Consider the following 115343-nt stretch of genomic DNA (forward strand, 5'->3'; position numbering starts at 1 on the left):
CCGCAGACCAGTCCACATGCGGACTCGGCTCATCCACATGCAACGTCCTCGGCAACACCCCCCGCTCCATCGCCACCACCATCTTGATCACACCGCCCACGCCGGCGGCGGCCATGGTGTGGCCGATGTTGGATTTCAGCGACCCCAGCCACAACGGCCGATCGGCCGGCCGGTCCTGCCCATAGGTGGCGAGGATCGCCTGCGCCTCGATCGGATCGCCCAACGTGGTCCCGGTCCCGTGCGCCTCCACCGCGTCCACCTCCGCGGCGGCCAACCCCGCCTCCGCCAGAGCAGCACGAATGACACGCTGCTGCGAAGGACCGCTAGGAGCCGTCAGTCCGTTGGAAGCCCCGTCCTGGTTCACCGCCGTCCCCCGAATCACCGCCAGCACCGGGTGACCCAGACGACGGGCATCGGACAACCTCTCCAGCAGCAGCATCCCGGCGCCCTCGCCCCAGCCGGTCCCATCGGCCGCCGCGGCGAACGACTTACACCGCCCATCGGGCGCCAGCCCCCGCTGTCGCGCGAACTCCACGTACATCCCCGGGGTCGCCATGACCGTGACACCGCCGGCCAGCGCCAGCTCGCACTCACCCCGGCGCAACGCCTGAACGGCCAGATGGATCGCCACCAGCGAGGAGGAACACGCGGTGTCCACCGTGATCGCCGGCCCCTCCAAGCCCAGTGTGTACGCGATGCGGCCGGACGCCACGCTGAGGGTGCTCCCGGTCAGCAGGTAGCCGTCGTAGCCCGCGGTCGGCTCGTGCAGGCGGGGGCCGTACTCGGAGGTCAGAGCTCCGACGAACACCCCTGTCGCGGTGCCGCGCAAGCCGGCCGGGTCGATGCCCGCGTGTTCGAGCGTCTCCCAGGCGACCTCCAGCAGCAACCGCTGCTGCGGATCCATCCCCAGCGCCTCACGGGGCGAGATGCCGAAGAACTCCGCGTCGAACCCATCCGCGTCGTGCAGGAACCCTCCCTCTCGCGCGTACGTGGTTCCGGCGTGATCAGGATCCGGATGGAACAAGGCGTCAAGGTCCCACTCTCGGTTGACGGGAAACGCCCCGAGTGCGTCCACCCCGTCCGCGACCAACCGCCCCAGATCCCGCGCCGAGCGCACCCCGCCCGGATAACGGCAACCGATGCCCACGATGGCGATCGGTTCGCGTGCCCGGTCGGCCGAACGCTGATTGGCCTGCTTCAGCCGCTGGATCTCTTTCAGAGAGCGGCGCAGCGCCTCGACGAGCTCTTCGTCGGATGCCTTCATCTCAACTCTCCGATTCACCCGGCCACGAGGAATAGTCGTGGGCCAGTTCTAGAAGGTCACGGGGGTCCATGGCGTCGATGTCGTCGGTACTCGGAATTCGCACGGTGTCGTGTGCCGGTGAACCGTTGGCGAGGGCCAGCAACTGCTCCATCAGTCCGGTTTCACGTAGCTTCCACAGCGGAATGGCGGCGAGCGTGGCGCGTACGGCGCTCTCCTCCGGGTCGGCCTCAGCGGTGGGCCCGGCGACCGTGGCGTGCAGGTGGAGCGCGACCGCCTCCGGAGTCGGGTGGTCGAAGATGAGGCTGGAGGGGAGGCGCAGGCCGGTGGCCGTGTTGAGGCGGTTGCGAAGTTCGACCGCGGACAGGGAGTCGAAGCCGACCTCCTTGAACGCGCGGCGGACGTCGACGCCGGCGGAGTCGGCGTGCCCGAGGGTGGCGGCCACGTGACCGCGGACCATGTCGAGCAACAGGCCGTGCTGGGCGACTTCGGTCAGCCCGGCGAGCTGTTCGGCGAGCGAGACGGTGCCTGATGGAGCGGCGGCACCGGCGGTGCGCCGGGCCGGTGTGCGGACCAGCCCCCGCAGCAGCGGCGGCACGGTCCCCTCACGGGCCGCGGCGACCAGCGCCGCCCCGTCGAACTCCGTGAGCAGCAGGAACGGATCGCCGGTCGACAACGCCCTGTCGAACAGGGCGAGCCCGGACTCGGCGGTGAGGGGTTTGAGGCCCGAGCGGGTCATCCGCCGCAGGTCGGTGCTGGTGAGGCCCCCTGTCATACCACTGCCCTGTTCCCACAGTCCCCAGGCGAGGGAGAGGCCGGGCAGGCCACGGGTATGGCGGTGATGGGCCAGGGCGTCGAGGTAGGCGTTGGCGGCGGCGTAGTTGGCCTGCCCGGGGCCGCCCAGCGTACCGAGGGCGGAGGAGAACATGACGAACGCGGTCAGGTCCTGATCGCGGGTGAGCTCGTGCAGGATCCAGGCCGCCTGGGCCTTCGGGCGCCACACCTCCCAGAACCGCTCCGATGTCAGGGAGCCGATGACACCGTCGCGCAACACGCCCGCGGCGTGGACCACCATGGTCAGCTCGCGTCCGGCGAGCAGGCCGGCCAGAGCGTCGCGGTCGCCGATGTCGGATGCGACGATCTCCACTCGCGCGCCGAGTGCGCCGAGTTCCGCCGCCAGTTCCGAGGCCCCTTCGGCGTCCGGTCCGCGCCGGCTGGTCAGCAGGAGCCTGCGGGCGCCGTGCCGGCGGACGAGGTGCCGGGCCACGAACGAGCCCAGCGTCCCGGTTCCACCGGTGATCAGAACCGTACCCTCCGGGTCGAACGGCGCGGGCACCGTGAGCACGATCTTCCCGACATGACGGGCCTGACTCATGAACCGGAAGGCCTGCGGAGCCTGCCGGATATCCCAGCAGGTCACCGGCAACGGCTGGAGCACTCCCCGTTCGAACAGCCCGACCAGCTCCACGAGCATCCGCTGAACACGATCGGGTTCCAGCCGCAACAGGTCGAACGCCTGGTAGGCGACGCCGGGATGGGCCCTGGCGATCTCGTCGGGGTCGCGTAGGTCGGTCTTGCCCATCTCGATGAAACGGCCCCCACGGGGCAGCAGATCGAGGGAGGCGTCGACGAACTCCCGCGCCAGTGAGTTCAGCACCACATCCACACCGCGACCGCCGGTGGCTCGCCGGAAACGCTGGGTGAAGGCCAGGTCCCGGGTGGAGGCGATCCGCCCGTCGTCCACCCCGAGGCCGCGCAGGATGTCCCACTTGCCGTCGCTCGCGGTCGCGTAGACCTCCGCACCCAGATGCCGGGCCAGCTGGATCGCCGCCATGCCCACACCGCCGGCTCCCGCGTGAACCAGGAGCGATTCCCCCGGCCTCAGTCCGGCCAGGTCCACAAGCCCGTGGAACGCGGTCAGGAACACCACCGGCACCCCGGCCGCCTGCGCGAACGACCAGCCTCCCGGTATCCGGGCGACCAGGCGCTGATCCGTCACCGTCACCGGCCCGGCGCCGTTCGGGAACAACCCCATCACCCGGTCGCCCGGCCGCACTCCCGTGACCTCCGCGCCGACCTCGACAACGACTCCGGCACCCTCCCGGAGCACCCTGCGGTCGGCCAGCATGTCCAGTGCGATGAGCACATCCCGGAAGTTCAGCCCGGCCGCCCGCAGCGCGACACGGACCTGCCCGGACTCCAGCCCACCGACCAACTCCGGGCGGCCGACCAACGCCAGGGCGTCCAGACCGCCCTGCTCGGTCACCTCCAGCCGCCAGCCGCTCCGCCCCGGCGGCACCAGCGCACCCCTCTGAGCCGGATACGGGACCACCCGTGCCGCCAGCAGCCGCCCCTCACGAACCGCGAGCTGGGACTCGCCTCCCGTCGACGCGGTCCCGATCGCACCCGGCAGCGCGGCGTCCGACGCCTGACGTCCGTCCACGTCGATCAGCGCCAGCCGCTGCGGATTCTCGGTCTGCGCGGTACGGACCAGCCCCCACACCGCGGCCGCCACGTCGCTGACACTCTCGCCGTCAAGCGCCGCGACCGCACCGCGTGTCACCACCACCAGCTGCGACCCGTCGAACCGCTCGTCAGCGAGCCAGCCCCGCACCAGGCTCAGCACGTTTTCGACACGGCCGGCGGCCGCGGAGGCGCTCTCCCAGTTCCTGTCCGCGTCCACCACGGCGACCACCACGCCTGGTCCGGTGGGGACCGGGTGATCGTCGAGCCACGCGCGCAGCTGATCCAGACCGGCGAACCGTCGACCGGACGGAAGGCCGGCAAGCGGCTCCGTCCCCGGGCGGTCCTGCCCGTCGGCGCCGAGCCGTACGACCCCCCAGGTCGAGGCGGTGTCCGAGGCGGTGTTCATCGGCGTCTCGACCGCGTCGATCGGCGTCCAGGCGAGCAGGTGCATCCCCTCGTCACGCCCCTCACCGGCAACGGGACGGTCGAGGAGGCCCAGCTGCTCCGCGCTCACGGGCCGGAGCGTGAGCTCCTCCACCAGCGCGACCGGCGCCCCGCCCGAGTCGGCGCAGACCAGGCTGACGGCGTCAGCGGACGTAGGGGACACCCGGACGCGCAACGTCCGCGCCCCTGTGGCGAACAGGCGCACCCCGCTCCAGGAGAACGGCAATCGTACGGCGTCGGCACCCACGCCGGCTACGAGGATCGTCTGCAGGGCCGCGTCCAGCAGCGCCGGGTGAATTCCGTAGCCGTCGCTGACCACCGGCTCGGGCAGCCGCACCTCGGCGAAGATCTCCTCGCCCCGCCGCCAGACCGCGTGCACCCCCTGAAAAGCCGGCCCATAACCGTATCCCCGCTCGGCCAGCCGCTCGTACGCTCCGTCGAGCGCCATCGCCGTCGCGCCTGCGGGCGGCCACACCGCCAGGTGCTCCTCCTTGCCGACGATCAGGGGTGCCAGCACTCCGGAGGCGTTCCGCGTCCACCGGTCCCCGTCCGCCGAGGCCCCGCCCCGGCGAGAATGGATCGTGAACGAGCGCCGCCCCTCATCGCCGGGTCCGGCGATGAGGAGTTGGACGGACACCTGCCCGCCCTCATCCGGCACCGCCAGCGGCGCCTCCAGTGTCAGCTCCTCGATCCCCCCACAGTCCAGACGGTCCGCCGCGTGCAGCGCCAGTTCCGCGAACGCGGCGCCCGGCAGCAGCACCCGGCCCAGCACCGCGTGATCGGCCAGCCACGGGTGCGCGCTTCGCGACAACGAACCCGTGAGGATGACACCGGCGCCGTCGGCCACCTCCACCGCCACGCCCAGCAACGGATGGTCCGCCGCATCCACCCCTGCCCGCGTCACGTCGCCCGCACCGAGGGCGGGAGTCAGCCAGTAGGACCGGCGCTGGAACGCGTACGTCGGCAGATCGCGGCGGCGTCCGGCTCCGAGGAGCGGCATCGGGTCGACCGGCGCGCCGCTGACCCAGGCGTCGGCGAGCGAGGCGCTGAACCGCGCCGGCCCGCCCTCCTGGCGGCGTAGCGACTCGATGACCGCGACGGTGGCTCCCGCGTCGACCGCCGTGTCCTCGATCGCACCGGTCAGCACCGGATGCGGGCTGACCTCGACGAAACGGTCGTGTCCATCCTGGATCAGGGTACGGATCGTACGCTCGAACTCCACACCATGGCGCAGGTTGCGATACCAGTAGCCCGCGTCCAGTCCCGCGGTGTCCAGCACCTCGCCTGTGACGGTGGAGTAGAACGGGATCCGCCCCGCCCGTGGCGCTATCGCGGCGAGCGCTTCGAGGATCGGCTCACGAAGAGCCTCCACGTGCGGGCAGTGAGAGGCGTAGTCCACCGCGACCCTCCGGGCCTGCGCCCCTCTGGCCCGGTAGACGGCCATGATCTCCTCGACCGCGTCCGCGTCCCCCGACACTACGGTGGCGGCCGGACCGTTGACCGTGGCCACCGACAGATGCCCTCGCCAACCGGCCAGTTCCTCGCGGACACGATCAGCCGGCACGCCCAGGAACGCCATGCCGCCGGTACCGGCGAGCGCGGTCAGTGCCCGGCTGCGCAGGGCGACGACACGCGCGGCGTCCGCCAAGGACAGGGCTCCCGCGACACACGCCGCGGCGATCTCCCCCTGGGAATGACCGACGACCGCGTCCGGGCGAACGCCATGGGCCTCCCAGTTCCGGGCCAAGGACACCATGACGGCGAACAGGGCGGGCTGCACGACGTCCACACGGGCCAGAGCGCCTGCATCGTGAAGCACCTCATGCAGGTCCCACGGAACGTACGGAGCCAGGGCGTCCGCGCACTCGGCGAGCGCCTCGGCGAAGACCGGTGAGTGTTCGGCCAGTTCGACGGCCATGCCCGCCCACTGAGAGCCCTGCCCGGGAAAGACGAACACCGTCCTGCCGTGCGCGGGCACGCCCTGGGAGACGTTGGGGGCCGCGACTCCCTCGGCCAGCGCGGTCAGGCCGGGGAGGAAGTCCGCGTGTTCGCCTCCCATCACCGCCGCGCGATGCTCGAACACGGCGCGGGCGGTGGCCAGGCTGTAGGCCACGTCGACCGGCCGCAGTTCCGGATCGGCCCGGACGAACTCCGCCAGTCGAGCGGCCTGCGCACGCAGCGCCCCCTCGGACTTGCCCGACAGGAGCCAAGGCAGCGCACGATGCTCCGCTGTGCCCACGTCCGTGGAGTCAGCCGCCGTGGGTTCGGCGACCGACGGCGGCTCCTCCAAGATGAGGTGCGCGTTCGTGCCGCTGATCCCGAAGGACGACACCGCCGCCCGCCGCGGCCGCCCGTACGGGAGCCACGGCCGCGGTTCGGTGAGCAGCGACACGGCCCCACCCGCCCAGTCGACGTGCGGGCTGGGCTCGTCGACGTGCAGGGTCTTGGGCAGGATGCGACGCTTCATCGCCATGACCATCTTGATCACACCGCCGACCCCGGCCGCGGCCTGGGTATGGCCGATGTTGGACTTCATCGACCCCAGCCACAGCGGCTGATCGACCGGCCGGTTCTGGCCATAGGTGGCGATGATGGCCTGGGCCTCGATCGGGTCGCCCACGGTGGTACCGGTGCCGTGGGCCTCCACCGCGTCCACGTCGCCTTCGCCGAGCCCGGCGGCCGTCAGCGCCTGCCTGATCACACGCTGCTGCGACAGCCCGTTCGGCGCGGTCAGACCGTTGCTCGCGCCGTCCTGGTTCACCGCCGATCCCCGGATCACCGCGAGCACCTGGTGACCCAGACGCCGGGCATCGGACAGGCGCTCCATGAGTACGAGAGCGACGCCCTCCCCCCAGGCGGTGCCATCGGCCTGGGCGGCGAAGGGCTTGCACCGGCCGTCGTGGGACAGCCCCCGCTGCATGCTGAACTCGACGAACAATCCGGGGCTGGACAAGACGGCGGCACCACCGGCCAGTGCCATCGAGCATTCGCCCTGACGCAGGGCCTGGGAGGCGAGGTGCATGGCGACCAGGGAGGAGGAGCAGGCTGTGTCGACCGTGATGCTCGGGCCTTCGAAGGCGAACGTGTGCGCGATCCGCCCGGACGCGACGCTGGGCGAGTTCCCGGTCAGCAGGTAACCGTTGTGGCCCTCCGCCGGTTCGTACAGGCGCGGGCCGTACTCCTGGGCTCCGGCGCCGACGAACACCCCGACAGGTGCGCCACGCAGCGTGGCCGGATCGATGCCGGGCCGTTCGAACGCCTCCCAGGCGACCTCCAGCAGCAGCCGCTGCTGGGGATCCATCGCGGCGGCCTCGCGGGGGCCGATCCCGAAGAAGTCGGCGTCGAAGGCGGCGGCGTCGAGGAAACCGCCACGCCGGACATAGGTCCGGCCCGGCACTCCCGGCCGCGGGTCGTACAGCCGGCTCAGGTCCCACCCTCGATCGGGCGGGAACGGCCCCGTCGCGTCGACCTCGTCCGCCACCAGCCGCCACAGATCCTCCGGTGAACCGACACCGCCCGGATAACGGCAGGCCATTCCGATGATCGCGATCGGTTCGCCGGCTCTGACCTCCGCGTCCTCGTCCCGCGCTGCTCCCGTGCGGCCGCCGCCCCGCACCGCCTCGCCGAGGTGGCGGGCGAGCGCTTCGGGGGTGGGATGGGCGTAGACGAGCGTGGCATCGCGTCGCAGCCCGGCCGCGTCGGTCAGCCGGTTGCCGAGTTCGACCGCCATGAGCGAGTCGAACCCCAGGTCCTTGAACATCTGCCCGGGCTCGACGGCGTCCGGACCGGCATGGCCCATGACCGCCGCGGTGTGTGCCCGCACGAACTCCAGCAGGACCCGCGGCCGCTCCTCCGCGTTCGCCGCGGTCAGCCGGCCGGAGAGCGGCGAGGTCTCCGTACCGGGGACGTCCGGCGTCCGATCGACCGGCCGGAGCTCGCCGGCCCCGTCCCCCGCCGCCGCGACGCGGGCGGGCCGCGCCACCGCGCCGGGCCAGTACGACCGGCGCTGGAAGGCATAGGTCGGCAGGCAGACCCGCCGGCCGGCGGTGAGTGTGGTGGTCCAGTCGACCGGTGCGCCGCTGACGTGAGCGTGGGCGAGTGAGGTTCGGAAGCGAGCGGAGCCGCCGTCGTCACGACGCAGTGAGTCGATGACGGCGACAGGGGAATCCGCGTCAGCGGCCGTGTCCATGATCGCGGTGGTCAGTACGGGGTGCGGGCTGATCTCGATGAAGCGGTGGTATCCCGCGGCCAGCAGACCGCGGACCGCGTGTTCGAAGTCGACCGGCCGGCGAAGGTTCCGATACCAGTAGTCGGCGTCGAGCCCGGCGGTATCCATGATCTCGCCGGTGACGGTCGAATGGAAAGGGACCCGGCCAAAAGACGGCTTGATCGAACCGAGCCCGTCGAGGATCGGCTCCCGTAGCACCTCCACATGTGCGCAGTGGGAGGCGTAGTCGACCGCGATGACCCGCGCGTGGACTCCCCTGGCTTGCAGGTCCGCCACTATCTCGGCGACGGCGTCGGCGTCTCCGGACACGACGGTCGCGGCGGGGCCGTTGACGGCGGCGACGGCCAGACGCCCGCGCCGACCGGCCAACTCGCCGCGGACCTCGTCGGCGGGGAGCCCCAGGAAGGCCATCCCGCCCGTACCGGCGAGGCGGGTGAGGGCCCGGCTGCGCAGGGCCACGATCCGGGCGGCGTCCGCCAGGCTCACCGCACCGGCGACGCAGGCCGCGGCGATCTCACCCTGGGAATGCCCGACCACGGCCTCGGGGTGCACCCCGTGCGCCTCCCAGTGCCGGGCGAGGGAGACCATCACCGCGAACAGAGCGGGCTGCACGACCTCGACGGACTGGAGAGCGGCGGGATCACGGAGTACCTCACCGAGGTTCCAGCGAACATGTGGAGCCAGGGCCTCGGCGCACTCGTCGAGCGCCCCGGCGAACGCGGCGGAGGCTTCGGAGAGTTCGACGGCCATGCCGGCCCACTGGGACCCCTGGCCGGGGAAGACGAACACGGTCTTGCCGGGCACGGGCGTGCCCCGCACGAGGTTGGGCGTCGCGGCGTCCCCGGCCAGCGCGGTCAGGCCACGGAGAAGGTCGCCGCGCTCGCTCCCCAACACCACCGCCCGATGCTCGAAGGCGGTACGCGTGGTCGCGAGGCTGTAGCCCAGATCCACGGGACGCAGCCCGGGATCGGCCTCGACGCACTCCGCCAACCGGGCGGCCTGCGCGGCCAACGCCGCCTCCGACCGGCCCGAGACCACCCAGGGCACCACCCCCGGCCCGCCAGGGTCCTCCACGAGGCCGGCCGACGAGGGCTCAGCGACCGGCGGCGCCTCCTCCATGATCACATGAGCGTTGGTACCTCCCATCCCGAACGAGCTGACGCCGGCGATCAGGGGCCGATCCGGATGAGGCCAGGGACCCGAAGCCGTCCGCATGCGCAGATTCAGCTCGTCGAGCGGGATGGCCGGAGAAGGCGATTTGAAGTTCAAACTCGCCGGCAACGTCCGCGCCTCGATGCTCAGGGCGACTTTGAGCAGGCCCACGATTCCGGCGGCCGCCTCCAGATGACCGACATTCGTCTTGACGGACCCGACGACGAGCGGGCTGTCCACCGGGCGAAAGGCGCCTACCGCCGAACCGAGGGCGGCGGCCTCGATCGGATCGCCGCGCCTGGTCCCGGTGCCGTGCAACTCCACGTACTGCACCTGTACGGGCGAGACACCGGCCCGCGCGCACGCGCGCCGCAGCACGTCCGCCTGGGCGTCGGTGTCGGGCACGGTCAGCCCATCGGTGGCACCGTCGTTGTTCACCGCGCTGCCCCGGATCACGCAGTAGATCCGGTCCTCGTCCGCCAACGCGCGAGCCAGCGGCTTGAGCACGACGACGACCCCGCCCTCGCCGCGTACGAACCCGTTCGCGCGGGCATCGAAGGTGAAACAACGGCCATCCGCGGACAGACCACCGAACCTTGCCGCAGCCAGGGTCCCCTCCGGCAGGATGTCGAGGTTCACCCCGCCCACCAGCGCGAGAGCCGACTCCCCGCTCCGCAGGCTCTCGACCGCCAGATGGACGGCGACCAGGGACGAAGCCTGCGCGGCGTCCACCGTCAGGCTGGGCCCCCGCAACCCCAGGGCGTACGACACGCGATTGGCGATGAGGCCCCGGTTCAGCCCCGTCAGGGTGTGCTGAGAGATGGCGGCGGTTCCCTGCCGATCCAGCAACCGGGCGTACTCATCCCCTGTCGCCCCGACGAAAACCGCCGTCCGGCTACCGGCCAGGGATGCGGGGAGGATGCCCCCGTCTTCGAGCGCCTCCCAGGCCAGCTCCAGCATCAACCGCTGCTGGGGATCCATGACGACGGCCTCACGGGGCGAAATCCCGAAAAAGCCCGCGTCGAACTCGGCGACCCCGTCGAGGAATCCACCGTGCCGGACACCCGCGTGATCCGGAGAGGTGTCATCTCCCGGCTCAATGTCCCACCGGCCCTCGGGCACGGGCGTCAGTGCGTCCACACCATCCCGGAGCAACCGCCAGAACGCCTCCGGATTCGGCGCCTTGGGAAGCCGGCAGGACACTCCGACGATCGCGATCCGCTCATCGGAATTGCTCGTTGGATTATGTGCCGTCTCGTCGGCGCGCACAGGAAATGGTCCTTCCGCAGGGTAAGCAGACGTATGAATCCGAGACGCGTCGCATGCTCAGCTGTCGTAGGGGACGTCATCCAGGGGGTACACGCCAGGGGCCGGAAACAGTGGTGCCTTTGCTGGAGATGTGAAACGCCGCCACAGGAGTACAGAAGTCGCTCGGCGTCCGTCCCGCCGTGTCGGCAGGAAGGGGCGGATCGACGACAGCCGGTGGAAGCGGTCGTGGGGAAGGCCGGCCGGTTTTCCGGGGTGTGGGGGACGCCCGCGCAGGCACCCCACAGATACCGACCGACTATGGCAGGGACGAGACGACGGCGTCGCGTCAGTCGAAGTTGAGCCGGTCGACGTTCGGGGCCATGCCACCGGTGACGGCGGCGGGCTCGCCGTTGTCGAGCCGGCGAGCGGTCATGTCGAAGTCGGTCATCTCGGAGGAGCCCTTTCCCCGATTGGAATGTGCTCGCTCAAAATCACAGAGGCCACTTGTGAAACTCTTGGGGATCACTGTGGTCGCCCAGCTCAGCGGTGTTGAGGCCGTACCGTCCCGCCCGGCGACCAGCCACCGCGTAGTGTCCGCCGCACGCCATCAGGTCCGCACGCCATCAGGTCCGCACGGCATCCGTGCTCGGCGACGCCATACGAGTCGCGTGCCCCCGATGTACTCCCCGCGCTTCCACGTCGCTCATTGACATGTGCGGGGCACCGTCGCGGAGGACGGTGTCAGCATGAGCCGCGGCGTGATCTACGGACAGATCCGGTCCGGACGTTCCCGCGCCGGTCCGCTTCCTGGCCGCGCTCGACAACGTGGTGCTCGCCCACGCCGATCGGACCCGCCTGATGACCGACGAGCAGCGCAAGCACACCATCGTCGAGGCGGCGATGACCGTGGACGGCTTCGTGCGCGGACTCTGGGCCATCAAACGCGACAAGGAGGGTACGGCGACGTTGGTCGTCAAGCTTTTCGAACCTCTGGGAAGACGCGACGAGGCCGCCGTGACCGAGGAGGGCATCCGCCTGCTGCGCTTCGCGGCCGCAGACGCCGGCAGCCACGACATCCGCTTCCACTCCGTCGACGGCGCCCACTGATCTCAGACGACGCCCGCGAGCATGGCCGACTCGGCCTTTCACGAAAGAACCCGGCCCCAGCCCGACTCGCTCGAAGGTGCCGTAAAGCGCCTCCCCCGAGAGCGTGAGGAGCGCTTTCGCCGATGACAGCACCACCTCGATCCGTGTCCGACCGCCGGACCCGCCCCCGTCGTAACCGTGACCGGCCCGGCGGGTGCGGGAGAGCCGCTCAGAAGTAACGGGAGCTGAGGTCGGTGGTGGGCCAGGTGGTGACCTTGCCGATCTCGGCGTTGATCTGCGGGCTCAGCACGTCGAAGTCGAGGCTGCCGCTCTCCTCCCGGCGGTTGAACAGCGCGGCGTAGGTGAAGCCGTTCTGCAGCCGGGCCAGATAGGTGTAGGTGCCGGGCAGCGAGCCGTCGTGCCAGGTGTTGAGGTGCCCGGTCACCTGGCGCACCCACCAGCCCGCGCCGTACCAGGAACCGCTCGAGGTGACGCCGATCTCCGGCTTGGCGAACATCTTGCCGATGGAGGTCGCGTTGAGCACCGGACCGGCCGCGTTGAAGATCCCCGCGAACCTGACCAGGTCCACCGCGGAGGCCAGCCAGCCGCCGCCGGGGCCGCGGTTGGTCATGCTGAAGCCGCCGTACGGGGTGGGTACCACGGCGCCCGTAGGATCCGTGACGGTCTTACTGGTGAAACGCGACTCATAGAACACCTCGCCGGGCGCGGCCTCGGCGCGGAGCGTACGACCGAGCTTCAACCGGGTGATGCCGACGGGCGCCAGCAGCTTCTGCTTGACGTAGGACTCGTAGCTCTGACCGGAGACCTTCTCGACGATCCGGCCGAGCAGCATGTAGCCGTAGTTGCTGTACGCGTAGCGGCTGCCGGGGGCGAAGTCGAGCGGGCGGCTGCTCGCATACGCGATGATGTGGTCCTGGGTGATCGGCAGCGGTACGCCGAGCGCGCCGGCGATCACGTGGTCCAGATACAGATAGTCCTTCGAGATGGCGCTGTCCCAGCCGCCGGTGTGCTGCAGCAGCCGTAGTACCGTCACACTGGCCAGCCGGGGATCCGCCGCGGTGGACAGGCCGAGCAGGCCGGCCACCGAGGCGCCCAGGGTTAGCTTGCCGTCCTGGACCAGGCGCATGATGGCGGTGGCGGTGATGTGCTTGCTCAGGCTCGCGATCCGGAAAAGCGAGGTGGGCGACACCACGGGGACGGCCCGGCCGTCGCTGGAGTACCGGTAACCACGCGCCAGGACGAGCTTGCCGTTCTTGACGATGGCGAGCTGAGCACAGGAGATGTCGCGCTCAGTGATGTAGGTCTTCAGGACCCGGTCGAACCCGGCGAGCGCGGCGGGCGCGACCCCGGACACCTCCACCGCCGGGGCGCTGCTAGCCCGCACAGGCGGCGCGCCGAACACGGCCGCGGGTACCATCGCGGTACTCGCCTGAAGAAAGCTTCGCCTGCTGAGCAGCGTCACATGGACTCCTTGAATCGGCGGTTCAAAAAGGCTCTGGATACCGGTAGCGGATCTTAGGATGCATTTTTGACTTACGCCAATCAGGACTTTTCGGGGCGCCGTATGTAGAAGACCTCCTCCAGCAGGCCGTTGACGACGAACACCACCGCGAAGGTGACCGGCAGCGTGACGGGGTCGACAGTCGGCGCGTAGTCGCCGGGTGGCACGGAGCAATCCTGGACCCGCAAGTCCCGACGCACGCCGGCCATGCCACGGCGTTGCGTGGACGCTCTCAAGCTTCACCGTGAGCACCAGGACGTGGCCCGCAAGGCAGCAGGGAAGAACTGGCAGGACAACGACCTCGTGTTCGCGTCCAAGGTCGGTACGGAGCTCGACGCGCACAACGTCCGGCGCTCGTTCCGGTCCGTACTCAAGAAGGCCGACCTGAACGAGAAGGAGTGAACGCCCATGAGATGCGCCACAGCTTCGTCTCGCTGCTGTCGGACTCCGATATCCCCCTGGAAAACATCTCCCGCCTGGTCGGCCACCGCAACACCTCGATGCCGGTGTTCGATGTTCATTCGGAAGGTCAGCCAGCACGACGCGGGGTGGTACACGCGGCTGCTCAATGCCCCGGCTGACCGGTTCCAGTGAGGGGCGTACGGCGCTTGATCCCGACGATCCATCGGGATCGAATCAAGAACCATGCACCTGACGGCCTCTAGCGTCTATCGTCCCTTCTGTACAGTTCTGCTTCATGCGTACCCCCCATATCGCCCTGCTGGCCGGGGTTCTGGTTGGCCTGCTGCTTACCGGTACCGCCCACGCCGGCGCCAGTGTCGGCACGCCGGTTCCCACCGGCACCAAGGCGTTGACCCATAATCCGCTGTATCGCAGCGGCAAGCTGACGCTGCCCTGCGCTCAGCACCCCGAAGACTCCGGCAGCGTCGCCGCCACGAAAAAGCACCTGACGGCGATGCTGGGCTGCTTGAACGCCTCATGGTCCAAGCAGCTGAAGAAGACGGGCCTGGCCTTCAAGAAGCCGACAATCCAGTTCATGACCAAGCCCGGCCGCGCGTGTGGGTCGGCATGGGGCAGGTACAACACCGGCCGCTACTGCACCAGCGAGCGGCGGCTGGTCATCATGATCAGCGACTACGCCGTCAAAGCACCGGCCGACCCGGTGATGCTGCACCTGATCGCACACGAGTACGCCCACCACGTGCAGAACCTCACCGGCATGTGGACCGCCTACAAAGACATGCCGGCCCGCACCAAGACGCAGGCGCTGGCGCAGAGCCGCCGCCTGGAGCTGCAGGCCGACTGCCTGGGAGCGGTGTTCATGGCCAGCGTCTGGTCGTCGCAGAACTACCGGGGCGAGGACTGGAAGGAGGTCGTGGACCACTACCGGGGCAGCGGCGATGAGAAGGTCAACAAGGAACGCAGTCACGGCACGGGCAAGAACCGGGCCGCCTGGCTGCAGCGAGGCTTCGCCGGCGCTTCCCCTGCCGCGTGCAACACCTGGACCGCACCGGCGTCCCGCGTCGCCTGACGGGTTCCTCCCACCGCAGGTCACTGACAGACAAGCCCGAGTCCACAGCGAGGACTCGGGCTTTCTGCGTTCCTCGCCGACACCGAAGACATCAACGGCAGGATCAAGGGCCACCACATCGATCTCGGCGACCCCAGGAACCGGCTCGCGCACGGCCGCGTGGCCCAAACGCTGCTGACCGCGCTCATGGTCTGCCTGGCCAACCAGCACATCCTGCTCAGCCGGCGGCAAACCCACGACCGCCCCGAGGAGCCCGCACCTCAGGACACGACAACGCCTGACGAGCACGACCCCGCCCCGCCCAAAGCCGACAGCAGACCACCGCCTCGCGAGTGATCCGCCCCGCCACTGACCGCACAACGCCACGACGACCGGATCTGATCGCCGATTGCGCTGGTGACCGTTGTGCCGCTCAGTCGGATGTCGTCTCGGAATGTTCGAACGGGCTCAAGCGGTCGGTCAGGAAGGCGATGATCTCGTCCCTGGCCTTCAGCGTGGGATGTCCGTCCTCGTCGACGAGGTGGGCGGTGACAACGCTGTGGGGGGTCCCGACCACGTCGCCGAAGAACGGTGGCGGGCTGGTGTTCGCGGAACCGCCCGGAAGAACACGGCCGTCGAAGGCGTCGCCAAGGAGCGCCTGGTAGGCGGCGAAGCGCTGGCCGGTGCACCAGCGGTCGTCGTCGAAGCGGTAGGCAAGAACCTTCAGTCCGTCGCGCGCGATGCGGTCTCGGACCGCGCGTGCGTCCTCGTCGCTGATCTCGAGTCCGGCAGGGTCGTCCAGCGGCAGCGACGGGTGGTTGACCACTGGCGCGATGACAGCCGGCTCAAGCGCCATCGTGAGAGCGAAGTTGCCGGTGAAGCACAGTCCGATCGCGCCGACTCCCGGACCGCCGCATTCGGCATGGGCTTGGCGCGCGAGCCCACGTAGCCATGCCGTGACCGGGCTGGTGCCGCCCCCGGCGAACGCGCGGAACTCGGCACTGACACACGCGCGGCGGACAACCTCCATACCGCCCTCGGCCGTGGGATAGGCACCGTCGATCCCGAAAAGTGAGGGGACATAGACGGTGAAGCCCGCATCCCGCACCCACCGTGCCAGTCGAAGGACGTCAGGACTGATGCCGGGCATCTCCGGCATCAACACGACGGCCGGCCCGGAACCCGCGGCGTACACCGTCTTCACCACCCCCTCCACATCCACGAGTCGGCGGGAGAAGTCCGTGATCATATCGTCAAGTCCTCCGCTGGCAGCGCTCATGGTGACAGCGTGGACCGATGCCCCAGCACAAGGTGAGAGGCCAGGTCGCCATGTATGCGGGTAATCTCGCCAGAAGCCGGTGGTGAGGAGGCGAGCGTGAGCGCGCTGCGGGTTGGTGTCCTGGCCTATCCAGGCTGCTTCGCGTCCGAGGTGTTCGGCGTACCCGATCTCTTGACGATGGCCACGCACGTTGCCGGACCGGACAGCTCCGGATACGAGGTGTCGATCGTTTCGCCTCGTCGTCGTGTCGCCGCATCGGGTGGTGCGGCGTTGGACGTCTCACCGCTGCGCGAGGTAGACGTCCTTGTCGTGCCAGGGTTCGAGCTCGTGCCGGGCCTCGACGTGGACGCGAAGCTCGCACCCCTCGCCCCTGAAATTGCGGCGATCCGCTCACACGCCGCTGCGGGCACTGTCGTCGTCTCGATCTGTGTCGGTGCGTTCCTGCTCGCCGAGGCTGGACTCCTCAACCGACGCCGTGCTACGACGGCCTGGCTCCTCGCGGACGAACTGGCTCGACGCTGTCCGGACGCTGACGTCCGACCTGAGCGTCTGGTCGTCACCGACACGGGGGTGACGACAACGGCGGCCTTCAGTGCCATGTACGACTTCGCGCTGGATCTGATCCGCCAACACAGCGGTGCCGGCGTGGCACGGACAACCGCACGGGTGGCGCTCGTCGACGATGCGCGATCGTCCCAGACTCCATACGTTGACGCGCAATTTCTTCCGCAGCCCGGAAACGAGTTCTCCCACAAGGTCATGCGACGGCTCGACCAAAACCTTGCCGCCCGATACGACCTCGCCGCTTTGTCGGACACGTTCAAGGTCAGCACTCGAACGCTGCTGCGGCGCTTCGCGGACGAGACCGGCCAGAGCCCGCTGGAGTACCTGCAGTCGTCGCGTGTCCGTCGCGCCCGCCACCTCCTTGAGACCACGAACCGAACCGTCGCCGGCATCTCCGCCGCGGTCGGATACAAGGACCCCAGCACGTTCGCTGCCCTCTTCGCCAAGCACACCGGACGACGCCCGAGGGACTACCGCGCGGCCTTCCGTCGTGTCGACTGATCACTCTGACGGCCAGAGCGCCGAGCTGCCCGAGACTGCCGGCTGGGGCAGGAACCCGTCCAGCGGCCTCAAGACGTGGAAAACGCGAAATCCCGTCCGATCAAGCGATCGGACGGGGTCGTGGAGTGGAACTCGATCATCGTTTGCTGAGCGGGCGCGAAGCACATGGCAGTGATCTCCGCGGGCGCGTGACCCGTGGAGATCACTGCCCAGCGGCTACGGTCCGGCCGGCCGGTGGTCCGATGCCGCTGAGACGGTGTGGATCGTCAGCCCACCGGGCCGTTGATCACAATGTTGTCGACCGTCATGGCGCCGCTGTTATGGATGCCCCAGATGAGGTAATAGTCATCGAACGCACCGGTGGTGAACGTCACCGATCTGCTTTTCACCCCGGAGCCGGTGGAATCGGTCAACATCCCGCCCCACCAGTCGTTGCTATATCCACCGTTGGTGGTCCGCGCCAGGAAGTAGTGCTCGACCTGGGAGTTCGCAGGCCCGAGAATCCGGTACCGGTAGGTCACCGTGTAGGTCGTCGAGCGCTTCAGCTTCAGCTTGGTCCTGTTCGAGATCAGGAACTCCGTCCACTCCCCGCCGGGCAGGCTCTGACCGTAGGCCGAGAAGGTTCCCGACACCACATGGGACTTGTCCGAGGTGATCCACATGGAATGGTCGACGCCCCACGAAGAGTAGGCGGTCTTGTCGTACGAGCCCGCCTCGAAGTTCTCCCCGATACAGCGGCACGGCCCAGAGGAGCCGTCGTAGTTCATCTTCCACTCCACCTTGCCTCCGAGAGGACCGGCACGGCCGATGTTCGTCGGCTTGACGGTGATCTTCTGGTCATCGAAGGCGGCGGGAATCGTCGTCTCGAACCCGCGGGAATCGCCATACTCCGGATGGACATCACGGATGTCGGTACGGAGCTGGAAGGCTGGGGCCGTCTTGACCAGCTTGCCGTCCGCGAAGATCGAGACGTCTACCGGCGAGCGGGTGTCGGGGTCGATCGCCCAGCCCTTGACCAGGATGTTCTCGCCCTGCCAGCGCACTTCGTCCAGCGCCCCGAACGGATCGTGCCGGGAGTTCTGGGTCATGCAGCCAAGCTGTTTCCCCACCCCTCCAGAGTCGGCGTTCACACAGAGCTCACTGGGGGTGCCTTCGAGTCCGTCATGCTTGATCCACACTTCCCAGCCATGATTGGGGCCGAACGTGGGGAAAGCCTGGGCGATGTCGGGGCGCGGCAGGGGGGCACTATAGCCGCGGAAAAACTCTTGCTTGTCCCGGAATCCGCTGAATGTCGCGGGACCGGCGGTATAAGGGTCGATCATCCAGCCGCCGATCACGGAGTACGCGCCCGATGCGACGACCGCGAGAGGAATCCGGTACTCGACGGCGCCGAACGCCCGGGAGTCGAACTCGATGCATCCGAGGTTGGTGACCTTGGTGGTGGTGTAGAACGCCGATACGCAAACCTGGTGCAGCCCTCTGGTCGGTGGGATCTGGACGTCGAAGTTGAACCCGTGCGCGTCGCCGTAGGGGGTGCCCGGCCTCGGGGTGTTGGCCCAGCTTGTGACCTGCGCCTGTCCTGATGTGCCGCCGATCACTTGGACGGTCTTGGCGGGGTAGGCGCTGTTCGCGGCCCATCCCTTGACGCGGATCCGTCCTCCCGCCTCCAGGATCGCCTCCTCGAGTTTTCCCACCACCGTGTTGGTTCCCGGGTCAGTGGTGGGTGCGGCGGCGGGCTGCTGCGGGAGGTTGAGGAAGCCGTCGGGAGTCCGGTCCAGCCGCCGCATCTTCGGTGGTTCGACCTTCCGCGTGCCCGACAGGTCGGGGAGTTGGGCGCGGTCGAGCTCGTTCGGCGTGTAGGGCGTGAACTTCTCCTTTTTCTTCGCCTTCTCCTTTTTCTTTGTCCCCGGCTCCGGCTCCTTGACCGTATCCGCGAGGTTCCCCGCAGATACGGTCAGCGCCGGCGCGTTGGCGAGTGTGCCTCCGGCGGCCTGCGCCGGTGGCGCCATCGGGAGGAGCAGGAGCGCACACAGCACGCTCGCCGCTCGCAGGGCATTGGTTCCTCTTCGCATGGTCATTCCTCTGACTCCCTGGACGGGATGAGATGGGGAACAGACGTCGGTGGGGCGAATGAAGGCCACGGACCGCGCATCCGGGTTGTCATGTGGACGGGTTCCATCCAGGGGCTCCGTCCGGTCTCTTTCATCGGGCGGAGGGACGGGTCATGGTGTCGTAGGTTTCGAGGAGTTTGTGGGCGGTGGTGACGGGGGCGAGGGTTTCGGTGTAGCTGTTTTGTTTGAGGTTCTTGGAGTGGTGGTCGTAGCGCAGGCGCAGGGCGTCGGCGGTGTGGTAGGCGAAGGCCGTGATGGTGTTGGCCAGCGGGTCCTGGCTCCACCGGGCGACGGGCAACTGGTTCTTGTACCAGGTCAGACAGTTGGTCAGCCAGGCGTGCTGCTGGCCGGCGAAGGGGTTGAGAGTGGCGGCGCAGGCCGTGTCGGAAGTGGCGACGCAGGAGTTGTAGGCGCTTTGCGCCGTGCGGAAGATGGTGGTGATGGTGGTGTCGCCGGGGGTGTCGGCGGGCAGGCGTTCGGCGCCGTGCAACAGGACCTGCAGGAGTTCGTCGTCGTTGAGAGCGGTGGGGAACCCGGCCGCGGTGTAGGCCTGCAGCAGGCGCAGGGCGGTGGTGAGGTCGGCGTTGGCCTGGAAGAGAGGCTTGCCGGGGGTGGTCAGCTCGGTGACGACGGCGTCGTAGTAGCCCTTTTGCCGCCCGGTCAGGAACCGGGCGACCTGGGTGCGAACGGCCTGCTGGGGCTCGGGGTATTCGGTGAGGGTGGCGGTTTCGGCGAAGGACTGCTGATAGCCGCCACTGACCCAGCGATCAAGGTAGTACTGGCTGGGGTTGCAGGCCGACGGGGGTTCGGGACTGGAATCGGGTCTGCGGCAGACGCCGGGCACCTCCCAGGTCTTGGTCCAGGTGCGCAGCGTCTGGGGCGGGTTCGGGGGCTGGCCGGAGGCGCTGGGCCAGGTGATGCGCAGGTGCATGGTGACCGACAGGGTCGAGGTGATGGGGTCGTCGGTGAAGGCGACCTGGTGGCAGTAGCCCAGGGTGGGCCGGGAGCCTTCGGGGAGGGCGTATCGGGCCATGGGGATGGCGTTGCCGCTGTAGGTGACGTTGGCGGGCCGTTGGAGGTTGAGGATCGGGCCCTGCCCGGAGCTGCCGGTGCAGAACGGCACGGTGTTGGGAGGTGCGGGCTGGGTGGCGATGGCCTGGTCGGCGGTGCCGAAGAGCTTGTAGTCCTTGTTGTCGACGGCCTGTTTCTGCAATGGCAGCAGAGCCGCGTTGAAGTCGGTGGCGGCGTTCTTGTAGTCCTCGACGAGCCCGGTGTAGAGCTTGTTGGTGTGGGACCCGTCGGGGTTGGGAGTGGAGGCGGGCCTGCTCAGTGCGCCGACGGCGGCGTCGATGTCGAGGCCGGCGGCGACGAGGTCGGCGGTGCGCTGGGGATTCATCTGAGCGGCGTAGGCGGGGTTTTCCGCGGCGAGCTGGCGGTAGCCGGTGGCCATCGACAGCCAGACCGCGGCGTTGGGGATCTTCTCGGCGTCACCGGCCGACACGCTGGCGGGCCATCCGTACCTACGGTTGCCGTACCAGGTCAAGAACCCGGTCGCACCACCGGTCTCCTCATACAGATCCAGCACGGCCACCGGGTCGTTTTCATGGGTGGGGTAGCTGCCCTTGCCAGGCACGAACGGAACCTCCCGCGCCTGCGACACCCCAGCGAAATGAACCAGGTTCATCGTGCTGTCGAACTCTCCCACGGTCGGGATCGGCTGCTGATGGGTCTCGCGATACCGGAGATGCTGGCTCAGCGCCACCCGGACATTCTTGAGCTGCTCGTTCTGCAGGGACTTGATGATCTCGCTCGACCAGGTGTCCACCTTCTGCTCGATGGTGTGGAGCTGTCCCTGGATCTGGGTGAGCTGGGCGATCGACACCTGCTCCAGTTTCAGGACCTCGTCGAACTTGCCCAGCATCTCGGTGTAGATGACGTTGAGATTCTTGTTCACCCGGGCGAACTGCTCGTTCATCGCGTTGTGCAGGCCCGCCACCTGCTGACGGAGCTCGCCGACCTGCTTGAGGATCATCTCCTCGGGACTGGGCTGACCGGCCTGGAAGAGCGGGAGCAGGGCGACGACCGTGGTGATGACGGTCTTGGCGAGATCCGCCGTCCCGGTTGAGAAGACCGCCTCCCGCCAGCCCTTGCCGGCGATCTTGGGGAGGTATTCGTTGACGGCGGTGGCGACCTTGATGACCCCGTCACAGACGGCGGCCATCTTCTGCGCCTCCTTGGGATTGGTCAGCCCGAGGATCGAGGTCAGAAGCCTGAGCCCCTCCCCTGCCGCGTTGATGCTCTCCTGCCGCGTCTTGGCGCGTTCCGCCGCCAGGTCGTAGGCACTGGGTGGTGCGGCAGGCGCGTAGGTGACCCAGAGGAAGGCGCCGTCGCTTCCGTTGTGCAGAACCTCGATGTCCTTCACCGTCTGCTTGACGCTCTCGTTGCTCTTGGCCAGCAACTGGTTCATCTGCTTGATGACTTCTTCTTTATGCTTCGGGTCGCTCTGCGGGAATTTCATGATTGCTTGAAGGTCGACGGCGTCCTTCAGGGGCGAGCTCTGCAGCAGCTCGTCGGTCGTGGCGCTCGCGGTGATGCCGGAGTCGGCACCGATCTCGGCGTTCCACGCCCTGACGGCGGGGTGGTCGGCACCCCGCTGCGCGCTCAGCTCCCGGATCGCCGCCGCCGCCTTCTCGTTCAGCCCCCGCAGAACGACGGCCGCCTCGGCGTCGGCGGACCTCTGGCTGGAGAGGGACTGCCGCCAGTCGTCGTATCGCTGCGGGGAGGCGGGTAGTTCGTTCACCAGTCCGTTCAGCACCACACCGATCTCGCGATACTCCGGGTCGGACTCCGCCAAGGCGCCGATCCGGACGAGGGCGTCGACCTCATGGCCGGCTCCGGGATAGGCGCGGTCCAGCTTCGCGCCGATTCCGGTCTCGGACGCTTTGATGGCCTGGGTGTAGTGCTCCTCGCTCGCGGCGGGGTTGCGGGTGACCTCAGCCACATGGAGCAGGCTGAGCACGACGTCCTTGAAAAGCTGCGGACTGCGTAGACGCATCGTGGCCGCGTGCAAGACGGTGTCGATCCGCTGCTGGCCGTCAAGGGACAGCCCGGCGTGCGCGGGCGCCGCGAGTGTTCCGTGCAGCAGCGACGCTGTCAGCACGAGGGGAAGAACCACCCTTATCGCCCTGGCCAGACGGGCTACCGCCGACCCGCCACGGGTTCTGCTCGATCTCACCGATCATCCTCCTTCGGATCCGCCGATGACGGATCCGCCTATGCCGCAGGCCGGGAGAACGGGTACCGATGACTCCGCCCATCGTTCCCCGGACCGCGTGCCTGGTGTTGTCTGTGCTGTCAGCCGGTCATGGAGTGGGGGTGTGAATCACGGTGTCGTAGGTTTCGAGGAGTTTGTGGGCGGTGGTGACGGGGGCGAGGGTTTCGGTGTAGCTGTTTTGTTTGAGGTTCTTGGAGTGGTGGTCGTAGCGCAGGCGCAGGGCGTCGGCGGTGTGGTAGGCGAAGGCCGTGATGGTGTTGGCCAGCGGGTCCTGGCTCCACCGGGCGACGGGCAACTGGTTCTTGTACCAGGTCAGACAGTTGGTCAGCCAGGCGTGCTGCTGGCCGGCGAAGGGGTTGAGAGTGGCGGCGCAGGCCGTGTCGGAAGTGGCGACGCAGGAGTTGTAGGCGCTTTGCGCCGTGCGGAAGATGGTGGTGATGGTGGTGTCGCCGGGGGTGTCGGCGGGCAGGCGTTCGGCGCCGTGCAACAGGACCTGCAGGAGTTCGTCGTCGTTGAGAGCGGTGGGGAACCCGGCCGCGGTGTAGGCCTGCAGCAGGCGCAGGGCGGTGGTGAGGTCGGCGTTGGCCTGGAAGAGAGGCTTGCCGGGGGTGGTCAGCTCGGTGACGACGGCGTCGTAGTAGCCCTTTTGCCGCCCGGTCAGGAACCGGGCGACCTGGGTGCGAACGGCCTGCTGGGGCTCGGGGTATTCGGTGAGGGTGGCGGTTTCGGCGAAGGACTGCTGATAGCCGCCACTGACCCAGCGATCAAGGTAGTACTGGCTGGGGTTGCAGGCCGACGGGGGTTCGGGACTGGAATCGGGTCTGCGGCAGACGCCGGGCACCTCCCAGGTCTTGGTCCAGGTGCGCAGCGTCTGGGGCGGGTTCGGGGGCTGGCCGGAGGCGCTGGGCCAGGTGATGCGCAGGTGCATGGTGACCGACAGGGTCGAGGTGATGGGGTCGTCGGTGAAGGCGACCTGGTGGCAGTAGCCCAGGGTGGGCCGGGAGCCTTCGGGGAGGGCGTATCGGGCCATGGGGATGGCGTTGCCGCTGTAGGTGACGTTGGCGGGCCGTTGGAGGTTGAGGATCGGGCCCTGCCCGGAGCTGCCGGTGCAGAACGGCACGGTGTTGGGAGGTGCGGGCTGGGTGGCGATGGCCTGGTCGGCGGTGCCGAAGAGCTTGTAGTCCTTGTTGTCGACGGCCTGTTTCTGCAATGGCAGCAGAGCCGCGTTGAAGTCGGTGGCGGCGTTCTTGTAGTCCTCGACGAGCCCGGTGTAGAGCTTGTTGGTGTGGGACCCGTCGGGGTTGGGAGTGGAGGCGGGCCTGCTCAGTGCGCCGACGGCGGCGTCGATGTCGAGGCCGGCGGCGACGAGGTCGGCGGTGCGCTGGGGATTCATCTGAGCGGCGTAGGCGGGGTTTTCCGCGGCGAGCTGGCGGTAGCCGGTGGCCATCGACAGCCAGACCGCGGCGTTGGGGATCTTCTCGGCGTCACCGGCCGACACGCTGGCGGGCCATCCGTACCTACGGTTGCCGTACCAGGTCAAGAACCCGGTCGCACCACCGGTCTCCTCATACAGATCCAGCACGGCCACCGGGTCGTTTTCATGGGTGGGGTAGCTGCCCTTGCCAGGCACGAACGGAACCTCCCGCGCCTGCGACACCCCAGCGAAATGAACCCATTTCTCAGCCTCGTCGTATTCGGCGAACGACGCGACGGGCTTACCGCTTGACCGCCTCAGGTGCCGGTTGAGCGCCGTGCGGGCCTCCTGCAGGGCGCCGTTCTGCAGGGACCTGATGATCTCGCTCGACCAGGTGTCCACCTTCTGCTCGATGGTGTGGAGCTGTCCCTGGATCTGGGTGAGCTGGGCGATCGACACCTGCTGCAGTTTCAGGACCTCGTCGAACTTGCCCAGCATCTCGGTGTAGATGACGTTGAGATTCTTGTTCACGGCGTCGAACTGCTTGTACATGACGGTCTGGAGTGTGACCACCTCCTGGCGGAGCTTGCCGAGCTCGGTCAGGATCTGCATCTCTATGCTCGGCTGACCGGCCTGGAAGAGCGGGAGCAGGGCTCCGATCGCACCGAGGATGTTCCCGGTGAGCACCACCGACCCCAGGGAGAAGATGGCGTCCTGCAATCCCTTCCCGGCGATCTTCGGGAGATAGTCGTTGATGGCGCTCGCGACCTTGATGGCCGCCTCGCCGAGGTACTTCACCCTCCTGCCGCTCTCCTTGTCGGCGAAGTCCACGACGCTGACGAGCCCTTTGAGTCCCTGCTCGACGTGCTTGATGTACTTTCCGCGTTGCCCGGCGCTCTCCTGCGCCCGTTCGAAGGCGGACTTGCAGTCGGCCAGGGCATCCGTGCGGATGGCGGCTCCGGGCGCGCAGGGCGGTTCCGCGGGAGCGGAGGTGCTCCAGAGGAACGCGCCGTCGTACGTGCTCTGCAACTCGTCGATCGCCTCGACCGCGTCCTTGATGATCTTGTTGTTCGCCGCCAGCAGGACGCCCAGCCTCTTGTCGACCTCCTGCTGCCATCTGGGGTCGCCCGGGGAGTACTTGAGAATCTCGCTGAGCCCGACCACCTCGTTGAGCTCGGCGTCCGCCAGGAAATCCGCGGTCGTCGCACCGGCGGTGATACCGGATCGGACACCGACCTGGGAGTTCCAGACCCGCACCGCGGGGTGATCCACACCCAGGTCCAGCGCCACCTTCCGGATCCGGCCCGCACCGGCGAGGCTCACCTCGTCCAGGAGAATGGAGGTCTCCTGGTCGGTGTACCGCTGCGCGGCGAGCGCGTCCGACCAGGTGTCGTACCGCGAGATCGGCGAGATGACCAGGTCGCGCAGCGCATTCTTGACGGTGGCGGCGACCCCCTCCATTCCCGGAACCCGCGCGCCCACCTCGGCGATCCTGGACATGAGGTCCACGCTGTCCTTCGCGTCGGCCTCCGAGCCGAGTTTCTGGTCAATCTGTTCCGAGGCGGCCTGAAGCCGGCTGAGATACTGCTCCTCGGTCAGCCCCGGCGAGGTGAGCGCGAGTGTCCCCAGATACTCGCTGAGCAGACTGTCCCTGTACGGCTTCGGGCTCTTGAGGTGCGTGGCCGTCGCGTGCAGCCTGGTGTTCAAAGCCTCCTGTTGCGCCGGCGACGGATCGGCGTACACAGGGGGGGCGAACGTTGCATGTGTCAGGCTCGTGGTGAGCACGACGGTCATCACCGTCGTGACCAGCCGGCTCAGCCGGGACACCCGTCCCCGACGTTGTGGGTGGTCAATTTTTCTCCATCTCGACCTCACTGAGGGTCCTCTCGCATAGATGTCGGCCGGGGGAGTCCGGCCGGAGTGAACTCGGCGATGGGGAGGCCACCTGTCCGAGGTCGCGCCGCGAGAGCTCGGGGCTACGGCCTTCCGCGAAGCCGTGCGTGGTGACACACCTGGTCGACGGCCGGCCCAGGTTTCTTCGTTATCCGGCACGGAGACTGCTGGGGAGGCGAGCTGCCGCTACGAGGTCGTCATATGGGTTTCCAGAGCAGATGCTCCGTGCCCAGCACGCGGAGGTGACGGACTCGGCATCGTCGGCCGGCGCGTGTCGTCACCGGCGTGGCGGGGGCCGATGTCATCCCATGTCGTATTCGATTCACACCCATCTGGTGCGGCTTCTCCGTCAGCAGCGCGTGAGTCCATCCACATCCAGGAGAGGAGGTGCCCGTGACGTTCCCACCGGCAGTGATCACTGCCACGCTGCTCGGTTGACTGCAGATGTCGGCAGGAGGCCGTACGTGTCTCATGACACTTCCTGAATGCAGGCCTGATCGAATGATCGAAGCGTCACTCAAATCGCTTATGAGGGACTTATGAGAACTTGGATGCTCCCTTTTAGTTCATCTTTAGTTCATCGTTGTGCTGGTCGGAAATAGCCACGGACAGACAGGCAGCAGGCGTCGACCCGGCACCCGCCCAGGCGCCGGATCACGGAGAGCTGCGACGATATGGGGTTTGCTCGGAGACCTCCGGCGGTGTCGGACGAGTGATCGGTGACGACGTGTGATCAGGTGGTGGAAACCGCGAATGGGCCGGTGACGGGTGGAGTACCACCTGTCACCGGCTTGTCGATTACGGCAACGGCTCAAGCTTTTCGGGCGAGACCTGCAGTTGAATCACGCCGTCTTGAATCGACCGCGCTTGCCAGACGACCCAGTTCGGCCCGACCTCGCTGGCATCGATGGGCGCGAATGTCAGGTTGTAGCGCTGCTGCCCGATGTAGTTGGACGGCCCCTCGTCATGGGAGGTCACCCGTTCGTACACGACCTGAAGATCTCGCTTCTTGACCTCGTCGAGGACCTCAGCCACAGGCCGCTCGTGCGCATCGACGCCTTGGAGTACCTCACCCGGGTCTGTGGCGAGAGTTGGGTATCGGTAGGGCTCTCCCTGCTGCGCGGACCGGCCCAACTCACCCGACACAGCCCCGTGGAAATCTTCGGAGATGCGTACGGCAAGGCGGCAGTCCCCCTGCCCGATCTGGCAACCGGACGGCTCGTTACCCGCTGAGATGTCCGTGTGGACGCGAGGTGTTGGTGTTCCATCACCTCCCTGCGGCGGGCTGGTCTCCGTCTTGTCCGCATCGAGCCAAACCAAACGCCCGACATCTGCCGGGGACGCCGGAACGAGGCTCAGCCGCACCTCCAGGCCCACCGCTCTGAACCCCTCGGCATAGCGCTCATGGTCGGCGAGAGGGTCCTTGATCTTGGCCACCCAGTAGTCGTTCTGCTTCTCGATCTCGATGGCGGAGTTGGCGTAGGAGGTCGCGCTGCCCGACCTACCGGGCACGACGCTCGGGCCGATCGCTAGAACCGCTGCCAGCACTGCGGTCAATACAGCGCCGACGATCAGCCCCCGGCTCAGGTTTGGAGTGAGCACGGGTGAGCGCCAGCGGTTCGAGCGGCGCGGCTCTGCGGGGTGCTCCGATCGCCAGCCGACAGCCACTGCCAGAGCGTCAGGATCGGGCGTAGGCATCTCGGCCCGCATCTGCTGGAGCAGCTTCATCTCATCCATTTGACACTTCTCCCAGAGCTTTGCGCAGCTTGGCGCGGGTCCTGTTCAGCCGCGAGCGGACCGTACCCACGGGGACGTCCAGCACGTCGGCGACCTGCTGGTACGTCAGTTCGCCCCAGGCGACCAGCAACAACAGATCGCGATCTACCTTGCGCAGTCCCGCCAGGGCTTTGGCCAGGTGTGGAGTCACAGTCGCCGCAGTGACCTGGTCGACGACGCGGTCGGCGTGGCCCTCGATGACGGGGTCGACGCCCGTACGAGCGAGCGCGCGGTAAAGCCGTGCCTCTGAACGGTGGTGACGGCGTATCAGGTTGGTGGCGATAGTCCACAGCCACGACAACGTGTCCCCGCGGGCAGGGTCGTAGCTGTGGCGGTGCTTGAGCGCCTGGTGGAAGGTCGCGGCGACGATGTCGTCGGCGAGGTGGCTGCCTAGCCGCCGAGCGGCGTAGCGGTGGATCGGCGGTGCATGCCGGCGAAAGAGGTCGTCGAAGTAGCCGGGGTCGTCAAGCGACCGAGGCCTCAGCAACGCTTCATCCCACTCTTCAGGAATGACGTCGGGGGTGCTCACACGTGGCCTTCCGCGTTTCGATGTTGTCGATACACCGGTTACTAGCCCGATGAGCCCCCTGCGGTTCCCGCCACGGTAGCCGTGCGAGGTCACCAGCCGACACGCTGCGCCGGCTCGGCGGCGGAACCATCGAGAGCCGTGGTCAGACCTTCACTGGGGCGATTGAGCCACCATGACGCCTGCCGGGAGCGCCAGATCGCGCTCGCCTGCACCGGCCTTCGACTGTTCCACTATTGACGATGCATGGCCTGAAGGATCTTTAAGCCCCGCAGTGACTGTCAGCGCTTTGCCGTTTCCTTCTTGGCCTCATCCACCGCACTCCGGCGGCCGCCGAGTCACTGACATGGCCGTTCGACTTCGACGTCTCCCGCACCGAGCACGTCGAAGTGATCAGGCTGCGATCAGGTGATGCCCTGGAGGCGATTGCCGGTGACGGGGCGGGTGGGACGTTCTTCCTTTGCGGGGACACCTCAGGTGAGCGGCCCGTGCTGCATACCGGCTCCGAAGGGCAGGCAGGCGCCTGCTCATGGAGGGCGGCTTGGACACGTGGGTGCGCCCACACGTCAGGACGGGCGTAGACGGCCACCAGCACCGTCCAGATCGTAGGCGAGCCCGGGACCGGCCTCCTCCACACCGGCAGCGCAGGAAGGCGGAAAAAGCGCTCCCCGTCACCGCCGGAGAACTCCCATCGTCATCTCGCCTAGGCGAGTTACACATCCCGGTGTTCGATGTTCATTCGGAAGGTCAGCCAGCACGACGCGAGGTGGTACGCGCGGCTGCTCAATGCTCCGGCTGACCGGTTCCAGTGAGGGGCGTGCGGCGCTTGATCCCGACGATCCAGCTGCTGGACTACATCGCGGCTCGCGACAACATGAACACCGCCACCAACCGGGCCTCTCGCCGGCTGTTCCCGGCCGCCGAGCGGGCCGACCCTGCCGTCCCGACCGTCTCTCTGCCCTTCCCAACAAGATCGGCATTCCAGCGGCCGCCGCCCGCGGCGCCGCCGTCCGTCAGCAACTCCTGGAGATGCCTGCCCCGTCATCACCGGCGCCCTCGGCTATCCGGTCCGCCGCCTTCGGGAGCGGTAGCCAAGGCAGCACTGCCCGGAGCGCCAAGCATTTCTCAAGGGGTGTCGGTCAGAATGACGGTAACCAGCTGCTGGATCCGCACACTAAGGCAGAACCCCTCCCCGAAGAGAAGCCCAATGCCACGTGATTTTTCCACGAACCACAACGAAATCGTCGTTGCGCCCGGTCTTTCGACCAACCACAACTAGGTTTTGCCAGGACAGCCCGTCCGCCGACGCCCGCCCGATGCTCTCCGGCGAGAAGGGGATTCAGGGACGTCATCAACGGTGCTGAACGGTCCTTGTGAATCTATGGACTATCGCAGACGGCAAGCAGGGGATAAATCGCCGCCGCCGCGGGCAGGTCCGGCTCGCCACCGACACGAACAGGGGGCGGTACAACAGGGCACACACCTTCGCGTGGGCCAGCGGTCATGTCATCGGTCCCGGATTGGCGGGCACGGCGCTCGGCGTGGGCCGCGATCCGGCGCTCTTCGTGGCGCCAGCGAAGCTGCTCGTCTTAGTGCCGTCCAGGCGGTCCGGTTGGAGCGGTTTCCTCCCCCTCGTCGAACAGCGTCCCCGTCGTAGAAGCGGTTCCCGCCGAGACGGCCGGCGCGGCACAAGGGCACGGCACGCATGACAACTGAAGAAACACGATCCAGGATCACGATGACGAACCTCCACCTTTCCCATGAGCACAAACGAGCGGGCCGCTACGCGGACGCGTACAGCGCCGTCAAGGCTGCGATCCGCGATATCACTGATGCCCCAGCCACCGACGACGCGCTCGCAAACGCCCCGGACACCGGCGGCGCCCGGCAGTGGAGACGACCTCGCCGATGCCCGGCCAGGAGCCGGGCAGTGGAGACGACCTCGCCGGCGCCCTGCTACCCGCGAGCCCGCTGTGCCGGCGCCTCGGACGCCACGCCGAGGCCGAACGCCACATCATCGAAGTCCGCCACGGCGCGGGCCATCCCTACCTCGCCGCATTTCGGAACGGCCGAGACGGCCTACCGCAGGGTGCTCGCGAACCTCGACGCCCGCCGGCGTTCGATGAACTCACCGGACGCCCGGTGAACCGGCGAGCGGACACGCGGCCCGTCTCACTGGTCGCGGCCGTACGCGACCACGCCGCCGTGCATCCGGACCGACCGGCGCTGAGTTTCACCGACTTCAACCGCGCCCGGGACGGGATCACGACCACCTGGACGTACGCGGAACTCGACCTGAGGGCCCGCGCGGTCGCGGCGGAGCTGCTGCGGAGGTGCGTGCCCGGGGACCGCGCCGCCATCCTGTGCCCACAGGGCCTGGACTACGTCGCTGCTTTCCTTGGGTGCCTGTACGCCGGGGTTCGGGCGGTGCCGCTGTACCCGCCGGAGTCGTTTCGCGGGAACTCCCGGCTCGAAGCGCTGCTCGCCGACGCCGCTCCGGCCCTCGTGCTGACGACCTCCTCGACGCTGCCGGCGATCACGCGTCTCCTGGCCTGGGAGCCCGCGGCGGCACCGGACCGGTTCCTCGCCGTTGACGAGATCGACCCGGCGTCGGCCGCGCGCTGGGAACCGCCCGAGGTGGACGACGACACCGTGGCCTACCTGCAGTACACGTCGGGGTCCACGTCGAATCCTCGCGGTGTCATGGTGACCCATGGAAACCTCGCGCACACCGTGGCGCAGTGCGAGCGGGCGTACGGGCTGGCCTCGCATCTGAGCGTAAACTGGCTGCCCTTCTTCCACGATATGGGCCTGGCCAGCGGCGTCACCGTACCACTCACCCTCGGCCTGCACACGGTGACGATGACGCCGTTCGCGTTCGTACAGCGGCCTGCCCGGTGGCTGCGGCTGATCAGCCGGTATCGCGGGACCTTCGCCGCTGCGCCTAACTTCGCCCTGGACCTCTGTGTGGACCGCGCCACCCCCGACGAACTGGAGGGGGTGGATCTGAGCTGCCTGGCGGTGCTGCTCAATGGGGCCGAACCCGTGCGGGCCGCCTCCCTGCGCCGCTTCAGCCACGCTTTCGCGCCATACGGCTTCACCGCCGCCGCACACACCGCCAGCTACGGGCTGGCGGAGGCGACCATCCTGGTCACCACGACACCGGTGGGCACCGGCTCCCGGCTACTGGACATCGACCGCGCCGCCGCCACCGAGGGGCGGGTCGCGCCGATCGGAAAGAGCGCCGTATCGGCCGACGGACGCGCCGGGGACGAGCAGGCCCCGCCACACGTACGGCGCCTGGTGGGATGCGGTGTCCCGGCAGGCCAGCGGATCACGATCGTCGACCCCGACAGCCGTGCGGAGCTTCCGCCAGGCCGGATCGGCGAGGTCTGGGTGCGCGGACCCAACGTGACCGCCGGTTACCACGGCTTGGCGGAGCGGACCCGCGAGGTCTTCCAGGCCCGGCTCCTGGACGACGCCGCGGGCGAGCACTGGCTGCGCACCGGCGACCTGGGGTTCCTGCACGACGGCCACCTCTACCTCGCGGGCCGCCACAAGGACCTGATCGTCGTCAACGGCCGTAACCACCATCCGGCCGACATCGAGGCCACGGTGGAGACGGCGCACGCGTGCGTGCGCGCCGGGCACGTGGTGGCGTTCGGCGTGGACACCGGGGACACCGAGCGGTTGATCGTCATCGCCGAGATGGACCCGCGCGCGCTGAACGGCGACGGGTCCGATGGGGACGGACTGCTGCGCGCGGTACGCAGGGTCGTCGCCGACCGGCACGGTATCGAAGCGCACGACCTGCTGATGGTCTGCAGGGGCCAGATTCCGATGACCTCTAGCGGCAAGCCCCGACGCGCCGACGCGCGGCGGCGTTACTTGGACGGCGAGTACAAAGTGGTCACCTTCGCAGGCAGGAGTTGAACTTGTCCGGAAACATCACCAACCGGGACGCCGGGGAGATCGAAGAGTGGTTGATCCGGCGCGTCGCCGGCCGCGTCGGCGCGCGGGCCCAGGACATCGACTCGCGCTCCCCCCTCGCCGACCTCGGCCTGTCGTCGGCGGACGCGGTGGCGATGAGCGGCGACCTGGAAAAGCGCTACGACGTGCCGGTTCAGGCGACCCTGCTCTGGGAGCACCCGACGATCAGGGCGATCGCGGAGCACCTCGCCGAACACTCCGCGGCTCCGGACGGCGTCTGGTCGGGCCCGTCCGCCACGGCCTTCGACCTCCTCCTGCGGGAGACCGAGGAGACCGTGTGGGAGCACGAGCAGACCGGGCGGGCGTTCGAGCGGGTCGACGATGTCTGATCTGAGCCGCCGGATCGCTCAGCTGCCCGGCGACCGGCGGGAACGGCTCGCCGACCGGCTGAAGTCCGCCGCCGACACGGTCGCCTCCGAGCCGATCGCGGTCATCGGCCTGAGCTGCCGCCTGCCCGGCGGCGCGGACTCGCCGGAGGCGCTGTGGCGGTTGCTCGTCGAGGGCCGGGACGCGGTGCGCGAGGGGCCGCACGAGCGCTGGGACGTGGACGCCTTCTACGACGAGGATCCGGACGTCCCGGGCCGCACTACCTCCCGGTGGGCGGGTTACCTGGACGACATCGCGGGGTTCGACGCGGCGTTCTTCGGCATCACCGCGCGCGAGGCGGCCGCCATGGATCCGCAGCACCGGCTGCTGCTTGAGGTTGCGTGGGAGTCCCTGGAGCACGCGGGCATCCCGCCGGACGGTCTCACCAACAGCAGGACCGGGGTGTTCGCCGGCCTGTCGCACTTCGACTACGCGCTGCGGATGACCGGCCGCTACGCGGAGATGAACGCGTACACCGGCACCGGCAACGTCCACAGCACCGCCGTCGGCCGGATCTCCTACCTCCTGGGGCTTGTCGGGCCTAGCATCGCGGTCGACACGGCCTGCTCGTCCTCGCTGGTGGCCATCCACCTCGCCTGCCAGAGCCTGCGGCTGCGCGAGTCCGATCTGGCGCTGGCCGGTGGCGTCAACCTCCTGATCCGGCCAGAAGACATGATCGTCGGATCCCGGTGGGGCATGTTCTCGCCTCGCGGGCGCTGCCATCCCTTCGACACGCGGGCGGACGGGTTCGTCCGGGGCGAGGGCGCCGGGGTCGTGGTCCTGAAGCGCCTGACCGACGCGCTGCGCGACGGCGATCGGGTGCTGGCCATCGTACGCGGCTCGGCCGTCAACCAGGACGGCAGGTCGCAGGGGATGACCGCGCCGTCTCCCGCCGCCCAGCGGGCGGTGCTGCGGGCGGCGCTTGACATCGCGGGAGTCGATCCCGCCGAGGTCGGGCTGATCGAGACGCACGGCACCGGCACCCCGCTGGGAGACCCGATCGAGTTCGCCGCCCTGGCCGACGTGTACGGCGGCGGCCCGCACCGCTGCGCGCTCGGGGCCGTCAAGTCCAACCTCGGCCACACCGAGTCGGCCGCGGGCGTCACCGGGTTCGTCAAGGCGGTGCTGTGCCTGTGGCACGGCCTGGTGCCGCCGAACCTGCACTTCGATCAGTGGAATCCGGCGATCCCCGGGGGGGACAGCCGGTTCTTCGTACCCACCGGCCTATCCCCTTGGCCGGCGAAAACCGCGACCAGACTGGCCTCGCTGTCCTCCTTCGGGATGAGCGGCACCAACGCGCACGCGGTGCTCGAACAGGCCCCGGAAGTGACGCACGGGCACGGCGGGAGTCCGGCGCCCGGACAGGTCTGGGAAAAGATGCCCGAAGTCTCCATGTACGCGGTGCCCGAAAGGGGACGGAAAGCGCTGCCCGAGCACGCCACAGACGCGGTGCCCGAGCAGGCTCGGGGAAAGGCCGCGGGGGGAGGCCGGGATCGCGTGCCGGCGGTCGTCGCGGAGAGCGGCAGGCCCTTCCCGCTGTCGGCCGGGTCACCGGCCGCGCTGGCCGCCGCGGCGAGAAAGCTGGCGGAGGCGCTGCGAACCGGCGATGTGAGGCTCACCGACGTCGCCCACACGCTGGCCCTGCGGCGTTCGCACCGGCAGGTCAGGCTCTGCACCGTGGCCGCCACACGCGAGGAGCTCGTCGCGCGGCTCGACGAGGCCGCGGCAGGCGAGCCGGACCACCGGACCGCGAGGGGATCGGCCGGCGGTGGCTCGGCTCGCGGCGCGGTGTGGGTGTTCCCCGGGCAGGGCTCCCAATGGGCCGGTATGGGACGCGGCCTGCTGGCCACCGAGCCCGCGTTCGCCGCGGCGATCGGCGAGCTGGAGCCGCTGATCGCCGCCGAGGCCGGTTTCTCGGTGATCATGCTGCTGCGCGAGGGGCGGCCGATCACCGCCCTCGACCGGCTCCAGCCCGCGCTGTTCGCCGTCCAGTACGCGCTCGCCGCGACCTGGCGGTCGCATGGCGTCGAGCCGGTGGCGGTGATCGGTCACTCGCTGGGCGAGGTGACGGCCGCCGTCGTCTCCGGCGCGCTTTCGCTCGCGGACGGCGTCCGGGTCGTCTGCCGCCGCTCGCAGCTGATGGCGGGGATCGCCGGTGCGGGGGCGATGGCACTGGTGGAGCGGCCGGCCGAGCAGCTGATGGCCGATCTGCCCGGCACAGTCAGCGTGGCGGTGCTGGCCTCGCCGCGCAGCACCGTGGTGTCGGGCGCCGCCGCCGAGGTCGAACGGCTCGTCACGTCCTGGCAGGAACACGACCTGCCCGCCCGGTTGATCGAGGTGGACGTGGCGTCACACAGTCCCGAGGTCGATCCGATCCTGGACGACCTCGCCGACCGCCTGGCCGACCTCGCGCCGCGCCCAGCGCGGATTCGCTGGTACTCGACGGTGACGGACGATCCGCGCGGCGGGTCCGCCCCGGACGCCGCCCACTGGGTGGCCAACCTGCGGCAGCCCGTCCTGTTCTCCGGCGCCGTCGCCGCCGCGGCGGACGACGGCCACACCGTGTTCGTGGAGGTGTCGCCGCATCCCGTCCTCGTCCACGCGATCACCGAGACGCTGGACGGCCGCAGCGGCGACCACGTCGTCCTGCCCACCCTGCGGCGCGGGCAGGACGAGCCGGAGGCCGTGACCCTCCAGCTCGCCGCCCTGTACTGCGCGGGCGTCTCGATCGACTGGACGCGCCGGTACGGGGCGGGCGGCCTGGTGGACCTGCCGACCACCACGTGGGACCGCAGGCGGCACTGGATCGACCTGCCGCTTCCGCACCCGGACGACCAGGCCAGCGCGCGGGTGGGTCGCCCGCCGGCGATCACGGCGGATGAGATCGCCCCGCTGCTGTACGAGACCATCTGGGAGTCGGTCCCGCTCGCCGACGTTCCGTCCTCCGGAGTCTCGGGCCGGTGGATCGTGCTGGGTGAGGACGGCGACCTGGCCGAGCAGGTGGGCAGGACACTGCGGGCGGCCGGCGCCAGCTGCTCCGTGTTCGATCTGGACACCGGCTCCGGCCCGGCGTACAGCCCCGGCGCGGGAGGCGGCGAGTTGCCCGCGGCCGTGTCGGCGGCGCTCGGCGCGATCGACTCGTCGTGCCGCGGCGTCATCGTGCTTGTCGGTACCGCCTTCCACGGGTCCGAAACCACGCTCGGCGACCTGGTGGATCGCTCCGCCGGTCGCCTGTCGCGTGTCCTCCGGCTCATCCAGGCCGGAGCCGACGGCGTCGGCCGGTCGGCCTCCGATCAGGCCCCTCGGCTGTGGATGGTGACCCGAGGCGCCCAGGCGATCTTCCACGGCGACGAGGTCGCCCTGGACCAAGGCGCGCTGCGCGGACTCGTCCGAACGGCCATGTACGAATATCCCGAGCTGCGGCCGACCATCGTCGATCTCGACCCGGCCCCTCTCTCCCACGGAACGCTCGCCGAGCAGATCGCGGGTGAAGTGCTCGCCGAGTCCGTCGAGGACGAGATCGCCTGGCGCGACGGGGAGCGCCGGGTGGCCCTCCTTGTCGGCCTGTCCCCGGAGAACGAGGCGCGTTCCGCCACAAGACACGTACGGCCCGACGGGAGCTACGTGATCACCGGTGGCCTGGGTGCTCTCGGCCTGGAGATGGCGGGCTGGCTGGCCGAGCGGGGCGCGGGCCGAATCGTCCTCAACGGCCGGACGGCTCCGTCCGAGCACGCCGGGAAGGTCATCACCCGGTTGCGCGCCGCGGGGACCTCGGTGGAGGTCGTTCTCGGCGACATCGCCGAGCCGGGCGTCGCCGAGCGGCTGGTGGCGATCGCCGCTGTGGGCGGATCGCCGCTGCGCGGAGTCGTCCACGCCGCGGGCGTGGTCAGCGCCGGCCTGATCGCCGAACTCGACACGGACATGGTGTACCAGACCTGGCGGCCCAAGGCGCTCGGCGCATGGCGACTGCACGAGGCCACAGACGGTCACGAGCTGGACTGGTTTGTCTTGTTCTCCTCCCTCTCGGCGCTGGTGGGTGGCCTGGGTATAGGCGCCTACGCGGCGACCAACGCCTGGCTGGACTCGTTCGCGGACTGGCGGCGGGCACGCGGGCTGAAGGCGTTGAGCGTCGCCTGGGGTCAATGGAAAGGCCTGGGGATGGCCGCGCGCCTGTCCAGCCGCGACTACGCGGCCATCAGCGTCCAGGAAGGCGTCACCGCGCTGGAGACACTGCTGGATCACGACCGGGCACGGGCCGGGGTGTTCCGTTTCAACCCGGAGGACCTGGCTGCCACCCTGCCCTCCGCGGTGGATTCCCGCTTCTTCGCGGCGACTCCGGTACACCGCCACGACGCCGCGGGCAGCGGCACGGTACGGGCACGTCTGATGGCCATGGAGACCGGCGAGCGCCACGACGCGATGTCGGCGTACCTGGGCGAACTGATTCGGGTGGCCCTCGGCATGGCCGTCGCCGCCGAACCGCACCGGTCGCTCGCCTCTTTGGGCTTCGACTCGCTCATCGCGTTGCAGTTGCGCAACCGGCTGGAGTTCGACCTCGCGATGAAGATCTCCGCCACCACCGTGTGGACTTTCCCGACCACAGCCGCCCTCGCCGGACACCTCTTGGAACGCATGGAGTCACCGGCCGGCGACACGTCGCAGGACTCTCCGACTCCGGAACACAGGGATGCGCCCGACTCCCCTCTCCTGGAAAGCATCAAGTCGTCTACTTACCCACTCCTGGAACAGTCGCCGGATTCACCGTCCCTTCCGTCGCGGCAGCAGGCCGGTGAGTGGTTCCCGCGGTACCTGCCAAGGCCAGAGGCCCGGGTGCGCCTCTACTGCTTCCCGCATCTCGCCGGAACCGCCTCGGCCTATCGCCCGTGGGGGCAGGTGCTGCCCTCCTTCGCCGAGCTGACCGCCGTACAGCTTCCCGGCAGGGAGGACCGAAGCGCCGAACCTCCGGTGACGGACCTGCGCGTGCTGGCGGCGACGCTGGCCGAGGCCCTGGCGGCAGATCGAGACCGGCGGCAGTTCGCCTTCTTCGGCCACAGCAGCGGTGGCCTGCTCGCCTTCGAGACGGCGCGGGCATTGCGCCGCCTCGGCCATCCGGCACCCGTGCTGCTGGCGGTGTCCGCCATGGGCGCGCCGCAAGACCCCAGATGGGCCAGGCGACTCCGCGACCACCTGCCGGAACGACCGCTGGAGGCGCTCGCCGGTCTCGACGGCGTGGCGGCCGAGGTCCTGCGTGACCCTCAGCTGACCGCGAGGCTGCTTCCCGTCGTCGAGGCGGACGCCGCCCTGTACGGGAGCTACCTCTACACCGAGGAACCACCGCTGAACTGCCCGATCTCGGTGTTCGGGGGAGAGCAGGATCAGGTGTACGACGCCGCCGAGCTCCAGCTGTGGGGGGCTCAGACTACCGTCGGCCTGGTCCGCCGGAGCTATCCCGGGGGGCATTTCTACCTGCGCGTAAGGCTGGACGAGCTGATCACCGACCTGGCCGCCGATCTGGTGGCGGCGCTCGCCGCCACCAAGGCCGGCTGAGCTTCCCCTGGATGAGGAGACCGCTACCGCGCTGCTGCGCGGCCGCCCGCAATGACCGCTCGGTCCTTTCGACGGCGCACCACGCGGGTGGTCGAGTGCCGCCCGCGCCCGCTCACCGACACACCGCTGCAGGTGCCGGACGCCGCTGTCGGCCAAATGAGCCACCTGCTGGACCACAGCGGCGTCACTGCCCTGATCGAGGCCGAACCGGCTGGACGACCTGGTCCGCGAGGGCTGCCGATCCGCACCGTGCTGCTCGGACTGCTGCTTTCCATCCAGTACGCCGGCAAGGCCACCCTCTGTGATGCCTGGCGGCTGGTCACTTTCAGTCTCAGCCCCACGGCCCAAGCCCGTCTGGGCCTGAAACCGATCAACCCTGACGACCCATACGAACGGCTGGCCAGTTCCCGACGCTTCTACCGAGCCTTCGACCGGATCACCAGCGTGCTGGACCCTGCCCGCACTGATCGGCGCACTCGCTTGCCCCAGCACAAGGCCGTCCAGCACGCCGCTGCTTGGGAGGACGATGATCCTGAGCACCGGCGGCGGCGCGACCTGCTGCAAACCATCGTCACGAGCCTGATCCTCACTCCCTCGTCCAGGACAAAGGTCGCCGCTACTTCAAGGCGATGTCGGCATCGACGCCACCGTCATTCCTACCTGGGCCAAACCACCCCGTGTCAACAAAGGCCCGGCCTCGACTGAGATCACCGCAGGCTGGCACCATAGCGCCGGCAACGACCGGCCCACCTTCGGCTACAGCGCCACCCTCGCCACCGCCACCCGAACCCGCAGCACCCTGGGTACCTTTCCGCAACTCGTGCTCGGCCTGGTCATCGACACCCCGCACAAACGCGTCGGCCAAAACGCGATCATCGCTTTGCATGGCTTCGCCCCACTCGGCCTGCCCGTCGGCGCCCTGGCAGTCGACCGCGCCTACACCGAACACTTCGCGCGCCCAGCCCGCGAACTCGGATACCACCTGATACTCGACTACAAACAAGACCGACGCGGTCTGCAAGGCAGCGCACACGGCGCCCTGCTCATCGACGGGAACCTCGCCTGCCCACTGATACCCACGCCACTGATCCACGCCACCAAAGGCCTGGACGACAAGACCGTCCGCACCCCACCCGAGCAACTGAACGAGCTGATCGCAGCGCGCGAGCCCTACTGGCTCAAGCTCAAACAGAGCGCCGACGCCCAAGGACGCATACGACTGCATTGTCCGGCCGCGGGCCCTTCCCCCTCGGTGACCTGCCCGCGCCGGGGCCGCACCCGCCCCACCCCGCCCGCCTCTCCCGCGGCGGTGGATCTGACCAACGCCCGCCAACGCGCCGCCCACCTGGCCGCCAAACCCATGATCCAGCTGCCCGACAACGAGAGAAAACGGCCCCTTCCCCTGGCCGAGCTGCCCCGCATCTGCCAGAAGTCGACCATCACGCTGCGCCCCGACGACCTCGGCATCAAAGACAAGCTTCGCCAGGACCGGCGCTACCTCACCCCCACCTGGCAGGACGCCTACAAGAACATCCGAGCCAACACCGAAGGCGTCAACGGCAGGATCAAGGGCCACCACATCGATCTCGGCGACCCCAAGAACCGGCTCGCGCACGGCCGCGTGGCCCAAACGCTGCTGACCGCGCTCATGGTCTGCCTAGCCGACCAGCACATCCTGCTCAGCCGGCGGCAAACCCACGACCGCCCCGAGGAGCCCGCACCTCAGGACACGACAACGCCTGACGAGCACGACCCCGCCCCGCCCAAAGCCGACAGCAGACCACCGCCTCGCGAGTGATCCGCCCCGCCACCAACCGCACAACACCACGACGACCGTTGGGTTTCGCACGCCCACCGGCCGGTCCCACACGCGCTCACCGCGGTCCACCACCACCAGCGCCCTCCGCCAGGGCCACCGCACGAGCCGAAATCAGCCCGCCCAGCGACCACAGGACCTCGGAAACGATGAAATCCCGCCCGATCAAGCGATCGGACGGGATCTCGTCAACCGTTCCTGAGCCAACTCAAGAACGGCCCCTGGTGGGGTGTTCACGAGTACAGCTGGCCTGCGGAGCGGTGGCGTCGTCAGAGATCGCTTCCCGGACAGGAGTTGATCGTTTCCCGGACTGTCGGGTACGGCCGGGCGTCATCGGCGAGTCCTGCATATGGGTTTCGCCGCATTCAAACACCTTTCCGATTAAATAGTAACGATCGCAAAAGCCCGGCTCAGGTGCTCACCTGGGACGAGGTGTGCCCGTCCGGTCATCCCAGCCATCGTCGGATCGCCGTCCGGAGCGATGCGCGGGACTCCGCGTCCGGCCGCGGGACGTCGGAGGCCCACGCCACGTATCCGTCGGGCCGCAGCAGCAGCGCCGTGCACGGTACAGCGGATCCGGGCAGCCCTGCGGTTGCGGGGTATCCCCAGTCGCCGCCAGTGAAGTCGATCAGGTGCGGGCGGCCGTCCCTGGTCAGTTCGGCGAGCCGGACCCCGTCTTTGAGGTCCAGGTCGGGAGCCCACCGACCGGCCAGCGGATGGTCGCTGCCCACCTCGTAGCGGACGTCGGCGCCCGACATCAGGTCGGCGATACGGCGGACGTTGCGCGGGTCGCCGAGCAGTTCGGTGAACAGTGCGCGCAGGCCGGTGACCTCGCTGCCAGGGGCGATCAGCGCGGATTGGGCGCGCGAGGACATCACCACCCGCTCAGCGACCGGGCGTCGTTCGGACTCGTAGGTGTCGAGAAGACCGGCGGGGGCCGTGCCGCGCGCTTCGGCCGCGAGTTTCCAGCCAAGGTTGACCGCGTCCTGGAGGCCGAGGTTGAGCCCAGGCCCGCCGATCGCCGAGTGCACGTGAGCGGCATCGCCGACCAGCAGCACCCGGCCGTCTCGGAAACGCTCGGCCAGGCGGGTGTTGCCGCCGTTGAGCTTGCGCATCAAGTGCGGCCCTTGGCCGTCGGGCGGGCCGAAAGCGATGTTCACACCGAGCACGCGGTGGGCGCTGGCCTGCAGTTCCGCGAGCGTGAGCGGCCCCTCGGCGTCCTGTCCGTTCCACTCCATAGTGGAGATCAACGGTGCGGGGGCGCCCGGCAGGGGCGCGTACACGAACAACCCGCGGTCGGTCCGGTGGTGCAGTAACGGCGGGATGGGGCCGTACCCGGGAATGTCGAGGCCGCCGGTGGCCGGATCGACGAACTCGGCCAGCACGACGGCGTGCGCGGTGCGCGCGATCGTCTCGTCGGTCGTCACGCCGGGGAAGGCGATCCCGGCCAGCTTGCGTACGATGCTGTGCCCGCCGTCGGCACCGATCAGGTAGCGCGTTTCGATCATGTACGGCCCGGCCGGCCCGCTGACCTGGAGGGTCATGCCATCAGCGTCCTGGGTGAATCCGGTGAGCTCGTGGCCGCGCCGGATCTCGACGGCGAGTTCGACGGCCCGTTCCTCCAGCATCTTCTCGATCCTGCGCTGCGGAACCTGGAGGATGTAGAGGGGGTTGTCGTCCAGCACACTCAGGTCGATGGGCAGCGCGCCGAAGACGAATCCGGGAGCGGGCCGCGGTGGGTCCTGGTTACCGGCGAGCCGCTCGTACAGGCCTCGCCGGTCGAGCATCCGTACCACCTGGCCGACCAGGCCGTTGGCGCGGTTGTCCTGGATGCGCTCCGGCAGGCGCTCCAGGACCAGGGGGCGGATTCCGGCCAGGCTCAGCTCGCAGGCCAGCATCAGGCCGTTGGGCCCGGCTCCGGCTATGACGATATCGGCGATCATGGTGCTCCTTCCGGGCATGACGGATCGACCGGCGGCAGGCCGGCTGATCTTCTATAGGGAAGATGGGAAAGGTCTGGAAGGGTCAGGGCGTGGGCAGGCCGGCGGCGACCTGACCGAGGGCGTCGCGCAGCAGTTCCTCGAACGGTGTCGGCGCATCGCCGTGGAGCCACAGATGGATGGCCGCGAGTATGGCGGCGCCGACCACCCCGGCGACCAGGTGCGGATACAGATCTCGATCGGCATCGGTGCCAGTGCGCTCGGCGACCGCCGCGGCCAGCGCTTCCTGCGCGGCCGTGTGGGCCTTGAGGAACTCGCCCTGGTGCTCCGGGTGCTGGCTCATCAACTTGACACCGGCGATCCAGCGCTCGTCGGCCGGACGCTCGGCCTCTTGCATGCCAAGCGCGAACCGGGCGAACACGGCGTTGGTGACGGCCTCCCACAGGGGTTCGTCGTCCGGCCTGGACCTCAGCTCGTCGGCGATCTGCACCGCTCGGTCGAAGTGCCTGGCCGCGATCGCCTCCCCCTTGCTGGAGAAGTAGTTGTTGAACGTGCGGTGCGAGACACCCACCTCGGCGGCGATGTCCTCCACCTTGACATTGTCGAAGCCACGCTCGACGGTCAGCTTGATCGCCGCCCAGCTCAGCGCAATCCGGGTTTCTTCCTTCTTGCGCTCTCTCAGCCCCATGCGAACACTCTACCCAAATTTGCGAGCCACGCAAAGATGCGAGTCGCGCAAAAATGCGCGGCTCGCATGTATGCGACGGTCTTGCTCGATGCCTCCTCCTCTCGCCGCCGCATCGAGCGACTCGGCCGCGCGCACTCGCTTGGCTGTCCGACAAGGCAAAGGAGTTGAGCACGCGTACCCTCCGTGAGCTGCGCTCGCTCTTCGTCCGGTCCATCTCTCGCGCACAGGCTCGCGACAAGGTGAAGCGGAACGTCGCACTGCTTTGCGAGATCCCCAGAGGAAAGGAGGGGCATCCGTCCAAGTCACTCACTCTCACCGGGCGGAAGCCGTGCTCAAGGCGTCCGAGGGGACGGCGCTGCACGCCTACATCGTGCTCTCGCTGCTGCTCGGGGCTCGTACGGAGGAACTGCGGGCGCTCACCTGGTCACACGTCAACCTCGACGGCACTCCGCCTTCCATCATGGTCTGGCACTCGGTTCGAGAGGGCGGCGATACCAAGACCCGCGAATCCCGGCGCACGCCGGCCATGCCGAGGCGGTGTGTGGAAGCCCTCAAACTCCATCGTGAGCGGCAGGACATGGCCCGCAAGGCGGCGGGCGTGAACTGGCAGGTCAACGATCTCGCGTTCACGTCCAAGGTCGGCACGGAGCTCGACGCGCACAACGTCCGGCGCTCGTTCCGTGCCGTGCTCAAGAAGGCAGGCCTGAACGAGAAGGAGTGGACGCCCAGGGAGATGCGCCACAGCTTCGTCTCAATGCTGTCCGACTCCGGCATCCCGTTGGAGAACATCTCCCGCCTGGTCGGCCACCGGAACACCAGCGTCACCGAAACCGTCTACCGCAAGCAACTCCGACCCGTGATGTTGGAAGGTGCCGAGGCAATGGACCGGATCTTTCCAAATAACTGATCTTTACGGAGTGGATCTACGCTGGGATCCTGAACAGTGGTGATGCGTTGATCCTTTGAGAGCGCCGGCCTCGACAGTTGTGACTCATCGCGTGTAGGCACTCAGGTCCCGCACCCGCACAGCGCCGTCACCGTCTCCGGTGACGGCGACCGGTCGGCCGTTTACCCGCCCGACCGCCACCGCAAAGACAGTGTTGGTGTATCCCATCGGTTCGCCAATGGGTTGGCGCGTGATCAGGTCCCACACCCGCACCATGCCGTCATCGTCGGGACCGCCGCCACCGCCGGTGACGGCGACCGGTCGGCCGTTCACCTGCTCGACCGCCACCGCCGAGAACCCGTAGGTGTGGCCGGTCGGCACCGGTTCGCCGATGAGTTTGTACGTGGTCAAATCCCACACCCGTATGTTCTCGTCCTCGCCGCCGGTGACGGCGACCGGTCGACCGTCCACCCGCCCGACTGCCACCCCCCAGACACGGGTGTGGCTGGTCATCGGTTCGCCGAGGGGTTGGCGTGTGATCAGGTCCCACACCCGCACCGTGCCGTCAACATCGCCGGTGACGGCGACCGGCCGGCCGCTCACCTCCCCGACCGCCACCGCAACGACGAAGTTGGTGTGTCCAGTCATCGGTTCGCCGATGGGTTGGCGCGTGGTCAGGTCCCACACCCGCACAGGGACCTTATGAGTGGCATCACCCCAGTCGCCGCCGGTGACGGCGACCGGTCGGCCGTCCACCTCCCCGACCGCCACCGCCGAGACGAAGCCGGTACGGTTGGCCACCATCGGTTCGCCGATGAGTTTGCGCGTGGTCAGATCCCACACCCGCACCATGCCGTCATAGCCGCCGGTGACGGCGATCGGTCGACCGTTCACCTCTCCGATCGCCACCGCCTGAACACCCTCGGGGTGTCCGGTCATCGGTTCGCCGATGGGTTGGCGCGTGGTCAGGTCCCACACCCGCACAGTGCCGTCACCGTTCTCACCGCCGCCACCGCCGGTGACGGCGACCGGTCGACCGTTCACCTGCCCGACCGCCACCGCCGAGACGACGTCATCGTGATGCCCCAGCAGATCTGCGGAACGCCAGAAGTTGACGACGAGCGCCACGCAAGCTAGCAGCGCGACGATCCACCCGAGGCGCCGGCGGGAAAACACTGGCCGCACCGCCACCGCCGGCATCTCCAAAGTCCTGTCCCCGGTAGGAATCGTGTCCTCCGCGGCCGTGGGGTCCGGTGGCGCGAGGCCGATGGGTGCGGGCCAACTGGACGAGACAGGCTGGCCGGGGTCGGAGGGACCACTCGGGTGCTGCCCGGTCGTATCGTGACCAGATGCTTCGGGATCACCCGTGTCCAGCCGACCCAGATCAGGCACCACTCATCGTCCTTTCCGGTCGGCATCACACCTCGGGGGTGGCCGGGCGGAGCCATCCGACCACAGATGGCCGAGAAAAGTGGGAGTGGTCGCAACGTGCTAGATCACGCGAACGAATCCACTTCTCCTGGGGTGGGCCCCAAGTGATGATCAGCAACATAGTCACTCAGTTAGTCACCCGGCAATGCAGAAGGCCGTTCCCGACTGATCGGAAACGGCCTCTGACCTGGTGGAGATGAGGGGATTCGAACCCCTGACCCCTTCGATGCGAACCCTGGTAGGACGTACCACTTCCGATCGCCGGATGCCATCTGGTGTCGTCAGGTGCTGTGACGATGACGTCCGTTGATTGACGGTGCGCCCTCGTGTCAGCGGGTTCGCTGACTTTTCGCTGACTCCCCCAGCCGCCCACAGGCCGGTATGGCCATGACCGCCGGAGGGCACCCTCCGTAGACCGACCGCGGCACCGGCCTGAATGTGTCGGCCTCGCACGTCATGATCGGTGTTCATACGTCCCGTATGTTCGCTCAAGGAGGGTCATGGCTGCTACCGACGATGTCAGATGGTGGGGCGTCAACGACTGGACGGATCTCAACCTGGTCCGCGCCGAGCTCGCCACGGGTGCCGATCCGAACTCCGACGTGCCCGTCTTCGAAAAGCCGCTACACGCCGCGGCTGATCGCGGCTCGCCTGAAGTGGTCGCCGAGCTGGCCACGCGCGTCGATGACGTCGACGCGGAAAATCGAGGCCGCACTGCCCTGTGGATGGCCGTCTTCGAAGGCCGCACGGACAACGCCCGAGCCCTCGTCTCCGCCGGGGCGGACCCGTGGCGCCCCATGATGGCAGGCTGGTCTCCCGGCCGCCTCAGCCTGGCCGGCCCCACTCCCGACCTCTTCCCCCTCCCTTCACCGGATGCCGGTCTGTCCGAAGCCGAGGCAGCCGCCGTGGCCGAAGCCGGACGTCTGATCCCCGCGCTGGGAGACCTCTACTACGACGGCCTGAGCATGGCCTGCGTGGCCGACGTCAGCGCGACCGAGGCGACAGCGCGACTGGAAGCCGCACCTGCCGACGACGTGGACATCGATGCGCTTTACGAGGCCTGGTGGAACACCCCGGACGCCGATCTGATCATCGGCATCACGGACGTGCCGGGCGGCTGCGTCATCACCCAACCCTGGGGAAACACCACGTCCACTCCCGGCGTCATCAAGCGCGTCTCACCGGGCACGGTCTGCTACAGCATGTACGCCAATCCCAAGGGCGGCAGTAGCGGAGACGTCGCCCGAGACGGCGCCGTCATCACGGCCTGGGAACCGTGCGTTGCCTACACCGTCCCCACTGACGCCCTTGCCGAGGAGATCCTCGCCGCCTATCTCTACCGCGGCCACCCCGTGGCGTTCTGCTGCGCCGGCGCAGATCTGCGCCTGGCCCACGCCGGGCCGATCATCGGCTCGTCCGCCACGTGGCTCAGGCTGCCCAAACGAGACTGGTGGACCTGACCTGTGGAAATGGCGAAAGGCCCGGTTCCATGATCTGGAATCGGGCCTTTCGTCTTGTGGAGATGAGGGGATTCGAACCCCTGACCCCTTCGATGCGAACGAAGTGCGCTACCGGACTGCGCTACATCCCCAAGACGTGGACTAGATTAGCAAACTTCCGGGGGCACTCGCGCCATCCAGAGCCACCGTCAGTCGCCGACCGCGCGGCGGGGTGTCTCGGCGTACTGGTCGAAGAGTTCGTCGCGGAGCGCGGTCAGGTCGATGACCTCGGCCACCGGGCGCTGGGCCTCCAGCAGGGCGGCACGGCGGCGGGCGCGTCTGGCACGTTCCGCACGGGCCTTGGCGGCCGCTCTCCGCTGCTCGGCGTCGATCTGCACGGTGACCCGGAGAATGGCCAGATAGGCCCCCAGAAGCACCACGGAGGGCGCCACGCCCCACCAAGGGATGACCTGGACGGCGGCCGTCACCACGGAGGCGAGCAGGAGCAGCACGCACCAGAAGGTCAGCCGCCTGCGCTTGGCCACCTGCCTCCCCCTGCGGCGGAGCTCGGCGCGACGGCGCTCGGCCGCGACCCTCCGCGGGTTGGGCCGGCGTGCGGGCGGGGTCTCGGGCCCGGCCTGGGCACCCGTCGAGGTCTCCCGGCCGGCGGGCGGCGACGCGTCGTCGCCCGGCGGGAACCCCGACATGGTCCCGGTGGCGGAAAGGCCCCCCGAGGAGGACTCGGCCGGGGACTCCGGGGAGGATGCGTGCGGCGGCTCGACCAGGGTCTCGGTGGAATCCTCGTCGTAGGCGTACGACTCGGGGTCCTTGGTCGTCTCGACGAGGGTGTTGCGGTCGCGGCGCAGCCACATGGGCACGAGCACGCACAGCCACATAATGACAATGGCCAAATACAGGACAACGCTGCTCACGGCCACCTCCGGGCAGCATGAAGACGCGGGTGGTCTCCCGGCGCCTTCGATGTGCTCATGTCACGCACCGTAAGACCGCGTGTCACTATTTGACGAGCATTCGATGCGGTGTGTCGTGAGATCTTCAAACCTCTTCGTGCGGAGTGCCGCCATGGGCGGCCGCCTCACGGGCCCGCCGCCACCGCACAAGCAACCCTCTCGGCGCGTCTTCGACCGTGAGCGCGTAACAAATGTGGTCACGCCAGGCACCATCGATGTGCAAATGCCTACGTCTGATGCCCTCTTCCCTAAATCCAAGTTTTTCAACCACTCTGCGGCTCGCGTGATTTTCCGGCCGGATATTGGCCTCGACCCGGTGCAGCCCCGTGGTGAAGAAGCAGTGATCGACCGCCATGGCGACCGCGGTGGGGGTGATCCCGCGACCGGCCAGCGCGCCGTCCACCCAGTAACCGATCTGTGCCGACCTGGCGGAGCCCCAGACGATGGCGCCCACGGTGAGCTGCCCGGCGAAGGCGCCCTCGTAGGTGATCACCCACGGTAGTGCGAGGCCCTGCCGGGCCTCCCTGCGGAGGGTTCCGGCCATCGAGATGTAGGGACCGAGGCCGGTCTTGAAGAGGGGGGTTTCAGGATTGCTCGGCTCCCAGGGACGGAGCCAGTTCGCGTTGCGCAGCCGCGACTCCCGCCAGACGCGTACGTCCCGCAGCCGCAGCGGTCGAAGTCCTACCGGACCTTCCGTCAGGGTCACCGGCCAGCCACGAAGTCGATCCACGCCCTCCATCATCCCCCCAACACCGCCCACCGTGCCATGGGAGCCGGGGCAGCGGCCGCGACGGGCCCGCGTGAAGGTACGAGTCAGCGAGGGTGGTCTCCCCCGCGGATCTGGTCCACGGCATGCCGGAGCACCGGCGCCAGCACGGCCATGCCGTCGCGCACCCCTCCGGAGGAACCGGGCAGGTTGACGATCAGCGTGCCGCCCGCCTGCCCGGCGAGCCCGCGCGACAGGATCGAGGTGGGTACCTTCTCCCGGTTGACCTGGCGGATCGCCTCGGCGATGCCGGGGACCTCCCTGTCGATCACCCGCCGGGTCATCTCCGGGGTGAGGTCGGCCGGGGTCAGCCCGGTGCCGCCGGTGGTGACGATCACGTCGTACCCCTCGGCCACCCCGGAGCGCAGCGCCGCCTCGACCGGCTCGCCGTCGGGAACCACCCTCGGCCCGTCCACCTCGCACCCGGCCTCGGCGAGCAGCCCGGCCAGCAGCTTCCCGGACGTGTCCTGGTACGTCCCGGCGGCGGCCCGGTTGGACGCGGTGATCACCAGGGCCCTCATGAGGTTCCCCTGGTCCAGACGCCCGTCTTGCCGCCGGTCTTCTCCTCGACCCGGACATCGGTGATCACGGCGGCCGGGTCGACCGCCTTGACCATGTCGATCAGAGCGAGCGCGGCGACCGAGACCGCGGTCAGCGCCTCCATCTCGACCCCGGTACGGTCGGCGGTCTTGACCCGTACCGTGATCTCCACGCCGTCGTCGACCACGGCCAGCTCGACCTTGACCCCGTGCAGCGCGATGGGGTGGCAGAGCGGGATCAGGTCGGGGGTCCGCTTGGCACCCATGATCCCGGCGATCCGCGCGGTGCCGATCGCGTCGCCCTTGGGGACCTCCCCCGACCGCAGCAGCGCCACGGCCTCGGCCGAGAGCAGCACCCTGCCGGTGGCGGTCGCCGTACGGACGGAGACCTCCTTGGCCGAGACGTCCACCATGCGCGCCGCGCCGGTCTCGTCGATGTGCGTGAATCCAGTCACAGTGGGATGACCTCCACACTCGCGCCCTCGGGAAGTTCGACGACGTCCTCGGGGACCACGATCAGGGCGTTGGCCGAGGCCAGGGCGGCGAGCTGGTGCGAGCCCTGCCTGCGTACCGGGTCGACGGTGCCGCCGGGGCCGAGCACGCCGCGCAGGTAGGAGCGCTTGCCCTGGGGCGAGCGGAGCGGCCCGGTGGTGACCGCCCGCACGGTCGCCGTGGGCTCGGCGGCCAGACCGCCCATCTTCCGCAGCGCGGGCCGGACGAACACCATGAACGACACGAACGACGACACCGGGTTGCCCGGCAACGCGAAGATCGGGATGTGGTCCTCACCGACCACGCCGAAGCCCTGGGGCATGCCCGGCTGCATGGCGACCCGCTCGAAGCGGACCGTGCCGAGCGGCCCGAGGGCCTCCTTGACCGGCTCGTACGCCCCCATCGAGACACCGCCGCTGGTGATCACCAGGTCGGCCCGCAGGAGCTGCGCGTCGAGCTGGTCGAGAAACCGCGCGGCGTCGTCGACGACGATCCCCGCCCGGTAGCCCTCGCCACCCGCCTCGCGGACCGCGGCGATCAGGGCGAAGCTGTTGGACTCCCAGATCTGGCCGTCGCCCAGGGGCAGGCCGGGCTCGACCAGTTCGGCCCCGGTGGATATCACCACCACCCTCGGACGGGGCCGCACCAGCACCCGGCGGCGGCCCACCCCGGCCAGCACTCCGAGCTGCGCGGGCCCGATCGGGGTGCCCGCGGGCAGCACGACGTCACCGGCGCGCACGTCCTCTCCCGACCTGCGAATGGCGTTCCCCGGCGGCGCGGAGCGGTTGATCACCACCTGCGCGGTACCGCCGTCGGTCCACTCGACCGGGATCACCACGTCGGCCCCGGCGGGCAGCGGTGCCCCCGTCATGATCCGCATGACCATGCCGGGGCCGATGGCCTGCATCCGGCCGTCGCCGGCCGCGATGTCGTCGATCACCGGGAGCGTCACCGGGGCGTCGGCGACGTCCTCGGCGCGCACGGCGTAGCCGTCCATCGCGGAGTTGTCGAAGGGCGGCAGCGGAACCGGGGCCGTGACCTCCTCGGCCAGCGTGGTGCCCAGCGCCTGCTCCAGCTCCACCTCCAGCGGAGCGAGGACCCGGACCGTACGCAGGATGTCGGAAAGGTGGTCGTCGACCGATCTCATGGAGCTCATCGCGCGGCCAGGAACTCCTTGAGCCAGGGCAGGAACTCCGGTGCCAGGTCGGGGCGGTCGGCGGCGAACTGCACCACCGTACGGAGGTAGTCGAGCTTGTTGCCGGTGTCGTAGCGGCGGCCTCGGAACAGCACTCCGTGCACCGGGCCGCCCTGGTCGTTGCCGCGCCCGGCGAGGGTACGCAGGGCGTCGGTGAGCTGGATCTCGTTGCCGCGTCCCGGCGGGGTGTTCTCCAGGACCTCGAAGACGGCCGGGTCGATCACGTACCGGCCGATGACCGCCCAGTTGGACGGGGCCTCGTCCGCGGGGGGCTTCTCCACCAGGTCGGTCACCCTGACCACGTCGTCCTCGTCGGTGGGCACGATGGCGGCGCAGCCGTACAGGGAGACCTGCTCCCTGGGGACCTCCATCAGCGCGATGACGCTGCCGCCGTGCACGCCGCGTACCTCGATCATGCGCTTGAGGAGCTCGTCGCGGTAGTCGATGAGGTCGTCACCGAGCAGGCACGCGAAGGGGTTGTCGCCCACGTGCTGCTTGGCGCAGAGGACCGCGTGGCCGAGGCCGCGCGGCCTGCCCTGCCGTACGTAGTGGATGGTGGCCAGGTCCGCGGGCTCGCGTACCTGGGAGAGGCGCTCGTCGTCGCCCTTGGCCTCCAGGGCCTCCTCAAGCTCGATCGCCCGGTCGAAGTGGTCCTCGATGGAACGCTTGTTCTTCCCGGTGACCATGAGGACGTCGAGCAGTCCGGCGGAGACCGCCTCCTCGACGACATACTGGATCGCGGGCTTGTCGACGATCGGCAACATCTCCTTGGGGGTCGCCTTGGTCGCCGGAAGAAAACGGGTGCCCAGACCCGCCGCGGGGACAACGGCTTTCGTCACAGCATCGAAGTCGGCCATAACCGAAACCATAGTGGAGGGACCCGTGGACAAGCTGAGGCTGCGTGCCACTATCGAGGCGGCGCGGGCCGCGATCCCCGATGAGCGGCGCCATGCGGCCTCCGTCCAGATCAGGGAATCCCTGCTGGACCGGCCCTGGGTCCAGATGGCCGGGCTCATCGCGTGCTACTGGTCGATCGGGACGGAGCCCGCGACCCACGGGCTGGTCTTCGCCCTGTGGAAGCACGGCGCGACCGTGATCCTGCCCGTGCTCCGCGACGACGCCGATCTCGACTGGGCCGTGTACGACGGCCCGGACACCCTGGCCCCCGGCCGCTTCGGGATCATGGAACCGGTCGACACCCGCCGCGGCGTCGACGCGATCAGGACCGCGGCACTGGTGATCGTGCCCGCGCTGGCGGTGGACAGGTCCACCGGGGTACGGCTCGGGCGGGGCGGCGGCTCCTACGACCGGGCACTGGCCAGGGTCGGCCCGAACGTGCCGACCGTGGCGCTGCTGCACGAGGGCGAGTTGCTCGACGACGTGCCCGCCGAGCCGCACGACGTGGCGGTCCGCTACGCGGCGACGCCCGAGGGGATCTTCAGGACGGGCGCCACGGGCACCTGAGCCGGCACGCGAGCGTCCGATCGCCCCAGGAAACCCCCGACACCAACGCCCCGGGCACACGACCGGCCCGGAGATCTCCACAACCGGCGCCGGGAACATGTGCCCGACCACGGTGAGTCACCGGAGTCGGCATCTTGAACACACAATCACCGCCTGTCCCGGGCCGGTGTGCACCCGGGCTGTGACCCGCTGTGCGCGTGGGACGTGTGTGACGCCCTTTTCGAATGCGACACAATGGTCCCCACAGACAGAGAGGGGACCAGATGGGGCTGGACGTCTGGCTGCTTCTCGGTGCCGGAGTCGTCATCGCGGCCGTCGTCGCCGTACGTGTCGCCCACTGGAGCGGACTGCCCAGCCTTCTGATCTTCCTGGGCTTCGGAGTGCTCCTCGGTGAGTCCGGGCTCGGGCTGCAGTTCGAGAACCCTGAGCTCGCCCAGCAGATAGGCCTGATCGCGCTGGCGATCATCCTGGCCGAGGGTGGCCTGACCACCACCTGGAGCCACGTCAAGGGAGCCATTCCCACCGCCCTGGTGCTCGCCACCGTCGGCGTGGGGGTGAGCATCGCGGCCGTCGCGATCTCGGTGCACCTGATCCTCGGCCTGGACTGGCGGACCGCGCTGCTGCTCGGCGCGATCCTCGCCTCCACCGACGCCGCCGCCGTCTTCTCCGTGCTACGCCGCCTGCCCCTGCCGCCGCGCCTCGCGGGCATCCTGGAGGCCGAGTCGGGTTTCAACGACGCGCCCACGGTGATCGCGGTGATGCTGCTGAGCACCGCCACCTCGCCCAGCCTCGGGGTCGCGCTGTTCGACGTGCTCTTCGAGCTGGTGGTGGGCGCGGCCATCGGCCTGGCGGTCGCCCCGCTCGGCATCTACGCGCTGCGCCGCATCGCGCTCCCCGTCTCCGGCCTGTATCCCATCGCGGTGCTGGCCCTCGCGTTCGTCGCCTACGCGGGAGCCGTGTTGCTGCACGGCAGCGGCTTCCTGGCGATCTATCTCGCGACGCTGGTCATGGGCAACTCCCGGATGCCGCACCGCGCGTCCTCGCGAGGTTTCGCCGAGGGCGTGGCCTGGCTGGCCCAGATCGGCCTGTTCGTCATGCTCGGGATACTGGTCAGCCCTTCGGAGATGCCGACCGCGGTCGTACCCGGCCTGGTCGCCGGGCTGATCCTGGTCGCGGTGGCCCGCCCTCTGTCGATCATGGTTTCCGCCTTCCTGACCCGTCTGACGGGCATCGCCAGGCTCAGCTGGCGGGAACAGGCGTTCCTGTCGTGGGCCGGGTTGCGCGGCGCGGTGCCCATCGTGCTCGCGACCATCCCCTGGGCCGCCACCTCCATCGAGAACGGCACGGCCAAGCTCGTGTTCAACGAGGTCTTCGTGATCGTCGTCGTCTACACGCTGTTGCAGGGGCCGACCCTGCCGTTCGTGGCGAAGCTCCTCGGGCTGTCCACCCCCGACGAGGCCCGCGACCTGGAGGTCGAGTCGGCGCCGCTGGAGGAACTCAACGCCGACCTGCTCCAGGTCAAGGTGCCGCCGACGTCCAAGCTGCAGGGTGTGGAGATCTTCGAGCTGCGACTGCCCCGCGACGCCCAGGTGACGCTGATCGTCAGGGAGGGCCGGACGTTCGTCCCCACCGACTCCACCAGGATCAAGGTCGAGGACCAGCTCCTGGTCGTGACGACGGCCGCCTGCCGGGACACCGTCGAGCGCCGGATGCGGGCGATCAGCCGCAAGGGCAAGCTCGCGGGCTGGTACGGCGAGCGTGGCGTCTGATCGAGATCTCCCTTTGGAATGCGAAGACGCCAACTCGCGTTTAAGCTTGTCGGCTGCGTACCATTAGCAGTCGCGCCACTAGAGTGCCAATCGGCGCGGACCACATGAGGAGGAGCGCGTGCCCACCTACCAGTACGCCTGCAGTGCCTGTAACCACCAGTTCGAAATCGTCCAGAAGTTCTCCGACGACGCTCTCACCGAGTGCCCGAGCTGCGCGGGTGACCTGCGCAAGGTGTTCTCCGCGGTCGGCATCGTCTTCAAGGGTTCGGGCTTCTACCGGACCGACAGCCGGTCGTCCTCGTCCAGCACGGTGAGCTCGTCGAGTTCCTCGGACTCGTCCAGCTCGTCGAAGTCGTCCGACTCGTCGAGCTCCTCCACCTCGACGGACTCGAAGTCCGACGCCAAGCCGGCGAAGGTGGCGAGCAGCCCGGCCCCCGCGGCCTCCTAGGCTCCCGGCCGCCGAGAGGCCCAGGGTCGCCAGAGCTGCCATCGGGAGCCCAGTCCAGAGCGCTCATCTCGGCACCCGGTATCCACAGGCCGCCGTGTGGACTCCCGCAGGAGGTTATCCACAGGCAGTCCCCCGGGCTCCTCAAGTACCCTGCCATGGCGCTAATCTCGGCGCCATGGGCACTCGCGCGGACATCGGAGTCATCGGCGGCTCGGGCTTCTACTCGTTGCTCGACGACGCCACAGAGGTCGAGATCACCACACCGTACGGGCCACCGAGCGACGTCGTCACCGTCGGCCGCATCGGATCGCGCTCGGTCGCCTTCGTGCCCCGCCACGGCCGCGACCATCGCTTCCCCCCGCACCTCATCCCCTACCGGGCGAACCTGTGGGCACTGCGCTCCCTCGGCGTGCGCCAGGTCCTCGCCCCCAGCGCGGTCGGCTCGCTGCGCCCCGAGATCGGCCCCGGCGCCCTGGTCGTCCCCGACCAACTCGTCGATCGCACCGCCGGCCGCGTGCAGACCTACTACGACGAGGGCGGCGTCGTCCATGTCGCCTTCGCCGACCCCTACTGCCCCTCGGGCCGCGAGGCGGCGGTCTCCAGCGCGCGTTCCTCCGACTGGGAGGTGTCCGACGGCGGCACCCTCGTGGTCATCCAGGGCCCGCGCTTCTCGACCCGCGCGGAGTCCCGCTGGTTCAGCGGCAACGGCTGGTCGATCGTCGGCATGACCGGCTTCCCCGAGGCCATCCTCGCCCGCGAGCTGGCCCTCTGCTACACCTCGATCTCCCTCGTCACCGACCACGACGCCGGGGTCGAGGCGGGTGAGGGGGTCACCCACGAGGAGGTGCTCGCCTTCTTCGCCACCAACGTCACCCGGATGCGCTCCCTGATCAGCGAGATCGTCACCGCCCTCCCCGAAGACCGCACCTGCCCCTGCCCCACCGCCCTGGACGGCCTGAAGCTCCCCTTCGACCTCCCCGACTGAGCCCATGCCTTGCCGGGAAGGTCCTTCCTCAAGGGAGACCACCCGGTCCACAACACCGCTCCCCCTTCGCCTCGCCGTTGAGCCTCCGCCTCCCAATGATCACCGTTCTCCGGGGTTCCAGAGAGCCTCGACCTCCCAGACCGAACCCGTACCCCGGGAAGAGTCGTTCCTCGGAAACATCACCTCGGCGATCACCCATTTCATGGGGATCGTCAACCCGCCATTCAGCGGGAGTCGTCCCTGTCCCGCCACCTGGCGGGCATCCCGTCACGGGCACCGCGCCGCCCGGCTCCCATCCATGGAGTCAGCCATGCGCGCCCTGCGCCGCCTCCTCGTCCGCCGTCACCGCCTGCTCGCCGCCCTCGTCGCCGCCCTGGCGATGGGATGCGCCCTGCTGGCCCTGCGCCCGGACACCGCCTCGGTGATCGTCCTGACCGCCGCCAGGGATCTCCCCGGCGGCGTGCTGAAGGGGACCGACCTGACACCCGCGGCCCTGAGGCCCGACACCGTCCCCGACGGTGCCCTGAGACCCGGCACGCCGTTCGCCGGAAAGATCCTGGCCGGTCCCGCGCGGCGCGGGGAGCCGCTGACCGACGTCCGCCTGCTCGGCCCCGGCCTGCTGGCCGCCCACGGCCCCGGAACGGTCGCCACCCCGGTCCGCGTCGCCGACCCCGAGACCGCGCGTCTGCTCTCGCCGGGTGACGTGGTGGACGTGCTCGCCGCCGCCACCTCGACCTGGGACGGCACCGCCCCCGCGACGACCGTGGCCGAGGACGTCACGGTCCTGGCCACCCCGGACGAGAAGTCGGAGCGAGGCGCCCTCGTCGTGCTGGCCACCACCTCGGCCCAGGCGACCGAACTGGCCTCCGCCCAGGCGGGCGGACGGCTCTCCATCACGATCGGCGCCCGCGCGAGGTGATTCCCAGGAGCGTGCTCCCAGCGCCGAGGCTAGGTGTACTGACCACAAAGGTTGAGTACGCGGTGACACGATCTTCGGAGTTGTTGAAATGAGGGAGGGCCTACAGGTTCGGTGTGGATTGCGACATCTACGCCGAGCTACGGCACTGTGGCCTCATGGACGATCGAGATTGACGTCGGCTTACCTGAGGTTCGGGCTTGGATCGAGGCCGGTCAGGCTGGCGGTGGCGGTCCACAGGCGCGCCGCGAGTACATTGTCGGCCAGGTGACCTTGGATGGGTTCGAGGGTGGGCAGGCCGCGGATCCCGAATACCCGAGGCCCCCAAAGCTGGCCACCGCACACCGACGGGTCGAGGACGGCCCGGACGGCGGGCCAGGCGGCGGCCTCCTTGCTCTGCAAGAGGAGGCCGGCGGGCAGGCCGCGCAGTCGTTCGCCGCTGGTTCGGACGTGGACAGGCGGGCGTGAAGGGGTGAGGGAGTCGAGTGCGCCGCCGGGGTGGGTGATCACGCTCAGCGTCGTGCTGCCGGCGGCGCGCAGGCGGCGGTCGAGTTCGAAGCCGAAGAGCATCTGCGCGAGTTTGGATCGTGCGTAGGTGCGCTTTGGCCGGTAGTCGCGCGTGCTCTGGAGATCGTCAAGGTCCAGGCTCTCGGACTTTGCCGTGAAGCTGCCGGTGATGACGACGCGGCTCGCGGGTGTGGCCGTCAGCAGGGGGGCGAGCCACCAGATCAGCGCGAAGTGCCCCAGATGGTTGGTGGCGAACATCAGCTCGTTGCCGTCCATGGTCTCGCGCCGCGGCGGCTGGTCGAGCAGCACTCCGGCGTTGCAGACGACCGCGTCCAGTCTGTCCAGTCTCAGGGCGTCCGCGGAGGCTTTGAGCGAGGAGAGGTCGGCCAGATCCAGGCGGATGTGACGGACGTGCGCGCCGGGGACGCGGTCGCGGATCGAGACCTGCGCGGCTTCGGCCTTGGCGGGGTCACGGCTGGCGAGGATGACGGTGGCGCCGGTGCCGGCAAGTTGTTCGGCGACGAAGTATCCGATGCCCGCGTTGCCGCCGGTGACGAGGAAGTTCTTGCCCTCGGCGTGCGGCAGGCGCCGTACGTCCCAGGGGGCTGGGCTGTGGAGGGAGGACATCGTCCGGCTCCTTGCGTTGATGGCTGGTCGGGTCTGCGTTAGTGCTGGAGTTCTTCTGGCGCTCGTCTGGGCATCAGCATCACGGCCGGGACGGTGATGGCGGTGAGGGCCATGACGACGATGAGGCTGGTCGTCATGGCATGGCCGAAGCCGGAACCGGAGCCGGCCGACTGGAAGAAGACCGAGGTGACGGCGGCCGAGCCGATACCGGCCGCCAGTTGCTGGATCGCCGACAGGGAGCCGCTGGCGCTGCCGGCCTCGTCGGGATCGATGTCGCCGATCGCGACGTCGAAGATCGTGCCGTAGCATGCGCCCATCCCCAGGCCGGTGAGGAAGACAGCTGGTGCGAGGGCCCACAGGCTCAGGCCAGTGCCGGAGGCTGTGACCAGGACGAGCAGCCAACCGCAGCCGATCAGGATGACGGCCAGGCCGAGGAAGATGAGGGTACGGCCCAGCTTCTTGATCAGCGCCATGCATGCTCCCGCGGCCACGATGATGCCGACGGTCATCGGCAGCAGTCCCAGGGAGGTGTCTCGCGCCGAGGCGTGCAGCCCTTGCTGCATGAACAGAGAGAGGACGTAGACCAGCCCGGTGGTGGCGGCGAAGACGATCAGTCCGACGAGCAGTCCGGAGCTGAAGCCGCGGTTGCGCAGCAGGGATGGCTTGAGCAGCGGGTCGGTGGCGGTGCTCTGGCGGCGGGCGAAGGCGGCGAAGAACGCCAGGCCGGCCGCGATCGAGAGAATCGGGATGGCGGTCCAGCCGTTGCTCGATCCCTCGACCAGCCCCAGGAGCAGGCCGAACATAGTGGCGGCGAGCAACCCTGAGCCCACCCCGTCCACACCGGTGGACGCGTCGCCGTCGTCGTGCGGCAGCAGCCGGACGGCCAGGACCAGGCCGAGGCCGCCGAGCAGCAGGTTGACCAGGAAGATCGGGCGCCACGACAGGCCGGCGATGTCGGCGTCGATGACGAACCCGGCCAGGATCGGGCCGCCGACCGAGGCGAGTCCCAGCAGGGGCCCGAACAACGCAAACGCCTTGGTGAGCATGTCACGCGAGAACGTCTTTGTCATGATCGCCATACCTTGCGGGATCAAGAGCGCTCCGAACGCGCCCTGCGCGCCGCGGGCGAGGATCAGCAGAGCCGGGTCGGGTGAGAGCCCGGCCACGGCCGAGGCGATCGTGAAGCCGCTCATGCCGATGAGGAACAGCCTGCGCTGGCCGTACTTGTCGCCCAGTCGCCCGCCGACCACGAGCAGGACGCCCATCGCGAGCATGTAGGCCGACCCGAGCCATTTGATCAGGCCCTCGCCGCCATGCAGTTCGGCGGTGATCGTGGGCGCGGCGATGTTGGTGACCGTGGCGTCGATCATGTCGAGGGCGTCGGCGAGTAGCACCAAACCCAAGATCGACCACATGCGGCGGGTGGACGCGGTCGTCGGCGGGCCGACGATTGCGGGGGTTGCCATGACGCATCTCCATTCGGAACGAATCTGAACTGACTCAGAAACTATAACCATTCTAGATTCGGATGCGTTCCAGGTTCCGATATGATGGGGATATGCCGACGACGATGGGGCGCCGCGAGCGCAAGAAGGCACAGACCCGCCGGGCGTTGTCGGACGCCGCGTTGCGGCTGTTCTGCGAGCACGGGTACGACGGCGTCACCGTCGCTCAGATCGCCGACGAGGCGGACGTCTCCATCGCCACCCTGTTCGCGCACGTGCCAGACGGCAAGGAAGCGCTGATCTTCGACGACGGCACCGAACGACGCGTCTGGCTGGCCACCGCGGTCCGCGACCGGCCCCCCGGCCAGTCAGTGCTGGAAGCCCTGCACCAGTGCATGGCAGCCCGGGGACCCTTCACCAACGATCTCCCGCCCGAACTGCGGCGCAAGCGCGACCTGATCGTCAGCACACCCGCCCTGCGGGAATACTCACGCAAGCTCTGGATAGCCAGCGAGGGAGCCCTGGCTGAGGCCATCGCCACCGAGAGCGGCCGCGACCCCTCCGACATGACCGTCCGCGCTCTCGCCCGCTACGTCCTGGAGATCCCCGAACTCGCGGGCACGGAACCCGATCCCCTGGCCGCGCTGAACGCCATCTTCGACCTTCTCGAATCCGGCTGGCGCGAGTCGCCCAAAGAAGCCTGATCAAGCCCCCACCTGACCGGCTCGCTCGCCGCGCCGAAGCTAGTGGGGGTCCCACAGATCTTGTGTGTGGCGCTTTCGGCGACGGTATGGGCTCAGCGCTGTCGGGCTTCGGTCGACGGGAGTGGTGGCTGGTGCTGTGCGCCCCAGTCCCATAGTGCTTGGAGGACGGGGCCGAGGCGGTGCCCGTCTGAGGTGAGTGTGCAGTGCACCCGAGGCGGCCAACCGGGCCGGCGGCGGCGATCGAGCACACCGGCTTCTGTCAGGTGCGCCAGCCGATCGGACAGGACCTTGTCCGATAGCGCGGGCAGGGCATGGCGGAGTTCGGTGAAGGTGCGGTCGCCTTGCAGGAATTCGCGGATCACCAGGGTTGTCCAGCGGCCATGCAGCGCCGCGAGAGTGATCTCCACCGGACAGGAGGGGGTGGGTTCGGTGACGTGCGCGCGGGGGTCGTCGGGCAGACCCTGCCGGACCGGGTGACCAACCGTTTGGTGAGCCACGAGGGCGCCTCCTAGGGAGACGGCCGGAATACGCCGGAAAGACACCGCCGAGGCTGTGTGCTGCCCGGGAGCGGCGTCTGAAGTGCTGAAACTTAGGTTTCAATAGGGGTCCCAGTAGCAATGAAGAAATTTTCAACGAAGTAGCGTCTGACCTGCGATAACGCAGGAGCCGCCGACTGGCGTCTCGGTTTGATAACGGTGTTGGATTATGACGCCAAGGACAGTTCGCGGCTCGTGTACCGGCCAGGGACTACGGCCGTTGCTTCGCATCGTCGGCTCCGGCGCCCAGCTCGGTGATGCTGGAGTCGTGGTCGCGGAGCATGCGCATGACGGTGGCCGGGGAGGGGTGCCGGCCCCTCTTGGCGCCCTGGGTGATGACCAGGCGGGCGGCGATCTCGCGGAGGCTGAGGTCTTGGTCGCGCAGATGCAGTGCCATGGACAGCATGGCCTCATCGGTGACGGCGGCGCCGCCGATGGCATTGCCGTTCTTGCGGGCGGACTCGTGGCCTTCCAGGGTGCGGTCGCGGATGTATTCGCGTTCCATCCCGGACAGGGCAGCGAGCACGGTGAACACCACGCCGGACGGATCGTGGCTGCCTTGCAGTTCGCCGGTGAGGAACTCCAGGCCGACGTCGCAGGCGCGCAGCTGTTCGGCGAGCTCGGCCAGGGCCAGGCCGCGGCCGAGCCGCTTGTGCTCGTGGACGACCAGGGTGACCGCGACGCCGGAGGCGCGCATCTCCCGGGCCAGGGTGACGGCCCGCTCGAGTTCGGGGCGCCGCGTGGCGCGGGTAGAGATCTTCTCGGAGAAGATCCGGGTGACTCCGGCGGTCTGGAGGGAGTCGAGCTGGGTCTGCAGCGACTGGCGTACCGTTGAGGCGCGGGCGTAGCCGATCTTGGCGTGTCCGGACGTCCGGGTGCCGGCGGTGGGTCGGGGTAGTTCCACCCATGCGGTGCCGGGTTTGCGCAGTGCCGGGGTCGGCACGTTGAGTACCTTGGCCAGGGACGGCACGAGCCGGAACCGGGCGGTGTGGTACTGGGCGGCCACCTTGCCCCGGCCGGTGCGGCAGGGCGATCCGGCCGGGGCGACGCAGGAGGACATCGGGCAGTCGAAGGCTTCCACGCGGGAGAAGTCGTCGTCGCTCACCCACGATCGTTTCATGGATGCGTTTCAAAGCTCCAGGGATTTGAAACGACTCATGGAACATGATCGGGGCGGGAACGCCCTGGACGGCCGGACGCCGGGCCGCTGTTTCATAGGCGACCGTTTACGAAACGGCCGCGAGCCGCTCCGCGCCATCACTATCCGTGAAAGTGATTACAAAGCGCTACTTTGGGCTGGTGACCGACTCGAGCGGGGGCCTACGTGATTGACCTCCTGGACCGGGCCACGGCTTTCGTCGGATCCCGGAGAACGCGTCCTCAGCCGGCCAGGACCAGCTTGCGCACGTTGTTGGCGGCCTCCTCACGGGAGGTGTCGGCAATCGATTTGAACTGCTCCAGCGCGGGGACAGAGTGCGCGAGCGTCATCTCGACATGGACGAACTCGAGGTTGCGGTCCAGGCCGATCTGCTCCAGCAGGGCTCGCAGATAGGGCATCTGAAAGTCGTAGCACTCGCGAGGGGTGCCCGGGCCGTACGAGCCACCCCGGGCGGTCACCACGATCGTCCGCTTCCCGGTCAGCAGGCCCTCGCTCATCGGCTCCTGAATCATATGTTCCTTGACCGTAACCCGGTCGAACCACGCTTTCAGCACTGACGGGATCGAGTAGTTGTACATGGGTACACCGAGCACGATGGTGTCGGCCGCGCGGAGCTCCTTGATCAGCGGCTCGGAGACGGACCAGGCACGGCGCTGGTCCTCGTTCAGCCCCTCCTGGAGCAGCAGGCCGGCGACCACCGAAGCCTCGTCGACGTGGGGGATCGGCGAGGCGCCGAGATCCCGGTACACGTACGTGTGATCGGGGTTGGCCTGGCGCCATTCCTCGGCGAAGATCCCGGTGATCTCCCTGGTCACCGAGCCGTCCTGGCGCATGCTGCAGTCGATGTGGAGCAAGGTCGGCATGGCTGTCCCCTCATGGGTACGGCGAAGGATACGGGGTCGGAAGGTGCGGGGGACGGATCAGCGATGTGCGCGCAGTGCGGCCAGCAGCCATTCGAAGGCCGGGACCGCCGGTGGGGATGGCTGCTGGCCCTTGAGGAGGCTCAGGAGCTGCCAGTACCGCTCCACTCGGGGCTCGGCGACCATGTCCAGCCACGTGATCAGGGCGGCGGTCTCCTCTGCGGGAAGGTCGTCGGGGATGATCCGCTTCAGGATCAGGCTCGCCCTGGCCGACTCCGGCGCGATGCCGCGCGACAGAGCGTCGCCTGCGTGCTCCAAGACCAGGGGCCGGAGGTTGAGGCCGTACTCCAGGCGGTTGTTCTCCTCGCCACTGAGGACCATTCGGCGGACCGTCTGCTGGAAGCTCTCCTCGCCCGCCAACTCGGCCAGTTCCACCCACGCGTCGATCTGTTCGGAGGTCGGGTCTTCCGGGAGATCGGATGGGAGGTCACGCATCCATCCCGCGACGAGCGTGGCATCGTCATCGACGACGTCGGCGAACACGCGGTCGACGAAGTCGTCGATGACCTGCTGGCGTTCCCGTGCCGAGAGTCGGGCTAGCGCGTTGATCAAGGCGATCTCCTTGGTAGAGCTGTCACGGTGGGCGAGTATGCGCAGGACGGACCGGCGAATCTTGAGGGTGCGGATCTCGGCATCGAGCGCTTTGACGTGCAGGTCCGCCACTTCGCTCAGCATGGCGCGCTTCTCCAGCACCTGCTGAATGGCATCAAGGCCGAGCCCGAGATCGCGAAGCGTCCGGACCAGGTCCAGCCGCACGACCGACTCCGCGTCATAGAGCCGGTACCCGCCCTCCGATCTTTGGACCGGAGGGACGACGCCGCTATCGGACCAAAAGCGGATCGTGCGCGCCTGCAGCCCCGTACGCTGGGCCAACTGCCCGATCGTGTATAGACCCGTCACGTCGTTCATGGCTTGAATCTGCACCTTCCATCTGGTGGAACCTCAAGCGATTTGTCAGAAATTCTCGCCGTGGAGCAGCCGTTGACGGGGCGCGGACCGAGTACAACATCCGCCGCATCTACGGCCCCGAGAAGGAAGCCCTCGGTGCGCTAGCCATCGAGATCGAACTCACCGTTCCCGCCCCGCCCGCGCCGAGCCCACCAACCCACTGGGCCCCGCCCTCACCCGGCTTGTCTGGGGGAGGAAGGGACCCTCGCCTTTCTCAGGGACTTCAGTTCACGGGGTCAACCCCAGCTCCCGCAGTTGGGCGGGCCGCAGCGGCCGCCAGCCGCTGGTGTCGAGCTTGGCAAGTTCCGCCTCGACGTCGACGTTGATGACGCCGAAAAAGTTGATGTTGTCGCTGTGCCCGGGCGAGATGTGCGACAGGATCTCGTCGCTCACCTCCCTGCCCTGGGAGCGCAGCTCCAGCACCGCTCTGGAATAATATTCCGTCGTCCAGGCGACCACCGAGTTGGTCAGCAGGGTCAGGCACCACGCCTGCTCGGTCTGCTGCTCCAGGTACTTGGCGATCAGGCCCAGATGGTCCGAGCGGGTCTGCTCGCGCTTGCCGTACAGCCGCAGCGCCGCCGGCGCCACGCCCAGCCGCTCCGCAACCCGGGCCACGGCCGCTGGCGGTGCCGAGGCCACATCGTCGGGCACGAACCCAAGCCACGGCAGCGTGCAGAGCTGGACCAGCATGCCCAGCCGATCGACAGGGCCTCGCCCGCCGGGACTCACGAACGCCGCGTCAGCCGCTGTCGGCGTGAAATATCGGATCAACTCATCTGCGCTGATCTCCGGGAACGAGCGCAGCTGCTCCAACTGCTCCTCGGAGAACATCTTCTCTGACAACGCACCACTCCACGTGCCGTACCGGACAAAGCCGGAACGAACGTAGCGGCAGTGATCATCAGCCCGCCACAGGAGGACAACTCCTCCGTTTCCGCAGGTCAGGCGCTACTTCGTTGAAAATTTCTTCATTACTACCGGGACCCCCTCTACAGCCGCGTCGGCTTCGTCCACCACTACCGCACTCTCGCCGTCGGCGAACTGGTCGCCGTTCTTGCCGCCGCGTTCGCCCACCTGGGTCTGGATGTCCCCGACGTCACCACAACCGATGCCATTGCCGCCATCACCCGCACGACCGCAGGCAACTTCCGGCTCGTCACCCGCCTGCTGAACCAGGCCGAGCGCGTCATGAAGCTCAACGGGCTCGATCGAGTCACCGCTGAAGTCATCGATGCCGCACGGGACGCCCTCGTCATCGGCACCAACTGACTCTGCCAAATAACGTCGCTGAAACCCTGCCAATCAGCACCGCGCGTCACAGGGACGGGGCGGTGTTCAGCGTGACGAAGTTCGACCGCGATGTGCGCGTAGAGGGTATCGCCTGGGATCAAAGGACCGATCACATCCAGATCACCCATGGTAGGGCAAACCTTTCTGACCCCAGGCGCTTCCCGGACCTACTCGGTGAGCTAGTCCTTAGAGAGGATGGTCAGTTCGCTCTTGTTCATGCCGCCGTAGACCGCCGCCAGCTCGGCGTCGTCGAGTGCCCGCATGTCGTCGAGGTCCTGCATGATTGTCCTTTCAGCCGTGGATGCAGCGATGACGCGGCCATCATCGCCGAGGGAGCTGAGAAGCGACTTGTCGATCACTGGTGTCCGCGTCTCAGTACTTGACGCTGTCGGGGATCTTGAAAGCAGAGATCATCCTGTCGCGCGGTGGCCACCGGCCTTCGGGGAGGATCGGACCGGATTGTGGCGGGAGGGCTGCAACGGTGATGATCTACTGGGGGGCAGACCAAGTAAGCCGGAAAGGGCTAATAGGGCTGGTCAGGCGGTGGAGGCGGAAGCCGGGGTTTCGGCTGTGGATAGCCGTGCCCGGCGTGGGGCCGGATTGGTTTCCGCAGCGGTCTGGCTGCGCTGACCTGGTCAGACGCCGCCCCGGGAACCGGACAGAGTGAATGTTCTGTCCTGTGTGCCGACCGCCGTTGCCTCTTTCCGGCTTAACGGGACTTTTCGTTCGGATGCTCGTCATGCCCCGTGTCGCTAACCCATCCACCGATCGCCATGACGGTGGGGAGGTCTCCGCAGTCGTCGGCCACGCTGTCCCACAGTGGCTCGCCCGGGTCGGATGGGAGCAGCAGCATGAGCCGGACAAGCCGTTCCGCAGCAGGGGACATTTTCTGCACGCGCGTTCCTCCACAGAGATGAGGGGCGTAAGCCTCTAGGAGAACACAGGCTCCCGGACTGCGGATGAGACTTTTCTCCACGTCTTCCAGGGCGCCCGCCACCGCGGGCGCCTTCGATATTGCCGAGCGTGGTACGGCGGCGCGAACCCGGCGGGCCAGAACGGCGTCTATACCGTCGTGACGATCATCGCCGATGATCAGCTGAGCTGAGGGGGCCGGGATGGGCCGTGTCGAGGACAGGGCTGGGGACAGGGGGGAGGACTGGCGCCCGTTGTGCCTTCGGTGCGACGGGGGCAGGGTGGCCCCGGTGATGTACGGGTACCCGAATTTCACCGAAGCACTGGAACGGGGTGTGCAGGCCGGGCTGTTCGTTCTCGGCGGCTGCATCCCTGGCCCGGAGAAGTGGGAGTGCCTGGCGTGCCACACCAGATACCACGAGATGCCGGCGCCGGGCCAGCCGTGGGGGAAAATCGTCCAGGGGGCTCCCATGAAGATCGGCATCCTGCGCGACGGCGAGCCCGCACGCGCGCTGGTGACCGTCCGCAGGCACGAGCCGTGGACGCTGGCCTTCCAGCTTGACGAGCGCGCCCACCTCGACCAGCCACAGATCATCGCTCAGGGCAACGACCTGTTCGGGGCCCTTCAACAGCTGTGCCGGGCGGCGGACCGGCTGAAGGTCCGCCTGCTGGTGAACGGGGCCCGCCGGGACGCCTACCGCTGCCAGGTCGACGGCCCGGACACCGAGCACCTCGTGTCCTTCCTCCAACCGGGCAGACCCGCCTCGCTCACCGACACCGGCGCGATCTTCGATCCGGCCGACGCCTCGCTCATCGGCACCCCGGACGAGCAGGACCGTATCCACGCAAGCCGGTGACCAGTTTCCCGTACACATCGGCGGTGCTCGCCGTCCCTAGGGTCGAGGAACCTGCGGCTCTCCGGCCGGTCCCGGCCCGCGACGCCCAGGCCCTCGATCGGCGGTTGCCGAAAGAACCGAGCGCCCCGTCGACGAGCACCAGGAGCGGGCCGACGAGGCCGGAATTGAGGAACCTCACGCCCTGGTGCACAGCTACGGCCCTCGAATCCCCGATTCGACCCGTTAACGCTCAGTCATACGCTCCCCAGTGGGGCGCAAGTCCCGGTCCGTAGCGTGCCGCCATGAGTTCGAATTCACGGACGTCGTCCGCCGGCGTCCTTTTCCTCCTGGGGGTTCTGGCCATTGCAGTCGCCCTGGTGGGTGCCGCTGGGCACTACGTGTTCCTCAATCAGCCGGTCGTGCTGACCGGGGTGGCGGCGCTCCTGATCGCCGGTGCTGGGTGGCTCCGTTTCGGCAAGGGTTATCTTGTGCCCGCGGTCGTGCTCGCGATGGTCTGGGTGGTTGTGTCAGCGCGCTTCGCCCTGCCTTCCCGCGGCACCGATGAGGTGATCCCCGGCCCGGCCGGCACGGGCCTGACGATGAGGGTCGAGTACGGAAAATGGGACTGGTTCTCAGAGTGGATCCTCGTGGTCCGGAAGGACGCCGGATTGCTGACACGCCAGTGGGACGTGGGGTGCAGCGGGCGGCGTTGGGCCGACATCCCCGAAGTGACCTGGACCGATCCCGCGCGCCCGCGCCTGAACGACCGGGTGCTCGTCTTGAACCCCGAGACTGGTCGGCCGCACAAGTCGGCCAGCTCTTTCGATTTCTGCTGATGTCTAGTCGACCAGTTGCCGAATTGTTCTTGTAGGGGTCAAGGGCGGCCCTGCGACCGCGCGGCCCTCCGCGCGGTCCGGCGGCGCCGGCCGGGCATGCGGCCTGGAGGCCGGTCCCGGCCGCCGCCGCCACGCGCGCTCGGTCCCGCTCACCGAGGCCGCCCAACCCAGCAACGTCAGAGCGACAGCATTCCGCGGTAGTGCCAGATCCAGGGATCGGCGTCCTGGAGCGGCTCGTACACCGCCTGGCGCTCCTCACCGGGGACGACCATGCACGCCCCGGTCTCCAACGCCTCGTCCGCCAGCACCATCGGCCCGGGTACCGTCGCCCCGTCCAAGGGGCCACCCAGCAAGGTCACCTCTCGCATGGCCCCGACCCTGACTCGCGGGCCCCGGCCGTGTCCCCGACTTCGGGGGATCGTGGCGAGGCCGTGACGATCGCCCGTCCGGGCCGGGGCCGTAGATGGTCGGGGCGATCGACTGCCGCGGCCCTCCTTCGTCGGGCCTTGCCACCGGGAACAACACGCCAACGTGCTGGCATGCCAGCGTGTCAGCACGCTCACATGCTGACGTGCTGACGTGTTCCTGGCATCCTGGCACCCATGACACAGCAACCTCGCCGCGTGGTCGTCGGCAATCACAAAGGCGGGGCAGGGAAGACCGCCTACACCGTGAACACCGCCGCAGCCGCCGCGACCCTCGGCCGCCGCGTCCTGGTAGTCGACCTCGACCCCCAGGCCAATGCCTCCCGTCGACTGGGGTTCCGCTGGGATCCCTCCGAGCCCGTACCCACGATCTCCGAGGCGATCAAAGCTGATGCCCCAGGGGTCGCGGCCGACGCCATCTACCCCTGCCAGTGGGAACAGGAGATCGGCGAGCGCATCGACCTCATCCCGGCCCGGTTCGACCTGGAAAACAGGGTCTCCGAAGCTGGCGTCATCGGCGCTGTCTTCCGACTGCGCAAAGCCCTTGAAGGCGTCGACGACGACTACGACTTGGTTCTCCTGGACTGTCCTCCCAGCCTTGGCCACCTCACCCAGCTCGCTCTGGCCGCCGCGCACGCCGTGGTTTGTACGGTCGAACCGGAATACGACAGCGTGGAGGGCGCGGTCCGTCTCCGCGACTTCATCGCCGATCGAGCCGGCGACCTGGGCGTGCCCGGCCTGCCGATCCTTGGGTACGTCGTCTCACGGGTGCGCGCGACCGTGGGCGCCCATGCCTTCCAGCTCGACGGACTCCCCGACCTGTTCGGCGCCGATCGGATATGGACTCCTCATGTTCCCGAGCGGGCTCCCATCAAGGACGCCGCCGACGCGGCCGTTCCCCTGCGGTCGCTGGGCCGTAGCAACGCGTCCGAGATGGCGTTCCTCTACGAGATGCTCGCCGAGCGATTGTTCGTCGCACTCGACAAGGCGGCCGCATGACTTCGTCCACGCCTGCTCGCTCGACTCCTCGTTCTCGGCCTGGACAGACGTCCACGATGCGCCTGACGGCTGAGGTTGAGCCGATCCGCACAGGACCCCAGCCGGAGGACCCGCCGGTTGAGCCTGCCAGCACGCCAGCACGCCAGCAGGCCAGCCCGTCAGAGAACTGGGTCAACTTCTCCACCTACCTGCCAGCACCGGTACGCCGGGAGCTTCGGGCACGCTGTGCTCTGCTGGATATTGAACAGCGGCAGGCCGTTACCGACGCCGTGCTCGCTTGGCTGGCCGAACACCCCGCCGAGCAGGGATGACACGCCAGCATGCCAACGTGCTGGCATGCTGAGAAACGGAAGCGGGCCCGGAGGATGATCCTTCGGGCCCGCTTCCGTTCGGGGGTGCTACGCGGCTACCTCTTCTTCGAGTGGTCGTGGTTGATCGGGCTGGAGCTGACCGCCCCGCACGAGCAGGAGTAGGTGAGCCTGGTCGGGGTGGAGTTGGCGCCTGCCGGCCACTGGTTGCCGCGCTGTGTCATCCTGGGACTTCCCTTCTGGGACGTCAGGGGCCACTTCGTTGGTAGCGGGAGGCCCCTGATGTATTTGTGGCGAGCGTCCGGGTGGGCGCTCCGGGCCGCCCCCGGCCGGGATTCCGGGGGCGACGCGCAACGACCGCGCGAGGCTCAGCGCTGGATCACGGGCTTGTCGACGTCGCGGTGGGTCAGAGCGACGGCGACGCCGAGGCCGATCCCCAGAACGGTCAAGTCGGCGGCGATGGCGCGGGCCATAGCAACTGAGCGGTGTCTGCCTCCCACGCACCCGCACCCGACGGTGACCGGGCCGCCGGTCGCGGCCAGCAGGTCCAGAACACACGCCACGGTGTGCCGGATGACGGGCGCGACGCCGGGGGTGGCCATCACGTGGTCGTACACCGCCCGGTCCAGGCCGGTCCGCTCGCGCATGCCCGGGTTGGCGTGCGGGTTGCGAAACAGCCGGCGCGCATCGAGCGTGATGTCGGCATCAGGGGCGGCGCCGGGGTGGTCGTAGCCGAACGAGGTCACGGTGATGAGCGGCATGCGGTCTCCTCAGTGGTGACGGTGGGTGATGGGCGGGGCGGGGTGCGTCGGCCGGTGGGAGCGGCGCCGGCGGGGCCGGGTGTAGGAGGTGTAGGAGTCGGGCGGGAAGGGGGGTCTCGGGCCCTCAGAGGCGGGATCCGGGGGGGGTTCCCGAGGGTCTAACACCCTCCAACACCGGAGCGTTTTCCCTGCTCAAGCGGGTGTTGGACTCCGGCGTCGGAGGGTGTTGGAGTGTTGGGGTCCAACATGGGAGTCCAACACCCCGCCGGACGACCCTCAGGGAGCCTCGGCGGCCGGGGAAGGCTCCCCGCGGCCGATACGCTCCGCAGCCTTCTGAATGTCGGCCAGGGCGTAGCCGCGGCGCGGCTTGCCGCCCCGGTTGAACGGTGTGGGCATCGGCGTGATGCCCAGCGGGCGCAGCAGATCGGCCAGGGCCACCGCGTCGCCCTTGCCCTCGGCGGTGTGGATGCCCAGCGCGTCGGCCAGGGTCTCCGAGTGCATCCGGTCATCGCGCGCCTGGGCGAAGGCGTCCAGGACACGGGCCACGATCTCCGGGAGCGGCCGGGCCGGTGCGGCCGGGGTCACGGGGTGCATCTGCTCGGCGCGCAGGGTGCCCCGGCGGGGCAGCGCCCAGTCGGCCGCGCTCGCGGCCGCGACGGCCGAGCGGGCCGACGGCAGCGGGGCGGCCCACTTGCTGGCATCGGAGGTGGCGCCGCCGGGCAGCACCGTCAGGCGGCGCGGCCCCGCCGGGGGAGCAGGCTGCGGAGCGGACGCCTGCCCCTCCTCCAGCTCGTCGTGGTCCCGAACGTTGTGGACGTTGTGGGGAGACGGCCGGAATACGCCGGAAAGACACCGCCGAGGCTGTGTGCTGCCCGGGAGCGGCGTCTGAAGTGCTGAAACTTAGGTTTCAATAGGTGCATGGCCTCCTCGCCGCGTAAGCCGTTGACCGCAGGTCCCGTCCGGACTGCCCTGCGCCGCTTCTTGCGCGAGCGGGCGGCCGAGAGACCCGCGCTTTCCCCGATGATCCGGTCCTGGCCCGGCTTGCCGCTGCCCGCTGGCTCGCCGCCGAACTGAACCTTGTCACCCGTGAGCTCGTGGTGACCGCCCGACAGGGCGAGCGCCGCTACTCCTGGCGGCAGATCGGCGAGGCGATGGGCACCTCCGGCCAGGCCTCCGGTAAATGGGCGCGATCGCACGGTCTTCCCGTCGAGGAACCCGCCGCCGGCCACGCCGTTGAGGAGGGGCGGGCGCTCGTCGCCGCGCTCCATACCCGTCGTCACCTCGGACGGCCCCCTGGTATGGCAGAAAGGGGCCGCGGAGGTGTGATCGGCTGAGGCGTCTTCGGGTGTTCGTCTAACGAACGTTTGACGAACGAGAACCGCACGCACCGCCGCATCGGGACCGCCGCGTGCCGTGTCCGATTCGGGTGTTCGTTTTCCCGTTCATCTTGGATCGTCTTCTGCTACCGTTCAGATACGTCGCACGAGACGTTTGATGAACGGAGGTGCCGACTCGATGGCACTCATCGGCCTGGTCCGGGTCAGCACTGACAAGCAGAAGACCCAGCGGCAGCACGACGCCCTCGATCCGATCTGCCTGAAGGTCATCGAGGAGAAGACCAGCGGCAAGCTCGCCACCGCCGACCGGCCCGACCTCCTCACCGCGCTGTCCTACATCCGCGAGGGCGACCTGCTGACGGTTCAGGAGGTCGACCGGCTCGGCCGCAACCTCCTCGAAGGACTGATCGTCCTCAACGACCTGTTCCAGCAGGGTGTCGGCGTCAAAGTCTTGGAAGGCATCGCGGCCGGCGAGCACACCGAACGCTCCTTCCTGCTCGACTTGGCGCTCGCGCTGGCTGAGGACCGGCGCCGCGACATCGTGCGCAAGACCCTCAACGGGCTGGAGGCCGCCCGCAAGCAAGGCAAGGTCGGCGGCCGCCGCCCCGTTGTCGACGACGACAAACTCGCCGCGATCCTCGACCGCCGTCGGCGTGGGGAATCCATCCGCACCATCGCCGCCGGGGTGAAGGTCTCCGTCGGCGTCGTCCACAAGACCCTCGCCGAGGCGAAGGCAGCCACCGATCAGGGAGCACCCCATGAGCAGTGACGACGGCCGTCCGTCCTCCCCGGAGGACAAGCCGCTGCCGCTCGCGATGCGCCGCGAGGGCGGCGCGGAGCCGTGGCCCGGCTACCACGACGACCCGGAGATGCAGTTCGCGCTGGTCGACTCGATCGTCGGCAAGACCGGCCAGTCCATCGGCAACGCCGGAGAGCTCGCCGACCTGCTGGCCGCGCTGCCCCGCGACATGAGCGTCCACCTGGACCCTGTCGAATGGGCCGCCGGGCCCGCCCCGTGGGGCACGGCCACGATCATCGCCCGCCGGATCATGCTGACCGAGCGGCACCCCGAACCGGCGGGCGACGCCTCCCCCGAAGGATGGGAGGGGTGGGTGCCCGGAATCGAGCTGCAAACGGTGTTCTTGGCCGAGGACCTGCCCGACGACCACGTGCCCGACAAGGACGAGATACGGCCCGCCGGGACCTACGACCAAGCCGCCGATGCCCTGGACCACAACCGTCTCAACGACGCACTGCGCGGCGTCGCCGGTGTGCTCAACGCACTGTCCGAGCGGATCGAGAACGAGGTCGCCGGATTGGCCTCCGGGGAGGATCGGACCGGATTTTGGCGGTAGGGCTGAAGCGGCGATGATCTACTGGGTCAGCGGGTCGGCCACAACCTCACGCTCTGGTCGGTGCTGCCGGTGGCGAGGGTTTCGCCGTCCGGGCTGAAGGCCACCGAGTAGACATCGCCGGTGTGGCCGGTGAGGGTGGCGACGGTGCGGCGGCCGGCCACGTCCCACAACCTCACGCTGCAGTCGAGGCTGCCGGTGGCGAGGGTTGTGCCCTCCGGACTGAAGGCCACCGAGTAGATGCCGCCGGTGTGGCCGGTGAGGGTGGCCACGGTTTCGCGGCCGGCCACGTCCCACAACCGCACCGTGCCGTCGAAGCTGCCGGTGGCGAGGGTTGTGCCCTCCGGACTGAAGGCCACCGAGCGGATAGCGCCAGCGTGGCCGGTGAGGGTGGCGACGGTGTTGCGGCCGGCCACGTCCCACAACCGCACCGTCTCGTCGTGGCTGCCGGTGGCGAGGGTTTTGCCGTCCGGGCTGAAGGCCACCGAGGGGACGCTTTCGGTGTGGCCGGTGAGGGTGGCAACGATGCGGCGGCCGGCCACATCCCACAACCTCACCGTGCTGTCGAAGCCGCCGGTGGCGAGGGTTGTGCCCTCCGGGCTGAAGGCCACCGAGTAGATGCCGCCGGTGTGGCCGGTGAGGGTGGCCACGGTGTTGCGGCCGGCCACGTCCCACAACCTCACGTTGTCGTCGACGGTGTTGGTGGCGAGGGTTGTGCCGTCCGGGCTGAAGGCCATCGAGATGATTTCGTCGGTGTGGCCGGTGAGGGTGGCGACGGTGTTGCGGCCGGCCACGTCCCACAACCTCACGCTCTCGTCGCGGCCACCGGTGGCGAGGGTTTCGCCGTCCGGGCTGAAGGCCATCGAGAAGACGCTGCCGGTGTGCCCGGTGAGGGTGGCGCTCGGTGTGGGGTTGGTGGCGTTTAGTGTGGGGGCGGGGGTGCGGGTGAGGGCGATTGTGGTCGGCACGCCGATGGCGGTCAGGGCGCCGAGCCCGCCCAGGAGCAGGGTGCGGCGAGATAGTGATCGGCGCTGCCGCGAAGGGGTCGTAGTCACCCCCGTAGCTGTAGAAGATCACGCTTGAGATCGGCTTGGAGGTGCCTGCATCCCCTGCCGCTCCCCCGGGCCGGGCGGCTCGCCGACGGCGGCTGCTTGTCGGCATGGCCGCGACGGGCACACCCCTCGCGCATGCGCGTAGGGGGGCGCATACGTCGCGAAACCCTTCGGAGATCAGGCTCTGCTGGGTACCGTCGTCCTCATGACCACCCCATCCCCTCGGCCTGGCCTACCCACGAGCCGCGATCAGCCGCAAGCCCCGGCGATCCGGCACGTGAGGCGCTCAGCGTCACGGCAGTGCTCCCAGGAACGGCAAGGTGGCGCCAGGGCAAGGCACAGCATCAGCCGACCAGGGCGAAATCGTCGGCGACTCGTGGAACGCTCAGGCGATGTCGGGATTCACACGTGACACCAAGCGCTACGGCGACAAGCTCGTGTACGAGGCACTCGGCTCAAAGTGGCGCCGCTACCATGACACCCACTGCGGGTGCGGCCTGAATTGGGTCACCGAGCACGCCGAACCGGCCGGATTCACCGTGGTGCGCTCCGGCACCGGCTGGGTCGCCCTGACCGGCCCGGGCCTGACCGAGGACGTCGACGAATCCGCGCTGACCACCGACGCCCTCTGGAAGGCCGTCACCGGCAAACCCGGCATGGGCTGGGTCGAGTCGGTGAAGATCGCCGACCGTGCCCAGGCCGCATCTGAAGGTCACAAAGTGAGCGGTGCCGACGCTGCGGCACGTCGCGAACGTCCGACCAAAGCTGCGCCGGAGCCGGCCACCGACAAGCAACTGAAGTACCTCACCACCCTGGTCGGCAAGGTCGGGCGCGAGCGATTCGATACCGCGTTCAACACGGTGGTCCACGGGACCGACATCGCGCCGCGCAGAGCCGATGAGAAGACCGGTCAGGCACTGCGGCGTTTGACCAAGGCGGCAGCACGCAAACTGATCACCACCCTGGTCGGGCCCTAATCCCCCTCGCCCCGGCAACGCCCCAGCCCCGACCACAGCAACGAGAGCCATACCCACGGAACGGCCCCTGACCTGCGGTCTGCCCCTTTCTGGCTTACTTGGTCTGTCCCCCATCGACGCCATGACCCAACTGGCGCTGCGCCTGGTCGCCCTCGCCGATCCCGTCGAAGCCGCCGCCAACGAGGACTGATGACCGAGCTCACCAGCACCAAGCCCCGAGGCCGGGACGGAGGCGCGCTGATCGGCGCCGTTCAGGTACTTGGCGCGAACAGTACGCGGGGTTCGAGGTCGAGCCGGGTGGTGGGGATCTGGGCGGGTGGGGTGAGGTTGAGGGTCCAGTTGCCGAAGCGGCGGATGGTGTGGGTGATGTAGGGCGAGATGGTGGCCAGGTCGTCGGTGTCGACGGGGGGGCCTTCGGCGGCGATGGCGTTGGCGGCGTCGGTAATGTCGCAGGCGGTAGAGTAGATGACGCAGTTGGCGATCAGCTCATTGAACTTCACCACCTTCTCCTGGTGGTCGGGGTCGTTGTGACCGATGAGCTTGCCGCCGAACATCAGCCAGTCGGCGAAGCCGTGGAAGGCTTCGTTGCGGTTGGTGACCTGGGTGATCTGCTCGCGCAGGGCGGGTTCGGACAGGTAACGCAGCAGGGTGATGGTGCGGATCGCGCGGCCGAGTTCGCGGAAGGCGCGGTAGAGGCGGTTCTTGCGGGAGTGGTTGCCTAGGCGGCGCAGCAACGTCACCGACGACAGCTTGTTCTCCCGGATCGAGATCGCGGTGCGCAGCAGGTCGGTCCAGTGCGTCTCGATCAGGCGCCAGTCGATCGCCTCGTCGCCGAACAGCGAGTCGATGTGGGCGTAGCGGGTGCTGGCGTCCGGGCGGTAGAAGACCAGGTCGTGCCAGTTGCGGATGCGCGGCAACAGGTCGAAGCCCAGCAGCGCGCCGAGACCGAAGACCGGCAGCGCCTGGCCTTGGGTGTCGGCGTGGATGGTGTCGGGCTGGATCTCGGAGGTGTTCTTCAGCAGCCCGTCGATGATGTAGACCGCCTCCCACACCCCGCACGAGATGAACCGGGAGAACAGCGCGACGTAGGTGTTGGAGACGTGCCGGTAGGCGATCCCGCCATACCCGCCGTAGCGGATGGAAGTCTCGGCCAGCAGGTTGTTCTCCCAGGTGTCGATCTGGGAGCCGTCGGCGGCGACCGTCTTGCCGTCGCCCCACACGCTGGCCACGTCCAGCTTGCTGAAGGCGTTGATGACGTCCACCGACGCCTTGTCGACCTTGGTGGCGTTGGTGTGCTTGTTGCCCGCCAGTGACAGCTCGTGCACGCTGACCAGGCCGCGCATGTGCGCGGCGACCTGGGTCGGGCCCAGCAGGGTGCCGTGCGCGAACGCGGTCAGCACGTACCGGGCCATCGCGTCGCGGATCTTGGGGTCCGAGCCGGACGCGGGCCCGAAGTGGCGGTGCCATTTCAGCAGGTAGGCGGTGCGGGTGAGGATGTCCAGCAGCGCCCGCTGCGGCAGCCGGTCGTGGATCGCGGCCTCCAGCGCCAGCGCCGAGGGCCGCCGTTCGGCGCCCTTGCAGCGGCGCAGCACAGGCCGTCCGCCTTCCAGCAGCAGGTCGGTGTTGGCCGGGTACCCGGCGTCGACCGCCGCGGCGACGGCGGCGAGCTTGTCGCGGTAGTGCGCGGTCAGCGCCGACGCGGTGGCCGGGATGCCCGCCTGGGCGCAGAACGCCGGCACCAGCGGGCGGCACTCCTCCCACGACATCAACTGGTCGTGCAGGTTGGCGTAGGAGTCCGACCCGGCCACCGCGATGTCGCCCGAGCGCAGCTCGGCCGCCAGGTAGGAGAACACGCACACCTCCAGGTGGCGGCGCACCAGCATCCCGGGACGGTTCTTGTCCCGAAGGATCTTGCGCCACTGCCCCGAGGCGAACGCGTCCACGTCGATCCGCAGCCGCACCTCGACCGGCTCCCCGGCGGGACCAGGCCGCTCCACGGTGATCTCCTCCGGTACGAACGCGGCCTTGGCGCCGCGCAGCTCCAGCAGGAACTCCACCGCCTCCAGCACGCTGCGCTCGGCGGTGGTGGCCTCCAACTCGATCGCCTCGGCCAGGGTGAACAGCGCCGGACGGTGCGAGCGGTAGTGCTGGTCCAACAGCGGCAGGTAGTTGTTGCCGTGGTGCGCCGAGACCGCCTCGTGCGCGCTGGCCAGCGTGTCCACACCACCGGACTGCTCCAGGGTCTTCAGCACCAGCCGTCCGGCCCGCTCAGCCACATCCCGCACCGTCGGCGTCGCGACCACCACCGGGGCCACGGCGTCCGGCGCGACGGTGCCGCCATCGCCTGTCGGGGCGGTGGCCGGGGTCATGGCCTCCTGCACCACCGACAGCACCTCACCGAACACCCCCAGCAACCGCTCGGACTCGGCCCGGTGCGCCTCCCGCAACGCCTCCAGATGCTCGCGGCCCTTCTTGTGGATGGCCGCGATCCGCTTGCAGAACATCGTCACCACGTCGTCGCGGACCCCGGTCGCGGCCGTGTGCACGAAGCTGGCCAGCAACGTCAACTGCTTGTCGGTACCCACCTTGCGCATGTCGGCGACGTCGGTGACGTGCGCCTCCCCTGCGAAGTGCCCGACCTTCCCCGGCGGCACGCCCTCCAGCCAGACCCGGGTCGGCCCGATCGCCTCGATGTCGGCCAGCAGCGCCAGCCGCTGTTTGAACTTGCTCAGCGACGCGGCCTTGGCCACGTCCTTCAGCCGGTCGAACTCGCTGCGCCGAGTCACCGGGTCCACCACCAGCAACCGGGCCAGCCGCGCCCGCGCGGCCGCGTCCAGCCGTCCCGCCACGGTCTGGAAGAACCCGGTGTTCACCTCGGTGCGGATCGACGCGGCCATCGCGTCCAGTGTGGTGTAACCCGGCAGCTCACACCGCTGCCGGATCAGCTCCTCCAGCGCCACGTTGATCAGGTCGGCCGGGTCGTCCTTGGACTGCACCGCCTCGCGGATCGCTTCCTCGGCGATCCGCCGGACCCGGGGCGCGTCGTACACCACGCCCAACCGCTCGCGGACGAACGCGCGATGTCGACTGGCCGACATCGGCGCCGCCCGCCGCAGCTCCACCTCTTCGGCCAGCCCCAGCGCGCCACGCATATGCCCGACCACCGCCGCCGGAACGTCCTCGACCTTCGGGAAGTACCCGAGCCGCTGGTAGGACTTCAGCCACACCACCAGCGCCAGCAGATGGTGCTCATCCTGGGTCCGGCCACGAGCCCACGCGACCTCGGCCTCAGTCGGCGTGAACGCCTCCGCCAACTCCCGCGCCGACACCACCCCGGCGAACCCCGGATATGCCGTCCGATCGACCGAGGTCACCCGAATCCCCCAAGACCGCCACCAACACGACGACGATCACCCTAACGACCGGCCTTCAGGCCCCGCGGTGTCTTTCCGGCGTATTCCGGCCGTCCCCCTCCTAGCGTTGCCGCGTCTGACTGATTTCTACCTCATGGAAGGACATGCATCGATGATGCGGCAGCTTGCTGAACGTCCCGAGGACGTGCCCATGGTGTTCGCCGAGCGATTCAACACCGGTGACGTGGAGGCGGTGGCGGAAGTTTATGAGGGCGGGGCGATGTTCGTCCCCGAACCGGGCTCACCGCTGACCGGGCAGGAGGTCCACGCCGCCAATGAACGATTCTTGGATCTCGGACTGCCGATCACCGTTCGGCCGCGGCACGTATACACCACGGGCGACATCGCCTTGCTGATCGTCGACTGGCTCATCGACGGCACGGACCGCGATGGCCGGCCTGTCCACATCGAGGGCACCGCCACCGATGTCGCCCGACGCGGGCAAGATGGGCGCTGGCGGTACGCCATCGACAACCCTTTCGGCGTGCAACCAGGAGTCGACGGCCAAACACCCCCTCCGTAGCCCGTCCCAGGTGCCGTCCATCGACCAGCGGCGATGCCGCTGGATGACGCGAGCGGGCCCGCCTGCGTCACGCACCGTACGGGCGCCTTGTAGCGCCTGCGCGGTGCGTTGACGGCACGGCGGCCTGGGCCGGGGAAGGGATGGGGCCGCCGTGCCTGCTCAGAAGTGGCCGATAGTGGCCGAGGTGGAGGTGAGCGCCCAGCGGTGCAGAAGCGCGTTCATCTCGGCCTCGCGCATCTGCGCCTTGAGCCCCTCGACGGTGCGGTCACAGAGGAGCAGCGGTTCCGGGGTGGGCCAGGTGGCGATGGCGTGGAAGAGGCGGCTGCCGGTGCCGTAGAGCACGGCCCAGCCTGGCCAGGTGATCTCCAGCATCGCGGCCTCGGCGCGGGCTTCGTGGTCCCAGGTGTAGTGCGGCACGGGAGGGGCGGCCAGGCCGTCGCGGTGCCGCCCGCGAGGGCGGGCGGGTCGTCGCCGGATCATGAGATCACCTGCCCGGCTTGCTCCTGAGCCTCCCGCGCGATGGTCTCCTGCCGATCGGTCTCGGCCCGCAGGGCGTCGAGAGTGTCGGCGTCGACGGTGCGTTCGGCTCCGGCGTGGAACGCGGCCAGGGAGAAGGGCTCCTCCCGGCTGGCCCACAGCCGTCCGGCGTCGCTGAGGATCAACCGCCAGCCGGGGATGGCCGGTTCGGGCGCGCTGGATCTAACATCGTCCACTGATTGGACCTCCATCCGATCAAGGGCCCGTCCGGACGTTGGTAGCGGAGGACGGGCCCGCTTCATGGGGCAGGGCAGGACACGGAGGGGTGCGCCGTACGGGCCGGGTAGCCGGTACGGAGACGAGGCGACCGCTACGCGACGCAGAGCGCAGGCGGTCGTTCGCCCGAGACGGGGCGTGGAGTGATGCCCACCGCCGAACTGGGACGGTCTGGTTCGGATAGACCTGGCCGGGAGCTCCGTGCGATGACAGCTGGGCACCCGCCGGGGTAGCGACACCGATACAGCGGGCTCGGCAGCCAGGACCTGCTCGAAACGACACTGGACGGGTATCGATGGGGTCGCCTCTGTCGGAGCCCTCTGGGCACACCACTGAGCGACCACCGGCATGGCCACCTCAGCCGGGACCTGCGCGGTAGACCTCTGAGCGGGTACCAGCGGGATCGCCTCGGCCGGAGCGACGAGTACGAGCGGTTCGAAACAGGGCAGGGAAAGGTCTCCGCTACGGCGGGCCTGCAGGCGGGTGGCCATCAGAGCGCCGGAGGGCTGGATGTACTCGTGATGGACAGGTTGGTCGAGGCAGCCGTGCGCGTAGGGGGCATGCCCACAGGAGGCGCATCCCATCGGCATCGGCGGCGCGTCGGCGAAACAGCCGCAGCCGCTCGCCATGGTCCGGTCAAGGGCCGGAGCACTAGGGTTACTCACGGATCAGGACTCACTTCCTGGTCAAGGGCCCGTCCAGACGTTTGCACCGTCGGGCGGGTCCGTCTTTTAGAAGGGGACCTCTAGCAGGCAAGGCATGCCTACGCGTGTCCATGCGTGCCTAGGCATGTCTAGGCACGTCTGGGGTCGCCCAGGCATGCCAATAACGAATACGGTCGCTAACATGATCGATTTCGAGCCTGGCCGACCTAAGTGGGAGCAGGTCGCGGAGACGTTCGAGCAGCGCATCCACAGCGGTGAATGGCCACCCGGACACAAGGTCCCAAGCATCGTGGCAATCATGGGTGACTATGCCGTCGGGAACAACACCGCTCGTCACGTCCTCCGCTACCTGCGCGATCTGGGCCTCGTCAAGCTCGTTCCCAGCCTTGGAACCTTCGTGTTGCCATCCGAGCACGCCAGGCAGAACAATCCCGGAGACGCGCGGACCACGAAGCCATAACGGAGCCCCAACGGCCCCAACCAACTCGATCCGCAAGGCAGAGCAGTGATCCAGTGTCATGATGATCTCACTCAGAGTAGTGATTCTGGGTCATCATGCGCCTGCACCGCGCACTACGGCAAGCGTTCCTCATATATTTCTGCCTTCTCCGCGCGTTGTCACCGCAACCTGAAGCACGGAGGATGCCAAGATGCCGGATCTGACACTCACTCCCGCGTGGCGCAAATCAACCCTTAGCGACGGCGGCAACGGCTGCGTCGAGGTGGCCACCAACCTGCCGGACATCGTCGCCGTCCGCGACAGCAAGGACCCGTCAGGCCCCGTACTGACCTTCTCCCCGGCAACCTGGAACGACTTCCTCGCGGGCATCCGTACGGGAGAAATCTGAGACCACCGCAGGATCTCCTCATCCGGCGGTGCCGGATGCGGACGAGCACGGCCAACAGGCTATGGGTAGGCGCCTGCGGCTCAATGCGGCCGGAGAAGCTTGAGTGCCTACGACGGTCGGCCGTCCAGCGCCGACCGTCGTTGAGCGGGAAGGCGTACTGCCGATCTACCGGGGGCGCTGGACCATGCCCGCTGGATGGTCCGGTAGTCGATCACGGCGATGCCCTCCTGTTGGAGGAGTTCGTGAGCCTTCGGCGAGGTCAGGAACTCGTAGTCGGTTCGGCGTACGCGCCAGCCGCTGTCGATCGCCTGCGACTCCTCGCGGCCGACGCTGGGATGCACCGCCCATTCGCTGAGCCCGGTCGGCAGGTCGCGTAGCAGATGAGCGTATCGGGCCGGCTTGCCCTCGATGCTGAGGGAAAAGCTGTCCAGGAACTCGTTGTCGGTGACCGGCAGGCCCCGCTGTCGCATCTTCTGACGTCCGGGTTCGAGCCAGACCCGCACCGCCAGGCCGTACTCCGCGGCCAGCGCCACGGTCAGGTCGAGGATGTCGTCGCGTCCGCCGTCGGCCAGGCAGTGGAAGTCCAGATGCGTTGGGGTGAGCCCGGCATCGGCCACGGCGTTGATCTGTGCGCGGAACTCAAGCTCTACCTCGTCGAGACGGGCCTGGGCGAGGAACTCGAAACGCCCCGCGGGTGTGGATATGAACAGTTCGCCCGCGTCGTCCAGCAGCGAGGGCACTTTCTCCTTCGCGGTCAGCGGCCCCCACCGGTAGTGGGCCGTGTCGCAGACCAGCGCGAGGTGAATCCCGAACGGGATCTCCGGCCGCCTGCGAAGCAGACGCATGGCGTGCGGCGCCGATGGACACGGCACCATCAGGCTGCACGAACTGGCGATCCCCTGCTCAATCGAGTCGATCACCGCGGCGTTGATCGCGTCGTACATCCCGAAGTCATCGCAGTTGACGATGAGCACCCGGGCGTCAGGAGGAAAGCCCAGCAGTTCGCTCGACTTCACCAAGGGTGTGGCGGGCTCGACGGCATATCCATCCATGCCCGAAGTGTGAACCACCGACAAGAGATTGCGCACGGGAATTAGTCGCATCCCTGATAGTGCCGTGACACACGCCGTTCGGTGGCGTCGATGTAGTCGTGGAGGGCCTGGCGGGAGCGGATGAGCGTGTCGATGTGTTCGTCCAGCCCATGCAGGCGTGCTCGTAGGACGGCCAGGAGCTCGGGGCAGGATTCGAGGTCGGGGGCCGCGCCGGTGGCACAGGGCAGCATGAACCCGATTTCCTGGGTCGACAGTCCGGCTTCGAGCAGTTTCCTGATCTGAGTCACGGTCAGGACGGCATCGTTGGTGTACTCGCGGTAGCCGTTGGCGCCGCGGCCGGGCTCAAGCAAGCCCTGGGCCTCGTAGTAACGCAGCTGATGCGCGTGAACTCCGGTCCGCCGGCTCAGCTCCCCGATCAGCATGCTCACTCCTCCTTGACCTTCATATCGGTGTGAACGTTGAGGATTCTGCCATGACCACCAACGCACCTCGAAGGAGCGCACGATGCGGAATCGCGATGCCGGCCACACTCCCGTGACGTTCATAGGCCTGGGTCTGATGGGCCAGGCGCCGGCCGGAGCATTCCTGCGCGACGGGCATCCCACGACCGTGTGGAACGGCTACGCGGCGATGATCGAGCAGTTCCGCAAGCCCTCAAAGGTGCGACCATGACCAGCTGCCGGCCCGGTATCGCCGGGAATAGCCGGCATCCGATCACGACTTGGCAGGGGACATGACCGCCACATCATTCAACCCACGTACGCTGCTCGCGGAAAGTCGACTCGGTGTCCTCGCAACGATCAAGTCGGACGGCCGCCCCCAGCTTTCCCCCGTCATGCCCTTCTACGACCAGGAGGCCGATCTCATCTACGTTTCGATGACCGAGGGGCGAGCCAAGACGACGAATCTACGTCGGGACTCACGAGCCACGCTGGAGGTCACCAGCCCCGACGGCTGGGCGTGGGCCACCGCCGAGGGCACGGCGACACTCACCGGGCCGGGGACCGACCCCCACGGTCCCGAGGTCGAGGCACTGGTGGACTACTACCGCATCGCCGCCGGGGAGCACCCGGACTGGGACGAGTATCGGTCGGTGATGGTGTCCGATCGTAGGGTGCTTATGGCAATGACGGTCGACCATGTGTACGGCGCCAAGCTCCGCTGACAGCGCTCCGCAGAAGCTTCGTATGTCCAGGTCCACACCGGCGACGGTGAGTAAGCCGTGCGCTGCTGCGGACACGATCACCGTGGTGCGCGCGCTGCCAGACGAGCCTCACCAGCGCGCGGCCCGGCGAACCTGCGAATTCTCCTGAACGGCCCCAAGCCCTCACCCGCCCTCGCTGCGCTTTTGACCTCCCCGCACCGCACGAGACCCGTACCGCTGAGCGGACCCACGCGCACACTCGCCGCGTACGATGTCGCGCTCCCCAACCGTGACCAGATCCGGATGTTCGTACACCACTTCCCTGGCCGGGCTCTTACAACAGGGAACCGAGCTTGGGGTCGTACTCCCAGTGCCAGGGTTCGAAGGGGCTGACGTAGGCCCACTGGGGGTGGATCCAGCCGAACCTCTTGCCGTTGGCCTCCACCCAGTTGAACTCGGCCGAGCGGAAGCGCTCGACGCCCCCGCACAGGTCGACCGCGAGCCCCAGGCCGTGGTTGCTCCGTCCGGGAACCGCGGCGAAGCCAGGGCGGCGGTAGTAGACCGACTGCTGCTCGGCCAGGCTCCGGTAGCTGTCGGTCACGCACATGGGCTTGCCGAACCGCCGCTTGTACGCCTCGTTGAGGCTGATGAACGCGAGCGCGGCGTCACCGCGCAGCTGGTTGCCCGGCTGCTGGAGCGGGCAGAGGTACGCCTGCGGGATGAGCCCGTTGGGAAAGTCGCCCATCGAGGTCGCCCGGGTCGGGTCACACCCGGCCGCCGGCTGCCCATTCTTGTTGATCTTGACGCCCAGCTTCACCAGCGCCTTGGTCAGGGACTGCACGATCTTCTGCGAGCGCGCCCTGAGCGTCTCGATCTCGGCGCCCATCTGCGCCTCCGCGAGGAGGTTGGTCGCCCGGAGCTCCTGCGCCTCGCCCGCCAGCCGCTCCCGCTCCAGCTGCAGGCGGCTGCTGTCCTTGAGGATCAGGTCCTGCTCGGCAACGAGCTGGGTGACACCGGCCATGGCCCGCAGGGTGTTCGTGTTGGACTCGCCGGACAGGAAACCGGCCACGTCCCCGCCGAGGGGCTGCTGGTAGAGGAGCCCGACCAGGTCCGAGAGCGGCTGCCGTACCTGCTCGAAAGCCCTCTCGGCCGCCTGCAGTTCCCTCAGCTTGGCGGTGAGCTTCTTTTCCGAGTCACGGATCTGGGTCCGCCGCTGCTCCAGCGCCTTGGTCGCGGCCTCAAGGTCCTTTGTCGCCTTCTCCGCCTCGCGACGCAGCTCTGTGAGATTCACCGGATCGGCGACGACGACGGCCTGAACCTCCGCCGGCGCCCGCTGCGCGACAGCGGCCCCCGGCAGGAGGGAAAGCATCGTCGCGACGACGGCGATCAGACCCGCTGATCGACGAGGTGGCACGTTCGACCCCTCCGTTTGCGAACTCGTGACCTGGGTCAGGCACGCACGCTACTACAGCTGGCCAACTACCCGGGCCAGACCTCCACAGCCGTTATGCGCCGAACACCCCTTTTTGCGACCAGACAAGTCAGACTTCTTGCCGCGCGTGCTCCTTACAGACCTCCCAGAGCCACGTCCCCCGCCACTCCACCGGGCAGCCGTCCCAGGGCTCCCGCTCCTCCCGGGGCTCAGGCTCCACAGGCGGCCGCAACGCGGCCCTCCGCGGCCCTCTGGGGCCTCTGGGGACCCTCACGGGTACGACCACATCCGCCTCGTCCATGCTGCCCGGCTGGCCTGTTTTACCCGGCTGGCCCGTTTGACCTGACCGCCCCAGTTGGTGCAGTTGGCCGAGTTGGCCCGATTGACTTGATCGACCCGGTTGGTTCAGGTAGCCGGGTTGGCCCGGTTGGTTCAACCCACCCAGTTCGCCCGTCCCACCGAGCCTGCCGCCCCCACTCACCGAGCGGCCCACGTCCGATTTCGCGGCGACCGGCATCCACCCCCCGTACACCCGCTCCGGCCGCAAGGGCGGAGGCAGCAACCTCGGCCCGAACACCCCGCTCCGCACCACCCCAACCACGACCGGCACCACCGCCACCACGTCCCCCGCCGCCCCCTCCTCCAGCAACCCCACACCCTCCCTCGCCACTCCCAGCCCAGCCTTCTCCCTCACAACTCCCTTGCTCAGCAACCCCACGCCCTGTTCCTGCACTCCCCCATCCAGCAGCCCCGCATCTTCCTGCGACACTCCCCCATCCAGCAGCCCCGCGTTTTCCTGCGGCACACCTCCGTTCGGCAACCCCGTACCCCCCTCCGGCACTCCCCCGTTCAGCAGCCCCGCATCCTCCCCCACCCGGAGCCCCAGGCCATCCCCAGCCCTCATCCAAGGCTCCGCACCGCTCCCAGCTCCCACCCGAGACGCCTCATCACCACCGCCCCCCACCCGGGACATCGCACCATTCCAGGCGTCTTCCCGGGATCCCTGCCGCCCCCCGCGCCCCTCCAAGCCCCCCGCTTCCCCGGACGCCTCGGGCCCCGTACCGGCGTCGGCCATCCGGATGGCCGCCTCGTAGCCCGTGAGCTCAGCCACCAGCAACCCCCCGGCCAGAAGCGCGGGCGCCAGCATCGCGCCACACAGCACCGCCGGCCGCAGCGCCCGACGCCCACGGATACGCTTCCGTCTCCTGTCAATCACGGAGCGTGACGCTAACCCCGCCCAACCTCGCACACCCGCCCACTTGCCGCCCTTTTACTTCAGCTCAGCGAACCGATAACCCGAAGTCCGCCCCGAACTCCCCCTCCAAGCGCGCAACCACTCGCCGCTTTCGCTACTCTTACTAGGAGCCCCTGCCTCCGTAGCTCAGGGGATAGAGCACCGCTCTCCTAAAGCGGGTGTCGCATGTTCGAATCATGCCGGGGGCACTCTTCCGACCAGCGATCATGCCTTTGAGCTGGGCGTGTTCCTCTTCTTGTTCCCCGGCTCTGTGCAGCCGTGTGCCACTGTAGGCAGCCGTATGTCAGCGGCTGTGGGATATGTGTGGGATAGATCTTGGAGCGATTCCGCAGGTCACCTCCCCTCCGGGTGGGCCGCAGTCACTGATCCCACAGCACCAGCCAGCGGCCGGAGCACGGGTCTGCACGGCGAAGTCGGCCCGCCTAGGATCGGGCATCGTGCAGCGATTGGCGCTCTTCGACCTGGACAACACACTCATTGACCTGGATGCCGCCTTCCTACTGTGGGCTCATGAGTTCGCTGAAGAGCATCAACTCAGCCGGAAGGCCATCGACTACCTGATCAAACTGAATCGTAACGGCCTGCCCCACCGCGAGCTGTTCTTCACCAAGGTGCGCGAGCGGTTCAAGCTATCGGTTCCGGCAACGGAGCTGTGGGCCGCGTACCGCCGCCAGATGCCCCATCTTGTCGAGTGTCGTCCTGAGGTCATAGCCGCATTGACAGAGCTACGCGCGTCCGGATGGCGGGTCGGGATCATCACCAACGGGACAGCGGACAATCAGCTCGGCAAGCTCCAGCGGACAGGCCTGGCCGACCTTGTCGACGGCTATGCACTCTCAGGCATCGAGGGCATCCGCAAGCCCGACGTCGGCCTGTTCGAGATTGCCGCTAAGCGTTGTGGAACGAGTCTCGCCAATGGAGGCTGGATGGTTGGTGACCACCCCGTCTCAGATATCAGTGGTGGACAAGCCGCTGGCCTGCGCACGATTTGGGTCAGTCGCGACATCTGGCCTAACCGTGAGCACCCCCCAGGCCTCATGGCAATCGATGTGATCCACGCCATCGACATGCTGTTTATCCTCGGCGAATAATTTCCTAAAAATGTTCGCATTCTCTACAGAATCCACAGAAGCCTTTATTGAAGATAAATAAACCCCTTCCAACAGACGGCACTCCGGAAATGCTGACTATTCACTCTCCTTTTCCGGATAGAGCTTATCGAAGGCGACACCCACAAGAAAAGAAACTAACAGAGCGATCATCCATGGATCGATCCCAGTGGCGAGGTTGATGACCTCCGCCACATCCCTGTAGGTCAAGGCAGCCTCAGCGCATGCAGCCAAAGTAACCGTAAATGCTGCAGCACTTATTACTCTGCGACGTAATGCGCGTGAAGCGACCGAGAACCCAGCCTGCGGTGTCACGACTACACCTGGGGCACTGAAATATGGGGCTACAGACAGCTGGCGACGAATGCCCGGATCAGGCCAAACCACAGAAAACGAACTGCGGCGCCGCGCTAAACTTCTCCTCGTCAACAAGTCAGTTGTTGAGTCGCTCATCGACCCGCGTGCATACTGTGCCGAGTCGACGAACGGATGAACCATCCTGAGCCACTCAAAAGTTGAGATCCAGTGACGTACTTCCATAATGGCCGAACTATAGATAGCTTCATGACGCATTTCGACAACCGGCTTAATGGTGAAATAGCTGTCATCGGCAGCACCAAGCAGCGTATACAGATCAATAGGCGGAGACCCATTCCCCGATGGAACGGGCATCGGGAGAGGAGTGGCCATCGCAGCAGGCATGTCTCAGACCCTACGTCAGTTCAGCATGTCTGACGCTTATGGGCGTCATCTTCTCCAACACAACCACCGGTATCTAGAAGCATCCGACGAGTAATTGGTTGAGCCGAAGGCGTTGTGACGTAGAGTCCGGACCATGGCCCTCCGGATCGACTTCTACGACGACCCCGCCGCGCCCAAGCCCAACAACCTGGTTCCGTCAGTGAACGTCGTAGTCACCAACGAGGCGGGCGAGATCCTGATGATCCGTCGCAGCGACAACGACAACTGGGCCGCGCCCGGCGGCGCGATCGACCTGGGCGAGTCCCTGCCCGAGGCCGCGATCCGCGAGACGCTGGAGGAGACGGGGATCAAGTGTGAGATCACCGGCCTTGTCGGGACGTACACCGACCCCAAGCATGTGATTCTCTACACCAGCGACGGCGAGACCCGGCAGGAGTTCTCCATCATGCTCACTGGCCGAGCCGTCGACGGGGAGCCGACGCCGAGCGACGAGTCCCGGGAAGTGCGTTGGGTGCCGCGGGACGCGGTTTGCTCACTGTCGATGGACCGCTCAATGCGGCTGCGGATCGGCCACTTCCTCGAAGGATCGGGCAAGCCGTACATAGGTTGAGGCCCCGGCTTGTGCCGGGGCCTGGAGGCGAGCATCTATGGGAATCATTCGCCGAGAGCGTTGCCGATCTTTCCGTTCATCCGTTCCTGCTGGCCCTCCATGCACTTGGCGTACACCCGGTGGAGGACCTCCACGCTGTGCCCGGCTCGTTTGGCTACCTCAGTAGCCGGGACACCCGCGTTGAGCCAGAGGGACAGGGCAGCGTGCCGCAGATCGTAGGGCCGAGCGGCGAGCGGTGACCTAACCTGCTCATCGGTGAAGACGAGCGCCCGCGCTTCCTGCCAGACGTAGGAGCATGCCGAACTGGAGTAGGAACCTCCCTTGGTCGTCCGGAAGAGCCGGCCGTCGTCCTCCGTGCCGTAGGCGTCGATGTGCTCACGGAGGATGGCGACCAGGACAGGCGGGATGGGGATCTCCCTGGTTTCCTTCTTCGCCCGATGCTTAAGGCTGCGCGACTCGTGAGTCTCCCCCGAGTTGGTCCATCGCTTGTTCGCCTGCGGTCGCGCCCTCTCCAAGATGATCTGGCCCCATCCCGATTCGGGCAAAGTGCAGTTCTTCAGGCGAAGATCCGCAGCCTCCTCAGGCCGCAGACCCGCGTAGTAGATGCAAGCGAATAGGGCTCTGAGTCGAACTCCCCGAGTGCGGCCGACTTTGGGCACAGCGGCCAAGAGCTGCTTCGCCTGAGCCGGATTGATCACCGTGCGGGGGTCGATGACGTTGACGGCCTTGGGCGGCTTCCACTTGATCTCATGCAGTGGATTGGTCGTGAACACCTTCTGTTCCACCGCCAACTCCAGAAGGTGATGAAGGATGGCCCGCTTCCGCCGTACCGTGTTGGCTGCGGCTTCCTTGCCATCGAAAGTGACCGAGATGACGTCGAGCGCTATACGGACAACACGCGCCTCCTGGAGATCCCCCAGCGGGAGGGATGCCTTCTCCAGCCAGCGCAGCGCCACGGTCTGCACACGGGTCAGTGTCTCCCGCCGGTCTTCCGGAAGCAGCACGTGGTTACGTAGCACCTGCCGCAACTCGTCGTCCTCCGGTCGATCCGGAACATCGGCCACCAGCGCCGGGATCAGTGACAACAGCGCGTACGCCTCAGTTTCCCGAGTTCGAGGAGCCGTCCTGCGCCACCGGCTGACCACGTACGACTGCGCGAACTGCATGAAAGACGGTCCCGAAGGCTCAGAGGCCGCCAGCATCGAGAGCGGCAATCCCGTGGCGACGTCGAACGCCTCCCCCTTCCTTGCCGCCTGGCGAAGGTCGGACAGGAAGTTCTCGGCCAGCGCCTTGGTCCGGAAGGTCTTGGATCGTGACTTGGTGCCAGCCTTCCACCGTGCTTCGAAGGACGGCGCCTTGCTGGACTGGTTCCGGCGGACTTCCCAGATGCGCACTTCATAGGTGAGGGTCACGACGCCTCCCGCAGCGAGTCGAGCCACGCTTCGAGGTCGCTGCGCCGGACACGCAGCTCGTCATTGGGGTACTGGATGCAGACCGGTGCCTTGCCGAGTTCCCGCCACCGGTAGAAGGTGCGACGGGAGATTCCGTTCAGCACGGTGAGCACTTCGGGCACGGTGAGGAGTCGGTCATCAGGCCGAGGCATCGCACACCTCCCCGAGCACCGGAGGCAGGGGCAAGGGTCTCCCCGTCAGTGCGGCAGTGAGGAAAGCGTCTCCGATCGACAGACCTTGTCCGGCGTACTCCCACTCGGCGATCACGAGGACGGTGTCCTCGTCGAAGAGCGGAAGCCGTCCGGTGCTGATCGCCTCACCGCGCATGTAGTCGGTGCGTTCCTGGCGGATGTCGCCGAGGGTGGTGGAGTAGCGGCGGCTCTTGGTGGAGAAGTGGCCGCGGAAGCCGAGCATGTTCGCCCATTTGATGAGCCGGAGTTCGGCCAGTTCGTCGAGGGCGCCCAGGCGCAGGCATTCGGCGATGAGCCGTCGGGCGTGGTCTCGGATCGGGAGCGCGTCCAGGTCGTCGAGGGGGTTGATGCGCCGATCCAGGGTGCCGACGCATTCGGCGGCTTTGGTGGCGTACTTGGCGATGTAGGCGGCTACGGCTTGTTCGGTGAAGTCACCGGTCATGGTGATCTCGCGAACGTCGAGTTGGGCGCCCCACTGGAAGGACCGCGAGGGTTCGCCAGGCACCGCGGGGGCGGTGACCGCGACGGCCGAGGTGGCGTGTTGTACGGCGTCGGTCATCAGGTCGGCCGTCGCCCAGGCCGGTGGAGGAGTAGCCGGCCCCTCGGGGCCGTCGACGCGGATGACCGCGTGGAAGTGGACGACGCCGCGCCGCTGGTACTCGGCGACCTTGGCGAAGGAGATCACGGCCTGTTGGCGTAGTTCTCGCTGGGTCAGTCCGGCGAGCTTGGCGAGGCGTCGGCGAAGAGCTTCGGTGAAGCGCCGCCACAACTCCGGAGACATGGCGTTGAACAGCACGCTTCCCGCGTAGTCGTAGCAGTCCGGGCACAGTGGTTCACCGAGGCATTGTTCGTCGGCCCCGTGTCGAGCGGTGCAGGACATGACGCGCCCGTGTGGGCAGGTGGCCGCGTCGCGCCGAGCGTGACAGGGCAGGATCTTGCCGTTCTTCTCTCGGCGGGTGTGGACAGTGCCGAAGGAGGGAGCGGTGAGGGTGACGAACAGGCAGGGGTGCGCGCTGACCGTCTCCGGGACGCCTTTGCCTCCGACGAGGCCCGCGCGGATGAGGTGGTAGGTGTCGGCCCGGTAGGTCTCGGCGCAGGCCGGGCAGCGGGAGGCGCGCCGGGTCTTGCAGGGGACGCGAAGGATGCCGTCCGGTTCGGTCGCGGTGCTGTAGCTGTGCAGGCGCCGGCCGGTGGTGGGGTCGAGGTGGTGGACGTGGCCGCGCAGGTGGATGGGCTGTCGACAGCCGCCGGTCCGGCGGATCTGGGAGGCCCAGCGGGCGTATTGAGGGTCGTGGAGCCGGGTGATCATCCCGGCTACCGCGTGGGGGCTTGGCATGATGGGGGTGTCCCTTCCGGGCTTTTCGGGGTTCGGTGCGGGATGGCCCCCGACGTGACGGACGTCTTGGCGGATGTGTGGTCACGCCGGGGGCGCCAAGGACTCTCAGGTGAAGCCGAGGCCCTCGCAGTGCTCGCAGGTCTGGCCGTGGCCATCGACGCCGGTCCCGCCGCAGCAGCACAGCCAGCGCTTGGGGACGATGTCGACGAGCGGGGAGTCTGAGGCGTCAATCACGTGATCCACCTGCTTTCGGTGCGCTTGGGCGCGGTATCGAGGAACACACGCCAGGTGTGGGGCCGCTGTAGCGGCAGAACCGGGGAGACCGAGCCGATGGGGAGGATGGTTCGGATCTTGTTGACGGAGTGGACGATTTCGGCGTAGGTGCCGTCGATGCGGATGCGCATGGGGGTCTCTTTTCTGGTCAGGCGGTACGGGACGAGGGGGTGGAACCGGGGTCGGGGGTGATGCACCCCTCATAGGAGGTGTTGGCCCGGTGGCGAGACCGAGCGGCGGCGAAGATGCCGACGGCCGTGTACTCGACCGGCCCGAAGGTGCGACAGGCCCGGTAGTGGGCATGCTCGGAGTCACCGGGGTCTGCCTCGATGCCGAGGAGAGCGGCGATGGCGTCGATCTCGGCGCGGATGTCGAGGTCGGTCCCTTCGGCGAAGTAGGTGAGTCCGGCGAACGAGGGGACGGGGACGGTGCGGTTGGCCTCCAGGAAGGTGGCCAGTTCGCGCAGTCCCTTGATGAGAGCCGCGCGGGCAGTGGTGTCGGGCATGGGGGTTCTCCTTCGTGTTCAGGCGGGGGTGGGGCTGTCGCGCAGGTTGCGCAGCAGGTCGGAGGCGAGCTGACTGGACACCCCAAGTCGGGTGCGCAGGGCGTCGCGGGTGATGGGTTTGCCGTGCCGGGCGTGGTGTTCGTCGGCGACGCGACGCGCGTAGTCGAGGAGCTCACTCGTTGGCGCTGCGCCGTTCTGGCCGTTCTCGGTACGGTTCTGAGTCGGTACGGCGGGAGCGGGCGACGGTGCGAGCGCGGCAGGTTCGGCCGGGGGTTGCGGTACGGCGTCCGGAACGGGAACGGGTGCCGGGGACGGTTCGGAACGAGGGGCGGAGGAGCGCCGTTCCAGCATGGAGACCGCGATCAGGAACGCCCCTGCCGGGGTCGCGGCGGTGATCCACCCCCAGGCCGATGGGTGGGCTTGGGCGAGGTTCGCGGCCAGGGACAGGGTGATTCCGCCGATGAGGACGAGGGTCGGCCAGGAGATCCAGCCCTGTCGTATGCGTCCGTTCTTCTTGTCGCGCTGTCGTTCTCGGGCGGCCATGACACAGGTGAGGTCGACGCAGACGGCCACGGCCCAGGCCATCCACCCGGACTGGCCGTGTTCGGTGGCGGTGTCGCGGATGTGGGTGAAGCTGCCGGCCCCGGCGATCGCGGCGAGGATCAGCACCGGTGCGGAGTCGGCCAGCCGTACGGCCAGAGGGGGCGCGGTCGCGGTCACGGTGGTTCTCCCTTCCGAATTGCGGAGGTCAGGCGATGAGTTCGGGGATGTCGTCGACGCTGGGCAGTTCGTGGCCGAGGCCGGAGGCGGCGACCTGGTTCCATGAGGGCGCCATCTCGGCGTAGGTGTCCGCGGCGTGTTCTGCGGCGGTGGTGGAGACGTAGCCGGACCGCGCCCGGTACCACCGGCCGTCAGAACCGGTGATCACGGCCACGCCGGGCAGTTCCGGCGCGATGGACCGGGCGGCAACCAGCGCGTCGGGGTCGAGGTCGCCGAGCGTCATCACGGCGGTTTCTGGATCGTTGACCCGGTGGCAGACCCGTCCGCCGATTTGGGCACGCAGCGCGGTCACGCCGGGACCGAGGTCGGAGCCGATCCGTTGGCCGGACAGGATCAGGTGGATGCCGAACGCGCGTCCGAGCTGGGCGATGCGCAGCAGCGCGGTAGCGGTACGGGTGACCTGATCCTTCTCGGCCTTGTCGGCGGTCAGGTACAACTCTGCGAGTTCGTCGACCAGGACCACGACCGGGATTGGTCGGGAGGCGTCGGGGAGTTGCCAGATGTCGCGGACCCCGTAGCGGCGACAGGCCAGCATCCTCGCGCCCATCACCGCGATCAGGTCACCGAGCAGGTCGAGGCACTCGGCACGGGTGGTGGCCAGCGCGGTCAACCGGGCGGCGTAGGCCGACAGTTCCACGCCGCCTTTGAGGTCGAAGCCGACCAGGGCGACCGGTTGCGGGGCCAGGCCGACGATGAGCGCGTTGATCAGGTTGGACTTGCCAGACTGGGTGGCACCGGCGTTCATCCAGTGCGGGATCAGCCGCAGGTCCATGCGCCAGGCCGCGCCCGTCTCCAGTACTCCGACGATGGGGCGGAGCAGGTCCTCGGCCCGCCAGCCGTCGCGCGGTTCGGCAGGTGGGGAGGCGGGGGCGACGTGGGTTAACGGGTCTTGGGTGATGCCTTGGAGGGTGACGCGGCCAGGCCGGGAGGCGACGACGCGAACGGCCTCGATGCGCCAGGCGTGCGCGAGTCGTTCGCAGACCTTGGCGTAGTCGTCGGGCACCTGGCCGTCGAGGAGGTGGAAGGTGATGCGGAAGCCGTGCCGTACGGGACGGGGCAGGCCCATCCACGGTTTGGTGTCGACGGCGACCCGCTGGAAGCGCCGCTTGACCTGCACGATGCCGGTCGAGGCGACCAGGCCGGGGACGGTGGTGAACCACCAGCGGTGCCGCTTCTTGGTCAGCCCACAGCCGGAGGCGACGTGACGCCAGGACCAGCGCAGCCAGACGGCTTTACGGGGGAAGACCAGGGCGTACCAGTAGGAGGTCGGAGCCCAGCGCCGCCAGGCCAGCAGCACGAGCACGACGGCGAGGACCTTGAACAGGGGGTGGTCGAGGGTGATCACAGGTCCGCCCCCATTCCGGCGGAGGTGGACAGGGAGGCACCGACAGGGCGGAAGGAGGCGGCCCGGTAGGCGATGCCCCAGCGTCCGCCCTGCTCCCACACGTAGCCGACCAGGCCGACCGGGACGACCTCCTCACCGGGGGTGATCTGCGGCTCCGGGGTGGTGCTGACCTTGACCAGCTCCATCCGGCCAAGCTCGTCCTCGAACAGGAAGGTGAGTTCGTACATGACATTGCCGTCCTTGTCGCGCTTGATCTCGCCGGTGTCCTTGCTGACGAGGCGGGGCTTGGCGGCCTTGACGCAGGTGATCTGAAGCTTGGTGACGTCGACGGGGATGGGGATGGCGCGCATGATCGTTCCTTTGTTAGCTGGAATACTTGGAAGACATGGAACACTTGGAATTCTAAGTTGTCAATGAGTTCTTCGGCGGCTTGGTTGGCTTCCTTGCGGGGGTGTGCTGAACTGAGTGCAGCGAAGTAGAGGGAAGTAGAGGGATATGAAGCGGGGCGAGCGCGGATGGTAGAGAGGACCGGCCAGCCGGCCTACTTGCAGATCGTCGACGAGCTGCGCGGCCAGATCCGCACCGGCTCACTCCCGCCCGGTACGGCGCTGCCCTCCATCGCCCAGTTGGGCGAGCGCTTCGACGTCTCCGCCAGCGTGGTCAAGGCCGCGATCAGCGTGCTGCGCACCGAGGGACTGGTGATCGGTCAGCAGGGCAAGGGCGTGTTCGTCCGCCAACCCCTCGCCGAGACCTCCAGGCCTGAGGCGCCGGATGTGAACGCCGAGATCCTGGACCAGCTTGCCCAGACGCGCCAGAGCGTCAAGGAGCTGGGTGATCGACTCGCCGCTCTGGAGGCGGCAGTCTTCGCAAAGCCGAAGTGATCTCACCGATCCGGCATGCCAACTCGTCCAGCTCTGAGCGAATCGCGGTCAATTCCCAGATGATCCGCTGTGGGTCGACGTTCACCGGTTCCTCCCTTGCTCTGCGGTGCGTTGCGCTTTTCGGCATGGCTTAAGTTCACCGTGAGCTGTGGGTTTCCGGTATCACACCGATCTAGTTAAGCTTCTTCAGTTCCACTCAACGCCATTTACACAAGCGTTTTCATATGCACGACCGCACACCGCGCCACCTCCCCGAAGCGTGAAGGCGAAAGTATGCACCTGAAGACGACCCAGCGACCCGGCTGGAACCCCTCTCGCCTGCGCGAACACCGCGAAGCCCACGGCCTCACGCTGGAGGCCGCAGGCGAACGGCTCCGCCAGGCCGCAGGCCGCCACGGTCTGACCGTGCCCGCCGCGAACTTCCAAACGCTGTGGGGACATGAGCAAGGAAGCGTGTTCCCCGGACCGCATTACCGGCGCGCTTACTGCCTGCTCTATGAGGCCACCGAACCCGAACTAGGGTTTCGTCCCCCTCTGCCCGGTGAATCACAGAAAGCGGAAATCGTGATTTCCGATTTGCCTACGCCCGCCGATCCCGCAGCCGACAACGCCGCCGCCCAGGTCATCGAGGAGACGTTCACCAAGGTCTCCGTCGGCGGCATCGAGTCCAGCGACTCCCCGCCGGGACTGCTTCGTAGCCGGGTGGTCGATGCCTGGCGCCGACGCCACGGCGCAGGCAACCCCCGCCCTATCCTTACCCTGGTCGGCGGGTACGCCGGATCGGGCAAGACGGAGTTCTCCCGCTTCCTGTCCGACATCACCGGATGGGCGTTCCTGGACAAGGACTCCCTGACCCGCTCCATCGTGGAGCGGCTCCTCGTCTCTCTCGGTGGCGACCCCAACGACCGCCACACCGACCTGTATCTCAAGGAGGTCCGCCCCCTGGAGTACCGGTGCCTGATGGAGACCGCGTGGGACAACCTCAACGTCGGCACCTCGGCCATCCTGGCGGCCCCGTTCATCACCGAACTCAAGGACGAGGCATGGTTCGCCCGCCTGGAGAACCGGTGCGCGGCCAAGGGAATCGATGTCGCGGCGATCTGGGTCCGCTGCGACCCCGAGTCGATGCGCGAGTACATCGAGTTCCGCGGAGCCGCCCGAGATGCGTGGAAGCTGAGCAACTGGACCGAGTACGCCGCAGGCTTGAACGTCGAGGCCAGCCCGCCCACCGCACACGTCACCATCGACAACCGACTCGGCGCCGCGATCAGCCTTGCCGACCAGACCCGCGAAGCCCTCAAACGGATTCTCACGTGAGCCCGCAGGGAGTCGTCATCTACGGGCCGCCCGCCAGCGGCAAGGACACCATCACCGCAGCCCTCACCCGCTTGGACGCACGGTTCACGTTGCTGCCCAAACTCAAGGTCGGCACCGGCCGAGCCGACGGCTACGAGTTCATCAGTGCCGAGCACCTGGACAAGCTCCGCCAGGCGGGCCGACTGATCGCTGAGACCCGCCGCTACGGCAACGTCTACGCCATCGACCGCCAGAGCATCGAAGACCGCCACGCCGCCGGCTACGTCCCCGTCGTGCACATGGGCAACCTCGACGACCTGCGCCGCCTAATCGGCCGAACTCCGGATTCCTGGCTGCGCGTCTTGTTGTGGGTGCCGCGAGAGGTCACCGAACAGCGATCCCGAAGCCGCGGCGACGTCGACACCCCCAAGCGGCTGACCGCGTGGGATGAGACTCTCACCGACCTGGAGACGAGCACCGACGCCGGATTCTTTCATCTGCGTCTGCACACCGACCGTCTGGGAGCCGACGCCGCAGCCCGCGAGATCATGGGTGCCTACGATCGACTTCGGTGGGCCGGTTGTCCTCAGCCGCAGGAGTGCCGCCCTTGAGGCGAGCCTCCACCTCCGCCGGGATCAGATCGAGCCGCCACCAGGTGTCGCACTGTCGACAGCGAGCGCCATCGGGCAGAGGGTTCGGCCGGGTCCACTCCACGTCATCGTGAGGGCAGTCCGTCTCGGTGGCGTAGCTGCGGGCGCATTGCTCAGCGGTGACCGACTCGTTCATTGTCACGATCAGCGGCGCGTCTCCCTGACCGCGCCCGCAGTACGGGCACACCGGCGGTGTCTCGTTCAGCCGGGCCTCGATGCGGCGCTGTTCGTCGGCCAGCTGGAGGAGTTCCTCGGCCGTTTCGGCGACCAGATGCCCGGTGAGCCCGGCGAGCATCTCCTGTTCGGTCAGTACGCGGTCGGGGTCGCGGTGCGCGGCGAAGACGCCCCAGCCACTTTTTTCAGTCCGCCACCCCTCGATCACCGGCCCACCGGCCACCGCGGGCAGCGGCCAGGCCAGAAACCGGTCAGCACTCCGTCCGGGCATCGCGCGTCCTCGTTTCCGTTCCGTTTGAGCCGGGGGCGGTGTGGTGAGGCGTGACGGCGCCACCCCTCCCAGAGCCAACGCCGTCACGCCCGTTCAAGGGAGCACCCCGCCCCGCTGTGCGCGCCTGGGCCACAGCAGCACGGGGGACTGGTTGAACAAGGTGGTGATGATGGAGCCATCGCGGCAAAACGAGCAGGACACCGACAGTAGGAACGTCGGCGGTCTCCACCAACGGCCGCCGCCGCCCAAGCGCTCCAGTTCGGTGACGTGCCCCCACACGAGATCGACCCCGCGAGGTTCGCGCTCGTAGTCGTCACCTCGGACCGGAGTGATCCGAAACGGCTGGTCGTCATCGCGCTCGAAGGCCAACCAATCCCCGAGGCGAAGATGCTGCGCAGGCCGTACCAACCCCCCGACAACCACCCCAGGCGAACGAGGCGGCCACACCAGCGATCCCGCACGTCGGTCAGGCGCCGTCACAACGGATACCCCGCCCTCGATGCAGGCTCCGGCTCCGGTAGCGGGTGAGACTGCCGCAACTCCGCATACCGCAGGGCAACGCGGTACGCGGCCCGCTCCGGTTCGGCCAGCGGGTGACGGGCGTAGACGGGACGACGCTGGCGAGGGTTCCAGCCGGTACGCCACCAGAACTGATCCCCGCGACACCACACGATCAGATCCACCCAGACCGACACGAGCGCCAACCCGTACCCGTCATGCACATCGGCCACGATCCCGTGATGGCTCAGAGTGTCCCGGAGTTCCTCGGCAGCGGTCAGCGTCACGTCGCCCGGGGAGAGCGCGGTCACCTCCCGCCCCTCTGCTGTACTGGTCATCGCGTCGTGTCTCATCACGTTCCCAAGGTCGAGAGCATCGGGTACAGACGGCCGAGTCGAAGCCCACGCACCTCAGGGACCTCATCGACGACTACGCGCACAGCATAGGCAGGCATCATCACCCCTGCCTACCCCTCAACACTTTTTCCTACCCATCACGGCCGGTACGCACCGTAACGTCTCTTGACCTGGGGCTACCGGTCGCTTCCTATTGTTTTTCGTGTGATCCACTTCCGGCCTGATCAGCCCAAGTCAGAGCAGGTCCTCAACGAGATCCGCCGCCGCATCCAGGCCGGCGACTACAAGCCCGGCTATCCCATCCCGGGCGAACCCCGCATGGCGGAAGAGTTCGGGATCGCTCGACGCACCGCCCGCAAGGTGATCAACGCCCTCATCGCCGAGGGCCTGGTCTACACCGTCAGGAACAGCCGAATGAGAACTTTCTCCACGGCTTTAAAGGCGGCCCGCTGCGCGGTCCGCCGGGCGCGCCGGGCGGCAAGCGTGCCCGGCTGCGGCTCTTCGGCCGGTCCGGGCACGCACCGCCCCGCGCACCCGAGGGCCAGCAGAAGCCGCCAATAAGACAGCGAGAGTCGCTCCCTATGGTCCTCGTCATGCCAACTGGGCGCTGGCCACCTGTCACCTGTCCCGCCGGACACCGTCACGGAGATCTCTCGACTACGGCATGCCGAGAACATCCCCCTGGTCGTACGGCTTCCCAGCAAGTTCCCGCCGTCCTGGCTAAGCTAGGGGTGGGCCATCACACCGATAAAGGTTCCGATCGCGCTGTGGCTGGCCACCGCACGAGGTTAAGGGCGATCGAAGGTCCAGGGCTCGTTCCTCACCCCGGCCCACCGCGCGACCAGGGCTGGCATGCGCACCCCGCTGGTGCCAGAGACTAGGCCCCATAGGATGTGCGGTTGTGCAACGGCTTGCGCTCTTCGACCTGGGCAACACCCTCATCGACCCAGACCAGGCGTCCCGAAGGTGGGTTGCAGAGTTCGCCGAAAAGTGTGATCTCGGGGATGAAACGGTGGAGTAGTTGATCGAGCTGGACCGGTCAGTTCATCCGTATTGTGAAGTGTTCTTCACCAGGGTCCGCGAGTACTTCGGGCCGCCGGATTCGGTAGACGCCCTGTGGAGTCAGCACCGCAAGCGCATGTCCCACCTTGTCTACTGCCACCCCGAAGCCCTCTACGGACTTACGCATCCAACCATGCCCGCTCAATCTTCCAGTAATTTCAGTGCGTGAAACAACCGCGCAAGCTCTGGATTGGACTCAGCGAGCCGCCATAGATCGAGTTCTAGGAGTCGCTCAGCAACCTTCGGCGGCTCTGGGCGCCGACGCTCTCCCGGCAGAATAAGTCCGAGGGCAGTTTCAAGATCTGGTTCAAGGATAACGAGTGTAATCCTTGGTCCTTGGGTAGTGACGGCAGGGGAAATAGCTCGTTCCAGATCGAGTCGGACCTCTGCTGGCATACCGTCGCCATCAGCGATGATCACTATCTCTTTGGCTTCGGGAAACTGATTGAGCTGCACTTGCGCTACAAGCGGAAGATTGAGTCGCCCCATCGCGGGAATAACCGAGATCATTTTTTCGGCGTAATACTTACGCGCCAGAATGGAAATGATACGCGCATCATAGTGGCCTTCAACGATAACAATCAGCTTTTGTGATGTCAGAGTTTGGGCGGCTGGATCTGGCAAAGGAACGTAAGGTGTTCCTTCTTCTGCAGCTGCCCGGAGCTTGAAGTCGAGCGCTTTCTCGATTCCGACTCCGTTAGGCCGGGCTACCTTACGCATGTCGCTGCCATCGAACAGGATTAGATTCAAGGTCTTGCCCGCCACAAGAGCATCGACTGCATCATTTGAGTACCCAGCCATGCTAATGAACACCCCAAGCGTTCCGATCAACTTCCCGTCGACTTTGCCGCGGAATTGGTAGAGCGTCGATGCGGGAACGGGGTCTCTGGTCCACTTGGCTTCAAGCAGCATTGGCCTGCCATGATGAAGAAAAGAGCCGTCGATCTCTTCTCCTGTCGGCCTGTATCGGGTTCTCGGCTGCATGCCAGCCGCTGCGAACATCATGTAGAGCACTTTCTCGAACTGGTTGCCCCGACGCTGCTTATCGGCGCTGCTACTGTTGTCAGGCATAGCGTCAAGAGTCGCAAACAAAGCCTGCCAGACGGCATTGTGGCTCCCAGTCACGCACCCTCCCCTTTACTGAAGGCTACCGATCTTACATGGGTCGAACCGATTGGGATATCCGTTTCGTACGCTATTCTGTGGGGCATCGGAATCAGTGAGAAGTGATGTGGGACGTTCGCAGGCGTAACCGCTGATCATCGGCGAGATCGAGCTGTCTTCGCAGGTGACCACGTCACGGGTCGGAGGTCACCCAGTTCTACGAGGGCAGGGCACATCCAGGGCACATGGGCGCGAGAAGCAATGCGAAACAACGAGAACCAGTGAACGCTAAAAGCCCAGCTCAGAGTGCCTTCTAGGAGATCACCGCAGGTCAGTCGTCATGGCGGATCAGATCTCGATGTTCTAACGTGATCGGTTTCACCGACACCGTCGATGAGACCGCGAATGTGGCTCCATGGCCAACTCACCGTCCACGATGGACTGAAGGAAGTCGGCCTCTGCGGCCGGTCCTATCCGTGACTCCAGCAGCCAGCAGACTTCCGCCAGTACCGGTCCAGGCAGGATCAGCGGTCCCGGATGGGGTTCGAGGAGATCAAGGCAGCGCCGCCGATCCCGAAGAGATCGCTTACGCCACCGCCGTGGCAACCGCCCAGCTCAACGCCCGTGCCCCCGTGGGCCTGGGGCCGTCCAGCTCCACGCCCTCGTCAACGCCGATGCCGACGCCGTTTTACCTACATGCTTTAAGAAACGTCGCACTAGGTTACCGAGCGGCAATGATGAGAGGGGCATGCTGGCGATCAGGCATAGCCGTCGGCGGTCGCGCCGGCCTGACCATCCTTGTCGAGCATATGCTTAATTCGTAGCTTCTTCTGCAAGGCGATGAACTCCCGCTCGTGCCCTTCAGGGATCCGTACGACCGAGGCCATCCCACCGCCTTCTGGAAGTTCCTGCCAGCCCTTGGGCCAGATATTCGTCAGTAACTTTACCGCGACCCTGGCCCCGCTAAGATTAAGGTCCTCCTCAGGGGCCCGCACATCCGAGAATTTGACGAGGTCGCCAAACTCCGCCAATTCGAAGGTTGTGTCCTTAAAATCCACGTGCGCGAATATCGCATCCCAGGCCACCTTCAAAGAGGTGAAGTCGGCGGAACACAGAAACGACGAGCCATGGAACGACAGTGCGCCGCGAAAGTCGCAGGACACGAAGCTGGCATGCTTGACGAAGCGGCAATCTATATAGTGTGCGTCGTACGTGAAAACGGACCTGCCGAAATAGGATGCACCGCGAAATGATGCGCCTGAGAAGGAGGCGGCTCCGTGTATTTCGCTTCCCGAGAAGTAGAAGTCGCCGTTAAGCTGTGCGCCGTCAAAGGACACATCTTCTTCGATAAAACTGTCACTCAGCCATGTGTCACCGATGAACTCCGCGTTCTTGAAGCTCGCCGACGTGACGTGTGCATGGCTCAAATCGAGGTTCTTCAGCAGCGCCTCTTGCAGGTCGATCTTCATACCCTCCCAGAAGGCGGGGGGCGGTTCTTGCCTATGCTTTCGGTCAGGCCAGGTGATGTGGCGAGCGATAATGCCTTGTGCCAGGATGTGCGCGTCATCCACGTCTCGCCGTCGGCTATCATTTCTCAGGTAGCGGCACAGTGTGGAGATGACGTTGCGCCTCATGACGGTCGAGTTCTCGCCGACTTGTTCCAGCATTTCCAAGGCCCCTGAACGTACTTGTACGTCGTTATTGGCGAGAAGAGGAATAGCCTGGAGATATAGAGTAGCCGCCGACCTGGACTGCGCGACATTTTCGATGTTGCCAATTCCAAGAAACTGAGCCCTGACTCTTTCCATGGATGGTTGGTCGAGGATTGCTATCAGTCGCTCGATATGGTAGATCTCGCATGGCACCTGTGTGTTGTCGAGCAAATCTTGACGTTCCGACAACGTCAGCTCTTGATTCGTTACAAAAGCCACGCCGCATGCACCATTCTTCAGTGCTCCAGCAATATCTGACTTGAATTTACTTTTTATTTTTGCGAATGGCCGCTGACCGCGCGGGAAATAGACGGCCATGATCCACTTCTCGCCCCCGCGCTGCATGGAAGCGTCCATCGTGCCGTCGGGACCACCTAGTGGATGACTGGGATCGAGTCTTTCAAAGCCTTCATGCAGCATCACCTGTGCGGCTAGGCGCTCCGATGGAGCCTGGCCAGATGTCCACATAAGCAGTCTGTGCCACGTCTCGTCCCAACGCTCAGCCATGAGTACATTGTGGACTCATCTGGTCCGGAGAATCATCGGGCCTCGATCTATAACCTCTTCGGTCGCCGACCCTGGCATCCAGCTCTGACGCATGGTCACACGCCGACGGCTCCTGTGACACGTTGCTGCCGCCTCTTCCGTGAGTCTCGGTCTGGCGCGCCGCTTCCGTGCTCGGGCCTGGCGGCCCTGCGCTACGGGTCGGCTTGTCACCGAATTACCCGGGGTTCGCGCCGCTCAGACGAGGTGGCACGCTGGCCCGCAGATAAGGTGACGGCCTGCAGCGCCTTGTCCTGTTTGACCTGAACAACACGCTCATCAACCTAGATAAGGCATTCCAGCTCCGGGCAAGGGAGTTCACTGACGAACACGACCCCGGCCCCGCGACAATCGACTGGCTTACAGCATTGGACCAGGCTGGGTATCCCTATCGAGAGATCTTCTTCACCAAGGTGCGGGAACACTTTGTCCTTGCGGAGCCGCTACCGCCAGCGCATGTCGTAACTCGTTCGCTGCCGTCTCGAGGTGATGGACGGGCTGTTCCAGCTCCGCGCATTCGGCTGGAAGGTGGCCGTCGTCACCAACGGAACGGCGGACAATCAACTCGGCAAGACCCAGCGGACTGGGCTGGCCGAGGCCGTCGACGCCTACGCCCTCTCCGGGCTCGAAGGCATCCGTAAGCCGGACGTCGGCCTGCTGGGTTTTTATTCAAGATGCTTTGGGCGACCCACAGCCACTCAGGAGGATAATTTCCGGAATCCCATCAGAGATAAATTGGCTCACACCTGCGCCTTTTTTCGCATTTTTAACTCCGACCAACTCCATTACTTGAATTATAGATTTATTTCAGGAGGACAGTGGGGGTGCCCTGCGCGCTGAACCTCGGTATACGTCAGAGGCGTACCGTCGTTCGGATACGTCGATCTTGTCGTAGGCGGCTTCCATCAGGTCGACCTCAAGGGCGTCCGCGAGTTGCACGAGGTAGTTCAGCACATCAGCCAGCTCTCCACGGATCCGGCCCAGGGTCTCAGGGTCTGGGCGCCGGGACTCCTCGGGAGTCAACCACTGGAACTCAGCCAGCAGCTCTCCTGCTTCGCCGGCCAAGGCCATCGCCAGATTCTTCGGGGTATGGAACTTCTCCCATTCACGCTCCGCACCGAACCTGCGAAGACGCCCAGCGAGTTCCTCAAGTTCTGTCGCCACAGGTGCCGACTTTACTGCCCCTGCCGTCATTAGAACTCGCAATCGATACCCGCAACAGGAGATGACGTAAACCGACAATTGTCGGTAGACAGCGTTACGGTACGTCTCACACCACGCATCACCTCCGTCTGGATGGCGCCACTTTGTGAAGGAGCGGCTTTCGTGGCCTCACGCTGTCTGTACCGGGCAACCGCCGGTGACCTCGCCAACGTCATCTCCGCAGGGCATCTCATCAGGGAGCTCAGGCGGAGCTTCGATGAACTGATCGGCGGCAGGTTGGACGACAGGGAGGTCGAATCCTGGCGCAACAGCATCCCGACGGTCGTCGAGTTGCTGCTGGAGGCGGGCTTGGCCGAGGTGCAGGTGCTGGTGGAGTTCAAGATTCCGATCACCGACGTGCGCATGGACCTGGTGCTGGTCGGGTCCCATCCGGGCAAAGGACGGATGTCGGTGGTCGTGCTGGAGAACAAGCAGTGGGAGTGGGTGCGGCCGGATCCGGGCTCGCAGATGGTGCACGCTCCCGGGGCACCCAGCAGCAACCCGCGGCTGCATCCGGTCAGGCAGGTCTGGGACTACCGCCAGGTCCTGATCGACTACATCCCCCTGCTGAAGCAGTCGGCCGAGGTCTCCTGCATTGTCAACATGCACAACGCCACCGGTGAGACCCTGGCGACGATCCGGCCCTCCGCCATGGGCCTGCAGTGCGATCCCATCTATGCGCGGATGTACGGCAAGGATCACCGCGAGCAGTTCAAACGCGCTCTTCGCACCGCCCTGGCCCCCGAGAAGGCGGGCCACTACACCCAGGAGCTCCTGGAGGCTCCGGTGCTGCCGACCGGAGGCCTGATGGCGGTGGTCAGCGAGAGCGTCTGCCGCCGGTCGGTCTTCCCGCTGCTGGATGAGCAGCGGGAAGCCTACGACTACGTGCGAGGCGCGGTCACCAGAAGCAAACAGGGCGCCCCCAAGGAGGCCGTCGTGATCGTGGGCGGTCCCGGCACCGGCAAGAGCGTGATCGCCGTCGAGCTGTTGGGCGCCCTGAACCGCCACGGTGTGCGCGCCGTGCACGCCACCGGCAGCAAATCCTTCACCCAGACCCTGCGTGACAACGTCCAGAAGGTCGACCAACGGGCACGGCGCAGTTTCTCCTACTTCAACAGCTACACCCACGCCACCACCAACGACCTGGACGTCCTGCTGTGCGATGAGGCCCATCGGCTGCGCGAGACCTCCCGCAAACGCGACACCCGCAACGGGTACGACGACAACCGACAGGCACCACCCCAGGTGCAGGAGCTGATCAACGCCGCACAGGTCCCGGTGTTCCTGCTGGACGAACACCAGCTGGTCCGCCGCGGCGAGGTGGGCTCCGTCCAACTCATCCACGACACCGCCACGGCGATGGGAGTGAAGGTCCACCAGATCGACCTGCGTCACCAGTTCCGCTGCGGCGGCTGCCCCGAATACGTCACCTGGATCGAGAACCTTCTGGGCCTGGGCTCGCAGCAGGGTCCGCAGCGGTGGCTGCCGCTGGACACGTTCGAGCTGTACGTGGCCCGCACCCCCGCCGTGATGGAGAACTTCCTGCGGACCAGGCTGACCCAGGGACACACCGCTCGCATCGCAGCCGGCTTCTGCTGGCCCTGGAGCGAACCCCAGCCCAACGGCGCCCTGGTCAACGACATCAAGATCGACGACTGGCACCGCCCCTGGAACTCCAAGGCCGACCGTACGGTCAACGGTGTTCCCCCCTCCAGCCTGTGGGCCACCGACCCGGCCGGCTTCGGCCAGGTCGGCTGCATCTACACAGCCCAAGGATTCGAATACGACTACGCGGGCGTCATCTTCGGAAAAGACCTGACCTGGACCGAACAGGGCTGGAGATCCGACCGCAGAGCCAACGAGGACGACGCAGTCAACGGTGCCCCCCGCTTCCACCAGCTCGTGCGCAACACCTACCGGGTCCTGGCCACCCGCGGCATGCGCGGCGCCGTCCTGTACTCCGAGGACCTCACCACCAACCGCCTGTTCGCCAGACTCGGCGTGCCCGTCCTACCGGAGTAACGACCGCTGGAGTCGTCCTCGCTGAGTGACGCACCGTACACGAGCCTCATAGCTCGCTGGTCGAGAGGCTCGTTCCCGTCGTCCGCAAGCGGCACAGCGGGATGTTGTGGCCTCGCGCGGTTCAGGCGGTACCGCGCGATGGCCTTCTGCGGCTCTACTCGCCTTTGGCCGCCTTGATCCACTTCGTGAACTCCCGGACCAGGTCCAAGATGAACGCCCGTCCCGCCTGCCGGAACGGCAGACAGAGCCACACCGGCAAGGACAGCACGATGATCACTAACATCGGTAGGACAAGGACGGCGACGATGAACGCGCGTTGCCAACGCGACAAAGGCATAAGCATGGGTGGTCCCTCAGACGACCGAAGACAGGGGAATCCCCACCAGGGACGTGGGGCAGATCCGTACAGGCGACTACCGCACAACCAGCTAGGAGAGAGGGGGGAACCCCTTGACGGCCTCGGCCCGATGGAATGCGAAGTACTTGTCGCTGTCGGCGTTGTGCTCGACACATCGCCGACCGGCCAGCTCGCGGGTGAGCTTCCCCACGTCCGACAGGTCGCTCTCCGGAACCGACGAGCGGATGAACCCCTCGCTGTCGACGTAGACGTAGCCGCACTCGAACAGGGCGTCGCAACCTGCCAGGCAGGCGACCATCACATTGTTCAGGTCCAGCCGCTCGGTGTAGGTGGCGCGCGAGCGAAGCTTGATATGTGCCAGGCGCACTAATGGTCGGGGCAGAGTGCGCCCACACAACGCGCAGGTCAGCAGGGTCCGCTTACCGAACTTCGCGCCGCGTAGCTTGTGCTGTTCCCGCCGGCCGAGCATTATCCTGACCACGTCTGTGGAGCCGTCGATCGTCAATGGCTCACCGGGCTTCGAGGCATCCTGCGGGTCGGTCTCCTGACGCGTTGCCGCGAGTGCCAGCACAGCGTCCGAACTGCTGAGAACAGCGGTTCCCTGTTTGTTGGCCGACATCCGGAGTGCTTCCATGGCGTCGGCCGCCAGCATGGCTCCGGTCACGTCGGTGTCATCGCTGAGAATGTCGACGTCCACCCGCTCCGGATAGACGCCATCAGGCCAGACCTGTGAAGCGTCGGTGTACAATGGCCGGGTGATCTGACCGACAACGACCCGCTGCAGGTGCGCGTCGCGCCATCCGTTCGCGGCGACGCGGCTGTTGGGACCGCGATGCCCAAACAGGAGGTAGTCGCCTATCTCAAGGGAGGCGACGATCTCTCGGCCGCCTGCCTTGTCTAGGGTGGCCGAGTGCCATCCCCAGATGCCGTTGTCAATCCCGATCGTGAAGTTGGTGATCGAGTTACGGGGAACGTAGATGTATGCAGTCTTGCTCATTGAGCAGACTCCTTACTTTGCGCTTCCGGAGAAGCGAAGCAGGCGCTGCGGCGGTAAGCGGGTAAGGCTGATGAGCCGCAGCAAGGTGATCATTACCTTACCGCAGACAACACATCACAACCATGCCTGACCGGTGTGGCATCAGACCATCGCGGCTCCTCCTGCGACGAACCCTGCATCGCAACTGTCCGTCAAACTGGATCAAGCTCACCTGTGCCGATCGGTCGAATTTTCTGACGGCCTTCAGGAAGGTACTCACACCGAAGAGTGGGAGTCTCCGCGTCTAGAGCAACTCGCAGCCGAGCATCTCGAGCCGATCCGGTTCGACCACAGCGTCGCAGGAGTCCAACGTCCCAGGAACGACAAAACTGCCATGACAGGATGCGCGAGCTACGAACTGCACGAATCGGATGTTCGCACCCAACACCTGACCCCGAGGCTAGCTCATAACACACAGGGCTCCGCAAATAGAACAAAAAGTACAGATCGCCAGCTTTCTCCTCGCAATTTTTCCATCCGTGGGCGTAGGCACGCGCGAGGGCAAGAATCGACTGGTCAGGGGAACGTCATCACACGCATGCACCACATGCCGCCTCTCGGATCGAATCGGGAGTCCGCGTCTCGCCACCTGCCCGGTTGGACATCCGGCCATTTCCAGAGAGCCGTTCACGTTCCTGTCTAAGCCGGCCGGCGGGAAATCGCACATGTTCCCGTGACCTTTAGCTGCGCCCAGAAGACCTAACCGAAAAGTAACGGTCTGATCACCAAAGGCGACAGGCCGTTAAATGCCAGTACTCTCGCCTAGCCTCTTGTTAGTGGTGAGCGTGCGAGGAGGACCAGAGCGAAGGATGACGTCATCTGAGCCAGACGGGGAACTCCTCGACCCGTGCGCCGAAGATCTCATCGAGTCGCTGCGTGCCTTCGGCTATGACCTGCCGACAGCGCTCGCAGACCTGGTCGACAACAGCATCGCCGCAGGAGCGCGAACCGTTCGGACGACATACTCCTCGGACCGGGGCTCTGCCTGGGTCGCCGTAATGGACGACGGTCGCGGCATGAGCGAGGAAGAACTCCGTACGGCCATGCGCTTCGCCCGGAATCCCAATGCCGAGCGGGCAGCCGGAGATCTGGGCCGGTTCGGTCTGGGACTGAAGACAGCCTCTCTCTCCCAGGCCAGGAAACTGACAGTCCTCACCAGAGATGCCAGTGGCATCCTGTCGACACGCACCTGGGACATCGACCACGTGACCCTTCACCGTCAGTGGCGAGTCATCACCGAACTCGACGACGAGGCGCGGAAGATCGCCGACCGGCTGGAGTTCACCGGCCAGGGGACGTTGGTCCTGTGGAGGAACACCGACAAGCTCGGAGAGGGCCCCTCCCTCCCCCGTCGCATCAACGAGGCAGGCAGGGAACTGTCGCTGCTGTTCCACCGGTTCATCGAACGTGGCCGGCTGGAGCTTCACGTCGGCGGCCGCCAGCTGACCGCCATGGATCCGTATCTTCGAAGGCATCCGGCCACCCAGGACCGGGGTGTGGAAGACCTTGACCACCACGGCCACAGGGTTCGACTGAATCCCGTGGTCCTCCCTCACCCCTCACGCCTGACCAAGCAGGACGCCGCCCTGGCTTCCGGCCCCGGTGGGATGTTGGCCCGCCAGGGGTTCTACGTGTACCGAGGAGACCGCCTGGTGGTGGCCGGAGGCTGGCTCGGACTGTCAGGTATGCACAACTCCCAGCCCACCAGGCTGGCCAGGCTGTCGGTCGAGATCTCCCCCGGTGCCGACCTCTCGTGGGAGGTGGACGTCAGAAAGTCCACCGTTCGTCCGCCGTCCGTTCTGGAGGCGCGCATCGTGGAGATCGCGAAGGATCTCCGTGCACGCTCCGAACGGGTCTTCACCCACCGCGGGACACCGACCCCGGGCTCTCGCGAGCAGAGAGATCTTCAGGTGGTCTGGCAGCGGGTGCGTCGGCTCGGGACCTCGGAGTACACCGTGAACCGCAGTCACCCACTGGTGGCCGCCGCGATCTCCGGCCCCGGCGGGAACGCCATCGAAGGCGTGCTCCGAATGATCGAAACCACGTTTCCTGTGAGTCTCGTCGCTCAGGAAATCGCCACCTCTGCCGAAGCAGAGGAGACCGTGACCGAGCAGGCTCCGGACATCGAAGAGATTCTGGCCCTGTTCCGCTCGATGCTGACCGGGCTGCCCGCCGATCCCGAAACACGACTTGTTCTGATGAAGGCGCTCGCGAAGGCAGAGCCCTTCAGCAAGTATCCCGGTCTCGTTCAGGAGATCGTCGAGTCAGAGACGTCCAAGGAGAACTGACCATGTTCGACCCTACGGATATGGCGCTGACCATAGCCAAGCAGATAGTGCTCGGCCTGGACAAGCACGAGCGGACACCTGCACGACTCCGGGAGATCGCCAAACAGGCGAGCGAGATGTTGAACACTTCGGTTGGCTCCGTTTCGGTCGACAAGGTAGCGCTACAGCTCGAGTTCGAGTTCGACGTCTGGGTGCCACAGGCGATCGTGGTCAGCGACCCCGGAGAGCACGAACCGTGGCTGGAGGGCCGCCGAGGAAAGATCGACTTCGCCTACTGGAACCGCTACGTCACCCTGCTGCGCAAGGGGTGGAAGTCCAGTGCCGTCGAGGCACTGGACGAGACAACCGATCAGATTCTCGGCCTGATGGAGAATCCCGCCCGGTCAGGCTCCTGGAAGACCTACGGCATGGTCTACGGCCAGGTCCAGTCCGGTAAGACCGCGAACTACACGGGCGTGATCTGCAAGGCCGTGGACAGTGGATACCGAGTCGTCGTGGTCCTCACCAGCCAGCACGAGAGTCTGCGCCACCAAACCCAGGCACGTCTCGACAAGGAGTTCCTGGGCTTCAACACCAAGTTCACGCGGGACCCCGACGCCGAAAGCTCAAAAAAGATCGGGGTGGGTGCCCTCGGGCTGAAATCTCCCGCCGCGACGTGTCAGGCAGTGACCACCCGCGACAGCGACTTCACCGCCGCCCAGTTCCAGGGGTCGGCCGTGAACGTGCCCGAAACACGCATCCTCGTGGTCGCCAAGAAGAACGCCCGCATCCTGAACAACCTGAAGGCCTGGCTGGGAAACTTTGCGGAGCTTCAACCGGACGGCTCCCGCCTGATCACCAACGCCCCCCTGTTGCTGATCGACGACGAAGCCGACTACGCCTCGGTGGACACCAAGCGGCCGACCAATGGGCGAACCCAGAGCGATCCGGACCACGACCCCACGGCCATCAACAAGGCGATCCGTGGCCTGCTGGAGCTGTTCGAGAAGCGCACCTACCTCGCCTACACCGCGACGCCGTTCGCCAACATCTTCATTTCGGACACCACCGACCATCCGGAACTCAGAGAGGACCTGTTCCCGCGCAGCTTCATGGTCGCGCTGGAACCTCCTTCGAACTACTGCGGCCCCGAGGTCGTGTTCGGACTGGAGGACCCCACCGCGGCGGAAATCCGGGAACCTCTACCGATCATCAGGGAGCTCGACGACTACAGCGGCTGGCTGCCGGACACGCACCACAAGAGTTTCAGACCTCATGGCCCACTGCCCCCTTCCCTCGTGGAGGCGCTGGACGCGTTCGTACTGTCGACTGCCGTACGGCGTGTCCGAACCCGCGACCACGACACCGCGGGCGGGCACAGCACCATGCTGGTCCACGTCACCCGGTACACCGAGGTTCAGGCCGCGGTCGCCCGGCAGATCGAACAGCATCTCCAGGCGATGGCCGACTCGTGGGGCGACTTCGGACAGTCCGGCGTCGTGGTACGGGAACGCCTGAAGAACCTCTGGGAAGCGGACTTCACCCCCACCTACACCGCACTGGCCGGCCGTGACGACGTGAGCGCGATGGTGGGACCGCCCATCTCGTGGAGCAGCCTCCAGCAGATCATCCCCCAGGTTCTCGGGGATACTGCCTCCGGCGTGCGCCGCATCAACGGCAGTGCGACGGACGTGCTCGACTACCAGTCGACCACTCCCATCACGGTGGTCGCAGTGGGCGGCGACAAGCTCTCGCGAGGGCTGACCCTGGAGGGGCTGTCGGTCTCGTACTACCTGCGGGCGTCAAGGATGTACGACACTCTCCTGCAGATGGGGCGCTGGTTCGGCTACAGACCGGACTATCTGGATGTCACGCGGCTCTACACGACGCAGGAACTCGTCAGCTACTACGTTCACATCACCCGCGCGAACCGCGAGCTGATGGACCTGACGAGTGCTGTCGCCCAGGCGGGCCAGACACCGAAGCACGTGGGCATGCGGGTTCTCGACGGCGTTGGGAACCTACGCGTAACCGCGGCCGCCAAGATGCGATCCACGGCCAGCATGTCCGTGAGTTTCTCGGCCGAAAGGGCCGAGAGCCTGGTCATTCGGACCGACGAACACGCTCTGACCAGAAACAACGCGCGTCTGGAAGAACTCCTGAAGAAGATCGTCCCCATGCCGGTGGTCCCTGAGCAGCAGCTCAACGGCGCAGGACGCGGCCTCTTCCGCCAGGACGTTCCAGCGCAGGTCGTGCTGGACTTCCTCGAAGGATTCGATGTGTCGCCGAGAGTCCTCACGGCGAACCCCGAGAACCTCGTCAGCTACATCCGTGCCCAGATGGACAGGGACGAACTGATCCGTTGGACGGTGGCGGTCACGGGCGGCAGCTCGACCGCCCGTCTCACCACACACGGTGCCGACATTCCGCTGGTCAAGCGCACCCCGATCGGCGCGCACCCCCGCATGCGGGACGGAGAGTTCGAGGTCGGCGTCCTCGTCAGCCCCGCTCACGAGGCGCTGGGCCTGTCCCCGGCCGTGATGAAGCAAGCCTTCGACCTGACCGTTGAGAAATTCCGGAAAAGAGGAAAGGGGAAGACACCTGCCCGAGCGAGCGGAGAGTTCCTCCGCATGTTGAGAGATCCCGCCGAAGGGCTGCTCCTGATCTATCCGATCGATCCTGTCCTCTCGGAGATCGAGGTACCGAAGGAGGGCATCCCCGTTGTCGGCTACGCGGTCGCCTTTCCACAGTCGGTACATGCCGAGAAAGTCCGTTACCGCGTCAACGAGATCTTCCTCGAAGGCCTGTTGAGGGCCGTCGAGGAGGACGAGGATCAGTGACGGGTTCACCCGAGCAGCTCGAAGAGTCGTTCCGTGCTGCCGAAGAGGGCGGCGGTCCCGGTCACGGGGCCGTCCGAAGGCGGCTTCTCCCGGGATCCGACCTGGACGTCTTCACGGAAGTGAGGTTTCCCGACCGTGACTGGGCGCTTCTTGTTCACAGCGACGAACAGATCGAGGACCGGGACCTCCTTCTCGCCGCCGGCCTCACCTGTCGGACCAGAGACGGAACGGTTGAGATCGTTGCCAGTCCTGAGACCGACCGACTGCTCTTCTGCACGCTTCTCGCAGACCTTCTACGACAGCTGAACCTTCCTGCGAGCGCACCGACCACCGCCTTGGTCCGGCGTCTTCACGCCTGGCGTCGCATGCTCGGCCGAGGCCTTCTCACTGGTATGGCGCCCGAGTCCCGGATGGGTCTGTACGGCGAGCTGCTGGTGCTTCGAGAGGTGATGTTGCCGTCGCTTGGACCGGCCGCGGTGCGCTCCTGGTTGGGACCGTCCGGAGGGCCTCAGGACTTTCTGCACCAGTCCACAGCCGCTGAGGTCAAAACGGTCTCCCGGCGGGATCCTCAGCGCTGCCGCATCAACAACGAACACCAGCTCGACTCGACGGAGCTGGACCAGCTGTTTCTTGTCCACCAGGTCGTCGACACCTCCCCGGACGGCACTTCGCTTGGAGAACTCGTTGATGACCTCCGGGAGAACCCGCAGGTCGGCCCCGAACTCACCTGCTTCGAGAACTGTCTCCTGGAGGCGGGCTGGTTGGACGCTCATCGGAACCAGTACGTAAATGACCGTTACGTCCTCGTCCGAAGGCAGTCATTTGCGGTGAATGCGAGGTTTCCGCGAATGGTTCCAGCCGACCTGCCAGCAGGAGTGTCCGGTGTGTCATATCTTGTCGACCTGTCCACATGCGGATCCCACGCTGTGGACGAAGAGACCGTACGGGAGTCGGCGAAATCCGGCGGTAAAGCAGAGGAGTAACCGTGGAAGGGGAGACCGCCGAGGAATTCGCGATTCATCTTGAGCAGGCAGTCGAAGAACGGTTGGGAAACGACTCCGGCTGGCTCAGACGAGATGTCTTCGTTCAGGTAGTCCAGGAGTACCTCGTTGAGGACGGGACTCTGGAGGACCTCCGTATCTGCTACTTCGTCGCCCCCTCGGGCCGGAGCCGCATGGAGGTCGCCGGCTACCACATCAGCGACGACGGGCGCGTCCTCGACCTCGTTGTCGCGAGCTACGGCAACTCCGGACAGACCCTGCCTCGCGACCAGGTGCTCAAGCGACTGAAGTGGGCGCTGAACTTCGCGACGAGCTGTAGGGACGGCTACCACCTGCACATGGAGGAGTCCACACCCGAGTACGACATGGCCCAGACCGTCCACATGAACTGGTCGGAATTCGGCAAGATCAGAATCTTTCTCTTCACGGACGGCCGTACGACACTGGACGGCCTCCCGGAGGAGAGCCTCGGCGACATCCCGGTGGTCCAGCATCTCTGGGACATCGAGAGGCTCCGCAAACTCGCCACCTCCGGTCGGCACGAAGAACCGATCACCATCGACTTCGAGTCCCTGGGCGGCCCCCTTCCGTACCTTGCCGTCGTCGGCTCCGACGATGATCACCGCTGCTTTCTGACGGTCATTCCCGGCCGACTTCTTGCCGACATGTACGAACAGCACGGCGCCAAACTCCTGCAGCGGAACATCCGCGCCTTCCTCCAGGCGCGCGGCAAGGTCAACAAAGGACTCAACGACACCATCAGGGCGACCCCTGGGCGGTTCCTCGCCTACAACAACGGCATCTCGGTGACCGCCACCGGCGTCGCCCTCACCGAGACAGGCGACGCCCTCGCACAGCTCCACGACGTCCAGATCGTCAACGGTGGACAGACAACGGCCTCGCTCCACCACGCGGCCAAGCGTGACAACGCAGATCTCAGCATGATCCAGGTCCCCGCCAAAATCACGGTGGTGGAGCCCGAGCTGCTCGACGAGCTGGTTCCGAGGATCTCCCTTTACGCCAACTCGCAGAACACCATCAACGAGGCGGACTTCCAGTCCAACAGTCCCTTCCACGTGGAGCTGGAGCGTCTTTCCCGCAGGATCTGGGCGCCGGCGGTTGACGGAGCCCAGCACGAGAGTCACTGGTTCTACGAGCGGGTGCGCGGACAGTACCAGGTGGAACGTGCCCGGCTGGTTTCGAAGGCTCAGCAGAGGGCCTTCGACAAGGAGAACCCCCGGATCCAGAAGTTCACCAAGACCGACGCCGCGAAATTCGACATGACCTTCCAGCAGGAGCCGCACACCGTAAGCCTGGGTGCCCAGAAGTGCTTCCACGAGTGGACGATCAACATCGTCGCCAGGCGGGACAGCTTGCCTGACGACCAGTACTTCCGTGACCTGGTGGCGAAATCCATCTTCTTCTCGCAGGCACGCAAGGAGATCATGCGTCTCAATCCGGGAGCAGGTTACCTCGCCAATGTCACGACCTACACGGTCTCCCGGCTGGTCCAGGAGATGGACATGGAGGCCACCCTGAACTCGGTCTGGCGGGCACAGCGGCTGGTGCCGGAGACCCTGCGCGCGGTCGGAAGCCTGAGCGGGCTCGTTCGTGACGTACTGCTCGACGCCCCAGGGTCCGGAAACGTCACTGAATGGTGCAAGAAGGTTGACTGCTGGAAGGCGGTTCAGGACATCGACTGGGTCGGAGTCTGAAACTTACCAACCCGACAACAGTTCGCGAAAACGGTCGGGTTCGGATGCGAAGCGGCCACTAAGATGTCCGTCCGGAGAGACAGTTTGGATCTTCGTAACACGTCCGGTACGTTCTGAACTTCATGACGTTTCGGGAGACGAAAGAGCCGTCTGGTACGCAAGAATGCTTGCCGCGACCGGAGAGTCTGTGTTCTCTTGGTGGTCTTCGGGGAGCACAGCACAAGGAGGTCGGGTGTCGTTCTACGGGGTGAAGCTGCATCGCAGCGAGATCCTCAGTCTCCCCGTTCCGTCCGACGCGTGCACCGAGGACAAATTCACCGAATGGTGCGAGGAGAAACTGGCCGACGGAGGTCGACTGGCTGTTGATCTTTTCTCCGGCGCAGGTGGTCTGAGCCTGGGGCTGGAACAGGCCGGTTGGACCGTGGTCACCGCAGTCGACCACGACAGGCGTGCCGTCGAAACCCACAGGGCGAACTTCCCAGGCCTATCTCTCAATGTCGACCTCTCCGACATCGAGGCGCGAACGAAACTCATCCAGCTGCTCAAGCAGACGAAGATCGATCTTGTGGCAGGCGGCCCTCCGTGTCAACCGTTCAGCCGAGCCGGACGCAGCAAGATCCACAGTCTCGTCGAGCACTCCGGACGCGACCCGCACGATGCACGCAAAGAGCTCTGGCGCGCCTTCCTCGATGTCGTCCTGGCGGTCAAGCCACGTGCCGTACTGATGGAGAACGTGCCAGACATGGCGTTGGGCGACGATTTCCGCGTCGTACGTGAGATCGTCGAGAACCTGGAGAACGTGGGTTACCACACGGACGTCCGCCTGGTCGACGCGTGGAAGTACGGAGTTCCTCAACACCGGAAGCGTCTCATCGTCCTTGCCCGGAACGACCACCACGAGTTTCCCTGGCCTGCTCCCCAGAAGAAGGTCACCGTTCGTGACGCGATCGGAGACCTTCCGGTCCTGCCCGAGGACGATCCCGTCGGCGATCGGCGCCTGCCGTACCGTGGAGGGACCCCCACCTCCGAATTCGCCCAACGGATGCGCGCAGAGGAAGACAGCTGCTACATCTGGGACCACATGACCAGACCGGTCCGGCCCGACGACCTAGAAGTTTTCAAGCTGATGGACCACAGGACCCTGTACTCGGCCATCCCCGCGGAACTGCGCC

At 67.3% G+C, this 115343-nt stretch carries 99 protein-coding genes, 2 tRNA genes and 2 pseudogenes (1 of these 103 running past the window's edge); 46 read left to right on the plus strand and 57 right to left on the minus strand.

Features of this window, described 5'->3' with window-relative positions:
• Together ACWD3H_RS14150 and ACWD3H_RS14155 are read right to left on the minus strand one after the other, a co-directional pair.
• On the minus strand, positions 1 to 1264 hold a 1264-nt coding region (locus ACWD3H_RS14150; protein ID WP_355551288.1), incomplete at its 3' end, for a beta-ketoacyl synthase N-terminal-like domain-containing protein.
• Position 1265: 1 nt separating this feature from the next.
• Positions 1266 to 10763, minus strand: coding sequence for a type I polyketide synthase (locus tag ACWD3H_RS14155; protein ID WP_451955383.1), 9498 nt, complete (start codon positions 10761 to 10763; stop codon positions 1266 to 1268).
• 819 nt (positions 10764 to 11582) lie between these two features.
• On the opposite strand from ACWD3H_RS14155, the pseudogene ACWD3H_RS14160 reads away from it, so the two are divergent.
• A pseudogene (locus ACWD3H_RS14160) lies at positions 11583 to 11906 on the plus strand (DNA glycosylase AlkZ-like family protein); the annotation flags it as partial.
• Between the two features lie 208 nt (positions 11907 to 12114).
• Here the strand turns inward: ACWD3H_RS14160 and ACWD3H_RS14165 are convergent.
• Complete coding sequence (locus tag ACWD3H_RS14165; protein WP_451955229.1) at positions 12115 to 13368, minus strand: serine hydrolase domain-containing protein; 1254 nt, start codon at positions 13366 to 13368, stop codon at positions 12115 to 12117.
• A gap of 80 nt (positions 13369 to 13448) precedes the next feature.
• Complete coding sequence (locus tag ACWD3H_RS14170; protein ID WP_355551282.1) at positions 13449 to 13574, minus strand: hypothetical protein; 126 nt, start codon at positions 13572 to 13574, stop codon at positions 13449 to 13451.
• A gap of 55 nt (positions 13575 to 13629) precedes the next feature.
• Here ACWD3H_RS14170 and ACWD3H_RS14175 point away from each other — a divergent pair, with 55 nt between their 5' ends.
• From ACWD3H_RS14175 to ACWD3H_RS14190, 4 genes are all read left to right on the plus strand, one after another.
• Positions 13630 to 13809 carry a hypothetical protein gene (locus ACWD3H_RS14175; protein WP_451955230.1) on the plus strand — a complete coding sequence of 60 codons (180 nt, stop codon included), beginning with the start codon at positions 13630 to 13632 and terminating at the stop codon, positions 13807 to 13809.
• Positions 13806 to 13988 (plus strand): hypothetical protein, encoded by a 183-nt coding sequence (locus tag ACWD3H_RS14180; protein WP_451955231.1) that lies wholly within the window; start codon positions 13806 to 13808, stop codon positions 13986 to 13988. The genes ACWD3H_RS14175 and ACWD3H_RS14180 overlap by 4 nt, the downstream gene beginning before the upstream one ends.
• A 116-nt stretch (positions 13989 to 14104) precedes the next feature.
• On the plus strand, positions 14105 to 14899 hold the full coding sequence (locus ACWD3H_RS14185; RefSeq protein ID WP_451955232.1) for a neutral zinc metallopeptidase: 795 nt from the start codon (positions 14105 to 14107) through the stop codon (positions 14897 to 14899).
• 159 nt (positions 14900 to 15058) lie between these two features.
• Positions 15059 to 15235, plus strand: a complete 177-nt coding sequence (locus ACWD3H_RS14190) for a hypothetical protein (protein ID WP_451955233.1) — start codon at positions 15059 to 15061, stop codon at positions 15233 to 15235.
• Positions 15236 to 15311: 76 nt separating this feature from the next.
• On the opposite strand, the gene ACWD3H_RS14195 is transcribed toward ACWD3H_RS14190, so the two are convergent.
• Complete coding sequence (locus ACWD3H_RS14195; RefSeq protein WP_451955234.1) at positions 15312 to 16127, minus strand: dienelactone hydrolase family protein; 816 nt, start codon at positions 16125 to 16127, stop codon at positions 15312 to 15314.
• Between the two features lie 126 nt (positions 16128 to 16253).
• Here ACWD3H_RS14195 and ACWD3H_RS14200 point away from each other — a divergent pair, with 126 nt between their 5' ends.
• Positions 16254 to 17222, plus strand: a complete 969-nt coding sequence (locus ACWD3H_RS14200; protein ID WP_451955235.1) for a GlxA family transcriptional regulator — start codon at positions 16254 to 16256, stop codon at positions 17220 to 17222.
• A 266-nt stretch (positions 17223 to 17488) separates the two neighbouring features.
• Here the strand turns inward: ACWD3H_RS14200 and ACWD3H_RS14205 are convergent, their stop codons facing one another.
• From ACWD3H_RS14205 to ACWD3H_RS14225, 5 genes are all read right to left on the minus strand, one after another.
• Positions 17489 to 19231: a hypothetical protein gene (locus ACWD3H_RS14205; protein WP_451955236.1), complete on the minus strand. Its 1743-nt coding sequence runs from the start codon at positions 19229 to 19231 to the stop codon at positions 17489 to 17491.
• A 193-nt stretch (positions 19232 to 19424) separates the two neighbouring features.
• Positions 19425 to 22568, minus strand: a complete 3144-nt coding sequence (locus ACWD3H_RS14210; RefSeq protein WP_451955237.1) for a hypothetical protein — start codon at positions 22566 to 22568, stop codon at positions 19425 to 19427.
• Between the two features lie 127 nt (positions 22569 to 22695).
• Positions 22696 to 25728 (minus strand): hypothetical protein, encoded by a 3033-nt coding sequence (locus tag ACWD3H_RS14215; RefSeq protein WP_451955238.1) that lies wholly within the window; start codon positions 25726 to 25728, stop codon positions 22696 to 22698.
• A gap of 984 nt (positions 25729 to 26712) precedes the next feature.
• Entirely contained in the window at positions 26713 to 27651 is a 939-nt protein-coding gene (locus tag ACWD3H_RS14220) for a hypothetical protein (protein WP_451955239.1), read from the minus strand.
• Positions 27644 to 28219, minus strand: coding sequence for an RNA polymerase sigma factor (locus ACWD3H_RS14225; RefSeq protein WP_355551263.1), 576 nt, complete (start codon positions 28217 to 28219; stop codon positions 27644 to 27646). The genes ACWD3H_RS14220 and ACWD3H_RS14225 overlap by 8 nt, the downstream gene beginning before the upstream one ends.
• Positions 28220 to 30124: 1905 nt before the next feature.
• Here ACWD3H_RS14225 and ACWD3H_RS14230 point away from each other — a divergent pair.
• The 5 genes from ACWD3H_RS14230 to ACWD3H_RS14250 all read left to right on the plus strand — a co-directional run bounded on the left by ACWD3H_RS14230 (position 30125) and on the right by ACWD3H_RS14250 (position 39917).
• Positions 30125 to 32149, plus strand: a complete 2025-nt coding sequence (locus tag ACWD3H_RS14230; RefSeq protein ID WP_451955240.1) for a fatty acyl-AMP ligase — start codon at positions 30125 to 30127, stop codon at positions 32147 to 32149.
• Positions 32150 to 32151: 2 nt separating this feature from the next.
• Positions 32152 to 32535, plus strand: a complete 384-nt coding sequence (locus ACWD3H_RS14235) for an acyl carrier protein (RefSeq protein ID WP_451955241.1) — start codon at positions 32152 to 32154, stop codon at positions 32533 to 32535.
• Positions 32528 to 38119: an SDR family NAD(P)-dependent oxidoreductase gene (locus ACWD3H_RS14240; protein WP_451955242.1), complete on the plus strand. Its 5592-nt coding sequence runs from the start codon at positions 32528 to 32530 to the stop codon at positions 38117 to 38119. Before ACWD3H_RS14235 ends, ACWD3H_RS14240 begins: the two co-directional genes overlap by 8 nt.
• Positions 38120 to 38275: 156 nt before the next feature.
• Complete coding sequence (locus tag ACWD3H_RS14245) at positions 38276 to 38824, plus strand: hypothetical protein (RefSeq protein WP_451955243.1); 549 nt, start codon at positions 38276 to 38278, stop codon at positions 38822 to 38824.
• A 115-nt stretch (positions 38825 to 38939) separates the two neighbouring features.
• Positions 38940 to 39917, plus strand: coding sequence for a hypothetical protein (locus ACWD3H_RS14250; protein WP_451955244.1), 978 nt, complete (start codon positions 38940 to 38942; stop codon positions 39915 to 39917).
• Between the two features lie 464 nt (positions 39918 to 40381).
• Here ACWD3H_RS14250 and ACWD3H_RS14255 read toward each other — a convergent pair whose 3' ends face one another.
• Positions 40382 to 41878 carry an FAD-dependent monooxygenase gene (locus ACWD3H_RS14255; protein WP_451955245.1) on the minus strand — a complete coding sequence of 499 codons (1497 nt, stop codon included), beginning with the start codon at positions 41876 to 41878 and terminating at the stop codon, positions 40382 to 40384.
• Between the two features lie 82 nt (positions 41879 to 41960).
• Complete coding sequence (locus tag ACWD3H_RS14260; RefSeq protein WP_451955246.1) at positions 41961 to 42563, minus strand: acyl-CoA-like ligand-binding transcription factor; 603 nt, start codon at positions 42561 to 42563, stop codon at positions 41961 to 41963.
• Between the two features lie 370 nt (positions 42564 to 42933).
• On the opposite strand from ACWD3H_RS14260, the gene ACWD3H_RS14265 reads away from it, so the two are divergent.
• Positions 42934 to 43470, plus strand: a complete 537-nt coding sequence (locus ACWD3H_RS14265) for a site-specific integrase (protein WP_451955247.1) — start codon at positions 42934 to 42936, stop codon at positions 43468 to 43470.
• Positions 43471 to 43554: 84 nt separating this feature from the next.
• Here the strand turns inward: ACWD3H_RS14265 and ACWD3H_RS14270 are convergent, their stop codons facing one another.
• On the minus strand, positions 43555 to 44649 hold the full coding sequence (locus tag ACWD3H_RS14270; RefSeq protein WP_451955248.1) for a WD40 repeat domain-containing protein: 1095 nt from the start codon (positions 44647 to 44649) through the stop codon (positions 43555 to 43557).
• A 731-nt stretch (positions 44650 to 45380) separates the two neighbouring features.
• Here ACWD3H_RS14270 and ACWD3H_RS14275 point away from each other — a divergent pair.
• Positions 45381 to 46340 carry an ankyrin repeat domain-containing protein gene (locus ACWD3H_RS14275; RefSeq protein ID WP_451955249.1) on the plus strand — a complete coding sequence of 320 codons (960 nt, stop codon included), beginning with the start codon at positions 45381 to 45383 and terminating at the stop codon, positions 46338 to 46340.
• 57 nt (positions 46341 to 46397) lie between these two features.
• On the opposite strand, the gene ACWD3H_RS14280 is transcribed toward ACWD3H_RS14275, so the two are convergent.
• The 7 genes from ACWD3H_RS14280 to galU all read right to left on the minus strand — a co-directional run bounded on the left by ACWD3H_RS14280 (position 46398) and on the right by galU (position 51139).
• Positions 46398 to 46471 (minus strand) — tRNA-Ala (locus ACWD3H_RS14280).
• A gap of 57 nt (positions 46472 to 46528) precedes the next feature.
• Positions 46529 to 47251, minus strand: a complete 723-nt coding sequence (gene sepX / locus ACWD3H_RS14285; protein WP_451955250.1) for a divisome protein SepX/GlpR — start codon at positions 47249 to 47251, stop codon at positions 46529 to 46531.
• Positions 47252 to 47375: 124 nt separating this feature from the next.
• Positions 47376 to 48029 (minus strand): GNAT family N-acetyltransferase, encoded by a 654-nt coding sequence (locus ACWD3H_RS14290; protein WP_350930299.1) that lies wholly within the window; start codon positions 48027 to 48029, stop codon positions 47376 to 47378.
• A gap of 74 nt (positions 48030 to 48103) precedes the next feature.
• On the minus strand, positions 48104 to 48577 hold the full coding sequence (locus ACWD3H_RS14295) for a MogA/MoaB family molybdenum cofactor biosynthesis protein (RefSeq protein WP_350930284.1): 474 nt from the start codon (positions 48575 to 48577) through the stop codon (positions 48104 to 48106).
• Entirely contained in the window at positions 48574 to 49050 is a 477-nt protein-coding gene (gene moaC / locus ACWD3H_RS14300; protein WP_350930283.1) for a cyclic pyranopterin monophosphate synthase MoaC, read from the minus strand. Before moaC ends, ACWD3H_RS14295 begins: the two co-directional genes overlap by 4 nt.
• Complete coding sequence (gene glp, locus ACWD3H_RS14305) at positions 49047 to 50234, minus strand: molybdotransferase-like divisome protein Glp (protein WP_451955384.1); 1188 nt, start codon at positions 50232 to 50234, stop codon at positions 49047 to 49049. Before glp ends, moaC begins: the two co-directional genes overlap by 4 nt.
• A 5-nt stretch (positions 50235 to 50239) precedes the next feature.
• Positions 50240 to 51139: a UTP--glucose-1-phosphate uridylyltransferase GalU gene (gene galU / locus ACWD3H_RS14310; RefSeq protein WP_355551230.1), complete on the minus strand. Its 900-nt coding sequence runs from the start codon at positions 51137 to 51139 to the stop codon at positions 50240 to 50242.
• Between the two features lie 25 nt (positions 51140 to 51164).
• Here galU and ACWD3H_RS14315 point away from each other — a divergent pair, with 25 nt between their 5' ends.
• The 3 genes and pseudogenes from ACWD3H_RS14315 to ACWD3H_RS14325 all read left to right on the plus strand — a co-directional run.
• A complete protein-coding gene (locus ACWD3H_RS14315; RefSeq protein ID WP_451955251.1) occupies positions 51165 to 51746 on the plus strand; it encodes a 5-formyltetrahydrofolate cyclo-ligase in 582 nt (193 codons plus the stop codon).
• Between the two features lie 263 nt (positions 51747 to 52009).
• Positions 52010 to 53515, plus strand: coding sequence for a potassium/proton antiporter (locus ACWD3H_RS14320; protein ID WP_451955252.1), 1506 nt, complete (start codon positions 52010 to 52012; stop codon positions 53513 to 53515).
• Positions 53516 to 53633: 118 nt separating this feature from the next.
• Positions 53634 to 53774: pseudogene (locus ACWD3H_RS14325) on the plus strand (FmdB family zinc ribbon protein); the annotation flags it as partial.
• 14 nt (positions 53775 to 53788) lie between these two features.
• On the opposite strand, the gene ACWD3H_RS14330 reads toward ACWD3H_RS14325, so the two are convergent.
• Positions 53789 to 53920, minus strand: coding sequence for a hypothetical protein (locus ACWD3H_RS14330; RefSeq protein ID WP_451955386.1), 132 nt, complete (start codon positions 53918 to 53920; stop codon positions 53789 to 53791).
• A gap of 218 nt (positions 53921 to 54138) precedes the next feature.
• On the opposite strand from ACWD3H_RS14330, the gene ACWD3H_RS14335 reads away from it, so the two are divergent.
• Positions 54139 to 54948 carry an S-methyl-5'-thioadenosine phosphorylase gene (locus tag ACWD3H_RS14335; RefSeq protein WP_451955253.1) on the plus strand — a complete coding sequence of 270 codons (810 nt, stop codon included), beginning with the start codon at positions 54139 to 54141 and terminating at the stop codon, positions 54946 to 54948.
• 310 nt (positions 54949 to 55258) lie between these two features.
• On the plus strand, positions 55259 to 55867 hold the full coding sequence (locus tag ACWD3H_RS14340) for an RcpC/CpaB family pilus assembly protein (protein ID WP_451955254.1): 609 nt from the start codon (positions 55259 to 55261) through the stop codon (positions 55865 to 55867).
• A 180-nt stretch (positions 55868 to 56047) separates the two neighbouring features.
• On the opposite strand, the gene ACWD3H_RS14345 is transcribed toward ACWD3H_RS14340, so the two are convergent.
• Together ACWD3H_RS14345 and ACWD3H_RS14350 are read right to left on the minus strand one after the other, a co-directional pair.
• Complete coding sequence (locus ACWD3H_RS14345) at positions 56048 to 56998, minus strand: SDR family NAD(P)-dependent oxidoreductase (RefSeq protein ID WP_451955255.1); 951 nt, start codon at positions 56996 to 56998, stop codon at positions 56048 to 56050.
• A gap of 38 nt (positions 56999 to 57036) precedes the next feature.
• Complete coding sequence (locus ACWD3H_RS14350) at positions 57037 to 58464, minus strand: MFS transporter (RefSeq protein ID WP_451955256.1); 1428 nt, start codon at positions 58462 to 58464, stop codon at positions 57037 to 57039.
• A 92-nt stretch (positions 58465 to 58556) separates the two neighbouring features.
• Between ACWD3H_RS14350 and ACWD3H_RS14355 the strand changes: the two genes are divergently transcribed.
• Positions 58557 to 59147: a TetR/AcrR family transcriptional regulator gene (locus tag ACWD3H_RS14355; protein WP_451955257.1), complete on the plus strand. Its 591-nt coding sequence runs from the start codon at positions 58557 to 58559 to the stop codon at positions 59145 to 59147.
• 92 nt (positions 59148 to 59239) lie between these two features.
• Here ACWD3H_RS14355 and ACWD3H_RS14360 read toward each other — a convergent pair whose 3' ends face one another.
• From ACWD3H_RS14360 to ACWD3H_RS14390, 7 genes are all read right to left on the minus strand, one after another.
• Complete coding sequence (locus tag ACWD3H_RS14360; RefSeq protein ID WP_451955258.1) at positions 59240 to 59644, minus strand: winged helix-turn-helix transcriptional regulator; 405 nt, start codon at positions 59642 to 59644, stop codon at positions 59240 to 59242.
• Between the two features lie 250 nt (positions 59645 to 59894).
• Positions 59895 to 60803 (minus strand): recombinase family protein, encoded by a 909-nt coding sequence (locus ACWD3H_RS14365; RefSeq protein ID WP_451955259.1) that lies wholly within the window; start codon positions 60801 to 60803, stop codon positions 59895 to 59897.
• Between the two features lie 260 nt (positions 60804 to 61063).
• Positions 61064 to 61705, minus strand: a complete 642-nt coding sequence (locus ACWD3H_RS14370; protein ID WP_451955260.1) for an FMN-dependent NADH-azoreductase — start codon at positions 61703 to 61705, stop codon at positions 61064 to 61066.
• A 57-nt stretch (positions 61706 to 61762) separates the two neighbouring features.
• Complete coding sequence (locus ACWD3H_RS14375) at positions 61763 to 62671, minus strand: MerR family transcriptional regulator (protein ID WP_451955261.1); 909 nt, start codon at positions 62669 to 62671, stop codon at positions 61763 to 61765.
• Between the two features lie 267 nt (positions 62672 to 62938).
• Positions 62939 to 63553, minus strand: a complete 615-nt coding sequence (locus tag ACWD3H_RS14380) for a DUF4158 domain-containing protein (RefSeq protein WP_451955262.1) — start codon at positions 63551 to 63553, stop codon at positions 62939 to 62941.
• A 105-nt stretch (positions 63554 to 63658) separates the two neighbouring features.
• Positions 63659 to 63988: a hypothetical protein gene (locus tag ACWD3H_RS14385; RefSeq protein ID WP_451955263.1), complete on the minus strand. Its 330-nt coding sequence runs from the start codon at positions 63986 to 63988 to the stop codon at positions 63659 to 63661.
• 191 nt (positions 63989 to 64179) lie between these two features.
• Positions 64180 to 64359 carry a hypothetical protein gene (locus ACWD3H_RS14390; RefSeq protein WP_451955264.1) on the minus strand — a complete coding sequence of 60 codons (180 nt, stop codon included), beginning with the start codon at positions 64357 to 64359 and terminating at the stop codon, positions 64180 to 64182.
• A gap of 846 nt (positions 64360 to 65205) precedes the next feature.
• On the opposite strand from ACWD3H_RS14390, the gene ACWD3H_RS14395 reads away from it, so the two are divergent.
• Positions 65206 to 65769: a hypothetical protein gene (locus ACWD3H_RS14395; protein ID WP_451955265.1), complete on the plus strand. Its 564-nt coding sequence runs from the start codon at positions 65206 to 65208 to the stop codon at positions 65767 to 65769.
• Positions 65770 to 66050: 281 nt separating this feature from the next.
• Positions 66051 to 66584: a hypothetical protein gene (locus ACWD3H_RS14400; protein WP_451955266.1), complete on the plus strand. Its 534-nt coding sequence runs from the start codon at positions 66051 to 66053 to the stop codon at positions 66582 to 66584.
• A gap of 176 nt (positions 66585 to 66760) precedes the next feature.
• Here ACWD3H_RS14400 and ACWD3H_RS14405 read toward each other — a convergent pair whose 3' ends face one another.
• Positions 66761 to 66952, minus strand: coding sequence for a hypothetical protein (locus ACWD3H_RS14405; RefSeq protein ID WP_451955267.1), 192 nt, complete (start codon positions 66950 to 66952; stop codon positions 66761 to 66763).
• A gap of 234 nt (positions 66953 to 67186) precedes the next feature.
• Here ACWD3H_RS14405 and ACWD3H_RS14410 point away from each other — a divergent pair, with 234 nt between their 5' ends.
• Both ACWD3H_RS14410 and ACWD3H_RS14415 read left to right on the plus strand, forming a co-directional pair.
• Positions 67187 to 68008 carry a ParA family protein gene (locus ACWD3H_RS14410; protein ID WP_451955268.1) on the plus strand — a complete coding sequence of 274 codons (822 nt, stop codon included), beginning with the start codon at positions 67187 to 67189 and terminating at the stop codon, positions 68006 to 68008.
• Positions 68009 to 68064: 56 nt separating this feature from the next.
• Positions 68065 to 68319, plus strand: a complete 255-nt coding sequence (locus tag ACWD3H_RS14415; protein WP_451955269.1) for a hypothetical protein — start codon at positions 68065 to 68067, stop codon at positions 68317 to 68319.
• Between the two features lie 365 nt (positions 68320 to 68684).
• Here ACWD3H_RS14415 and ACWD3H_RS14420 read toward each other — a convergent pair whose 3' ends face one another.
• A complete protein-coding gene (locus tag ACWD3H_RS14420; protein WP_451955270.1) occupies positions 68685 to 69077 on the minus strand; it encodes a RapZ C-terminal domain-containing protein in 393 nt (130 codons plus the stop codon).
• Between the two features lie 276 nt (positions 69078 to 69353).
• Entirely contained in the window at positions 69354 to 69803 is a 450-nt protein-coding gene (locus tag ACWD3H_RS14425; protein WP_451955271.1) for a hypothetical protein, read from the minus strand.
• 371 nt (positions 69804 to 70174) lie between these two features.
• Here ACWD3H_RS14425 and ACWD3H_RS14430 point away from each other — a divergent pair, with 371 nt between their 5' ends.
• The 3 genes from ACWD3H_RS14430 to ACWD3H_RS14440 all read left to right on the plus strand — a co-directional run bounded on the left by ACWD3H_RS14430 (position 70175) and on the right by ACWD3H_RS14440 (position 71769).
• Positions 70175 to 70411: a hypothetical protein gene (locus ACWD3H_RS14430; protein ID WP_451955272.1), complete on the plus strand. Its 237-nt coding sequence runs from the start codon at positions 70175 to 70177 to the stop codon at positions 70409 to 70411.
• Positions 70412 to 70592: 181 nt separating this feature from the next.
• Positions 70593 to 71183: a recombinase family protein gene (locus tag ACWD3H_RS14435; protein WP_451955273.1), complete on the plus strand. Its 591-nt coding sequence runs from the start codon at positions 70593 to 70595 to the stop codon at positions 71181 to 71183.
• Positions 71173 to 71769, plus strand: a complete 597-nt coding sequence (locus ACWD3H_RS14440) for a hypothetical protein (RefSeq protein ID WP_451955274.1) — start codon at positions 71173 to 71175, stop codon at positions 71767 to 71769. Before ACWD3H_RS14435 ends, ACWD3H_RS14440 begins: the two co-directional genes overlap by 11 nt.
• A gap of 26 nt (positions 71770 to 71795) precedes the next feature.
• Here the strand turns inward: ACWD3H_RS14440 and ACWD3H_RS14445 are convergent, their stop codons facing one another.
• Positions 71796 to 72821, minus strand: a complete 1026-nt coding sequence (locus tag ACWD3H_RS14445) for a WD40 repeat domain-containing protein (protein WP_451955275.1) — start codon at positions 72819 to 72821, stop codon at positions 71796 to 71798.
• Between the two features lie 317 nt (positions 72822 to 73138).
• On the opposite strand from ACWD3H_RS14445, the gene ACWD3H_RS14450 reads away from it, so the two are divergent.
• Positions 73139 to 73795 carry a hypothetical protein gene (locus ACWD3H_RS14450; protein WP_451955276.1) on the plus strand — a complete coding sequence of 219 codons (657 nt, stop codon included), beginning with the start codon at positions 73139 to 73141 and terminating at the stop codon, positions 73793 to 73795.
• Between the two features lie 251 nt (positions 73796 to 74046).
• Here the strand turns inward: ACWD3H_RS14450 and ACWD3H_RS14455 are convergent, their stop codons facing one another.
• Positions 74047 to 77169, minus strand: a complete 3123-nt coding sequence (locus tag ACWD3H_RS14455) for a Tn3 family transposase (RefSeq protein ID WP_451955277.1) — start codon at positions 77167 to 77169, stop codon at positions 74047 to 74049.
• Between the two features lie 151 nt (positions 77170 to 77320).
• On the opposite strand from ACWD3H_RS14455, the gene ACWD3H_RS14460 reads away from it, so the two are divergent.
• Positions 77321 to 77731: a YybH family protein gene (locus ACWD3H_RS14460; protein ID WP_451955278.1), complete on the plus strand. Its 411-nt coding sequence runs from the start codon at positions 77321 to 77323 to the stop codon at positions 77729 to 77731.
• A 159-nt stretch (positions 77732 to 77890) separates the two neighbouring features.
• Here ACWD3H_RS14460 and ACWD3H_RS14465 read toward each other — a convergent pair whose 3' ends face one another.
• Positions 77891 to 78211, minus strand: coding sequence for a hypothetical protein (locus tag ACWD3H_RS14465; RefSeq protein WP_451955279.1), 321 nt, complete (start codon positions 78209 to 78211; stop codon positions 77891 to 77893).
• Entirely contained in the window at positions 78208 to 78444 is a 237-nt protein-coding gene (locus tag ACWD3H_RS14470) for a hypothetical protein (protein ID WP_451955280.1), read from the minus strand. The genes ACWD3H_RS14465 and ACWD3H_RS14470 overlap by 4 nt, the downstream gene beginning before the upstream one ends.
• 886 nt (positions 78445 to 79330) lie before the next feature.
• Here ACWD3H_RS14470 and ACWD3H_RS14475 point away from each other — a divergent pair.
• Together ACWD3H_RS14475 and ACWD3H_RS14480 are read left to right on the plus strand one after the other, a co-directional pair.
• A complete protein-coding gene (locus ACWD3H_RS14475) occupies positions 79331 to 79609 on the plus strand; it encodes a GntR family transcriptional regulator (protein ID WP_355618682.1) in 279 nt (92 codons plus the stop codon).
• A 190-nt stretch (positions 79610 to 79799) separates the two neighbouring features.
• Positions 79800 to 79997, plus strand: a complete 198-nt coding sequence (locus ACWD3H_RS14480; protein WP_451955281.1) for a DUF397 domain-containing protein — start codon at positions 79800 to 79802, stop codon at positions 79995 to 79997.
• Positions 79998 to 80104: 107 nt separating this feature from the next.
• On the opposite strand, the gene ACWD3H_RS14485 is transcribed toward ACWD3H_RS14480, so the two are convergent.
• On the minus strand, positions 80105 to 81049 hold the full coding sequence (locus ACWD3H_RS14485) for a polysaccharide deacetylase family protein (RefSeq protein ID WP_451955282.1): 945 nt from the start codon (positions 81047 to 81049) through the stop codon (positions 80105 to 80107).
• A 41-nt stretch (positions 81050 to 81090) separates the two neighbouring features.
• On the minus strand, positions 81091 to 81471 hold the full coding sequence (locus ACWD3H_RS14490; protein WP_451955283.1) for a MerR family transcriptional regulator: 381 nt from the start codon (positions 81469 to 81471) through the stop codon (positions 81091 to 81093).
• A gap of 82 nt (positions 81472 to 81553) precedes the next feature.
• Here ACWD3H_RS14490 and ACWD3H_RS14495 point away from each other — a divergent pair, with 82 nt between their 5' ends.
• The gene (locus ACWD3H_RS14495) at positions 81554 to 81721 is read left to right on the plus strand and encodes an NAD(P)-binding domain-containing protein (RefSeq protein ID WP_451955284.1); all 168 of its coding nucleotides are present in this window, start codon (positions 81554 to 81556) and stop codon (positions 81719 to 81721) included.
• Between the two features lie 61 nt (positions 81722 to 81782).
• Positions 81783 to 82214: a PPOX class F420-dependent oxidoreductase gene (locus tag ACWD3H_RS14500; RefSeq protein ID WP_451955285.1), complete on the plus strand. Its 432-nt coding sequence runs from the start codon at positions 81783 to 81785 to the stop codon at positions 82212 to 82214.
• Positions 82215 to 82527: 313 nt separating this feature from the next.
• Here the strand turns inward: ACWD3H_RS14500 and ACWD3H_RS14505 are convergent, their stop codons facing one another.
• Positions 82528 to 83607, minus strand: a complete 1080-nt coding sequence (locus ACWD3H_RS14505) for a D-alanyl-D-alanine carboxypeptidase family protein (protein WP_350926438.1) — start codon at positions 83605 to 83607, stop codon at positions 82528 to 82530.
• Between the two features lie 1388 nt (positions 83608 to 84995).
• Between ACWD3H_RS14505 and ACWD3H_RS14510 the strand changes: the two genes are divergently transcribed.
• Positions 84996 to 85068 (plus strand) — tRNA-Arg (locus tag ACWD3H_RS14510).
• 249 nt (positions 85069 to 85317) lie between these two features.
• Positions 85318 to 85971 carry an HAD family hydrolase gene (locus ACWD3H_RS14515; RefSeq protein WP_451955286.1) on the plus strand — a complete coding sequence of 218 codons (654 nt, stop codon included), beginning with the start codon at positions 85318 to 85320 and terminating at the stop codon, positions 85969 to 85971.
• 96 nt (positions 85972 to 86067) lie between these two features.
• Here ACWD3H_RS14515 and ACWD3H_RS14520 read toward each other — a convergent pair whose 3' ends face one another.
• Positions 86068 to 86691, minus strand: coding sequence for a hypothetical protein (locus ACWD3H_RS14520; RefSeq protein ID WP_451955287.1), 624 nt, complete (start codon positions 86689 to 86691; stop codon positions 86068 to 86070).
• Between the two features lie 133 nt (positions 86692 to 86824).
• Here ACWD3H_RS14520 and ACWD3H_RS14525 point away from each other — a divergent pair, with 133 nt between their 5' ends.
• Positions 86825 to 87301, plus strand: coding sequence for an NUDIX hydrolase (locus tag ACWD3H_RS14525; RefSeq protein WP_451955288.1), 477 nt, complete (start codon positions 86825 to 86827; stop codon positions 87299 to 87301).
• 44 nt (positions 87302 to 87345) lie between these two features.
• On the opposite strand, the gene ACWD3H_RS14530 is transcribed toward ACWD3H_RS14525, so the two are convergent.
• From ACWD3H_RS14530 to ACWD3H_RS14570, 9 genes are all read right to left on the minus strand, one after another.
• Entirely contained in the window at positions 87346 to 88713 is a 1368-nt protein-coding gene (locus tag ACWD3H_RS14530; RefSeq protein WP_451955289.1) for a tyrosine-type recombinase/integrase, read from the minus strand.
• On the minus strand, positions 88710 to 88904 hold the full coding sequence (locus tag ACWD3H_RS14535; protein ID WP_326645039.1) for a helix-turn-helix transcriptional regulator: 195 nt from the start codon (positions 88902 to 88904) through the stop codon (positions 88710 to 88712). Before ACWD3H_RS14535 ends, ACWD3H_RS14530 begins: the two co-directional genes overlap by 4 nt.
• Positions 88891 to 90279: a replication initiator gene (locus tag ACWD3H_RS14540; protein ID WP_451955290.1), complete on the minus strand. Its 1389-nt coding sequence runs from the start codon at positions 90277 to 90279 to the stop codon at positions 88891 to 88893. The genes ACWD3H_RS14535 and ACWD3H_RS14540 overlap by 14 nt, the downstream gene beginning before the upstream one ends.
• A 105-nt stretch (positions 90280 to 90384) precedes the next feature.
• Complete coding sequence (locus tag ACWD3H_RS14545; RefSeq protein WP_451955291.1) at positions 90385 to 90513, minus strand: hypothetical protein; 129 nt, start codon at positions 90511 to 90513, stop codon at positions 90385 to 90387.
• Positions 90510 to 90683 carry a hypothetical protein gene (locus tag ACWD3H_RS14550; RefSeq protein ID WP_451955292.1) on the minus strand — a complete coding sequence of 58 codons (174 nt, stop codon included), beginning with the start codon at positions 90681 to 90683 and terminating at the stop codon, positions 90510 to 90512. Before ACWD3H_RS14550 ends, ACWD3H_RS14545 begins: the two co-directional genes overlap by 4 nt.
• A 17-nt stretch (positions 90684 to 90700) precedes the next feature.
• Entirely contained in the window at positions 90701 to 91057 is a 357-nt protein-coding gene (locus ACWD3H_RS14555; RefSeq protein ID WP_451955293.1) for a hypothetical protein, read from the minus strand.
• Positions 91058 to 91075: 18 nt separating this feature from the next.
• Positions 91076 to 91777, minus strand: a complete 702-nt coding sequence (locus ACWD3H_RS14560; protein WP_451955294.1) for a DUF2637 domain-containing protein — start codon at positions 91775 to 91777, stop codon at positions 91076 to 91078.
• A gap of 28 nt (positions 91778 to 91805) precedes the next feature.
• On the minus strand, positions 91806 to 93182 hold the full coding sequence (locus ACWD3H_RS14565) for an FtsK/SpoIIIE domain-containing protein (protein ID WP_451955295.1): 1377 nt from the start codon (positions 93180 to 93182) through the stop codon (positions 91806 to 91808).
• On the minus strand, positions 93179 to 93532 hold the full coding sequence (locus tag ACWD3H_RS14570; RefSeq protein WP_451955296.1) for an SCO3933 family regulatory protein: 354 nt from the start codon (positions 93530 to 93532) through the stop codon (positions 93179 to 93181). The genes ACWD3H_RS14565 and ACWD3H_RS14570 overlap by 4 nt, the downstream gene beginning before the upstream one ends.
• 165 nt (positions 93533 to 93697) lie before the next feature.
• Here ACWD3H_RS14570 and ACWD3H_RS14575 point away from each other — a divergent pair, with 165 nt between their 5' ends.
• The 3 genes from ACWD3H_RS14575 (at position 93698) to ACWD3H_RS14585 (ending at position 95970) form a co-directional block, all read left to right on the plus strand.
• Positions 93698 to 94063: a winged helix-turn-helix domain-containing protein gene (locus tag ACWD3H_RS14575; RefSeq protein WP_451955297.1), complete on the plus strand. Its 366-nt coding sequence runs from the start codon at positions 93698 to 93700 to the stop codon at positions 94061 to 94063.
• A 564-nt stretch (positions 94064 to 94627) separates the two neighbouring features.
• Positions 94628 to 95380, plus strand: a complete 753-nt coding sequence (locus ACWD3H_RS14580) for an AAA family ATPase (RefSeq protein WP_451955298.1) — start codon at positions 94628 to 94630, stop codon at positions 95378 to 95380.
• Positions 95377 to 95970 carry a guanylate kinase gene (locus ACWD3H_RS14585; RefSeq protein WP_451955299.1) on the plus strand — a complete coding sequence of 198 codons (594 nt, stop codon included), beginning with the start codon at positions 95377 to 95379 and terminating at the stop codon, positions 95968 to 95970. Before ACWD3H_RS14580 ends, ACWD3H_RS14585 begins: the two co-directional genes overlap by 4 nt.
• On the opposite strand, the gene ACWD3H_RS14590 is transcribed toward ACWD3H_RS14585, so the two are convergent.
• Together ACWD3H_RS14590 and ACWD3H_RS14595 are read right to left on the minus strand one after the other, a co-directional pair.
• Positions 95906 to 96454, minus strand: a complete 549-nt coding sequence (locus ACWD3H_RS14590; protein WP_451955300.1) for a hypothetical protein — start codon at positions 96452 to 96454, stop codon at positions 95906 to 95908. The genes ACWD3H_RS14585 and ACWD3H_RS14590 overlap by 65 nt on opposite strands.
• A gap of 476 nt (positions 96455 to 96930) precedes the next feature.
• Positions 96931 to 97290 (minus strand): hypothetical protein, encoded by a 360-nt coding sequence (locus tag ACWD3H_RS14595; protein ID WP_451955301.1) that lies wholly within the window; start codon positions 97288 to 97290, stop codon positions 96931 to 96933.
• A 183-nt stretch (positions 97291 to 97473) separates the two neighbouring features.
• Between ACWD3H_RS14595 and ACWD3H_RS14600 the strand changes: the two genes are divergently transcribed.
• The gene (locus tag ACWD3H_RS14600) at positions 97474 to 97869 is read left to right on the plus strand and encodes a winged helix-turn-helix domain-containing protein (RefSeq protein WP_451955302.1); all 396 of its coding nucleotides are present in this window, start codon (positions 97474 to 97476) and stop codon (positions 97867 to 97869) included.
• A 642-nt stretch (positions 97870 to 98511) separates the two neighbouring features.
• Here the strand turns inward: ACWD3H_RS14600 and ACWD3H_RS14605 are convergent.
• Together ACWD3H_RS14605 and ACWD3H_RS14610 are read right to left on the minus strand one after the other, a co-directional pair.
• Positions 98512 to 99441, minus strand: a complete 930-nt coding sequence (locus tag ACWD3H_RS14605) for a restriction endonuclease (protein WP_451955303.1) — start codon at positions 99439 to 99441, stop codon at positions 98512 to 98514.
• Positions 99442 to 100232: 791 nt separating this feature from the next.
• Positions 100233 to 101693, minus strand: coding sequence for a pentapeptide repeat-containing protein (locus tag ACWD3H_RS14610; RefSeq protein WP_451955304.1), 1461 nt, complete (start codon positions 101691 to 101693; stop codon positions 100233 to 100235).
• 525 nt (positions 101694 to 102218) lie between these two features.
• Between ACWD3H_RS14610 and ACWD3H_RS14615 the strand changes: the two genes are divergently transcribed.
• Positions 102219 to 102569, plus strand: coding sequence for a hypothetical protein (locus ACWD3H_RS14615; RefSeq protein ID WP_451955305.1), 351 nt, complete (start codon positions 102219 to 102221; stop codon positions 102567 to 102569).
• Here the strand turns inward: ACWD3H_RS14615 and ACWD3H_RS14620 are convergent.
• Positions 102537 to 102893 (minus strand): nucleotide pyrophosphohydrolase, encoded by a 357-nt coding sequence (locus ACWD3H_RS14620; protein WP_451955306.1) that lies wholly within the window; start codon positions 102891 to 102893, stop codon positions 102537 to 102539. The two genes, ACWD3H_RS14615 and ACWD3H_RS14620, sit on opposite strands and share 33 nt — an antisense overlap.
• 162 nt (positions 102894 to 103055) lie before the next feature.
• Between ACWD3H_RS14620 and ACWD3H_RS14625 the strand changes: the two genes are divergently transcribed.
• Positions 103056 to 104954 carry a DUF2075 domain-containing protein gene (locus ACWD3H_RS14625; RefSeq protein ID WP_451955307.1) on the plus strand — a complete coding sequence of 633 codons (1899 nt, stop codon included), beginning with the start codon at positions 103056 to 103058 and terminating at the stop codon, positions 104952 to 104954.
• A 154-nt stretch (positions 104955 to 105108) separates the two neighbouring features.
• Here the strand turns inward: ACWD3H_RS14625 and ACWD3H_RS14630 are convergent, their stop codons facing one another.
• Together ACWD3H_RS14630 and ACWD3H_RS14635 are read right to left on the minus strand one after the other, a co-directional pair.
• Positions 105109 to 105237 carry a hypothetical protein gene (locus ACWD3H_RS14630; RefSeq protein WP_451955308.1) on the minus strand — a complete coding sequence of 43 codons (129 nt, stop codon included), beginning with the start codon at positions 105235 to 105237 and terminating at the stop codon, positions 105109 to 105111.
• 145 nt (positions 105238 to 105382) lie between these two features.
• A complete protein-coding gene (locus ACWD3H_RS14635) occupies positions 105383 to 106309 on the minus strand; it encodes a hypothetical protein (protein ID WP_451955309.1) in 927 nt (308 codons plus the stop codon).
• 785 nt (positions 106310 to 107094) lie between these two features.
• On the opposite strand from ACWD3H_RS14635, the gene ACWD3H_RS14640 reads away from it, so the two are divergent.
• The 5 genes from ACWD3H_RS14640 to ACWD3H_RS14660 all read left to right on the plus strand — a co-directional run.
• Entirely contained in the window at positions 107095 to 108636 is a 1542-nt protein-coding gene (locus ACWD3H_RS14640) for an ATP-binding protein (protein ID WP_451955310.1), read from the plus strand.
• Positions 108637 to 108638: 2 nt separating this feature from the next.
• Positions 108639 to 111455 (plus strand): Z1 domain-containing protein, encoded by a 2817-nt coding sequence (locus tag ACWD3H_RS14645; RefSeq protein ID WP_451955311.1) that lies wholly within the window; start codon positions 108639 to 108641, stop codon positions 111453 to 111455.
• Complete coding sequence (locus ACWD3H_RS14650; RefSeq protein WP_451955312.1) at positions 111452 to 112438, plus strand: PD-(D/E)XK motif protein; 987 nt, start codon at positions 111452 to 111454, stop codon at positions 112436 to 112438. The genes ACWD3H_RS14645 and ACWD3H_RS14650 overlap by 4 nt, the downstream gene beginning before the upstream one ends.
• 2 nt (positions 112439 to 112440) lie before the next feature.
• Complete coding sequence (locus tag ACWD3H_RS14655) at positions 112441 to 114171, plus strand: AIPR family protein (protein WP_451955313.1); 1731 nt, start codon at positions 112441 to 112443, stop codon at positions 114169 to 114171.
• A gap of 232 nt (positions 114172 to 114403) precedes the next feature.
• Positions 114404 to 115343, plus strand: partial view of a DNA cytosine methyltransferase gene (locus ACWD3H_RS14660; protein ID WP_451955314.1) — the 5' portion only. 950 nt of this gene lie beyond the right edge of the window; the window shows 940 of its 1890 coding nt (coding positions 1–940); its start codon is at positions 114404 to 114406; the stop codon falls past the right edge of the window.

The organism is Streptosporangium sp. NPDC002607, from assembly GCF_053592655.1.

What these genes read in the sequence shown, in the direction of transcription:
- ACWD3H_RS14185 (WP_451955232.1), top strand. Translation starts at nt 14,105, where the DNA reads ATGCGTACCCCCCATATCGCCCTGCTGGCCGGGGTTCTGGTTGGCCTG.
- ACWD3H_RS14195 (WP_451955234.1), bottom strand. Translation starts at nt 16,127, where the DNA reads ATGATCACGGACTTCTCCCGCCGACTCGTGGATGTGGAGGGGGTGGTG.
- ACWD3H_RS14205 (WP_451955236.1), bottom strand. Translation starts at nt 19,231, where the DNA reads ATGGCGCCACCGGCGCAGGCCGCCGGAGGCACACTCGCCAACGCGCCG.
- ACWD3H_RS14220 (WP_451955239.1), bottom strand. Translation starts at nt 27,651, where the DNA reads ATGGATGAGATGAAGCTGCTCCAGCAGATGCGGGCCGAGATGCCTACG.
- ACWD3H_RS14230 (WP_451955240.1), top strand. Translation starts at nt 30,125, where the DNA reads ATGCCCGGCCAGGAGCCGGGCAGTGGAGACGACCTCGCCGGCGCCCTG.
- ACWD3H_RS14240 (WP_451955242.1), top strand. Translation starts at nt 32,528, where the DNA reads ATGTCTGATCTGAGCCGCCGGATCGCTCAGCTGCCCGGCGACCGGCGG.
- ACWD3H_RS14245 (WP_451955243.1), top strand. Translation starts at nt 38,276, where the DNA reads ATGAGCCACCTGCTGGACCACAGCGGCGTCACTGCCCTGATCGAGGCC.
- ACWD3H_RS14255 (WP_451955245.1), bottom strand. Translation starts at nt 41,878, where the DNA reads ATGATCGCCGATATCGTCATAGCCGGAGCCGGGCCCAACGGCCTGATG.
- ACWD3H_RS14260 (WP_451955246.1), bottom strand. Translation starts at nt 42,563, where the DNA reads ATGGGGCTGAGAGAGCGCAAGAAGGAAGAAACCCGGATTGCGCTGAGC.
- ACWD3H_RS14270 (WP_451955248.1), bottom strand. Translation starts at nt 44,649, where the DNA reads ATGCCGGCGGTGGCGGTGCGGCCAGTGTTTTCCCGCCGGCGCCTCGGG.
- ACWD3H_RS14275 (WP_451955249.1), top strand. Translation starts at nt 45,381, where the DNA reads ATGGCTGCTACCGACGATGTCAGATGGTGGGGCGTCAACGACTGGACG.
- ACWD3H_RS14290 (WP_350930299.1), bottom strand. Translation starts at nt 48,029, where the DNA reads ATGGAGGGCGTGGATCGACTTCGTGGCTGGCCGGTGACCCTGACGGAA.
- ACWD3H_RS14295 (WP_350930284.1), bottom strand. Translation starts at nt 48,577, where the DNA reads ATGAGGGCCCTGGTGATCACCGCGTCCAACCGGGCCGCCGCCGGGACG.
- glp (WP_451955384.1), bottom strand. Translation starts at nt 50,234, where the DNA reads ATGAGATCGGTCGACGACCACCTTTCCGACATCCTGCGTACGGTCCGG.
- galU (WP_355551230.1), bottom strand. Translation starts at nt 51,139, where the DNA reads ATGGCCGACTTCGATGCTGTGACGAAAGCCGTTGTCCCCGCGGCGGGT.
- ACWD3H_RS14320 (WP_451955252.1), top strand. Translation starts at nt 52,010, where the DNA reads ATGGGGCTGGACGTCTGGCTGCTTCTCGGTGCCGGAGTCGTCATCGCG.
- ACWD3H_RS14335 (WP_451955253.1), top strand. Translation starts at nt 54,139, where the DNA reads ATGGGCACTCGCGCGGACATCGGAGTCATCGGCGGCTCGGGCTTCTAC.
- ACWD3H_RS14340 (WP_451955254.1), top strand. Translation starts at nt 55,259, where the DNA reads ATGCGCGCCCTGCGCCGCCTCCTCGTCCGCCGTCACCGCCTGCTCGCC.
- ACWD3H_RS14345 (WP_451955255.1), bottom strand. Translation starts at nt 56,998, where the DNA reads ATGTCCTCCCTCCACAGCCCAGCCCCCTGGGACGTACGGCGCCTGCCG.
- ACWD3H_RS14350 (WP_451955256.1), bottom strand. Translation starts at nt 58,464, where the DNA reads ATGGCAACCCCCGCAATCGTCGGCCCGCCGACGACCGCGTCCACCCGC.
- ACWD3H_RS14355 (WP_451955257.1), top strand. Translation starts at nt 58,557, where the DNA reads ATGCCGACGACGATGGGGCGCCGCGAGCGCAAGAAGGCACAGACCCGC.
- ACWD3H_RS14365 (WP_451955259.1), bottom strand. Translation starts at nt 60,803, where the DNA reads ATGAAACGATCGTGGGTGAGCGACGACGACTTCTCCCGCGTGGAAGCC.
- ACWD3H_RS14370 (WP_451955260.1), bottom strand. Translation starts at nt 61,705, where the DNA reads ATGCCGACCTTGCTCCACATCGACTGCAGCATGCGCCAGGACGGCTCG.
- ACWD3H_RS14375 (WP_451955261.1), bottom strand. Translation starts at nt 62,671, where the DNA reads ATGAACGACGTGACGGGTCTATACACGATCGGGCAGTTGGCCCAGCGT.
- ACWD3H_RS14395 (WP_451955265.1), top strand. Translation starts at nt 65,206, where the DNA reads ATGTACGGGTACCCGAATTTCACCGAAGCACTGGAACGGGGTGTGCAG.
- ACWD3H_RS14400 (WP_451955266.1), top strand. Translation starts at nt 66,051, where the DNA reads ATGAGTTCGAATTCACGGACGTCGTCCGCCGGCGTCCTTTTCCTCCTG.
- ACWD3H_RS14405 (WP_451955267.1), bottom strand. Translation starts at nt 66,952, where the DNA reads ATGCGAGAGGTGACCTTGCTGGGTGGCCCCTTGGACGGGGCGACGGTA.
- ACWD3H_RS14410 (WP_451955268.1), top strand. Translation starts at nt 67,187, where the DNA reads ATGACACAGCAACCTCGCCGCGTGGTCGTCGGCAATCACAAAGGCGGG.
- ACWD3H_RS14415 (WP_451955269.1), top strand. Translation starts at nt 68,065, where the DNA reads ATGCGCCTGACGGCTGAGGTTGAGCCGATCCGCACAGGACCCCAGCCG.
- ACWD3H_RS14420 (WP_451955270.1), bottom strand. Translation starts at nt 69,077, where the DNA reads ATGCCGCTCATCACCGTGACCTCGTTCGGCTACGACCACCCCGGCGCC.
- ACWD3H_RS14435 (WP_451955273.1), top strand. Translation starts at nt 70,593, where the DNA reads ATGGCACTCATCGGCCTGGTCCGGGTCAGCACTGACAAGCAGAAGACC.
- ACWD3H_RS14440 (WP_451955274.1), top strand. Translation starts at nt 71,173, where the DNA reads ATGAGCAGTGACGACGGCCGTCCGTCCTCCCCGGAGGACAAGCCGCTG.
- ACWD3H_RS14460 (WP_451955278.1), top strand. Translation starts at nt 77,321, where the DNA reads ATGATGCGGCAGCTTGCTGAACGTCCCGAGGACGTGCCCATGGTGTTC.
- ACWD3H_RS14465 (WP_451955279.1), bottom strand. Translation starts at nt 78,211, where the DNA reads ATGATCCGGCGACGACCCGCCCGCCCTCGCGGGCGGCACCGCGACGGC.
- ACWD3H_RS14475 (WP_355618682.1), top strand. Translation starts at nt 79,331, where the DNA reads ATGATCGATTTCGAGCCTGGCCGACCTAAGTGGGAGCAGGTCGCGGAG.
- ACWD3H_RS14480 (WP_451955281.1), top strand. Translation starts at nt 79,800, where the DNA reads ATGCCGGATCTGACACTCACTCCCGCGTGGCGCAAATCAACCCTTAGC.
- ACWD3H_RS14485 (WP_451955282.1), bottom strand. Translation starts at nt 81,049, where the DNA reads ATGGATGGATATGCCGTCGAGCCCGCCACACCCTTGGTGAAGTCGAGC.
- ACWD3H_RS14490 (WP_451955283.1), bottom strand. Translation starts at nt 81,471, where the DNA reads ATGCTGATCGGGGAGCTGAGCCGGCGGACCGGAGTTCACGCGCATCAG.
- ACWD3H_RS14495 (WP_451955284.1), top strand. Translation starts at nt 81,554, where the DNA reads ATGCGGAATCGCGATGCCGGCCACACTCCCGTGACGTTCATAGGCCTG.
- ACWD3H_RS14500 (WP_451955285.1), top strand. Translation starts at nt 81,783, where the DNA reads ATGACCGCCACATCATTCAACCCACGTACGCTGCTCGCGGAAAGTCGA.
- ACWD3H_RS14520 (WP_451955287.1), bottom strand. Translation starts at nt 86,691, where the DNA reads ATGCCTGCTGCGATGGCCACTCCTCTCCCGATGCCCGTTCCATCGGGG.
- ACWD3H_RS14525 (WP_451955288.1), top strand. Translation starts at nt 86,825, where the DNA reads ATGGCCCTCCGGATCGACTTCTACGACGACCCCGCCGCGCCCAAGCCC.
- ACWD3H_RS14535 (WP_326645039.1), bottom strand. Translation starts at nt 88,904, where the DNA reads ATGCCTCGGCCTGATGACCGACTCCTCACCGTGCCCGAAGTGCTCACC.
- ACWD3H_RS14540 (WP_451955290.1), bottom strand. Translation starts at nt 90,279, where the DNA reads ATGCCAAGCCCCCACGCGGTAGCCGGGATGATCACCCGGCTCCACGAC.
- ACWD3H_RS14550 (WP_451955292.1), bottom strand. Translation starts at nt 90,683, where the DNA reads ATGCGCATCCGCATCGACGGCACCTACGCCGAAATCGTCCACTCCGTC.
- ACWD3H_RS14555 (WP_451955293.1), bottom strand. Translation starts at nt 91,057, where the DNA reads ATGCCCGACACCACTGCCCGCGCGGCTCTCATCAAGGGACTGCGCGAA.
- ACWD3H_RS14570 (WP_451955296.1), bottom strand. Translation starts at nt 93,532, where the DNA reads ATGCGCGCCATCCCCATCCCCGTCGACGTCACCAAGCTTCAGATCACC.
- ACWD3H_RS14575 (WP_451955297.1), top strand. Translation starts at nt 93,698, where the DNA reads ATGGTAGAGAGGACCGGCCAGCCGGCCTACTTGCAGATCGTCGACGAG.
- ACWD3H_RS14590 (WP_451955300.1), bottom strand. Translation starts at nt 96,454, where the DNA reads ATGCCCGGACGGAGTGCTGACCGGTTTCTGGCCTGGCCGCTGCCCGCG.
- ACWD3H_RS14595 (WP_451955301.1), bottom strand. Translation starts at nt 97,290, where the DNA reads ATGACCAGTACAGCAGAGGGGCGGGAGGTGACCGCGCTCTCCCCGGGC.
- ACWD3H_RS14605 (WP_451955303.1), bottom strand. Translation starts at nt 99,441, where the DNA reads ATGCCTGACAACAGTAGCAGCGCCGATAAGCAGCGTCGGGGCAACCAG.
- ACWD3H_RS14610 (WP_451955304.1), bottom strand. Translation starts at nt 101,693, where the DNA reads ATGGCTGAGCGTTGGGACGAGACGTGGCACAGACTGCTTATGTGGACA.
- ACWD3H_RS14615 (WP_451955305.1), top strand. Translation starts at nt 102,219, where the DNA reads ATGGACGGGCTGTTCCAGCTCCGCGCATTCGGCTGGAAGGTGGCCGTC.
- ACWD3H_RS14630 (WP_451955308.1), bottom strand. Translation starts at nt 105,237, where the DNA reads ATGTTAGTGATCATCGTGCTGTCCTTGCCGGTGTGGCTCTGTCTGCCG.
- ACWD3H_RS14635 (WP_451955309.1), bottom strand. Translation starts at nt 106,309, where the DNA reads ATGAGCAAGACTGCATACATCTACGTTCCCCGTAACTCGATCACCAAC.
- ACWD3H_RS14640 (WP_451955310.1), top strand. Translation starts at nt 107,095, where the DNA reads ATGCCAGTACTCTCGCCTAGCCTCTTGTTAGTGGTGAGCGTGCGAGGA.
- ACWD3H_RS14645 (WP_451955311.1), top strand. Translation starts at nt 108,639, where the DNA reads ATGTTCGACCCTACGGATATGGCGCTGACCATAGCCAAGCAGATAGTG.